General features: G+C 61.2%; 105 protein-coding genes and 1 pseudogene (2 of these 106 cut by a window edge). 61 read left to right on the top strand and 45 right to left on the bottom strand.

The window, feature by feature from the left end; translation table 11 throughout:
• On the bottom strand, nt 1-656 hold the 5' end (the start) of the coding sequence (gene mltF, locus AU074_RS28445) for a membrane-bound lytic murein transglycosylase MltF (RefSeq protein WP_076017526.1). Its footprint begins 805 nt before the window's first position; only the first 656 of its 1461 coding nucleotides appear in the window; it begins with the start codon at nt 654-656; the stop codon falls past the left edge of the window.
• 287 nt (nt 657-943) lie between these two features.
• On the opposite strand from mltF, the gene purL reads away from it, so the two are divergent.
• The 5 genes from purL (at nt 944) to AU074_RS28420 (ending at nt 6956) form a co-directional block, all read left to right on the top strand.
• Nucleotides 944-4840, top strand: a complete 3897-nt coding sequence (gene purL, locus AU074_RS28440; protein ID WP_076017525.1) for a phosphoribosylformylglycinamidine synthase — start codon at nt 944-946, stop codon at nt 4838-4840.
• A gap of 4 nt (nt 4841-4844) precedes the next feature.
• A complete protein-coding gene (locus tag AU074_RS28435) occupies nt 4845-5156 on the top strand; it encodes a hypothetical protein (RefSeq protein ID WP_063032975.1) in 312 nt (103 codons plus the stop codon).
• Between the two features lie 298 nt (nt 5157-5454).
• Entirely contained in the window at nt 5455-6024 is a 570-nt protein-coding gene (locus AU074_RS28430; RefSeq protein ID WP_083676738.1) for a DUF6036 family nucleotidyltransferase, read from the top strand.
• Entirely contained in the window at nt 6008-6460 is a 453-nt protein-coding gene (locus tag AU074_RS28425) for a hypothetical protein (RefSeq protein ID WP_076017523.1), read from the top strand. The genes AU074_RS28430 and AU074_RS28425 overlap by 17 nt, the downstream gene beginning before the upstream one ends.
• 292 nt (nt 6461-6752) lie before the next feature.
• Nucleotides 6753-6956 carry a DUF6124 family protein gene (locus AU074_RS28420; protein WP_076017522.1) on the top strand — a complete coding sequence of 68 codons (204 nt, stop codon included), beginning with the start codon at nt 6753-6755 and terminating at the stop codon, nt 6954-6956.
• Nucleotides 6957-7083: 127 nt separating this feature from the next.
• Here AU074_RS28420 and nagE read toward each other — a convergent pair whose 3' ends face one another.
• From nagE to AU074_RS28385, 7 genes are all read right to left on the bottom strand, one after another.
• On the bottom strand, nt 7084-8790 hold the full coding sequence (gene nagE / locus AU074_RS28415; RefSeq protein WP_076017521.1) for an N-acetylglucosamine-specific PTS transporter subunit IIBC: 1707 nt from the start codon (nt 8788-8790) through the stop codon (nt 7084-7086).
• Nucleotides 8791-8816: 26 nt separating this feature from the next.
• On the bottom strand, nt 8817-11324 hold the full coding sequence (gene ptsP, locus AU074_RS28410) for a phosphoenolpyruvate--protein phosphotransferase (protein ID WP_076017520.1): 2508 nt from the start codon (nt 11322-11324) through the stop codon (nt 8817-8819).
• 36 nt (nt 11325-11360) lie between these two features.
• Complete coding sequence (locus tag AU074_RS28405; protein WP_143503711.1) at nt 11361-12383, bottom strand: SIS domain-containing protein; 1023 nt, start codon at nt 12381-12383, stop codon at nt 11361-11363.
• Nucleotides 12364-13470 carry an N-acetylglucosamine-6-phosphate deacetylase gene (gene nagA / locus AU074_RS28400; protein WP_076017518.1) on the bottom strand — a complete coding sequence of 369 codons (1107 nt, stop codon included), beginning with the start codon at nt 13468-13470 and terminating at the stop codon, nt 12364-12366. The genes AU074_RS28405 and nagA overlap by 20 nt, the downstream gene beginning before the upstream one ends.
• Nucleotides 13471-13480: 10 nt before the next feature.
• Nucleotides 13481-14239, bottom strand: a complete 759-nt coding sequence (locus AU074_RS28395) for a GntR family transcriptional regulator (protein WP_076017517.1) — start codon at nt 14237-14239, stop codon at nt 13481-13483.
• Between the two features lie 263 nt (nt 14240-14502).
• Complete coding sequence (locus tag AU074_RS28390; RefSeq protein ID WP_010176835.1) at nt 14503-15006, bottom strand: murein L,D-transpeptidase family protein; 504 nt, start codon at nt 15004-15006, stop codon at nt 14503-14505.
• Between the two features lie 42 nt (nt 15007-15048).
• A complete protein-coding gene (locus AU074_RS28385) occupies nt 15049-15597 on the bottom strand; it encodes an NUDIX hydrolase (protein ID WP_076017516.1) in 549 nt (182 codons plus the stop codon).
• A 146-nt stretch (nt 15598-15743) separates the two neighbouring features.
• Between AU074_RS28385 and AU074_RS28380 the strand changes: the two genes are divergently transcribed.
• From AU074_RS28380 to purT, 5 genes are all read left to right on the top strand, one after another.
• On the top strand, nt 15744-16346 hold the full coding sequence (locus tag AU074_RS28380; protein WP_076017515.1) for a CoA pyrophosphatase: 603 nt from the start codon (nt 15744-15746) through the stop codon (nt 16344-16346).
• Nucleotides 16347-16385: 39 nt separating this feature from the next.
• Nucleotides 16386-16910: a gamma carbonic anhydrase family protein gene (locus tag AU074_RS28375; protein WP_003209603.1), complete on the top strand. Its 525-nt coding sequence runs from the start codon at nt 16386-16388 to the stop codon at nt 16908-16910.
• The gene (locus tag AU074_RS28370) at nt 16907-17122 is read left to right on the top strand and encodes a DUF1289 domain-containing protein (protein WP_076017514.1); all 216 of its coding nucleotides are present in this window, start codon (nt 16907-16909) and stop codon (nt 17120-17122) included. The genes AU074_RS28375 and AU074_RS28370 overlap by 4 nt, the downstream gene beginning before the upstream one ends.
• Nucleotides 17123-17286: 164 nt before the next feature.
• Complete coding sequence (locus tag AU074_RS28365; RefSeq protein ID WP_003209599.1) at nt 17287-17754, top strand: hypothetical protein; 468 nt, start codon at nt 17287-17289, stop codon at nt 17752-17754.
• A gap of 69 nt (nt 17755-17823) precedes the next feature.
• Nucleotides 17824-19005 carry a formate-dependent phosphoribosylglycinamide formyltransferase gene (gene purT, locus AU074_RS28360; RefSeq protein WP_076017513.1) on the top strand — a complete coding sequence of 394 codons (1182 nt, stop codon included), beginning with the start codon at nt 17824-17826 and terminating at the stop codon, nt 19003-19005.
• 94 nt (nt 19006-19099) lie between these two features.
• On the opposite strand, the gene AU074_RS28355 is transcribed toward purT, so the two are convergent.
• The 3 genes from AU074_RS28355 to AU074_RS28345 form a co-directional block, all read right to left on the bottom strand.
• A complete protein-coding gene (locus tag AU074_RS28355; RefSeq protein ID WP_063032967.1) occupies nt 19100-20410 on the bottom strand; it encodes an MFS transporter in 1311 nt (436 codons plus the stop codon).
• Nucleotides 20411-20641: 231 nt separating this feature from the next.
• Nucleotides 20642-21859 carry a transporter associated domain-containing protein gene (locus tag AU074_RS28350; protein WP_076017512.1) on the bottom strand — a complete coding sequence of 406 codons (1218 nt, stop codon included), beginning with the start codon at nt 21857-21859 and terminating at the stop codon, nt 20642-20644.
• Between the two features lie 12 nt (nt 21860-21871).
• A complete protein-coding gene (locus AU074_RS28345; RefSeq protein WP_076017511.1) occupies nt 21872-22684 on the bottom strand; it encodes an inner membrane protein YpjD in 813 nt (270 codons plus the stop codon).
• A 219-nt stretch (nt 22685-22903) separates the two neighbouring features.
• Here AU074_RS28345 and ffh point away from each other — a divergent pair, with 219 nt between their 5' ends.
• From ffh to thrC, 10 genes are all read left to right on the top strand, one after another.
• Nucleotides 22904-24280 (top strand): signal recognition particle protein, encoded by a 1377-nt coding sequence (ffh, locus tag AU074_RS28340; protein ID WP_003209589.1) that lies wholly within the window; start codon nt 22904-22906, stop codon nt 24278-24280.
• A 250-nt stretch (nt 24281-24530) separates the two neighbouring features.
• A complete protein-coding gene (gene rpsP, locus AU074_RS28335; RefSeq protein ID WP_003209587.1) occupies nt 24531-24782 on the top strand; it encodes a 30S ribosomal protein S16 in 252 nt (83 codons plus the stop codon).
• Nucleotides 24783-24787: 5 nt separating this feature from the next.
• Nucleotides 24788-25324: a ribosome maturation factor RimM gene (rimM, locus tag AU074_RS28330; protein WP_049711676.1), complete on the top strand. Its 537-nt coding sequence runs from the start codon at nt 24788-24790 to the stop codon at nt 25322-25324.
• Nucleotides 25325-25367: 43 nt separating this feature from the next.
• The gene (gene trmD, locus AU074_RS28325; RefSeq protein ID WP_231988895.1) at nt 25368-26078 is read left to right on the top strand and encodes a tRNA (guanosine(37)-N1)-methyltransferase TrmD; all 711 of its coding nucleotides are present in this window, start codon (nt 25368-25370) and stop codon (nt 26076-26078) included.
• Nucleotides 26079-26123: 45 nt separating this feature from the next.
• On the top strand, nt 26124-26474 hold the full coding sequence (gene rplS / locus AU074_RS28320; RefSeq protein ID WP_003175895.1) for a 50S ribosomal protein L19: 351 nt from the start codon (nt 26124-26126) through the stop codon (nt 26472-26474).
• A gap of 84 nt (nt 26475-26558) precedes the next feature.
• Entirely contained in the window at nt 26559-26972 is a 414-nt protein-coding gene (locus tag AU074_RS28315) for an acyl-CoA thioesterase (RefSeq protein ID WP_063032965.1), read from the top strand.
• A 236-nt stretch (nt 26973-27208) separates the two neighbouring features.
• A complete protein-coding gene (gene xerD / locus AU074_RS28310; RefSeq protein WP_076017510.1) occupies nt 27209-28105 on the top strand; it encodes a site-specific tyrosine recombinase XerD in 897 nt (298 codons plus the stop codon).
• Between the two features lie 154 nt (nt 28106-28259).
• On the top strand, nt 28260-28991 hold the full coding sequence (gene dsbC / locus AU074_RS28305; protein ID WP_063032964.1) for a bifunctional protein-disulfide isomerase/oxidoreductase DsbC: 732 nt from the start codon (nt 28260-28262) through the stop codon (nt 28989-28991).
• Nucleotides 28992-29117: 126 nt separating this feature from the next.
• Nucleotides 29118-30422 (top strand): homoserine dehydrogenase, encoded by a 1305-nt coding sequence (locus tag AU074_RS28300; RefSeq protein WP_003209580.1) that lies wholly within the window; start codon nt 29118-29120, stop codon nt 30420-30422.
• A 67-nt stretch (nt 30423-30489) separates the two neighbouring features.
• The gene (thrC, locus tag AU074_RS28295) at nt 30490-31899 is read left to right on the top strand and encodes a threonine synthase (protein WP_076017509.1); all 1410 of its coding nucleotides are present in this window, start codon (nt 30490-30492) and stop codon (nt 31897-31899) included.
• A gap of 318 nt (nt 31900-32217) precedes the next feature.
• On the opposite strand, the gene AU074_RS28290 is transcribed toward thrC, so the two are convergent.
• Entirely contained in the window at nt 32218-32418 is a 201-nt protein-coding gene (locus tag AU074_RS28290; protein WP_076017508.1) for a hypothetical protein, read from the bottom strand.
• 303 nt (nt 32419-32721) lie between these two features.
• Between AU074_RS28290 and AU074_RS28285 the strand changes: the two genes are divergently transcribed.
• Nucleotides 32722-33006: a DUF3509 domain-containing protein gene (locus AU074_RS28285; RefSeq protein ID WP_076017507.1), complete on the top strand. Its 285-nt coding sequence runs from the start codon at nt 32722-32724 to the stop codon at nt 33004-33006.
• A gap of 171 nt (nt 33007-33177) precedes the next feature.
• Here AU074_RS28285 and AU074_RS28280 read toward each other — a convergent pair whose 3' ends face one another.
• Both AU074_RS28280 and AU074_RS28275 read right to left on the bottom strand, forming a co-directional pair.
• Nucleotides 33178-34056 (bottom strand): TIGR02285 family protein, encoded by an 879-nt coding sequence (locus AU074_RS28280; RefSeq protein ID WP_076017506.1) that lies wholly within the window; start codon nt 34054-34056, stop codon nt 33178-33180.
• Complete coding sequence (locus AU074_RS28275; RefSeq protein ID WP_076017505.1) at nt 34056-35255, bottom strand: CaiB/BaiF CoA-transferase family protein; 1200 nt, start codon at nt 35253-35255, stop codon at nt 34056-34058. The genes AU074_RS28280 and AU074_RS28275 overlap by 1 nt, the downstream gene beginning before the upstream one ends.
• Nucleotides 35256-35400: 145 nt before the next feature.
• On the opposite strand from AU074_RS28275, the gene AU074_RS28270 reads away from it, so the two are divergent.
• From AU074_RS28270 to AU074_RS28250, 5 genes are all read left to right on the top strand, one after another.
• Complete coding sequence (locus AU074_RS28270) at nt 35401-35943, top strand: YaeQ family protein (RefSeq protein ID WP_003209567.1); 543 nt, start codon at nt 35401-35403, stop codon at nt 35941-35943.
• A 172-nt stretch (nt 35944-36115) separates the two neighbouring features.
• A complete protein-coding gene (recJ, locus tag AU074_RS28265) occupies nt 36116-37825 on the top strand; it encodes a single-stranded-DNA-specific exonuclease RecJ (RefSeq protein ID WP_076017504.1) in 1710 nt (569 codons plus the stop codon).
• A gap of 151 nt (nt 37826-37976) precedes the next feature.
• Nucleotides 37977-39083 carry an NADH:flavin oxidoreductase/NADH oxidase gene (locus AU074_RS28260; RefSeq protein WP_076017503.1) on the top strand — a complete coding sequence of 369 codons (1107 nt, stop codon included), beginning with the start codon at nt 37977-37979 and terminating at the stop codon, nt 39081-39083.
• Nucleotides 39084-39164: 81 nt separating this feature from the next.
• Nucleotides 39165-39656, top strand: a complete 492-nt coding sequence (locus AU074_RS28255) for an ATP-binding protein (protein ID WP_076017502.1) — start codon at nt 39165-39167, stop codon at nt 39654-39656.
• A 201-nt stretch (nt 39657-39857) separates the two neighbouring features.
• Nucleotides 39858-40043, top strand: coding sequence for a hypothetical protein (locus tag AU074_RS28250; RefSeq protein ID WP_076017733.1), 186 nt, complete (start codon nt 39858-39860; stop codon nt 40041-40043).
• A gap of 45 nt (nt 40044-40088) precedes the next feature.
• Here AU074_RS28250 and AU074_RS28245 read toward each other — a convergent pair whose 3' ends face one another.
• The 9 genes from AU074_RS28245 to AU074_RS28205 all read right to left on the bottom strand — a co-directional run bounded on the left by AU074_RS28245 (nt 40089) and on the right by AU074_RS28205 (nt 52431).
• Entirely contained in the window at nt 40089-41714 is a 1626-nt protein-coding gene (locus tag AU074_RS28245) for a glucan biosynthesis protein D (RefSeq protein ID WP_076017501.1), read from the bottom strand.
• Between the two features lie 361 nt (nt 41715-42075).
• Entirely contained in the window at nt 42076-43938 is a 1863-nt protein-coding gene (locus tag AU074_RS28240; RefSeq protein ID WP_076017500.1) for an FAD/NAD(P)-binding protein, read from the bottom strand.
• 219 nt (nt 43939-44157) lie between these two features.
• Nucleotides 44158-45582 (bottom strand): gamma-aminobutyraldehyde dehydrogenase, encoded by a 1425-nt coding sequence (locus AU074_RS28235; RefSeq protein ID WP_076017499.1) that lies wholly within the window; start codon nt 45580-45582, stop codon nt 44158-44160.
• Nucleotides 45583-45760: 178 nt separating this feature from the next.
• The gene (locus tag AU074_RS28230) at nt 45761-46570 is read right to left on the bottom strand and encodes an ABC transporter permease (protein WP_003209553.1); all 810 of its coding nucleotides are present in this window, start codon (nt 46568-46570) and stop codon (nt 45761-45763) included.
• Entirely contained in the window at nt 46560-47489 is a 930-nt protein-coding gene (locus AU074_RS28225) for an ABC transporter permease (protein WP_076017498.1), read from the bottom strand. Before AU074_RS28225 ends, AU074_RS28230 begins: the two co-directional genes overlap by 11 nt.
• A 1-nt stretch (nt 47490) precedes the next feature.
• Nucleotides 47491-48525, bottom strand: coding sequence for an ABC transporter ATP-binding protein (locus AU074_RS28220; protein ID WP_076017497.1), 1035 nt, complete (start codon nt 48523-48525; stop codon nt 47491-47493).
• Between the two features lie 179 nt (nt 48526-48704).
• Nucleotides 48705-49856, bottom strand: coding sequence for a putative ABC transporter substrate-binding protein YdcS (gene ydcS, locus AU074_RS28215; protein ID WP_076017496.1), 1152 nt, complete (start codon nt 49854-49856; stop codon nt 48705-48707).
• A 72-nt stretch (nt 49857-49928) separates the two neighbouring features.
• Nucleotides 49929-51386: a gamma-aminobutyraldehyde dehydrogenase gene (locus tag AU074_RS28210; RefSeq protein WP_172834529.1), complete on the bottom strand. Its 1458-nt coding sequence runs from the start codon at nt 51384-51386 to the stop codon at nt 49929-49931.
• 133 nt (nt 51387-51519) lie between these two features.
• Complete coding sequence (locus tag AU074_RS28205; protein ID WP_003209548.1) at nt 51520-52431, bottom strand: LysR family transcriptional regulator; 912 nt, start codon at nt 52429-52431, stop codon at nt 51520-51522.
• A 168-nt stretch (nt 52432-52599) separates the two neighbouring features.
• Between AU074_RS28205 and AU074_RS28200 the strand changes: the two genes are divergently transcribed.
• The 16 genes from AU074_RS28200 to AU074_RS28115 all read left to right on the top strand — a co-directional run bounded on the left by AU074_RS28200 (nt 52600) and on the right by AU074_RS28115 (nt 70160).
• A complete protein-coding gene (locus AU074_RS28200) occupies nt 52600-53313 on the top strand; it encodes a tellurite resistance TerB family protein (RefSeq protein WP_076017495.1) in 714 nt (237 codons plus the stop codon).
• A gap of 945 nt (nt 53314-54258) precedes the next feature.
• Nucleotides 54259-55881, top strand: coding sequence for a methyl-accepting chemotaxis protein (locus AU074_RS28185; RefSeq protein WP_076017494.1), 1623 nt, complete (start codon nt 54259-54261; stop codon nt 55879-55881).
• The gene (locus AU074_RS28180; RefSeq protein WP_076017493.1) at nt 55881-56393 is read left to right on the top strand and encodes a chemotaxis protein CheW; all 513 of its coding nucleotides are present in this window, start codon (nt 55881-55883) and stop codon (nt 56391-56393) included. Before AU074_RS28185 ends, AU074_RS28180 begins: the two co-directional genes overlap by 1 nt.
• Nucleotides 56393-57643: a protein-glutamate O-methyltransferase CheR gene (locus tag AU074_RS28175; RefSeq protein ID WP_076017492.1), complete on the top strand. Its 1251-nt coding sequence runs from the start codon at nt 56393-56395 to the stop codon at nt 57641-57643. The genes AU074_RS28180 and AU074_RS28175 overlap by 1 nt, the downstream gene beginning before the upstream one ends.
• Nucleotides 57640-58326, top strand: coding sequence for a chemotaxis protein CheW (locus AU074_RS28170; RefSeq protein ID WP_076017491.1), 687 nt, complete (start codon nt 57640-57642; stop codon nt 58324-58326). Before AU074_RS28175 ends, AU074_RS28170 begins: the two co-directional genes overlap by 4 nt.
• A complete protein-coding gene (locus tag AU074_RS28165; protein WP_076017490.1) occupies nt 58323-60638 on the top strand; it encodes a hybrid sensor histidine kinase/response regulator in 2316 nt (771 codons plus the stop codon). The genes AU074_RS28170 and AU074_RS28165 overlap by 4 nt, the downstream gene beginning before the upstream one ends.
• Entirely contained in the window at nt 60635-61645 is a 1011-nt protein-coding gene (locus AU074_RS28160; protein ID WP_076017489.1) for a chemotaxis response regulator protein-glutamate methylesterase, read from the top strand. The genes AU074_RS28165 and AU074_RS28160 overlap by 4 nt, the downstream gene beginning before the upstream one ends.
• Before the next feature lie 51 nt (nt 61646-61696).
• Nucleotides 61697-62698, top strand: coding sequence for a PleD family two-component system response regulator (locus AU074_RS28155; protein ID WP_076017488.1), 1002 nt, complete (start codon nt 61697-61699; stop codon nt 62696-62698).
• Nucleotides 62699-63007: 309 nt separating this feature from the next.
• Nucleotides 63008-64103 (top strand): peptide chain release factor 2 gene (prfB, locus tag AU074_RS28150; RefSeq protein ID WP_141099662.1). Its coding sequence is split into 2 segments (ribosomal slippage): nt 63008-63079 and nt 63081-64103, totalling 1095 coding nucleotides; the frame shifts between segments, so codons are not numbered across the junction.
• Between the two features lie 79 nt (nt 64104-64182).
• On the top strand, nt 64183-65685 hold the full coding sequence (gene lysS, locus AU074_RS28145; protein ID WP_076017487.1) for a lysine--tRNA ligase: 1503 nt from the start codon (nt 64183-64185) through the stop codon (nt 65683-65685).
• 151 nt (nt 65686-65836) lie between these two features.
• On the top strand, nt 65837-66553 hold the full coding sequence (locus AU074_RS28140) for a TetR/AcrR family transcriptional regulator (protein ID WP_076017486.1): 717 nt from the start codon (nt 65837-65839) through the stop codon (nt 66551-66553).
• A gap of 16 nt (nt 66554-66569) precedes the next feature.
• Nucleotides 66570-67118 (top strand): hypothetical protein, encoded by a 549-nt coding sequence (locus tag AU074_RS28135; RefSeq protein WP_076017485.1) that lies wholly within the window; start codon nt 66570-66572, stop codon nt 67116-67118.
• A gap of 21 nt (nt 67119-67139) precedes the next feature.
• Nucleotides 67140-68417 (top strand): flavohemoglobin expression-modulating QEGLA motif protein, encoded by a 1278-nt coding sequence (locus AU074_RS28130; protein WP_076017484.1) that lies wholly within the window; start codon nt 67140-67142, stop codon nt 68415-68417.
• 160 nt (nt 68418-68577) lie between these two features.
• Nucleotides 68578-69483: an alpha/beta hydrolase gene (locus tag AU074_RS28125; RefSeq protein WP_076017483.1), complete on the top strand. Its 906-nt coding sequence runs from the start codon at nt 68578-68580 to the stop codon at nt 69481-69483.
• Nucleotides 69480-69806 carry a hypothetical protein gene (locus AU074_RS28120; RefSeq protein WP_076017482.1) on the top strand — a complete coding sequence of 109 codons (327 nt, stop codon included), beginning with the start codon at nt 69480-69482 and terminating at the stop codon, nt 69804-69806. Before AU074_RS28125 ends, AU074_RS28120 begins: the two co-directional genes overlap by 4 nt.
• A 102-nt stretch (nt 69807-69908) precedes the next feature.
• Nucleotides 69909-70160 carry a hypothetical protein gene (locus AU074_RS28115; RefSeq protein WP_076017481.1) on the top strand — a complete coding sequence of 84 codons (252 nt, stop codon included), beginning with the start codon at nt 69909-69911 and terminating at the stop codon, nt 70158-70160.
• Between the two features lie 96 nt (nt 70161-70256).
• Here AU074_RS28115 and AU074_RS28110 read toward each other — a convergent pair whose 3' ends face one another.
• From AU074_RS28110 to AU074_RS28100, 3 genes are all read right to left on the bottom strand, one after another.
• Nucleotides 70257-71042, bottom strand: coding sequence for an OmpA family protein (locus AU074_RS28110; protein WP_076017480.1), 786 nt, complete (start codon nt 71040-71042; stop codon nt 70257-70259).
• A 55-nt stretch (nt 71043-71097) separates the two neighbouring features.
• On the bottom strand, nt 71098-71511 hold the full coding sequence (locus tag AU074_RS28105; protein ID WP_173860415.1) for a DUF4398 domain-containing protein: 414 nt from the start codon (nt 71509-71511) through the stop codon (nt 71098-71100).
• Between the two features lie 301 nt (nt 71512-71812).
• The gene (locus AU074_RS28100; protein WP_010176787.1) at nt 71813-72157 is read right to left on the bottom strand and encodes a hypothetical protein; all 345 of its coding nucleotides are present in this window, start codon (nt 72155-72157) and stop codon (nt 71813-71815) included.
• Nucleotides 72158-72344: 187 nt separating this feature from the next.
• Here AU074_RS28100 and ppc point away from each other — a divergent pair, with 187 nt between their 5' ends.
• From ppc to AU074_RS28065, 7 genes are all read left to right on the top strand, one after another.
• Entirely contained in the window at nt 72345-74990 is a 2646-nt protein-coding gene (gene ppc, locus AU074_RS28095) for a phosphoenolpyruvate carboxylase (protein WP_076017478.1), read from the top strand.
• A gap of 268 nt (nt 74991-75258) precedes the next feature.
• Nucleotides 75259-75906, top strand: coding sequence for an adenylate kinase (gene adk / locus AU074_RS28090; protein WP_076017477.1), 648 nt, complete (start codon nt 75259-75261; stop codon nt 75904-75906).
• A gap of 89 nt (nt 75907-75995) precedes the next feature.
• A complete protein-coding gene (gene tsaB, locus AU074_RS28085) occupies nt 75996-76682 on the top strand; it encodes a tRNA (adenosine(37)-N6)-threonylcarbamoyltransferase complex dimerization subunit type 1 TsaB (protein ID WP_076017476.1) in 687 nt (228 codons plus the stop codon).
• Nucleotides 76683-76842: 160 nt separating this feature from the next.
• A complete protein-coding gene (locus tag AU074_RS28080) occupies nt 76843-77154 on the top strand; it encodes a hypothetical protein (protein WP_076017475.1) in 312 nt (103 codons plus the stop codon).
• Complete coding sequence (locus AU074_RS28075; RefSeq protein ID WP_076017474.1) at nt 77154-78014, top strand: DUF72 domain-containing protein; 861 nt, start codon at nt 77154-77156, stop codon at nt 78012-78014. The genes AU074_RS28080 and AU074_RS28075 overlap by 1 nt, the downstream gene beginning before the upstream one ends.
• A gap of 27 nt (nt 78015-78041) precedes the next feature.
• Nucleotides 78042-78869: an oxaloacetate decarboxylase gene (locus AU074_RS28070; protein ID WP_076017473.1), complete on the top strand. Its 828-nt coding sequence runs from the start codon at nt 78042-78044 to the stop codon at nt 78867-78869.
• A gap of 6 nt (nt 78870-78875) precedes the next feature.
• Complete coding sequence (locus AU074_RS28065) at nt 78876-79574, top strand: extensin family protein (protein ID WP_076017472.1); 699 nt, start codon at nt 78876-78878, stop codon at nt 79572-79574.
• Between the two features lie 3 nt (nt 79575-79577).
• On the opposite strand, the gene AU074_RS28060 is transcribed toward AU074_RS28065, so the two are convergent.
• Nucleotides 79578-80198 (bottom strand): energy transducer TonB, encoded by a 621-nt coding sequence (locus tag AU074_RS28060; protein ID WP_076017471.1) that lies wholly within the window; start codon nt 80196-80198, stop codon nt 79578-79580.
• Nucleotides 80199-80294: 96 nt separating this feature from the next.
• Between AU074_RS28060 and AU074_RS28055 the strand changes: the two genes are divergently transcribed.
• Complete coding sequence (locus tag AU074_RS28055; protein WP_076017470.1) at nt 80295-81077, top strand: class I SAM-dependent methyltransferase; 783 nt, start codon at nt 80295-80297, stop codon at nt 81075-81077.
• A gap of 51 nt (nt 81078-81128) precedes the next feature.
• On the opposite strand, the gene AU074_RS28050 is transcribed toward AU074_RS28055, so the two are convergent.
• The 3 genes from AU074_RS28050 to AU074_RS28040 are packed head-to-tail and all read right to left on the bottom strand — an operon-like array spanning nt 81129 to nt 84752.
• Nucleotides 81129-82226 carry a DUF1513 domain-containing protein gene (locus AU074_RS28050; RefSeq protein WP_076017469.1) on the bottom strand — a complete coding sequence of 366 codons (1098 nt, stop codon included), beginning with the start codon at nt 82224-82226 and terminating at the stop codon, nt 81129-81131.
• A gap of 2 nt (nt 82227-82228) precedes the next feature.
• The gene (locus AU074_RS28045; RefSeq protein WP_076017468.1) at nt 82229-83293 is read right to left on the bottom strand and encodes an imelysin family protein; all 1065 of its coding nucleotides are present in this window, start codon (nt 83291-83293) and stop codon (nt 82229-82231) included.
• 31 nt (nt 83294-83324) lie between these two features.
• The gene (locus AU074_RS28040; protein ID WP_076017467.1) at nt 83325-84752 is read right to left on the bottom strand and encodes a di-heme oxidoredictase family protein; all 1428 of its coding nucleotides are present in this window, start codon (nt 84750-84752) and stop codon (nt 83325-83327) included.
• Between the two features lie 139 nt (nt 84753-84891).
• On the opposite strand from AU074_RS28040, the gene AU074_RS28035 reads away from it, so the two are divergent.
• The gene (locus tag AU074_RS28035) at nt 84892-85455 is read left to right on the top strand and encodes an NAD(P)H nitroreductase (protein WP_076017466.1); all 564 of its coding nucleotides are present in this window, start codon (nt 84892-84894) and stop codon (nt 85453-85455) included.
• Between the two features lie 181 nt (nt 85456-85636).
• Here AU074_RS28035 and AU074_RS35015 read toward each other — a convergent pair whose 3' ends face one another.
• The 8 genes and pseudogenes from AU074_RS35015 to gap all read right to left on the bottom strand — a co-directional run bounded on the left by AU074_RS35015 (nt 85637) and on the right by gap (nt 94657).
• Entirely contained in the window at nt 85637-86392 is a 756-nt protein-coding gene (locus AU074_RS35015; protein WP_371916670.1) for a methyl-accepting chemotaxis protein, read from the bottom strand.
• Between the two features lie 102 nt (nt 86393-86494).
• Nucleotides 86495-87634 (bottom strand): annotated as a pseudogene (locus tag AU074_RS35010) (HAMP domain-containing protein); the annotation flags it as partial.
• A gap of 263 nt (nt 87635-87897) precedes the next feature.
• On the bottom strand, nt 87898-88299 hold the full coding sequence (locus tag AU074_RS28025) for a YbaN family protein (RefSeq protein WP_076017464.1): 402 nt from the start codon (nt 88297-88299) through the stop codon (nt 87898-87900).
• A gap of 185 nt (nt 88300-88484) precedes the next feature.
• The gene (locus AU074_RS28020) at nt 88485-89093 is read right to left on the bottom strand and encodes a biliverdin-producing heme oxygenase (RefSeq protein ID WP_076017463.1); all 609 of its coding nucleotides are present in this window, start codon (nt 89091-89093) and stop codon (nt 88485-88487) included.
• A gap of 131 nt (nt 89094-89224) precedes the next feature.
• A complete protein-coding gene (locus AU074_RS28015; RefSeq protein ID WP_076017462.1) occupies nt 89225-91804 on the bottom strand; it encodes a TonB-dependent receptor in 2580 nt (859 codons plus the stop codon).
• A gap of 118 nt (nt 91805-91922) precedes the next feature.
• Complete coding sequence (locus AU074_RS28010; RefSeq protein WP_076017461.1) at nt 91923-92891, bottom strand: FecR domain-containing protein; 969 nt, start codon at nt 92889-92891, stop codon at nt 91923-91925.
• A gap of 61 nt (nt 92892-92952) precedes the next feature.
• A complete protein-coding gene (locus tag AU074_RS28005; protein WP_003214115.1) occupies nt 92953-93471 on the bottom strand; it encodes an RNA polymerase sigma factor in 519 nt (172 codons plus the stop codon).
• Between the two features lie 184 nt (nt 93472-93655).
• Nucleotides 93656-94657, bottom strand: coding sequence for a type I glyceraldehyde-3-phosphate dehydrogenase (gene gap / locus AU074_RS28000; protein WP_003214117.1), 1002 nt, complete (start codon nt 94655-94657; stop codon nt 93656-93658).
• 221 nt (nt 94658-94878) lie between these two features.
• On the opposite strand from gap, the gene edd reads away from it, so the two are divergent.
• The 4 genes from edd (at nt 94879) to AU074_RS27980 (ending at nt 100004) form a co-directional block, all read left to right on the top strand.
• Nucleotides 94879-96705: a phosphogluconate dehydratase gene (edd, locus tag AU074_RS27995; RefSeq protein WP_076017460.1), complete on the top strand. Its 1827-nt coding sequence runs from the start codon at nt 94879-94881 to the stop codon at nt 96703-96705.
• Nucleotides 96702-97658 carry a glucokinase gene (locus AU074_RS27990; RefSeq protein ID WP_076017459.1) on the top strand — a complete coding sequence of 319 codons (957 nt, stop codon included), beginning with the start codon at nt 96702-96704 and terminating at the stop codon, nt 97656-97658. Before edd ends, AU074_RS27990 begins: the two co-directional genes overlap by 4 nt.
• A 155-nt stretch (nt 97659-97813) precedes the next feature.
• A complete protein-coding gene (locus AU074_RS27985) occupies nt 97814-98545 on the top strand; it encodes a response regulator (RefSeq protein WP_003214124.1) in 732 nt (243 codons plus the stop codon).
• A complete protein-coding gene (locus AU074_RS27980; RefSeq protein ID WP_076017458.1) occupies nt 98535-100004 on the top strand; it encodes an ATP-binding protein in 1470 nt (489 codons plus the stop codon). Before AU074_RS27985 ends, AU074_RS27980 begins: the two co-directional genes overlap by 11 nt.
• Before the next feature lie 152 nt (nt 100005-100156).
• On the opposite strand, the gene AU074_RS27975 is transcribed toward AU074_RS27980, so the two are convergent.
• Nucleotides 100157-101086 carry an AraC family transcriptional regulator gene (locus tag AU074_RS27975; protein ID WP_076017457.1) on the bottom strand — a complete coding sequence of 310 codons (930 nt, stop codon included), beginning with the start codon at nt 101084-101086 and terminating at the stop codon, nt 100157-100159.
• 326 nt (nt 101087-101412) lie between these two features.
• On the opposite strand from AU074_RS27975, the gene AU074_RS27970 reads away from it, so the two are divergent.
• Together AU074_RS27970 and AU074_RS27965 are read left to right on the top strand one after the other, a co-directional pair.
• A complete protein-coding gene (locus tag AU074_RS27970) occupies nt 101413-101754 on the top strand; it encodes an antibiotic biosynthesis monooxygenase family protein (RefSeq protein WP_003214130.1) in 342 nt (113 codons plus the stop codon).
• A 43-nt stretch (nt 101755-101797) separates the two neighbouring features.
• Nucleotides 101798-102046, top strand: a complete 249-nt coding sequence (locus AU074_RS27965; protein WP_063027568.1) for a hypothetical protein — start codon at nt 101798-101800, stop codon at nt 102044-102046.
• A gap of 141 nt (nt 102047-102187) precedes the next feature.
• Here AU074_RS27965 and AU074_RS27960 read toward each other — a convergent pair whose 3' ends face one another.
• A complete protein-coding gene (locus tag AU074_RS27960; protein WP_076017456.1) occupies nt 102188-102820 on the bottom strand; it encodes a flavin reductase family protein in 633 nt (210 codons plus the stop codon).
• Between the two features lie 194 nt (nt 102821-103014).
• Between AU074_RS27960 and AU074_RS27955 the strand changes: the two genes are divergently transcribed.
• On the top strand, nt 103015-103770 hold the full coding sequence (locus AU074_RS27955) for a hypothetical protein (protein ID WP_076017455.1): 756 nt from the start codon (nt 103015-103017) through the stop codon (nt 103768-103770).
• Nucleotides 103771-103832: 62 nt separating this feature from the next.
• Here AU074_RS27955 and AU074_RS27950 read toward each other — a convergent pair whose 3' ends face one another.
• The 4 genes from AU074_RS27950 to AU074_RS27930 form a co-directional block, all read right to left on the bottom strand.
• Nucleotides 103833-105152 carry an MFS transporter gene (locus AU074_RS27950; protein WP_076017454.1) on the bottom strand — a complete coding sequence of 440 codons (1320 nt, stop codon included), beginning with the start codon at nt 105150-105152 and terminating at the stop codon, nt 103833-103835.
• A 289-nt stretch (nt 105153-105441) separates the two neighbouring features.
• Nucleotides 105442-106767: a sigma-54 dependent transcriptional regulator gene (locus tag AU074_RS27945; RefSeq protein WP_076017453.1), complete on the bottom strand. Its 1326-nt coding sequence runs from the start codon at nt 106765-106767 to the stop codon at nt 105442-105444.
• Nucleotides 106761-108527 carry an ATP-binding protein gene (locus AU074_RS27940; RefSeq protein ID WP_076017452.1) on the bottom strand — a complete coding sequence of 589 codons (1767 nt, stop codon included), beginning with the start codon at nt 108525-108527 and terminating at the stop codon, nt 106761-106763. The genes AU074_RS27945 and AU074_RS27940 overlap by 7 nt, the downstream gene beginning before the upstream one ends.
• 233 nt (nt 108528-108760) lie before the next feature.
• Nucleotides 108761-110284, bottom strand: coding sequence for a fumarate hydratase (locus AU074_RS27930; RefSeq protein WP_003214142.1), 1524 nt, complete (start codon nt 110282-110284; stop codon nt 108761-108763).
• A 299-nt stretch (nt 110285-110583) separates the two neighbouring features.
• On the opposite strand from AU074_RS27930, the gene AU074_RS27925 reads away from it, so the two are divergent.
• Complete coding sequence (locus AU074_RS27925) at nt 110584-111516, top strand: iron-sulfur-binding ferredoxin reductase (RefSeq protein ID WP_076017450.1); 933 nt, start codon at nt 110584-110586, stop codon at nt 111514-111516.
• 30 nt (nt 111517-111546) lie between these two features.
• Nucleotides 111547-112296, top strand: coding sequence for an enoyl-CoA hydratase-related protein (locus tag AU074_RS27920; protein ID WP_076017449.1), 750 nt, complete (start codon nt 111547-111549; stop codon nt 112294-112296).
• A gap of 196 nt (nt 112297-112492) precedes the next feature.
• On the opposite strand, the gene pyk is transcribed toward AU074_RS27920, so the two are convergent.
• On the bottom strand, nt 112493-113944 hold the full coding sequence (pyk, locus tag AU074_RS27915; RefSeq protein ID WP_076017448.1) for a pyruvate kinase: 1452 nt from the start codon (nt 113942-113944) through the stop codon (nt 112493-112495).
• A gap of 175 nt (nt 113945-114119) precedes the next feature.
• Here pyk and AU074_RS27910 point away from each other — a divergent pair, with 175 nt between their 5' ends.
• Nucleotides 114120-114131: the 5' end (the start) of a tol-pal system YbgF family protein gene (locus tag AU074_RS27910; protein ID WP_076017447.1), read on the top strand. Its footprint extends 363 nt past the window's final position; only the first 12 of its 375 coding nucleotides appear in the window; it begins with the start codon at nt 114120-114122; the stop codon falls past the right edge of the window.

Genomic DNA, 114131 nt, shown 5'->3' with positions numbered 1-114131 from the left:
AAGGCCACCCGCACGTTGGGGAAGTACACCTGGTTCATCGCCACTTCGTTGGAGTCCACCAGGGTCAGGTCGATCTGGCCTTCGTCCACCATGCGCAGCAGGTCGACCACCTCAACGGCGTCGGATTCTTCGTATTCAATTGCGGGAAACTGTTTTTTCAGCGCCGCCAGTTGCTCGGCGTGGGTGCTGCCCTTGAGCACCATGATCTTCTTGCCCACCAGGTCTGCCGCAGTGGTCGGGCGGGACTGGCCGTTGCGGTAGATGATCTGCGGGGTGACTTCCAGGTACGGATGGGAGAAACGCACCTCTTGGCGACGCTGCTCGCTGCTGACCAGACCGGCGGCGGCCAGCACCGGGCCGTTGGGTTTGCCGATCTGTGAGAACAGGTCGTCAAGATTGTCGGCGGTCTGGATCTCCAGCTTTACACCCAGGTCGTCGGCAAAGCGCTTGACCAGTTCGTATTCGAAACCGGTTTCGCCGTTACGGTCCTGGAAATAAGTGGCCGGGCTGTTTCGGGTAACCACCCGCAATACGCCATCCTCCTTGATTCGCTCGAGCGTGTTGGGTTTATCCACACACGCGCTGAGCAGCAGGAAGAGTCCGGTGACGAAGAGCCATTTGGCGCATCGCGGGCGTAAAGCAGTAGGGGAGAACATCTGCGCAGTATACGCAAAGGACTCGCGGCGCCATATCTCGACAGCGGGGCACTTGTCTGCTAGCGCCCGTAAAGCTGGGCTACAGGCCGCAGAAACGGGGCTTGGCAGCCGATTGTGACGGTTAAAATAACTGCCCGGAATAGCTGGGATGGCCATCTGATATCGTGCGATTTATGCCAACTGACGTCCGGCAGCGGCCATAGGTGCCGTTTCGGGTGCCGTTGGCGACGGTTTACGCTAGAATGCACGGCCTCAAAGCACACCCCCTTCCCGAGGCTGTCCCGAAGATGTTGATCCTGCGCGGCGCTCCTGCCCTTTCTGCCTTTCGCCACAGCAAACTCCTTGAGCAACTGAGCCAGAAGGTACCTTCTGTCAGTGGCCTGTATGCTGAATTTGCTCACTTCGCCGACGTTACCGGCGTTTTGACCGCCGACGAACAGCAAGTGCTGGCGCGCCTTCTGAAGTACGGTCCCAGCGTTCCTGTTCAAGAGCCTAACGGCCGCTTGTTCCTGGTCCTGCCACGGTTCGGCACCATCTCGCCCTGGTCGAGCAAGGCCAGCGACATCGCCCGCAACTGCGGCCTGGAAAAAATCCAGCGCCTGGAACGCGGGATCGCCTTCTATGTAGCAGGCCAGTTCAGCGACGCCGAGGCCGAGCTGATCGCCAGCAGCCTGCACGACCGCATGACCCAGATCATCGTGGCCCAGCTGGAACAGGCCGCCGGTCTGTTCAGCCACGCCGAGCCCAAGCCGCTGACCGCGATTGACGTGCTCGGTGGCGGTCGCGCCGCGCTGGAAACCGCCAACACCGAACTGGGCCTGGCCCTGGCCGAAGACGAAATTGACTACCTGGTCAACGCCTTCATCGGCCTGAAGCGCAACCCCCACGACATCGAACTGATGATGTTCGCCCAGGCGAACTCCGAGCACTGCCGTCACAAGATCTTCAACGCCAGTTGGGACATCGACGGCCAGAGCCAGGAAAAAAGCCTGTTCGGCATGATCAAGAACACCTACGTGATGCACAGCGAAGGCGTTCTGTCGGCTTATAAAGACAACGCCTCGGTCATCGTCGGCTCCGTCGCCGGCCGTTTCTTCCCGGACCCTGAGACCCGCCAATACGGTGCGGTGCAGGAGCCGGTGCACATCCTGATGAAGGTCGAGACCCACAACCACCCGACCGCGATTGCCCCGTTCCCGGGCGCAGCCACCGGTTCCGGCGGCGAGATTCGCGACGAAGGTGCAACCGGTCGTGGCGCCAAGCCAAAGGCTGGCCTCACGGGCTTCACCGTATCCAACCTGCAGATCCCGGGCTTCGAACAGCCGTGGGAAGTGCCGTACGGCAAACCTGAGCGCATTGTCACCGCACTGGACATCATGATCGAAGGCCCGCTGGGCGGCGCCGCGTTCAACAACGAATTCGGTCGTCCGGCCCTGACCGGCTACTTCCGTACTTTCGAACAGTCCATCACCACCCCGCGTGGCGATGAAGTGCGCGGTTACCACAAGCCGATCATGTTGGCCGGCGGCATGGGCAACATCCGCGCCGAGCACGTACAGAAAGGCGAGATTCTGGTCGGCTCCAAGCTGATCGTCCTCGGCGGCCCGGCGATGCTGATCGGCCTGGGCGGCGGCGCCGCTTCCTCAATGGCTACCGGCACCAGCTCGGCAGATCTGGACTTCGCTTCCGTTCAGCGTGAAAACCCTGAGATGGAACGCCGTTGCCAGGAAGTCATCGACCGTTGCTGGCAATTGGGTGACAAGAACCCGATCAGCTTCATCCACGACGTCGGCGCCGGCGGTTTGTCCAACGCCTTCCCGGAACTGGTCAACGATGGCGACCGTGGCGGCCGTTTCGAACTGCGCAACATTCCAAACGACGAGCCGGGCATGGCCCCGCACGAAATCTGGAGCAACGAATCCCAGGAGCGTTACGTCCTGGCCGTCGGCCCTGCCGACTTCGAACGCTTCCAGGCGATCTGCGAGCGCGAGCGCTGCCCGTTTGCCGTGGTCGGCGAAGCTACTGCCGAGCCGCAACTGACGGTCACCGACAGCCACTTCGGCAACAGCCCGGTAGACATGCCGCTGGAAGTGCTGCTGGGCAAAGCCCCACGCATGCACCGTTCGGCCGTGCGTGAAAACGAACTGGGCGACGATTTCGATCCGTCGACCCTGGCCATCGCCGACTGTGTGGAGCGCGTCCTGCACCACCCGGCCGTTGCCAGCAAAAGCTTCCTGATCACCATCGGCGACCGCACCATTACCGGTCTGGTTGCCCGTGATCAAATGGTCGGCCCGTGGCAGGTTCCGGTGGCTGACGTTGCCGTCACCGCCACCAGCTTCGACGTCTACACCGGTGAAGCGATGGCCATGGGCGAGCGCACTCCGCTGGCCCTGCTGGACGCTCCGGCGTCGGGCCGCATGGCCATCGGCGAAACCCTGACCAACATCGCAGCGTCGCGTATCGCCAAGATCTCCGACATCAAACTGTCGGCCAACTGGATGTCCGCTGCCGGTCACCCGGGTGAAGATGCGCGTCTGTACGACACCGTGAAAGCGGTCGGCATGGAGCTGTGCCCTGAGCTGGGCATTACCATTCCGGTGGGCAAGGACTCCATGTCCATGGCCACGCGCTGGAACGATGAAGGCGTGGACAAGAGCGTCACCTCGCCGCTGTCGCTGATCGTCACCGGCTTTGCGCCGGTCACCGACATCCGCCAGACCCTGACCCCGCAACTGCGCATGGACAAGGGCACCACCGACCTGATCCTGATCGACCTCGGTCGTGGCCAGAACCGCATGGGCGCCTCGATCCTCGCCCAGGTGCACGGCAAGCTCGGCAAACAGGCCCCGGACGTCGACGACGCCGAAGACCTGAAAGCCTTCTTCGCCGTGATCCAGGGCTTGAACGCCGACGGTCACCTGCTGGCTTACCACGACCGTTCCGACGGTGGTTTGCTGACCAGCGCCGTGGAGATGGCCTTCGCCGGTCACTGCGGCCTGAACCTGAACCTCGATGGCCTGGCAGAAACGTCCGCCGACATCGCGGCAATCCTGTTCAACGAAGAACTGGGCGCCGTGATCCAGGTTCGCCAGGACGCAACGCCAGACGTACTCGCACAGTTCAGTGCCGCAGGCCTGGATGACTGCGTGGCCGTGGTTGGCCAGCCGATCAACAACGGTGAAATCAACATCGTCTTCAACGGCGAAACCGTGTTTGAAGGCCAGCGCCGCCTGTTGCAACGCCAGTGGGCCGAGACCAGCTACCAGATCCAGCGCCTGCGTGACAACGCTGACTGCGCCGAGCAGGAATTCGAGGTGATCCTGGAAGAAGACAACCCGGGCCTGAGCACCAAGCTCAGCTTCGACGTCAACCAGGACATCGCCGCGCCTTACATCAAGAAAGGCATCCGCCCACAAGTGGCCGTACTGCGTGAGCAGGGCGTCAACGGCCAGGTGGAAATGGCGGCGGCGTTCGACCGTGCCGGCTTCAATGCGATTGACGTGCACATGAGCGACATCCTCGCCGGTCGCGTTGATCTCAACGAGTTCAAAGGCCTCGTGGCCTGCGGTGGTTTCTCCTACGGCGACGTACTGGGTGCCGGTGAAGGCTGGGCCAAATCGGCCCTGTTCAACAGCCGTGCCCGCGACGCGTTCCAGGGCTTCTTCGAGCGTAACGACAGCTTCACCCTGGGTGTGTGCAACGGTTGCCAGATGATGTCCAACCTCAGCGAACTGATCCCGGGCAGCGAGTTCTGGCCGCACTTCGTGCGTAACCGTTCCGAGCAGTTCGAAGCCCGGGTTGCGATGGTTCAGGTGCAGGAATCCAACTCGATCTTCCTGCAGGGCATGGCCGGTTCGCGCATGCCGATCGCCATCGCCCACGGTGAAGGCCATGCCGAGTTCGCCAGCGAAGAAGCACTGCTGGAAGCCGACCTGTCCGGTACCGTGGCCCTGCGTTTCGTCGACAACCACGGCAAGGTCACCGAAGGCTACCCGGCCAACCCGAACGGCTCGCCGCGCGGGATCACCGGGCTGACCAGCCGCGACGGTCGCGTCACCATCATGATGCCGCACCCGGAGCGTGTATTCCGCGCCGTGCAGAACTCGTGGCGCCCGGAAGAGTGGAACGAAGACGGCGCGTGGATGCGCATGTTCCGTAACGCTCGCGTCTGGGTGAACTAAGACGGTGTACAAGCTCGCCTTCTTTGTGCCCGACAGCCATGTGGAGACGGTGAAAACCGCCGTCTTCGCAGCCGGCGGCGGGCGCATCGGCCACTACGACAGCTGCGCTTGGCAGGTACTGGGCCAGGGCCAATTCCGCGCGATGGACGGCAGCCAGCCGTTTATCGGGCAGGTGGGGCAGGTTGAAGTGGTTGAAGAATGGAAGGTTGAGCTGGTGGTGGCGGATGAATTGATCGTGGCTGTCGTGGCTGCGTTGAAGCTTAGCCATCCGTATGAGACACCGGCGTATGAGGTGTGGCAGTTGGCGGATTTTTGATTCGTCGGCTGCAAAACAAGAAACCCGCTGGGCCAGTTTGGTCAGCGGGTTTTTTGTTGCCTGAGGTTCTGTGGATAGCCTACGGATGGTTTGGATTTTTCTGACGTCCTTTTCAGGTTGTCGCTCGGAACCGCCCTCAATAGCCTTCTTTGGTCACCGTCCACTCGGTGACCGGGATCAGATTTCGGGCCCCGTCCAGCTTCATCACATCAGTATCTGAGACCCAACAATGACATTGCCGGATGTAATTGCTCCACGACTCAATACGGGCACAGCGCTTGGGAGGGCTTTGATTTCAATGTTCAAATCCGTCGAAGCCGAGCTGATACTTGAGGGCGCCGAGCCTGGTGCGGTCAAAGTGATCGTTTTCGGTGGTTGTGCTGTCCACCTTTATACCAACCACCGGGTTTCTACAGATGTCGATGCGGAAATTTACTCTGCCAGGGCTCCTGACAGGTTCCTTCTTCAAACGTTACTTGCAGAGGTACCAGAGCAATTTGTCGACGAACGCTCCGGCCGGCTGATGGAGCTGAACTATGACCTCCAATACAACACTGGTTTTGGTCCGCTTCATGAGGAGTATTGGGAACGGAGCCTGCCGCTTGAAGAGTTTCCGATTGAATCGGCGTTGCATCTTCACATCGCTGCGCCTATCGACATAGTCATCTCCAAGCTGGGTAGAGCCACTGACCAAGACGTAGGCGACATCATGGCACTGCTTAGGTCAGGGTTCATATTGACCACTGAGCTGCGTCGTCTGGCATTGCAGGCGATAGATATGTATGTTGGCAACAAAGAGCCACCCAGATCCGTGCTCACCAATATTTTGCATGACTACCTGGAGACTATAGATGGCGAAGCCCCCTAACGGCCACGTCCTCTCATCTGCTTTGGATACGCTGGTCAAAAGCCCTTTGAATCAGGCTGATGATGTTGCGCTTGTCAGTGCGGCGAAAGCGGTTTGGTATTCGGACGCCAACCTCGTCAGCGAGGCTAGAGCTTTTCTAAAGCAGCATGCCAGTGAGGTGGAGGTTCGCCGAGCAGGTTATCTGCTTGAGCGATTCACGCGTTTTTCGTGCGTCACTGATGGCCGAGTATCTGAAGCTTTTAAGGCCCTTGAGCTGTTTACACGCTCGACTCCCAAGTTGGAGCCGAAGCCACTAGCTATTGTGGCGCTTCGTAGTCGTCGCGATCAGCTGGCGGTTTCTTGGGGATTGAGTGAAGGTCTTGGTTTGAAGGCTCAAGCGCTGATGCCTTTCCAGACTCGGCATTACGAAGCTGAACAACGAGCAGCCTCTGCTTAAGCGAAAATGGCCATAAACGAACCCGGCTTATGTCGGGTTTTTGTTGTCTGCGGTTTCTCAATGGCGCGGAATATTCTGACAGCTCTTTCAGGTTGTCCCTCGGAATCTGCCTCTCTAACCTCCGCCAGTCGCTGCCAATTCAGTGACCGGGACTGCAAGCTCGTAAACATCACTAGGAGCCTATTCTTCTCGGAGCTTCACGATGGTCAAAGAAAACACCTCATCTTCCATAGCCTCACTTCAAGCCGCAGCCCGCCAGGCGACGGGTTAACCTGCCGATCAGTTATTCACCCTGGTACCTAATCTGGATAGCGAAACCCTGCTGGCGAACGCCTCTCAGGATCTTGCCTCAGTGCAGGCGCTGACAGTTCATCTGGCGTTTGAAGTCGACGGTTCCCACCGTGATGTGGCGCTGGGGATTTGTCGGATACTGGAGGGGGTTCAGTTGATGGTGGATCGGATGCTGGACTTGTATGAGGTGCCTGAGCCTGAGTAATTCGGCGCCTGTGAGGGCCATTCGCGAGCAAGCCCGCTCCCACATTTGACCGCGTTGCCATGACGGGCACCGATCAAAATGTGGGAGCGGGCTTGCTCGCGAAGAGGCCCTGATGCTCAGTAAAGATTCAGGCTTTTACCCCAACCTCACGACCACTGACCAACCGCTCCAACGCCTCACCCAACCCCGAAGCCTTGTCACCAATCAGCAAGTGCCAAACCCCACTCTCAAGCTGGCTAACACCCTGGCAACCCAGCGCAGTCAGTTGGGATTCCGACAACACCGAACCGTCCCCCAGCTCCACCCGTAGCCGCGTCATCGCCACCGCATCCAATTGCAAAACATTGGCCCGACCGCCCAGCGCGCTCAGCCATTTCTCGGCCTCATGCACATTCACCGGTGTGCCCTTCTCAACAGGCGTTACCGCCGCCGCAGGCGCCGCAACATACGAAGGCATCGCCAACCGAATCTCATCGGCAATGCTGTCCGCCATCGGCCCGACCACTACCTGCAAGCTCCCGCCATTTCCTGGCCGAACCACAGCCATGGCACCCAGTGCTTTTAACTCAGCATCCACCGCCTTGTTGCGATCCACCATGTCCAACCGCAGGCGCGTCGTGCAAGCACCCACACTCAGCAGATTGTCCGCACCACCCAGCGCTCGAATGTAAGCGCCGGCCCGCTGGTTATCGGTCATGGTCTCAGCCTGTACGACCTGAATATCCTCACGCCCCGGCGTCTTCAAATTGAAGCGACGGATGCAGTAGTTGAACACGCTGTAATAGATCACCGCATACGCCAGCCCAACCGGGAACACCAGCCAGCCGTTGGTGGATTTACCCCAACCCAGCACCATGTCGATAAACCCGCCGGAGAAGGTAAAGCCCAGGTGAATGTTGAGCATGTTGGTGACCGCCATCGACAAGCCGGTCAGCAGCGCATGCAGCAGATACAGGAATGGCGCGAGGAACATGAACGCGAACTCAATCGGCTCGGTCACCCCGGTCAGGAACGAGGTCAGCGCCATCGACAGGAAAATCCCGCCCATGATTTTGCGCCGCTCCGGCAGGGCATTGCGGTACATCGCCAGGCACGCCGCCGGCAGACCGAACAACATGACCGGGAACATGCCGGTCATGAACTGGCCGCCTTTCGGGTCGCCGGCAAAGTAGCGGGTCAGGTCGCCGGTCACTACCGCGCCGGTCACCGGATCCGTGAAGCTGCCGAACACAAACCAGGCCATGTTGTTGAGGATATGGTGCAAGCCAGTGACGATCAGCAGGCGGTTGAACACACCAAACACGAACGCGCCAAAGCTGCCGCTTTCCATCAGCAGTACGCCGAAGCTGTTGATGCCATGCTGGATCGGTGGCCAGATCAAACCAAAGATCACCCCCAGCGCCACCGCTGAGAACCCGGTAACGATCGGCACAAACCGTCGCCCACCAAAGAACGCCAGGTATTCGGGGAGCTTGATGTCCTTGAAGCGGTTGTACAGCGCACCGGCCATCAAGCCGCTGGCGATCCCCGCGAGCATGCCCATGTTGATGCTGGCGTCCATCACCTTGAGGGTGGAGACCATCACCAGGTACCCAATGGCACCCGCCAGGCCCGCCGTGCCGTTGTTGTCGCGGGCAAAACCCACGGCAATCCCGATGGCGAAGATCAGCGCCAGGTTGGCGAAGATCGCCTGCCCGGCGTCGTGCATCACCGCGATGTTCAGCAGGTCAGTGTCGCCCAGTCGCAGCAGGAGGCCGGCGATCGGCAGAATCGCGATCGGCAGCATCAGTGCACGGCCCAGGCGTTGCAGCCCTTCGATAAAATGTTGATACACGGCGTGTCTCCCTATTCTTGTTGTTTTCAGCTCAGCGGCCAGTGGTGTTGACAGGCTTGGCGAACGGCTTTGGCGCTGCTCAGGTTAAGCAGGCTTTGGCTCAGTTGCCGGCATTGGGCTGCGTCCAGGTGACGGACACGGTCCTTGATTTCTCCGATTTGCGGCGGGCTGACGGACAGCTCGCTGATGCCCAGGCCGATCAGCACCGGCGTGGCCAGCGGGTCGGACGCAAGCGCCCCGCACACACCCACCCAACGGCCATGCTTGGCGGCGCCGATGCAGGTCTGGGCGATCAGCCGCAGCAGCGCCGGGTGCATGGCGTCGACCCGGGCGGCGAGGCCGGCGTGGTCGCGGTCCATGGCCAGGGTGTACTGGGACAGGTCATTGGTGCCGATGGACAAAAAGTCCGCATGCTCGGCCAGTTGCTCAGCCATCAGCGCGGCGGCGGGCACTTCGATCATCACCCCCAGTTCCGGGCGCTGGGTCAGTTCCAGTTCGGTGCACAGTTCATCGAGGCGCTGGCGGATGTGCAGCAGTTCGTCGACTTCGCTGACCATCGGCAGCAGGATCCGGCAGCGTTCCAGTGGCGAGACTTGCAGCAGCGCACGCAGTTGCTGGTCCAGCACTTCCGGGCGCACTTGCGCCATGCGAATGCCCCGCAGGCCCAGCACCGGGTTGGTCTCGAACGGTAGCGGCAGGTAGTCGAGTTGCTTGTCGCCGCCGACGTCGATGGTGCGGATGATCACGGACTTGTCACCCATGGCATCCAGCACGGCTTGATAGGCCTGGCGCTGCTCTTGCTCGTCGGGCGCAGTGCGGCGATCGACGAAGAGGAATTCGGTACGCAGCAGGCCAACGCCATCGGCGCCATTCTCGAAGGCCAGTTGGGCTTCGGCGCTGGAGGCGACATTCGCGGCCACTTCAATACGCACGCCATCCTGAGTGCTCGCGGTGCCTTGAGCCTCCGCCTGCTGTTGCTGGCGACGCAGTTTCTGCGCGTCGCGCAACTGGTGGACCTGAGCGTGGCGCGCATCGTCCGGCGTCAGTTCCAGGCGACCATTGGCGGCATCCAGCACCACCCGTTGACCTTGTGGCACTTCCAGCACTTGCTCGCCCAAAGCGACCACACACGGCAGGCCTTTGCCCCGTGCCAGAATCGCCACATGAGAAGTCGCGCCGCCTTCGGCCATGCAGATGCCGGCGGCGTTTTGCTTGCTCAGTTGCAGCAGGTCCGACGGGGTCAATTCATGGGCCGAGACGATCGCGCCGGCCGGCAACTCGAAGTGCCAGGCCTCGCCCAACAGCGCCCGCAGCACGCGTTGTTGCAAGTCCCGCAGGTCGTTGGCGCGTTCGGCGAATAGCGGTTTACCCAGTGCCAGCAGCACCGCACATTGGGCCTGGATTGCATCGCGCCAGGCATGAGTGGCAGCGCTGCCGTGTTCGATGCTGGTGGTGGCGGCTTCCAGTAGCGTCGGGTCTTCCAGCAGCGCCAGGTGGGCGGCGAAGATCTCTTCTTCCTCAACGTCCTTGCGCTGGCGCGCCTGGTCCAGGGTGTGGCGGATTTCGCTGCGCACCTGTTCCAGGGCACTGTCCAGGTGCTGCAATTGTTCATCCGGAACGTTGTTGCCCGGGTCCACCGGCAGCTCGATTCCGTTCAGGCGGAACAGCGGGCCGCAGACCAAACCCGGCGCTGCACAGACGCCTTGCAGCACACCGGCCTCGGTATTTGCGCGTCGCGGGGCGACGGCCACCGGGGCGTGATGTTCTTCGCTGACGGCCACCGACAACGCGGCAATCAGTGCTTGCAGCGCCGCTTCACAATCCTTGCCGCGACAAGTGACCTGCACCTCGTCCTGCTCACCAATCCCCAGGCCCATCAAGCCGATCAAGCTGTCGCATGAAGCCGACTTGCCGGCGAAATGCAGCTGCGACTGGCTGCTGAATTCCTGTGCAGTCTTGCGGATCAAGGCAGCGGGGCGCGCGTGCAGGCCGCCACGATGGGTGATGCGAATAGTCGCGCTGGCTTCGGTGACAGACTCATCAATGACCTTCGCCGCCCCGGCCAACCGCGCAACCACGTATAGCAGCGGCTCGCCGACCCGGACCGTTTTCAGGGTGATCGGCTGCAGTTCGAACACATCACTGTTGGTCAGGATGATCAGGCTGACCAGGCTTTTGCACTGACGCGCAATCAGGTCCAGGTCAAACTGCACCAGCGCCTGGCCCTTGCTGACCCGCGCACCTTGCTTGACCAGCAACGCAAAACCTTCGCCGTTCAATTCCACCGTGTCGATGCCCACATGCATCAGCAATTCAGCGCCGTTATCGGCGCGAATGGTCAGCGCGTGCCCGGTACGGGCGACGTGGATGATCACGCCGTCGCACGGTGCATGCAGGCAATCGTTGAGCGGGTCGATGGCAATGCCGTCGCCCATGGCGCCACTGGCGAACACTTCGTCGGGAACGTTGCCCAGGGTCAGCACCGGCCCACTGAGGGGAGCGCTGAGGGTAAGGTCTTTATTATTGTGGGACATGGGCACGGTACTCATCAGGAAAACGCTGCAATCAACTCAGTGGGTACGGGTCACTTTGCTCAAGTGACGCGGTTGGTCCGGGTCCATGCCCCGGGCCTCTGCCAAACCGGCAGCCATCACGTAGAAACTCTGGATCGCCAGGATCGGGTCCAGGGCCGGGTGTTCGGCGCGGCTCAGGGTCAGGTCGCGTTCGGCGATGTCGTCGGGAGCGGCCAGCAATACGCGGGCACCACGCTGGCGCATGTCGGCGGCGAGGCTCAGCAGGCCGGCTTGTTCGGCGCCGCGTGGGGCGAAGACCAGCAGCGGGTAGTTGGCATCGATCAGGGCCATCGGGCCATGGCGCACTTCAGCGCTGCTGAACGCTTCGGCCTGGATCGCCGAGGTTTCCTTGAGCTTGAGCGCGGCTTCCTGGGCAATGGCAAAACCGGCGCCACGGCCGATCACCATCAGTTGCTGGCAGCCGCGCAGGGCTTCGATGGCCACGCTCCAGTCTTGCTTGGCGGCTTCACGCAAACCGTCGGGCAAGGCCTGGCAGGCTTGCAGCAATTCGGCTTCCTGGTTCCAGTGGCCGATCAGTTGGGCGCTGGCACTCAGGGTGGCGATAAAGCTTTTGGTGGCGGCGACACTGCGTTCCGGCCCGGCACACAGCGGCACGTGGAATTCGCAGGCGGCTTCCAGCGGTGAGTCTTCGGCGTTGACCATCGAGATGCTCAAAGCGCCGCGCTTGCGCAGCAGGCGCAGGCTGTTGACCAGGTCCGGGCTTTGACCCGACTGGGAGAAGCCGAACGCCACTTGCCCACTGACTTTGAGTGGCGATTGCAGCATGGTCACCACCGACATCGGCAACGACGCCACCGGAATCCCCAGGTGTTGCATGGTCAGGTAGGCGAAGTAACTGGCGGCATGGTCTGAACTGCCACGGGCGATGGTCATCGCCACTTGCGGCGGTTGGCGACGCAGGCGGCCGGCGACTTCCTCCAGCAATGGGTCCAGGCGTTGCAGTTGAGCCTCGACGGCCTCGCAGGAGGCCAGGGCCTCTTCAAGCATTTTTGAAGTCAATGGTTTCTCCTTCGACCATTACGTCGGTGAGGTTCAGGGAGCGGTCCAGGCGCACGCAGTCGGCAAAGCTGCCGGGCTGCAGGCGACCGCGTTCTTCCAGGCCCAGGTAGTCCGCAGGAAATTGCGACAGGCGTTGTGAGGCTTCGCTGATGGGCAGGCCGATCTTCACCAGGTTGCGCAGCGCCTGGTCCATGGTCAGGGTGCTGCCGGCCAGCGTTCCATCGGCCAGGCGTACGCCGCCCAGGCATTTGGTCACCGTGTGGCTGCCCAGCTTGTATTCACCGTCGGGCATGCCGGCGGCGGCGGTGGAATCGGTGACGCAGTACAGGCACGGGATCGAGCGCAGCGCCACGCGCATGGCGCCGGGGTGCACGTGCAGCAAGTCGGGAATCAGTTCGGCGTATTTGGCGTGGGCCAATGCGGCACCGACGATGCCAGGCTCGCGGTGATGCAGCGGGCTCATGGCGTTATACAAATGGGTGAAGCTGGTGGCGCCGGCGGCGAGGGCGGCGACGCCTTCTTCGTAGCTGCCCAGGGTGTGACCGATCTGCATGCGCACGCCACGTTCGCTGAGGGCGCGGATCAGGCCGTCATGGCCGGCGATTTCCGGGGCAATGGTGATCACCCGGATCGGCGCCAGGCGCAGGTATTCTTCGACTTCGGCCATCAAGGCGGTGTGGGCGAAGTTCGGTTGTGCGCCGAGTTTTCCCGGATTGATGTAGGGGCCTTCCAGGTGCACGCCGAGCACACGGGCGGTGCCGGTCGGACGGCTTTCGCAATAGGTGCCGATCTCGCCGAGCACGCGGGAGATTTCGTCCACCGGTGCGGTCATGGTGGTGGCCAGCAGCGAGGTGGTGCCAAACCGCACGTGGGTGCGAGTGATGGTGTGGAAGGCTTCGGTGCCTTCCATGATGTCTTTGCCGCCACCGCCGTGCACGTGCAGGTCGATAAAACCTGGCAGCAAATACGGCAGGTCGTTGTCAGCCGGGTCGCACGGGCTGCCTTCAACGGCAGTGACCTTGCCGTGCTGGTGCACCAGGCGGCCGCGAATCCAGCCGTTGGGCGTAAGAATGTTGTCTTCGGACATGGGCAGTTCTCTAAATTCGCAGTTCAGCGGAATAGTCGTGGCGGCGCAGTTCTGCAACGAAGTCGTAGTAGTCGTTGCGGCAATAGGTGTCGGTGATTTCAATCGGGGTGTTGTCGGCGGTGTAGCCCACCCGGGTCATCAGCAGCATGGCGGTGCCGGGGGCGATGCCCACCAGGGCTGCAAACTCGTCCGACGCGTTGATTGCCTGGATGTGTTGCAGGGCGCGCACGATGGGCTTGCCGATGCTCTCCAGGTATTCGTAGAGCGAGTTGCCGATGGCCTGCGGGTGGGGGAGGACGGAGGCGGGCATGGCGGTCATTTCAATCGCCATCACCGTGTCGTCGGCCTTACGTAAACGCTTGAGGCGCGCGACCTTGTCGCTCGGCGACAGGCCCAGGCGGATCAACTCTTCATGGGTCGGCTGGGTGATATCGCGCTCCAGCCACTGGGACGTTGGCACAAACCCCTTGAGCCGGAGCATTTCGCTGAAGCCCGACAGGCGCGACAGCGGCTGTTCCAGGCGTGGGGTGATGAAGGTTCCGGAGCCTTGGCTGCGACGGATCAGGCCTTGTTCGAAGAGTACTTCCAGCGCTTTACGGGCGGTCACCCGGGAAATGCTCAGTTGCTCGCTGAGGGCGCGTTCCGACGGCAATGCCTGCTCGGATTTCCATTGGCCAGCATGAATCGCGGCTTCGAGGTTACGGGCCAGTTGCAGGTACAGCGGCGTCGATTGTTTATCGTCGGGGCGCAGGGCCAGGATGGGGTTCATCGTGTCGGTTTCCGATGCGGTTATTGGAGTGTTGTCGCCCGGTAGTGATCGCAAGCTAATACCACTTAAATACCATGTCAATGCAGCGAAAACGGTGCAGGCGAGCGTTTACGGGCGCCTTAATAGTGCGCCAATCCAAGTGGTATTAGAGAGGTCTTTCTGTCGGGCAGAAGCGCGCAGCTTGCCGGGGTGAACTGGTATTCACCGGTAAGCGCTGCGCGGGGCAGGAATTTTTTTTGAATTATTTTACGAGCGGCGGGAAATTACGGACGAATCTCGATCATCGTGCCGTCTTTCACCAGGTTCCAGACTTCGCGCATGTCGACATTGCGCATGCCGATGCAGCCGTCGGTCCAGTCCAGGGTGTGGAACAGCTCTTCGGGGTAGTCCTCGGCGTCGGGGGTGCCGTGGATCATGATCATGCTGCCGGGCTTGACCCCTTCGCGGCGGGCGCGGGCGGAGTCGCTGATGTTGGGGTAGGAGATGTGCATGGCCAGGTTGAAGCGGTCGCTGGTCTTGCGCCAGTCGATCCAGTAGAAGCCTTCCGGGGTACGGCGGTCGCCTTCCATCAGCTTGGTGCCCTTGGGGTTTTTACCCAGGGAGATGCGATAGGTCTTGAGGGGCTTGCCGTCGTTGATCAGTTGCAACTGATGGGCGGACTTGAGCACCAGGATTTTCTCGACGGGTTTGCCCCCCAGGATCAATTGGGTGGAGGCTGGCGACAGCGTGGCAAACGACAGGCAGATCAGAGCAAGCAACCAACGCATTAAAACGGTATCCCCTGAAAAGACTACGTGCCGCCTGGATTGTTATTTGGCCAACTGGGTCAGCGGCGGCACGGACTCGCTGCGTACCGGATACGACTGTTGCCGGCGGTCAGCAAAAAAGCATTCTAAGGTACGCCCGACCGTGCGGAAAGCCAGCTCGGACCAAGGGATGTCGGCTTCATCGAATAAGCGCACTTCAAGGCTTTCGGGGCCTGCGGCAAAATCCAGGTCGATCAGTTCGGCGCGGTAGAAAATGTGCACCTGGCTGATGTGCGGCACATCGATCAAGGTATAGATGCTCAGGTTGCGCACCCGGGCGCAGGCTTCTTCCATGGTTTCGCGCATGGCAGCCTGTTCGACGGTCTCGCCGTTCTCCATAAAGCCTGCAGGCAAGGTCCAGAAACCCAGGCGCGGCTCGATGGCGCGGCGGCACAGCAGCACCTGCTCGCCCCACACCGGCACCGTGCCGGCGACGATATTGGGATTCTGGTAGTGAATGGTCTGACAGTGATCGCAGACATAACGCAGGCGTGCGTCGCCTTCGGGAATGCGCTGGGTGACTGGTTTACCGCACTGGCTGCAGAAGTTCATGCTGGGGTTCCTGGAGAGTGCGCCTATCTTGGCGTGACCGGGTATGGCCTGCAAGTTGTCGTTTAGCGACATGGCCAGGGTTTTGGGGTTGGGCGTGCGCAAGGTTTGGTGCATGATGCAAGGTAGCCAACAGACCGAGATGACTCATGCTGGACGAGCTACTTCGCCGGGTAAGCAATCATACGCCACGCACGCTGGAGACCGACGGTCGGTTCCCGGAAGCGGCGGTACTGGTGCCGATCACCCGCAGTGACGAACCCGAGCTGATCCTGACCTTGCGCGCCAGCGGGCTATCCACCCATGGCGGTGAAGTGGCGTTCCCTGGCGGGCGCCGCGACCCTGAAGATCCCGACCTGATATTCACCGCGCTGCGCGAGGCCGAAGAAGAAATCGGCCTGCCGCCGGGGTTGGTTGAAGTGATTGGTCCGCTGAGCCCGCTGATTTCCCTGCACGGGATTCGTGTCACGCCTTATGTAGGCGTTATCCCTGATTACGTTGAATACCTGGCCAATGACGCCGAGATCGCCGCTGTCTTCAGCGTGCCCCTGGAGTTTTTTCGCCAGGATCCCCGCGAACACACCCACCGTATCGATTACCAGGGCCGCAGTTGGTATGTGCCCAGTTATCGGTTTGGCGAATACAAGATCTGGGGCCTGACGGCGATCATGATTGTCGAGCTGATCAATCTGCTCTATGACGATGCCGACATCAGCCTGCATCGGCCGCCGAAAAGTTTCATCAATACCTAAGAGCCAGATGGCCATCGTTCCTGCCGTGAGGATCCACCTATGAAATACCGCCTGGGCGACGCCCGAGTCGAAACCCATCCCAACAGCTGGGTGGCCCCCAATGCCACGCTGGTGGGCAAGGTCAAGCTGGAGGAGGGCGCCAACGTCTGGTTCAACGCGGTGTTGCGCGGCGACAACGAGCTGATCCTGATCGGCAAGAACAGCAACGTGCAGGACGGCAGCGTGATGCACACCGACATGGGTTACCCGCTGACCCTCGGCACCGGCGTGACCATCGGCCATAACGCCATGTTGCATGGCTGCACGGTGGACGATTACAGCCTGATCGGCATCAACGCGGTGATTCTTAACGGCGCGAAGATCGGCAAGCACTGCATCATCGGCGCCAATTCGCTGATCGGTGAGGGCAAGGAAATTCCCGATGGTTCGCTGGTAATGGGCTCGCCGGGCAAAGTGGTACGGGAGCTGACCGACGTGCAGAAGAAGATGCTTGAAGCCAGCGCTGCGCACTATGTGCATAACTCCCAGCGTTATGCCCGTGATCTGGTTGAGCAGGAAGAATGACCGTATCTGAACGGCCGGTAGCGTCGCCTTGCGTGAGCATTTGCGCGCTGGATGACGATGATATTTGCACGGGATGCCAGCGCACGGTGGATGAAATTACCCGCTGGAGCCGTATGGACAACACCGAGCGCCGGGTGGTGCTGGGGTTGTGCCATGAGCGGGCGAAGGCGAGCGGGCTGGTGTGGATGATTCCGGGGAAGTCCGGCGCCTGATAGACCGCTTTCGCGAGCAAGCCCGCTCCCACATTTGATTGCGTTTATCTTGGAGGAATGCGTTCAAAATGTGGGAGCGGGCTTGCTCGCGAAAGGGCCCGCCCAGACGACATATTTCCAAATGTGAAGTACCCTGTGCCCATTGTTCACAGGTCCCTCGCCCCATGTTCTTCCTGATTGCCTACATCAGCAGCGTCGTGCTGATTAATTTCGCCTTTTCCACCGCCCCGCACCTGGATGTCATCTGGTCTGCCTGGGGCGGTTTGGTGTTTGTCCTGCGGGACATGGTGCAAACCCGCTTCGGTCACGGCGCGATCATCGCCATGCTGGCGGCGCTGGTGCTGTCCTATATCACCTCTGATCCGTCCATCGCCCTGGCCAGCGCCACGGCGTTCGCGGTGTCCGAGTGCATCGACTGGCTGGTGTTCAGCATCACCAAGCGCCCGCTCCACGACCGCCTGTGGATAAGTTCGGCGCTGAGTATTCCCCTCGACACCTTCATCTTTTTCGGCCTGATCGGCGCGCTCACGCCTGCCGTAGCGGGCACTGCCCTGGTCTCGAAGTTCGCCGGCGTCACCGTGGTGTGGCTGGCCATGGCCTGGCGTTTGCGCCGCCAGCGCGTCGCCAACTGAAGCCAATCCTTACAGTTCATGTAAAATGCCGGCCTTTCTCCACATGATCCGCTCCCCTGAGGACCTGAGATGACCCGAATCGGAACTCCATTGTCGCCAACCGCGACCCGCGTAATGCTGTGTGGCTGCGGTGAGCTGGGCAAGGAAGTGGTAATCGAACTGCAACGCCTGGGCGTTGAAGTGATTGCCGTGGATCGCTACGCCAACGCACCGGCCATGCAGGTTGCCCACCGCAGCCATGTGATCAACATGCTCGACGGCGCCGCCCTGCGTGCCGTGATCGAAGCCGAAAAGCCGCACTTCATCGTGCCGGAAATCGAAGCGATCGCCACCGCGACCCTGGTTGAGCTGGAAGCCGAAGGCTTCACCGTGATCCCGACCGCCCGCGCCACGTTGCTGACCATGAACCGCGAGGGCATCCGTCGCCTGGCCGCTGAAGAGCTCGACCTGCCGACCTCGCCGTACCACTTTGCCGACACCTTCGAGGACTACAGCAAGGCCGTCACCGACCTGGGCTTCCCGTGTGTGGTGAAGCCGGTGATGAGTTCGTCGGGCAAGGGCCAGAGCCTGTTGCGCAGTGCCGATGACGTGCAGAAAGCCTGGGATTACGCTCAGGAAGGCGGGCGTGCCGGCAAAGGCCGCGTGATCATCGAAGGCTTTATCGACTTCGACTACGAAATCACCCTGCTGACCGTGCGCCACATCGGCGGCACCACCTTCTGCGCGCCTGTCGGTCACCGTCAGGAGAAGGGCGACTACCAGGAATCCTGGCAGCCACAGGCCATGAGCCCGATTGCGCTGGCGGAATCCGAGCGTGTTGCCAAGGCAGTGACCGAGGCCCTGGGCGGTCGTGGTCTGTTTGGTGTCGAGCTGTTCATCAAGGGCGATCAGGTGTGGTTCAGCGAAGTATCGCCGCGTCCCCATGACACTGGTTTGGTGACGCTGATTTCCCAGGACTTGTCGCAGTTTGCCCTGCATGCGCGGGCAATTCTCGGCCTGCCGATCCCGTTGATCCGTCAGTTCGGGCCTTCGGCTTCGGCGGTGATTCTTGTGGAAGGCAAGTCGACCCAGACGGCGTTTGCCAACCTGGGTGCTGCGTTGAGCGAGCCGGATACGGCGTTGCGTTTGTTCGGCAAGCCGGAAGTGAACGGTCAGCGCCGCATGGGCGTGGCGCTGGCGCGGGATGAGTCGATTGAGGCTGCCCGGGCTAAAGCTACCCGTGCTTCGAAGGCAGTTGTTGTAGAGCTGTAACCGAGTCGCGCCCTTCGCGAGCAAGCCCGCTCCCACATTTGAATGTATTCGCAAATCAAAATGTGGGAGGGGGCTTGCTCCCGAAGGCGGTTTATCAGGCGACCTTGTTCAGATCGTTATTGCGCGTCTCTTTCAGGCACAGCACAGCAATCAAGCTGATCACCGCTGCCGCCGACACATACCCGCCGACATAACTCAAACCGCCCATCGCCACCAGCTTGGTCGCGAAGAACGGTGCCGCCGACGCGCCCACGATTCCACCCAGGTTATACGCCGCCGAAGCACCGGTATAACGCACGCGGGTCGGGAACAGTTCCGGCAACATTGCGCCCATCGGGGCAAAGGTCACGCCCATCAGGAACAGCTCCAGCGCCAGGAACAATGCCACTGCCCAGGTTGAACCGTGGGTCAGCAACGGTTCCATGGTGAAGCCGGAGAGGATGGTCAGGATCGCACCCACAATCAGCACCGGCTTACGCCCGTAACGGTCGCTTGCCCACGCCGCCAACGGCGTCGCCGCACCCATGAACAGCACGGCGAAGCACAGCAGCCCGAGGAAGGTTTCACGGCTATAGCCCAGCGTGGACACGCCGTAGCTCAGGGAAAACGCGGTGGTGATATAGAACAGCGCATAACACACCACCATCGACGCCGCGCCCAGCAGCACCGGCAGCCAATGCTGGCTGAACAGTTCCACCAGCGGCACTTTTACCGGAGCTTCCTTGGCTACGGCGTTCGCGAACACCGGCGTTTCGTGCAGTTTGAGCCGCGCGTACAGACCCACCATCACCAGCGCTGCGCTGAGGATGAACGGAATGCGCCAGCCCCAGCTGCGGAACTGCTCGTCGCTCAGGTTCATGGCCAGGATCAGGAACAGCCCGTTGGCTGCCAAAAAGCCAATCGACGGGCCCAGTTGCGGGAACATGCCGAACCAGGCGCGTTTGCCCTTCGGTGCGTTCTCGGTCGCCAGCAACGCCGCGCCACCCCATTCGCCGCCAAGCCCGAGGCCTTGGCCAAAGCGCAGCACGCAGAGCAGGATCGGCGCCCAGGCGCCGATGCTGTCATAACCGGGCAGCAAGCCAATCAGCGTGGTGCACACGCCCATCAGCAGCAAGGACGCCACCAGCGTCGATTTACGGCCAATCCGGTCACCAAAGTGGCCGAACAGTGCCGACCCCAACGGACGAGCAATAAACGCGATACCGAAGGTCAGGAACGAGGCGAGCATCTGCGCCGTGCCGGAGGTTTGCGGGAAGAACACTGGCCCGATCACCAGTGCGGCGGCAGTTGCGTAGATATAGAAGTCGTAGAACTCGATGGCGGTGCCGATGATGCTCGCGGTGGCGACCCGGGCCGTCGAATTGGTCGGGGCGGCGGTCGCCGTCTCGTTATAGGTGGTGCTCATTGAGGTATCCCTGACGGTCATTGCGCGTTTGGACGCGGATTATTATTGGTCGAACACCCATGGATCAGGGTTGTGCGCGGGGCGGCTCGGGATGGGAGCAAGCACCGGTCAGACACGACATCGCGGCGCCGGCCCCTGTAGGAGCGAGCTTGCTCGCGATGCTCGTTAACGATAACACGGGGAACCTGACAGCCAACGGCGCTCTCGGGTTTTTCGCGAGCAAGCTCGCTCCTACATGTGCCAGATCAGTACCTTGGCCACGCGGTTGTCTTCGGTCTCGAGGATTTCCAGGCGATAGCGGCCGATTTTCAGGCACACGGCGCAATCCGGGATGGTCTCCAGCGCTTCGGTCACCAGGCCGTTGAGGGTCTTGGGGCCGTCGCTGGGCAGGTGCCAGCCGAGGGTTTTGTTCAGGTCGCGAATCGAGGCGGCGCCGTCGATCACGTAGCGGCCATCCAATTGAGGCTGGATGTGCGGGTTGTCGAGGTGCTGCTCGCTTTCGAACTCACCGACGATTTCTTCAAGAATGTCTTCCAGGGTCACGATGCCCAGCACTTCGCCGTATTCATCCACCACCATGCCCAGGCGGCGCTGCTGCTTGTGGAAGTTCAGCAGTTGCAGTTGCAGTGGCGTGCTTTCCGGGACGAAGTAGGGCTCGTGACAGGCGGCCAGCAGCGCTTCCTTGGTCAGGCTGGCGTCTGGCAGCAGGTGGCGGATCTGCCGGGTGTTGAGCACCGCTTCGACCTGGTTGATGTCGCTGTGGAACACCGGCAGCCGGGTACGCGTGGAAACCCGCAGCTGCTCGATGATTTCCTCTACCGAGTCATCCAGGTTGATGCCGTCCACTTCGCTGCGGGGCACCAGGATGTCGTTCACGGTGATGTTGTCCAGGGCATGGATGCCTGGCATGCCCGGTGCGCGGGTGTTGGGGATTTCGGCTTCCGGCTCGTCGTCCTGATCCGGCTGCGGCTCGTCGCTTTTCTTGACCACGCCCGGTTTGCGGGCGAACGGGCGCAGCAGCAACAGGCTGATTCCATTGAGCAGCCAAGCCAGTGGGGAAAGGATTTTCAGCGGCACGCCCAGCAACGTATTACCGAAGCCAAGTATGGTTTGTGGGTGGCGAGTGGCCAGGGCGCGCGGCAGATAGTCGGCCAACACCAGCAGGACCGCACTGGAGATCACCCAGCCGAGCCACGGGCCGTTTTCTGCCCAGGCGTAGATCGCCAGCAGCGTGCAGAGAATCACCACCACGGCGCGGCACAGGGTGTTGCAGAGGATCAGGCTGTTGCGCGGAAAATTCAGGCGGGCGGCGGCTTTGTCACCCTGGCGGGTGCCAGGGCGCAGCGCCAGCAAATGTTGCCGGGCGGCTTCGATGGCGGTAAACAGCGCCGACCATAAAACCAGCAAGGCTATTACGGCAAGCATCGGCCCTAAGGGCAAGTTGTCCATGTCGGCTGCCCGTCAGATATGCAGGATGTATTCGCGAACCAGCTTGCTGCCGAAATAGGCCAGCATCAGCAGGCAGAAACCGGCCAGGGTCCAGCGGATCGCCTTGTGCCCGCGCCAGCCGAGGCGGTTGCGGCCCCACAGCAGCACGCTGAACACCACCCAGGCCAGGCACGCCAGCAGGGTCTTGTGCACCAGGTGCTGGGCGAACAGGTTCTCGACGAACAGCCAGCCGGAGATCAGCGACAGCGACAGCAGCGTCCAGCCGGCCCAGAGGAAGCCGAACAGCAGGCTTTCCATGGTTTGCAGCGGCGGGAAGTTCTTGATCAGCCCGGACGGGTGCTTGTGCTTGAGCTGGTGGTCTTGCAACAGCAGCAACAAGGCCTGGAACACCGCGATGGTGAACATGCCGTAGGCGAGGATCGACAGCAGGATGTGGGCGAGGATGCCCGGCTCTTCATCAATGACCTGCACGGTGCCGGTCGGAGTGAATTGCGCCAGCAGCACCGTCAGCATCCCGAGCGGGAACAGCAGCACCAGCAGGTTCTCCACCGGGATCCGGTAGCAGGCCATCAGGGTCAGCGCGATCACCGCGGCGGCAATCAGACTGGCGGCGCTGAAAAAATCCAGGCCCAGGCCGACCGGCGTCATCAAATGCGTGAACAGGCTCGCTGCGTGGGCCAGCAGGGCGATCACGCCAAGGCCTACCAACAGGCGTTTGTCGGCCTTGGCGCCTTGGGCCAGACGAGTGCCCTGATAGAGGGTCGCAGCGGCATACAAGATGGCGGCGGCGAGGCTGGGTAGCAAACTGGGTGACAAAGGGAGCATAAATCCTGTTAAGCAGGCCCGAAAGGCGCTGAGTTTGGCATACACCTGCGTAACACGAAAGACTCTCAGGCCAGACAGCGGGTGTGCATGGCGACAGTCTTCGCTATAATCCGCGACCTGCCCACGCCGCAGGCTCGCCGAGCGCTGTTTTTAATAGCGATTTACCACAGCCTGGGCCGCCATTACCTCGGTCTAACATAGGGCCTGAAAGGATCGCGCATGTTTGAAAATCTGACTGACCGTCTCTCGCAGACGCTGCGCCATGTCACCGGCAAGGCCAAGCTGACCGAGGACAATATTAAAGACACCCTGCGTGAAGTGCGCATGGCGTTGCTGGAAGCCGATGTCGCCTTGCCGGTGGTGAAGGACTTCGTCAACTCGGTCAAAGAGCGCGCGGTCGGCACCGAAGTGTCCCGCAGCCTGACCCCGGGCCAGGCGTTTGTGAAGATCGTCCAGGCTGAACTCGAAAGCCTGATGGGCGCGGCCAACGAAGATTTGAACCTCAGCGCCGTGCCGCCAGCCGTTGTGCTGATGGCTGGCCTGCAAGGTGCGGGTAAAACCACCACGGCCGGCAAACTGGCGCGCTTCCTTAAAGAGCGCAAGAAGAAGTCGGTGATGGTGGTGTCTGCGGACGTTTACCGTCCGGCCGCGATCAAACAACTGGAAATGCTCGCGGGCGAAGTCGGTGTGACCTTCTTCCCGTCCGACCTGAGCCAGAAGCCGGTCGATATTGCCCAGGCTGCTATTAAAGAAGCCAAGCTGAAATTCATCGACGTGGTTATCGTCGATACCGCCGGTCGCCTGCACATCGATGAAGAGATGATGGGCGAGATCAAGGCGCTGCATGCCGCGATCAACCCGGTAGAGACCCTGTTCGTGGTCGACGCCATGACCGGCCAGGATGCGGCCAACACCGCCAAGGCCTTTGGTGACGCGCTGCCGCTGACCGGTGTGATCCTGACCAAGGTCGACGGCGACGCCCGTGGCGGTGCCGCCTTGTCGGTGCGTGCGATTACCGGCAAGCCGATCAAGTTCATCGGTATGGGCGAGAAGAGCGAAGCGCTCGAGCCGTTCCACCCTGAGCGGATCGCCTCGCGTATCCTCGGCATGGGCGATGTGCTCAGCCTGATCGAGCAAGCGGAAGCGACCCTCGACAAGGACAAAGCCGACAAGCTGGCTAAAAAGCTGAAGAAGGGCAAGGGCTTCGACCTCGAAGACTTCCGCGACCAGCTGCAACAGATGAAGAACATGGGCGGCCTTGGCGGCCTGATGGACAAGCTGCCGAACATCGGCGGCGTGAACCTGGCGCAAATGGGCAATGCCCAGGGCGCGGCAGAGAAGCAATTCAAGCAGATGGAAGCCATCATCAATTCCATGACCCCGGCCGAGCGCCGCGACCCTGAGCTGATCAGCGGTTCGCGCAAACGTCGGATCGCCATGGGTTCCGGCACCCAGGTGCAGGACATCGGTCGCTTGATCAAGCAGCACAAGCAGATGCAGAAGATGATGAAGAAATTCTCCGCAAAAGGCGGAATGGCCAAGATGATGCGCGGCATGGGCGGTATGTTGCCCGGCGGCGGCATGCCAAAGATGTAAAGAATTCGAGCAAAAGCCTGCTTTTGCTCCGACCCACAGGGATGTGGGATCTCCAGCAAACCCGCCGTTGGCGGGAGCTGACTTGCCGTTTTAACCGACGGCTCTATAGCAGATCTGAATGGCACGCTGATAGGCGCCAGAAAAAGACATTTGCAAAAGTCCGGATATTCCTTAGAATATGCGGCCTTTCGGGCACCTATGCCCGCTGTGCATTTAGATTTGCAGCACCGACTACAGGAACGATGTTCACATGCTAACAATCCGTCTTGCCCTTGGCGGCTCCAAAAAGCGCCCGTTTTACCACTTGACCGTAACTGACAGCCGCAACCCACGTGACGGCTCTCACAAGGAACAAGTTGGCTTCTTCAACCCGATCGCTCGTGGTCAAGAAGTCCGTCTGTCCGTGAACCAAGAGCGCGTAGCCTACTGGCTGAGCGTTGGTGCACAACCTTCTGAGCGCGTTGCTCAGTTGTTGAAGGATGCATCTAAGGCTGCGGCCTGAGCAATATGAACGCGACGCCAGCGGTTGCTGATGATTTGATCGTTATCGGCAAGATTTACTCTGTTCATGGCGTTCGCGGCGAAGTGAAGGTGTATTCCTTTACTGATCCGACTGAAAACCTGTTGCAGTACAAGACCTGGACGCTCAAGCGCGAAGGTAGTGTGAAACAGGTAGAGCTGGTCAGTGGACGCGGGAGCGACAAGTTCCTGGTCGCAAAGCTCAAGGGTCTTGATGATCGTGAAGAAGCTCGTCTTCTGGCCGGTTATGAGATCTGCGTGCCGCGCAACCTGTTCCCTGAATTGACCGACGGCGAGTACTACTGGTACCAGCTGGAAGGTCTGAAGGTAATTGATCAACTCGGGCAATTGTTCGGGAAAATCGATCATCTTCTGGAAACCGGCGCCAATGATGTAATGGTGGTCAAGCCTTGCGCTGGCAGCCTGGATGATCGTGAACGCCTATTGCCCTATACAGAGCAATGCGTGTTGGCCATCGACCTGGCAGCGGGCGAGATGAAGGTGGAATGGGACGCGGACTTCTAACGTGGCTAACCTGCGCGTTGAAGTGATCAGTTTGTTTCCCGAGATGTTTTCCGCCATCAGCGAGTACGGCATCACCAGTCGGGCGGTGAAACAGGGGCTCTTGCAGCTCACCTGTTGGAACCCGCGAGACTACACGACGGATCGACATCACACTGTGGACGATCGCCCATTTGGCGGTGGCCCGGGCATGGTGATGAAGATCAAGCCCCTGGAAGATGCGTTGGTTCAGGCCAAGGCAGCCGCCGGGGAGAAGGCGAAGGTAATTTACCTGTCCCCTCAAGGCCGTCAGCTGAATCAGTCGGCGGTGCGCGAGTTGGCGAATCTGGAAGCATTAATCCTGATTGCCGGTCGCTATGAAGGCATTGACGAGCGGTTTATTGAAGCTCATGTCGATGAAGAGTGGTCGATTGGGGACTATGTCCTGTCTGGCGGCGAGCTGCCGGCGATGGTCCTGATAGATGCGGTTACACGACTGCTGCCTGGAGCTTTAGGGCATGCGGACTCCGCGGAGGAAGATTCCTTCACGGATGGTTTGCTGGATTGCCCGCACTACACCCGACCGGAGGTGTATGCGGATCAGCGTGTTCCCGACGTATTGCTAAGTGGCAATCACGCACACATCCGGCGTTGGCGTTTACAGCAGTCCCTCGGGCGGACCTATGAACGACGCGCCGATCTTCTGGAAAGCCGCTCGCTTTCTGGAGAAGAGAAGAAGCTGCTCGAGGAATACATCCTCGGGCGGGACGATAGTTAACAACGTATCGATGGTAGGTCCGACGACTTACCTTAGGAGCACAGCATGACTAACAAAATCATCCTTGCACTCGAAGCAGAGCAGATGACCAAAGAGATCCCTACCTTTGCCCCGGGCGACACCATTGTCGTTCAGGTGAAAGTGAAGGAAGGCGACCGTTCGCGTCTGCAAGCGTTCGAAGGCGTGGTAATTGCCAAGCGTAACCGTGGTGTGAACAGTGCTTTCACCGTTCGTAAAATCTCCAACGGTGTTGGCGTAGAGCGTACTTTCCAGACCTACAGCCCGCAAATCGACAGCATGGCCGTTAAACGTCGCGGTGACGTACGTAAAGCCAAGCTGTACTACCTGCGTGACCTGTCCGGTAAAGCAGCTCGCATCAAGGAAAAACTGGCTTAAGTCCAGCTTCCCGATGCAGAAAAAAGCAGCCTACGGGCTGCTTTTTTGTTGCCTGAAATTTGTCTTTTTTTCCGGTATCTATTCATGACTACCCGCCTCGAAGAAATTCAGCGTCGTACTGACCTTTCCGTTACCCATGTGACCAAAGCCGTTTTCCCACCGACTACCAACCACCACAACACGCTGTTCGGCGGTACCGCACTGGCATGGATGGACGAAGTGTCGTTCATAACGGCTACGCGTTTCTGCCGCTTGCCGCTTGTGACGGTCTCCACCGACCGTATCGACTTCAATCACGCGATACCGGCGGGCTCCATCGTTGAACTGATCGGTCGCGTGATCAAGGTGGGTAACACCAGCCTCAAGGTCCAGGTGGAAGTATTTGTCGAAAGCATGAGCGCTGACGGACGAGAAAAGGCCATCCAGGGTGTGTTCAGTTTTGTCGCGATTGATACTGACAAACGACCGGTGCCCGTGCTGCCAGGGTTTGCCGACTGATCCTGAGTCGAGTCGCTTTTGTGGCGAGGGAGCTTGCTCCCGTTGGGCTGCGCAGCGGCCCTGAAACCTGCAATAGAAGTCTCTCTGTTGGGCCTCATGGTCAGTCAGGGCCGCTTCGCGCCCCAGCGGGAGCAAGCTCCCTCGCCACAGACTATTTGCCCGCCTTCATTGATGTGTAGATGCCTGTGCTGCGATAGGATCTACCCGACACCGCCACTTTCCCAGCCTGAGCCCTCATGCCCGCCATTGACCACCCCCAGATCGACCGCTTCCTCGATGCCCTATGGCTGGAAAAAGGCCTGTCAGACAACACCCGCCAGGCCTACCGCAGTGACCTGGCGTTGTTCAATGGCTGGCTGCAGGAGAAAAACCTCGAACTGCTCAACGCCGGTCGCGAGCTGATCCTTGACCATTTGTCCTGGCGCCTGGAGCAAAACTACAAACCTCGCTCTACCGCGCGTTTTCTTTCCGGCGTACGTGGCTTTTATCGCTACCTGCTGCGGGAAAAGCTGATCGCGATCGACCCGACCCTGCAAATCGATATGCCGCAGTTAGGCCGGCCCCTGCCCAAGTCCCTGTCGGAAGCCGACGTCGAAGCCTTGCTCGCAGCCCCGGACTTGAGCGAAGCCATCGGCCAGCGTGACCGCGCCATGCTGGAAGTGCTTTATGCCTGCGGCCTGCGCGTCACCGAGTTGATCAGCCTGACCCTGGAGCAGGTCAACCTGCGCCAGGGCGTATTGCGCGTGATGGGCAAGGGCAGCAAGGAACGCCTGGTGCCCATGGGCGAAGAGGCGATTGTGTGGATCGAGCGCTACATGCGCGATGCCCGCAGCGAGTTGCTCAACGGTCGGCCCAGCGATGTGCTGTTCCCCAGCCTGCGCGGTGAGCAGATGACCCGCCAGACCTTCTGGCATCGCATCAAGCACCAGGCCAAGGTTGCGGGGATCGGCAAGTCGCTGTCGCCCCACACCCTGCGTCACGCCTTCGCCACGCATTTGCTCAACCACGGCGCGGATTTGCGCGTGGTTCAAATGCTCCTGGGCCACAGCGACTTATCCACCACCCAGATCTACACCCACGTGGCCCGGGCGCGTTTGCAGGAGATGCACGCCAAGCACCATCCCCGAGGATGAAAATCACATCGGAAAAAGCCCAATTTCCCCGCGACTGGCTGCCCTGCGGCCCAACTGTGGTAGGCTTTGCCGGTTCGCAAAGGGGACGGCCCAAACCCGTGTTTGAAGATCGGTGTTCCTGCTCCCGTCCCTGCATCTGCCTTCAGGAGTTCCCATGCGCTTGACCCAGATTTTCGCCATCGCAGCCATTGCGTTGGTCTCCACCTTTGCCGTCGCCGATGACGCCGCAGAAAAGACAATCCGCAAGAGCCTGGAAGCCCTCCAGCTCGACACCCCGATTGAAAGCATCAGCGCCAGCCCGATGGCCGGCCTGTATGAAGTCAAGCTCAAGGGCAGCCGCGTGCTGTACGCCAGCGCCGATGGCCAGTACATCGTCCAGGGCTACCTGTTCCAGTTGAAAGACGGCAAGCCGGTCAACCTCACCGAGAAAGCCGAGCGCCTGGGCGTGTCCAAGCTGATCAACGGCATCCCGGTGGCTGAAACCGTGGTTTACCCGGCCATTGGTGAAACCAAGACTCACATCACCGTCTTTACCGACACCACCTGCCCGTACTGCCACAAGCTGCACGCCGAAGTGCCTGAGCTGAACAAGCTCGGCGTTGAAGTGCGCTACGTGGCGTTCCCGCGCCAGGGCCTGGGTTCGCCGGGTGACGAGCAGTTGCAAGCTGTCTGGTGTTCGGCCGACAAGAAAGCCGCCATGGACAAGATGGTCGATGGCAAGGAAATCAAGGCTGCCAAGTGCGCCAACCCGGTTTCCAAGCAATTCGCCCTCGGCCAGTCGATTGGTGTGAGCGGCACGCCGGCCATCGTTTTGGCTGACGGCCAGGTGATTCCGGGCTACCAGCCGGCGCCGCAAGTTGCCAAACTGGCACTCAACGCAAAGTAAGCAAAATCGTCGAGCCTTGACGATCATGACTCGCCGACCGTTCGGCGGGTCATTAATAGAGAGCCGCAGTTGTGCGGCTGTTTTCACGGCCGACCTTGAGTCGGCCGTTTCATGGGGAGTTCTTCAGTGAAACCGGTCAAAGTAGGCATCTGTGGGTTAGGGACCGTCGGTGGCGGCACCTTCAACGTACTTCAGCGTAACGCTGAAGAAATTTCCCGCCGTGCAGGGCGTGGGATTGAAGTGGCACAAATTGCCACGCGTACGCCAAAGCCTCAGTTCCAAACGACCGGTATTGCGATTACCAACGATGTCTTCGAAGTCGCCACCAACCCTGAAATCGATATCGTCATCGAACTGGTGGGCGGCTACACCGTGGCCCGCGAACTGGTGCTCAAGGCCATCGAAAACGGCAAGCACGTAGTCACCGCCAACAAGGCGCTGATCGCCGTGCACGGTAACGAAATCTTCGCCAAGGCCCGCGAGAAGGGCGTGATCGTGGCGTTCGAAGCTGCCGTGGCCGGTGGTATCCCGGTGATCAAGGCGATCCGTGAAGGCCTGTCCGCCAACCGCATCAACTGGGTGGCCGGCATCATCAACGGCACCGGTAACTTCATCCTCACCGAAATGCGCGAGAAGGGCCGTACCTTCGAAGACGTGCTCGCCGAAGCCCAGGCCCTGGGTTACGCCGAAGCCGATCCGACCTTCGACGTCGAAGGCATCGACGCTGCCCACAAGCTGACGATCCTGGCGTCCATCGCCTTTGGTATCCCGCTGCAGTTCGACAAGGCCTACACCGAAGGCATCACCAAGCTGACCACCGCCGACGTGAACTACGCCGAAGCCCTGGGCTACCGCATCAAGCACCTCGGTGTGGCGCGCAGCACCCCGGCCGGTATCGAGCTGCGTGTGCACCCGACGCTGATCCCGGCCGACCGCCTGATCGCCAACGTCAATGGCGTGATGAACGCCGTGATGGTCAACGGTGACGCCGCCGGTTCCACCCTGTTCTACGGCGCCGGTGCCGGCATGGAACCGACGGCTTCGTCGGTAATCGCCGACCTGGTGGACGTGGTGCGTGCCATGACCAGCGACCCGGAAAACCGCGTACCGCACCTGGCCTTCCAGCCGGACTCGCTGTCGGCCCACCCGATCCTGCCGATCGAGGCCTGCGAAAGTGCCTACTACCTGCGCATCCAGGCCAAGGATCACCCGGGCGTCCTCGCTCAGGTGGCCAGCATCCTGTCGGAGCGCGGCATCAACATTGAATCGATCATGCAGAAGGAAGTCGAAGAACAAGACGGCCTGGTGCCCATGATCCTGCTGACCCACCGCGTGCTGGAACAGCACATCAACGATGCCATCGCCGCGCTTGAAGCGTTGCAGGGTGTGGTTGGGCCGGTGGTGCGGATTCGCGTCGAACACCTGAACTAATCGTTTTGCGGCAAGGGCCCCACGCGTTCGGCGGCCCTTGTTCAAGCATGCTCTAGAGGAGCCAGTCATGCGTTATATCAGCACCCGCGGCCAGGCACCGGCCCTGAATTTCGAAGACGTTTTGCTGGCCGGTCTGGCCACTGACGGCGGCCTGTACGTGCCGGAAAACCTGCCACGCTTTACCCAGGAAGAAATCGCTTCGTGGGCCGGCCTGCCGTACCATGAGCTGGCGTTCCGGGTCATGCGCCCGTTCGTCACCGGCAGCATCCCGGATGCGGATTTCAAGAAGATCCTGGAAGAAACCTACGGCGTGTTTTCCCACAGCGCCATCGCCCCGTTGCGCCAATTGAACGGTAACGAGTGGGTCCTGGAACTGTTCCACGGCCCGACCCTGGCGTTCAAGGATTTCGCCCTGCAACTGCTGGGTCGCCTGCTGGACTACGTGCTGGAAAAACGCGGTGAGCGCGTGGTGATCATCGGCGCCACTTCCGGTGATACCGGCTCGGCGGCGATCGAAGGCTGCAAGCACTGCGAAAACGTCGACATCTTCATCCTGCACCCGCACAACCGCGTGTCGGAAGTGCAGCGTCGGCAGATGACTACGATCTTCGGCGAGAACATCTACAACATCGCCATCGAAGGCAACTTCGATGACTGCCAGGAAATGGTCAAGGCCAGCTTTGCCGACCAGAGCTTCCTCAAGGGCACGCGCCTGGTGGCGGTGAACTCGATCAACTGGGCGCGGATCATGGCCCAGATCGTCTACTACTTCCATGCGTCCCTGCAGTTGGGCGGCCCGGCGCGTTCGGTGTCGTTCTCGGTGCCAACCGGCAACTTCGGCGACATCTTCGCCGGTTACCTGGCGCGCAACATGGGCCTGCCGATCAACCAGTTGATCGTCGCCACCAACCGCAATGACATCCTGCACCGCTTCATGAGCGGCAACCAGTACGTCAAGGAAACCCTGCACGCCACGCTGTCGCCGTCGATGGACATCATGGTGTCGTCGAACTTCGAACGCCTGCTGTTCGACATGCACGGTCGCAACGGCGCGGCCCTGGCTGGCCTGATGGACAGCTTCAAGCAAGGTGGCGGTTTCAGCGTCGAGCAAGAGCGCTGGACTGAAACCCGCAAGCTGTTCGACTCCCTGGCCGTGGACGATGCACAAACCTGCGAGACCATTGCCGAAGTCTACGCCCAGACCGGCGAGCTGCTGGACCCGCACACCGCCATTGGCGTCAAGGCCGCGCGCGAATGCCGTCGCAGCCTGGACATCCCGATGGTGATTCTCGGCACCGCGCACCCGGTCAAATTCCCGGAAGCGGTGGAGAAGGCCGGTGTTGGCAAAGCGCTGGAATTGCCACCGCACCTCACCGACCTGTTTGAACGCGAAGAGCGTTGCACGGTGTTGGCCAATGACCTGAAAGCGGTGCAGGCGTTTGTCAGCCAGCATGGCAATCGCGGCAAGCCACTCTGAGCCAACGGCTTTACGTGGTAGCTCAAGCCCGTCTTCGTGACGGGCTTTTTCATTCTGGCGAGCCATACTTGCGCGGCGACCAACAAGAATAATCAAGGAAACCCAACTGGTGTATGTATCGACCCGCGCGTGTGTGTGGCTGACAGGTGTGCTGTTGCTTGTGCAGGGGGCGGCTGTCAGCCTGCCGTTCAAGCTGGTGCCGGCGACGCAGGAGAGGCTCTGAAGGTGCGGTTTTACAGAGGTGCAAAAAAAAGCCGCGTTCCCGTCCTTGGGTGAGCGGCGTTTTTCGTTTCTGGCAGACCCGGCCGGAGCGATCGTTTATGCGAGTAGTTTTTGCGCGACTGCCATTACGGTTCCGACAGCCGTGAAGAAGCCGATGGCGATACCTACGGGATACCAGAAATTCTCTCGGGTTATCTTGTGGGATTCTGCGTTGAGCTTGCGTTGCTCTGCATAAATTCTTGATATGTCGGCGTGAATCTTCTCTAGTACAGCCTGCTCTTTTTCGTGTTCCAGCATGGTCTTTATCCTTCGCAACGGGGGCCTTTTGGTATGCGCTGTTTATCGGTGTGGCAGCATCATCAGCACTCACCGAGTATAGGATTCACCCTCAGCGTCAGCGCCAAAACGGCGACCCATTAAGTAAGCAGTTATGTGCTGCCGTTTTTTGGTTGTCATGTTGCAAGCGCATGCTGGACACGTCATCCCCCGGCAACCCTTGAAAGACGAAAAAGCGAACTTTCCTACGACACAAATAGTCACTTAGGATAGATGCAGCTCCCGTTTACACGATTGTTCCCGAACTATTGAGTGGTGATCGAGATGGAAAGTATCAGCCTATTGCTCGGTGAAGCACTGAGCCCTTATCAGGTCACGCTGACCACCTCGGGTGTGCAGGGCGAATGCCTGGTAACCGTAAAGAATCCGGCCGGTGCCATCGTGGTCGAACGTGAAGTCGACCAGGCGCAATTGACCGACAAGCGTGCATTGGTCGACGTGGTGGATTGTTTGCACCGCGACTTGATGATTGCCGAAGGACGCCTGGAGCCCTCGGTCATGGCGGCTCTGCGCAACGCGGCCCTGACTCGGCCGAGCGCCTGTGCATGAAGATTTATTTTTGTTTGGAACCTTCCTACGGTAACGCGAGTCAGACTTTGTAACAGCGAGACCAAGCATTGTGCTCCGGTGCTTGTGGCTCGTTGTTACTGGTCTTTTTAGGCCCTTATTAACCCCGAGCTGTCTCCCCACTGCTCGGGGTTTCTTTTTGCCCGCGATTTGTCAGGGCCTCGGGGCATCCTGGAAAAACGTCGGGTTGTCTTTCAGGTATTGCTCACGCATGACCGGGTCGAGCCATGAAGCGTAGGACTGTCGCAGTTGCTCCTGCGGGATTTCGCGCAGCACCTGATTGATCCGCTCGATGGCTACGCGCCCTGCTGCAGTATCCGTGCAGCCGACATGGGTCAGTTGAGAGGGCGGGGTGCCCTTGATGGGATAAAAGATCAGGTCCTGGGGATCAATGCCCTGTTGCAGCGCCTGATAGCGAACTTCTGTCCAGTAACCCAGCACCGCCTCCAGGCGCCCTCTGCGTTGCATCTGTAGCAGGCTGCCGAGGGCGTCATTGCCGTAGTGCGGTGCCAACTTATGCGTACTGGCGTGCTTCAGTGCTTCATCGATAATGGCGCCATAGCTGCGCTCAGCGATGATGCCGAGGCGCGCCTCCTGCGCATTCAAAAACGCCTCCAGGTCAAACATTCCATCCACCACAAACGGCGCCAGCGCTGCCCGCTGATTTTGGCGGATCGTCACCCCGTTGCTCAACGTCGCAAAGGCCTGGACGGAAAAAACAACGGTTTTTGCGCGTTCTGCCGTCCACAGCAGAGACGGGTCGCATGTGAGAGTGGCGGGGTCGCGGAGCATCTGCATGGCGCGTGCACGGTTTACGTGGAGGATTTGGTGTCGATATTCCGGCATGTGCTCGGCAAGTATCGGCAGCAGTTGGTCGAGGGCGCCCTGGCCTTTTTGCGGGCCTTCGAAAATCGTCACTGGCGGCAGGTCACGCAGCAGCCAGATCAAGGTGTCCTGTGCCTGGCTCGACAGCGGCCACGCCCCGAGCAGTGAACCCAGCAGGCACAGGCGAATGATGAAGCGCCGGGCCATCAGATCGCGCCATCCTCGCGCAGGCGCGTAATGGCAGCCGCGTCGTAGCCCAATTCATTGAGCACCACGGCGTTGTGCTCACCCAACTGTGGTCCGACCCACTCACAACTACCCGGTGTGTCCGACAGTTTGGGCACGATGCCGGGCATCTTGAAGTCCTTGCCGCCTGGGAGCTGGGCCTTGAGGAACATTTCGCGGGCGAGAAACTGTGGGTCTCCCAACATGTCTTCAGCGCTGTAGATACGGCTGGCGGGCACTTCGGCCTTGTTCAGCTGTTCCACCACTTGCTCCAGCGGCAGTGAGTTGACCCAGCGATCAATCACGCCATACAACTCATCGCGCCGACTGTCGCGGCCATCGTTGCTGGCCAGGGCCGGATCGTTGGCCAGGTCGTCCCGACCAATGGCCAACATGAACCGCTTGAAGATCGCATCGCCATTGGCGCCGATCTGCACATGCTTGCCATCCTGGGTGGTGTGGATCGAGGAGGGGGTGATGCCCGGCATGATGTTGCCGGTGCGTTCGCGGATAAAGCCAAATACGTCGAACTCCGGGATCATGCTTTCCATCATCGCGAAGATCGCTTCATACAGCGCCACATCCACGACCTGGCCGAGCCCGCCATTCACTTCGCGATGACGCAGGGCCATCAGTGCCCCGATCACCGCCCACAACGCCGCAATTGAGTCGCCGATGGAAATCCCGGTGCGCACCGGCGGGCGGTCCTCGAAACCGGTGATGTAGCGCAGGCCGCCCATCGACTCGCCCACCGCGCCAAACCCTGGCTGGTCCTTCATCGGCCCGGTCTGGCCGAAGCCCGAGAGGCGCACCATCACCAGTTTCGGGTTCAGGGCGTGCAGGGTTTCCCAGCTCAGGCCGAGCTTTTCCAGCACGCCAGGGCGAAAGTTCTCGATCAAAATGTCGGCGTCCGCCAACAGCTGCTTGAGGATCGCCAGGCCGTCCGGGTGTTTCAGGTTCAGGGTCAGGGATTTCTTGTTGCGGGCCTGCACAAACCACCACAGCGAGGTGCCTTCATACAGCTTGCGCCACTTGCGCAGCGGGTCGCCGCCATCCGGGGATTCGACCTTGATCACCTCGGCGCCGAACTCGGCACAGATGCGGGACGCAAACGGGCCGGCGATCAAGGTGCCAAGTTCGATGACTTTCAGGCCGGCAAGTGGTTTGGCGGTAAACGACATGAGGAACCTTTCGGGCAGGGCAGGGATGTGAGCCTTTTAACATAGGCGAGTCGCGCAGTGATAAGGATGATGCAGCGCAGGATTCGTTGAATCAGCTCGCCATCGGTTAGACTTGCCGCCTTTCCCTGTCTCTAGAAGTCCGTTCATGGCCCAGCCGTCCACGACCTACAAGTTTGAACTCAACCTCACCGACCTTGACCGTTCGGTGTACGAGAGCGTCAAGCAGACCATCGCCCGCCACCCTTCGGAAACCGAAGAGCGCATGACCGTGCGTTTGCTGGCCTACGCACTTTTCTACAACGAACAGTTGTCTTTTGGTCGTGGCCTGTCAGATGTAGACGAACCAGCGCTGTGGGAAAAAAGCCTGGATGATCGCGTCCTGCACTGGATCGAAGTCGGCCAGCCGGATGCGGACCGCCTGACCTGGTGTTCCCGCCGTACCGAACGCACCACCTTGCTGGCCTATGGCAGCTTGCGCGTCTGGGAAGGCAAAGTGGTGCCGGTGGCGAAAAACCTGAAAAACGTGAGCATTGCCGCCGTACCCCAGGAAATCCTGGAAGTGCTGGCCAAAGACATGCCCCGGGTGATCAAGTGGGACGTGATGATCAGCGAAGGCACGATCTTCGTGACCGATGATCGTGGCCAGCACGAAGTCCAGCTGGAATGGCTGGCTGGCGAGCGCGGCTGAAACGTCGACAGGTCGAATGTGGGAGCTGTCGAGCTTCAGCGAGGCTGCGATGCAGGCGCTGCGGTCTGACAGGTACACCGAGGTGATCCTGTCGCAGCCTCGCTGGGGCTCGACAGCTCCTACAAGGGATCACCGCTAATTTTCAACATTAAAGAGAAGCTTCCGTCACCCCATGCGTATCGATCCTCGCCCGTTGCCTGCCGTCCTGCCATTCCTCGGTGAATTGCCACCGCTGTTGACCCGTCTCTACGCCGCACGCGGGGTGCAATCGGAAGCCGAGCTGGATAAAAGCCTGGCGCGGCTGATTCCCTATCAGCAGCTCAAGGGCATCGATGCCGCCGTGGACCTGCTGGTGACGGCCCTGGAACAGCGCCAGCGGATCCTGATCGTGGGTGACTTCGACGCTGATGGCGCCACCGCCAGCACCGTGGGCACCCTGGGCCTGCGCTTGTTGGGTGCCGCCCATGTCGACTACCTGGTACCCAACCGTTTTGAGTACGGCTACGGCCTGACCCCGGAAATCGTCGCCGTGGCCTTGCAGCGCGAGCCACAGCTGCTGATCACCGTGGACAACGGCATCTCCAGCGTCGAAGGCGTGGCGGCGGCGAAAGCGGCGGGGCTCAAGGTGTTGGTCACCGACCACCACTTGCCGGGCGACGAACTGCCGGCGGCGGATGCGATCGTCAATCCGAACCAGCCGGGCTGTGAATTCCCCAGCAAGGCGTTGGCCGGAGTGGGCGTGATCTTCTATGTGCTGATGGCCCTGCGCGCGCGTTTGCGTAGCCTTGGCTGGTACGAGAACAAGCCGCAGCCGAACATCGGCGAACTGCTGGACCTGGTAGCCCTGGGCAGCGTGGCCGACGTGGTCCCGCTGGACGCCAACAACCGCATCCTGGTCTATCAAGGCCTGGAACGCATTCGTGCCGGTCGCGCCCGCCCGGGGATCAAGGCGATCCTCGAAGTGGCCAAGCGCGACCACGCGCGCATCACCTCCACCGACCTCGGGTTTATCCTTGGCCCGCGCCTGAACGCCGCCGGTCGCCTGGATGACATGAGCCTGGGCATCGAATGCCTGCTCACCTCGGATTTCGCCGCTGCCCGGGAAATGGCCGCGCAGCTGGACGGCATGAACCAGGACCGCAAATCCATCGAGCAAGGCATGCAGCGTGAGGCCCTGGCCCAGCTCAAGGACTTGCCGGTGGAGTCGATGCCGTATGGCTTGTGCCTGTTCGACCCGGAATGGCACCAGGGCGTGATCGGCATCCTCGCCTCGCGGATGAAAGAGCGCTACTTCCGCCCGACCATCGCCTTTGCCGATGCCGGTGATGGCCTGCTCAAGGGTTCCGGGCGTTCCGTACCAGGCTTTCATATCCGTGACGCGCTGGCCGTGGTGGCCAGCCAGCATCCGACGCTGATCGCCAAGTACGGCGGTCACGCCATGGCGGCAGGTCTTACCTTGCCCGAGGCCAACTTCCCACTGTTCGCCGAGGCCTTTGACGCCGAAGTGCGCCGGCAACTGCGCGAAGAAGACCTGACCGGCCGGCTGTTGTCCGACGGCACCCTGGCGGTTGAAGAGTTTCACCTGGAACTGGCCCGCGCCCTGCGCAATGCCGGGCCGTGGGGCCAGCATTTCCCCGAGCCGTTGTTTCACGGGGTGTTCCAGTTGGTGGAGCAGCGCGTCGTCGGCGAACGCCATCTGAAAGTGGTGCTCAAGAGCGAATGCGGTTCGGTGAAGCTCGATGGCATCGCCTTTGGCATCGACCGCGAGATCTGGCCCAACCCGACCATTCGCTGGGTGGAACTGGCCTACAAGCTCGACGTGAACGAGTTCCGTGGCCAGGAAACCGTGCAACTGATGATTGCCCATATCGAGCCACGCTGAACCCTGTGCAATCCTCTGTTGTCGACTAGTCTCTAAGCACTGTGTGATCGGTCTTGTGACCTTGTCTTATTTCAGCCCGCCGGGGACGGGTTTTTCGTCGACCTTTCAAACAGAACCCTGGAGCCTGCCCACTGCATAAAAGAGGTGCCCCATGAGTCTGCTGCTTGAACCCTATACCCTGCGCCAACTGACCCTGCTCAACCGCATCGCCGTGTCACCGATGTGCCAGTATTCCAGCGTCGATGGCCTGGCCAATGACTGGCACCTGGTACACCTCGGCAGCCGTGCCGTTGGTGGCGCCGGGTTGATCTTTACCGAAGCCACCGCCGTTACCGCCGATGGTCGCATCACCGCCCAGGACTTGGGCCTGTGGAACGACGAACAGATCGAACCCCTGCAACGCATCACGCGCTTCATCAACGCCCAGGGCGCGGTGGCGGGCATTCAACTGGCCCACGCCGGGCGCAAGGCCAGCACGCACCGGCCATGGATCGGCAAGCACGGCAGCGTCAAGCCGGAAGACGGCGGTTGGGTGCCGGTGGGGCCATCGCCGATTGCCTTCGATCCGCAGCACACTTCACCCAAGCAACTGGATGAAGGGCAGATCCAACAAGTGATCGCTGACTTTGTCGCTGCCGCCAAGCGTGCGTTGACCGCCGGTTTCAAAGTGGCGGAAATCCACGCAGCCCATGGCTACCTGCTGCATCAGTTTCTTTCGCCCCTGAGCAACCAGCGTCAGGACCAGTACGGCGGCTCGTTCGAAAACCGCATCCGCCTGGTGCTGCAAGTGACCACGGCGGTGCGTGAAGCCTGGCCGCAAGAGCTGCCGCTGTTTGTGCGAGTGTCGGCCACCGATTGGGTCGAGGACGGCTGGAACCCGGATGAAACCGTCGAACTGGCGCGCCGCCTGAAAGACCTGGGCGTCGACCTGATCGACGTCTCCTCCGGTGGTACTGCGGCCAATGCGGAAATTCCCACAGGCCCTGGTTACCAGACCCGCTTCGCCGAGCGTGTGCGCAAAGAGTCGGGAATTGCCACCGGCACCGTGGGCATGATTACCGAGCCCGCTCAGGCCGAACACATCCTGCGCACCTGCCAGGCTGACGTCATCTTCCTCGCCCGCGAACTGTTGCGTGACCCGTACTGGCCACTGCATGCCGACGATGACCTGGGCGGACGCAAGGCGATCTGGCCAGCGCAATACCAGCGGGCCACACATCGCGACCAGCCGATTCATGAGTCGGATTTGCGGGATTGATCTGCATAGCAATAATGGTAAACATGAAAGCCCGCCCTTGAACCGGCGGGTTTTTTATTAGCTTCAACACCGGAGGAACCCATGTTGCACCTGATCTGCGGCAAAATCGCATCCGGCAAATCGACCCTGACCCAGCAGTTGTCCCAAGCTCCCCAGACGGTATTGATCAGCGAGGATGAGTGGCTGTCACGCCTCTATCCCGGACAGATCCAGGCCCTGGGCGACTACGTGCGCTGCACCGGCCACCTGCGCGATGCGTTGACGGCCCATATCATCTCGCTGCTCAAGGCTGGCGTTTCGGTGGTGCTGGATTTTCCCGCCAACACCCTGGCCAGCCGTCGATGGATGCGGTCTTTGTTCGAAGGCGCGGGCGCCGACCATCAATTGCATTACCTGGACGTGCCGGACGAGGTCTGCAAGGCACGCCTGCGTGCACGCAATGCAGCCGGTACCCACGCGTTCGAAACCAGTGATGCCCAGTTCGATTTGATCACCGGCTATTTCGAAGCGCCCCGCAGAGAAGAGGGCTTCAACATTATTCGCTATGAGCCGTCGGGGAGTGACGTGGGATAACGCTGTAGGCCATTGCCCTATAAGCACTTTTTTAAGTGATTACTCTAAAAAAGTCCCACGCCCGGCAAGATAGTTTCTACGCTTACAGTGAGTCTGATTTCTGGCCCAGGAAGTCAGTCTGTTGGTCCCCGCAGGCATTGCGGGTTGCGGGACAAGGTTATGGGCAACCAGGAGCAGTTGATTGATACGAGGAGACAGTCCATGGCCAAGTCTTACAGTGTTGCAGGTTTTTTGTCGTCTTTTCTGGCCCGCAGGATGTCGCTGCGTGGCCGACGCTTGAGTTCGGACGAGGCTGAATTGCTGGAACAGTACCGCGCCCTGACCGAGAGTGATCAGGTGGCGATGCGGTACTTGATTGGGGCGATGAAGAGTATTTCGCGGTTCTGAAAGCGCCGAAGGGATGTTCCCACGCAAGCGTGGGAACGTTCGGTATCAGATGTACTTACGCTTGTCTGGCGCAGGCGGGAAGTACTGGTACAACCAGGTTTCGCTCAAGGTGCGGTCCTGAGTGCGGATGAACAGCCGCAGTTCAACCGGCTCGACACTGTCGCTGGTCGGGTACCAATCAAACAGGATTCGATAACCCTTGATGGCATCCAGCACCAATACGCTGAAGTCTTTGACCTCGCCATGGGAGCACGTCACCACCGGCTCGATCCCGGTGTCTTCCGGCAACCGATCCAGCCCGCCGCCGTTAAAATCCACAGCGAAACGCCGTGCCCATACTTCAGGGTAATGCTCGCCCGGTGCCCAACCTTCGGTGAAGCCGCCCATGCCCGAACGGGTGGCGTTGACCTGCGCCAGTGGCGTGCTGACCGGCGGCAGGGCGCTCCAGTAGAGCTTGTAGCCGTAGTTCAGGGATTCACCGGCTGCCACGGGTTTCTTCGGGGTCCAGAAGGCCACGATGTTGTCCAGGGTTTCGCCGGTTGTAGGAATTTCCAGCAGGTCGATAGAGCCTTCGCCCCACGAGGTTGTAGGTTCTACCCACAGGCTTGGGCGCTTGCTGTACCAGTCCACGGTGTCCTGATAGCTGGCGAACTCATGGTCGGTCTGCACCAGGCCGAAGCCTTTCGGGTCTTTGTCGGCAAATGCGTTGAATTGCAGGGTGGCCGGGTTGTTCAGCGGGCGGCAGATCCACTCGCCGTTGCCGCGCCACATGGCCAGGCGATCCGAGTCGTGGATTTGCGGGTGGATGGTGTCGCACATCCGCCGCTCAACCGTGCCGCAGCTGAACATGCTGGTCATCGGCGCGATGCCCAGTTGTTCGATGGCGGTGCGCGCATTGATGTGGGCGTCGATGCCCATCACCACCTGGTTGGCCTGGCAGTCGATATCGAAGCGGTAGGCACCGGTGGCGCTCGGCGAATCCAGCAGGGCGTAGACCACGAAGCGGGTGCTGTCCTTGTCCGGGGTTTCGAACCAGAACTTGGTGAAGTCCGGGAATTCCTCGCGCTTCTTCGCGTAGGTATCGATCGCCAGGCCGCGTGCGGAAAGACCGTACTGGCCGGTGGAGTCCACCGCGCGGAAGTAGCTGGCGCCGAGGAACGACAGCACGTCATGGCGGTCCAGTTCCGGGGCCTTGAACAGCTTGAAGCCGGAGAAACCCAGGTCGCCGGTCAGTTGCTTGGTGTCTACCGTGGTTTTTTCATAGTTGAACAGCGAAGGGCGGAAGTGCACCTCGCGGGCCTGGCGGGTTTTCGGGTCGACGCTGTACATGCGCACCGGCGTCTTGAATCCCATGCCGACGTGGAAGAACTGCACGTCCAGTTGGCCGTTCAATTCTTTCCACAGCGAATGCTTGCCGTCGTAGCCGATGGCATTGAAATTTTGCGGGGTCATGGTCGCCAGGGTCGGCGGCAATACCTGCTTGGTGTCCTGATAGCGATTGCCGGCCAGTTGCTTGGCCTGGATCTTCAGCGCCTCGAAATCGAAGGCCTGGGCCTCGCCATCAGCGGCGCGATTGCCCGCCCAGGCTTGGGCGGCCAGCAGGCCACTGGCCGATAGACCGGTGTAAGCCGCAATGGCCATGGACGCTTTGAGCAAATTCCTACGGTGCATAAATACAACCTGTCGTGAACAATCCCGCGCCGTTCCTGGCACGTGCTGGATCAAGGAAAACGGTTCGGACATGCCTTCGGCCAAACGCAACGGACATTAAACAGATGCCAAATAGCTTAAGCGGTTCGGTGCGGAAGGAAAAATGATTGATGGCGGGTTGATGGCAGTGCATGTGAAACAAGACGTTTCTGCGGGAGCCGTGTGGCGAGGGAGCTTGCTCCCGTTGGGTCGCGAAGCGACCCCGGCTCAGGCGATCGAAATCTTTCAGGAATATCTCGATCGCCTGGTTTGGGGCTGCTGCGCAGCCCAGCGGGAGCAAGCTCCCTCGCCACAACAACCTCTTTCTTCAGGAAAGCCGGGATTAGCCCACTTCTCCAACCGCCCGATACGCCTCATCAATCGCCGCATGGGCATACGCACTCCACGCCGCATCCGAGTTGGCGATGCTCACATGCCCCAGCGGCTTACGCGCCAGGTCCTTCAGTTTTTCGCTTTCATCGGCATCGTCAAACAAGCTGTTGGAGAAGGTCGCATAGCCGTGTGACCAACGGTTGACAGTGATCGCCAGAATGTCGGTTTGGTGGTTGAAACCGCCCGGGCCGAGCATGCGTTGCAGTTGATCCCGCAGTTGCATTTCCAGTTGTTCAAATGTCTGGCCATACAACTTGCCCCGGCCGGCGCGGGCCTGGTCGCGGCCGTTCATGCCGCTGTTGGGGCTGGTGGGCACGTAGACCATGTGCAAACCAATCGGCTGTGTCGGGTCGCGTGGGTGCTCGTAGCCGCCCATGCTTACCGGGTAGTCGAGCTTGATCCGGCTGTAAGGCTGGGTAGCCGCATAAATCTCATGCACCCCCAGCTTCTGGAATGACGTCCAGTTGCGCACCACCACTTTGGTGTAGACCAGCGGGTACTTCACGTTCTGGCTCAGGGCCTGGGCTTGTTCCGCTGGCAGGTCCCGCAGCAGGTACGGGATCATCATGTTGTAGCACGCCAGGATGCAGCGTTTGCCGCGTACCTGTGCGAGTTGGCCGCCACGGCTGTAGCCGATATGCACGCCGTCGCCGACGTTACGCACACTGACTGCCGTGCTATTGAGGCGCACCCGTACCGGCGTCTTGGGCTGATCAAGCTTGGCGTAGTCAAACGGCGCCAGCACGATGTCATCCATGGTGTGCCCGGGCGCCACGGCCGGAATCAGGCTACGCACCAGCAACCGAGCGAGGGACGCGTTGCCATCGGGGAAGTGGTAGATGTAGGGCTCTTCCATTTCTGCGGCAGCTTCTTCGCTGATAGGCGCGAGGTTCATGCCGCCAAAGCCCGGGAAACCCACGCTGTAGGCATCGGCCGAAGCCACGGCATCAATGCTCAGAGCCATGAAGTCGTTGGTGCGACTCTGGAAGTACTTCACCGCGCCTTCCGACAAGCCTACGTCCTTGAGCAGAAAATCGCGGTAGCTGGTGGCCGCCAGATAGTCGGCCTTTTCTTCAGCGGACTTGCCCGGCAGGTAATCCTTGGGCGCGACGTGCAGGGCGATCAGCGCCTGACGGTCGGCCTCCGGCAATGGGAAATCATTGATGAAGTCGCTGATGGAGCGCGCATGCAATTGGTCCGGGGCGATATCGTCGGCCACCATCGGCGTCGGGTCGCCGGTGACCAGTTTGTCTTCGCCGAAGTTTTCCTTGTCGAAGAACACCCCGCGGGATAACCCCAGGCCCGGGTAGAACTGGCGGTCGAAGGCGGTCTCGAAACGCTTGATGTTCACCCCGAGTTTCTTCAACAGCCCGTTTACTTCCTTGCTGTAGAGATGGTTTGGCGACTGGAACGCTTCGCTACCGCCGTAACCGATGATCAGCCGGCCACCGGCCTGGAATTCATTGCGCTTGGCATGCCCGCCGAAGTCGTCGTGGTTCTCCAGGATCAGGATCTTCGCCTTTGGATGCTTCTCACGGTAGAACCACGCCGCCGACAAACCGCTCAAGCCACCGCCGACCACCACCAGGTCGTAGTCTTCGGTGATCGGCAATTTATCGGTGTCGAACACCTTCTTTTCCCAGCCCATCTGGTGGGCGATTTCGAACGAACCCACATGGCTGCCACGCAAGCCGGTGAGGCCAGGTGGGTAGTAGCGGCCATCGGGAGCGGCCTGGAGGATTTGCAGCGGGGTCATGCCGGCGGCAATCGTGATGGCGACGCCGTTGAGGAAGTCGCGGCGGGTGATGTCCATGGGTACCTACGAATTATTTATTGTTATTAGGAGACCCCCTGTGGGAGCGGGCTCACTGTGGCGAGGGAGCTTGCTCCCGCTGGGCTGCGTAGCGGCCCCAAAAATCCTGGGGCTCCCGCTGGGCTGCGTAGCGGCCCCAAAAATCCTGGGAGCGCTTCGCACTCCAGCGGGAGCAAGCTCCCTCGCCACAGTGAGCCCGCTCCACAGGGGTAAAGGGTGTCAGTGCTTGAACATCACATGGCGAACGGTGGTGTAGTCCTCCAGGCCGTACATGGACATGTCCTTGCCATAGCCGGACAGTTTCTGACCGCCATGAGGCATTTCGCTGACCAGCATGAAGTGGGTGTTCACCCAGGTGCAGCCGTACTGCAAGCGCGCAGCCAGGCGGTGGGCGCGGCCGACGTCGGCGGTCCAGACCGACGACGCCAGGCCGTAGTCCGAGTCATTGGCCCAGCCCAATACCTGGGCCTCGTCGTTGAATTTGGTCACCGACACCACCGGCCCGAACACTTCGCGGCGCACGATCTCATCGTCCTGCTGCGCGTCGGCCAACACGGTCGGCTCAAAGAAGAACCCGTTGCCTTCCACCGCCTTGCCTCCGGTCACCAGGCGGATATGGGATTGCGCCACGGCACGCTCCACAAACCCGGTCACACGGTCGCGATGCTGCGCGGTGATCAGCGGGCCCAGTTCGGTCTCCGGATCATCCTGCAAACCGTATTTGATGCTGGCCACTGCCGCGCCGAGCTTCTCGACAAACGCATCGTAGATATCGGCCTGTGCATAAATCCGGCACGCAGCGGTGCAATCCTGGCCAGCGTTGTAGAAACCGAAGGTACGGATGCCTTCCACGGCCGCGTCGATATCGGCGTCGTTGAAGATGATCACCGGCGCCTTGCCGCCCAGTTCCATGTGCATGCGTTTGACGCTGTCGGCGGTGCTGGAAATGATATTGGCACCGGTGGCAATCGAACCGGTCAGCGACACCATGCGCACTTTCGGATGATTCACCAGCGGGCTGCCAACGGTTGGCCCACGACCAAACACCAGGTTGAGCACACCGGCCGGGAAAATTTCAGCGGCCAGTTCCACCAGGCGCAACGCGGTCAGCGGGGTTTGTTCCGACGGCTTGAGCACCACGGTATTACCGGCGGCCAGCGCCGGAGCGATTTTCCAGGCGACCATCATCAGCGGGTAGTTCCACGGCGCGATGGAGGCAATGACGCCCACCGGGTCGCGGCGGATCATCGAGGTGTGGCCCGGCAGGTATTCGCCGCCGGCCGAACCGCTCATGCAGCGGCTGGCGCCGGCGAAGAAACGGAACACATCGGCCACTGCCGGGATCTCGTCGTTCAGCGCGGCGCTGTAGGGTTTGCCGCAGTTGTCCGACTCCAGCTTGGCCAGTTCTACGCCGTGGGCTTCGATGGCGTCGGCGAGTTTCAGCAGCAGCAGCGAGCGGTCTTTCGGCGGAGTTTGCGACCAGCCTTCAAAGGCGCTGTCGGCGGCGCGCACGGCGGCGTCGACCTGGGCTTCGCTGGCTTCCTTGATCTCCACCAGCACCCGGCCCAGCGCCGGGTTGAACACCGGCTGCGCCGGGCCTTCACCTTCGACCAGATGGCCGTTGATCAGCAGTTTGGTTTGCATGGTTCAGTCCTCTTAAAGCTGCATCGTTTCCCCTGCCGAAACCGGTTCAAGTGTGGGAGCGGGCTTGCTCGCGAATGCGGTCTTTCAGTTGATACATCACGTGACTGATACACCGCTTTCGCGAGCAAGCCCGCTCCCACATTTGAATCTCATTCCTTCAGTGGCAATGTGTTGTCAGTTATTTACCGCCACTACCGGCCACGCTTTCGCCGCCGCGGGTCAGGTAATAGGCACCCAGAATCGGGAACATCGTCACGATCATCACCAGCATCGCCACCACGTTGGTCACCGGCACATCCCGTGGCCGGCTCAACTGGTTGAGCAGCCACAGCGGCAAGGTGCGCTCGTGGCCGGCGGTGAAGGTGGTGACGATGATTTCGTCGAACGACAGCGCAAACGCCAGCATGCCGCCTGCCAGCAACGCCGAGCCGAGGTTGGGCATGATGATGTAGCGGAAGGTCTGCCAGCCGTCGGCACCGAGGTCCATCGAGGCTTCGATCAGGCTGTGGGAAGTGCGGCGCAAGCGCGCGATCACGTTGTTGTAGACGATCACCACGCAGAAGGTGGCGTGGCCGACGATGATGGTGAACATCCCCGGTTCAATCCCCAGGGTCTTGAAGGTCGCCAGCAACGCGATACCGGTGATGATCCCCGGCAGTGCAATCGGCAGGATCAGCATCAGCGAGATGCCTTGCTTGCCGAAGAACTCCCGGCGATACAACGCCGCCGACGCCAGGGTGCCGAGCACCATCGCAATCAGCGTGGCGATGGCGGCGATTTGCAGCGACAGCTTGATGGCTTCCAGCACGTCCGGCCGCGAGAAGGCCACGCTGAACCACTTCAGGGTGAAGCCCTGGGGTGGAAAGCTGAAGGCTGCCTCTTCGGTGTTGAAGGCGTAGAGGAAGATGATCAGGATCGGGAAGTGCAGGAAAACCAACCCACCCCAAGCCGCGATTTTTAAACTGAGTGAGGCTTTTTCAGAGTGCATCGAAGGCCCCCAGACGTTTGACGATGGACAGGTAAACCGCGATCAGCACGATCGGCACCAAGGTGAATGCAGCGGCCATGGGCATGTTGCCGATAGCGCCTTGCTGGGCGTAGACCATGCCGCCGACGAAGTAACCCGGTGGGCCCACCAGTTGCGGCACGATGAAGTCGCCCAGGGTCAGCGAGAAGGTGAAGATCGAACCCGCCGCAATCCCCGGCACCGACAGCGGCAAAATCACTTGCATGAAGGTCTGGCGCGGCTTGGCGCCGAGGTCGGCCGAGGCTTGCAGCAACGACGGCGGCAGGCGTTCAAGCGAGGCCTGGATCGGCAGAATCATGAACGGCAACCAGATGTACACAAACACCATGAACCGCCCCAGGTGCGAGGTGCTCAAGGTGCTGCCGCCCACGCCGGGAATGCCCATGATGAATTGCAGCGCCGGCTCCAGGCCCAGGTGCTGCACGAACCACTGCGCCACGCCGCCCTTGGCCAGCAGCAGGGTCCAGGCGTAGGCCTTGACGATGTAGCTGGCCCACATCGGCATCATCACCGCGATGTAGAAAAACGCCTTGGTCTTGCCCGTGGTGTAGCGCGCCATGTAATAGGCGATGGGGAAGGCCACCACGGCACTGGCGATCGACACCACAATCGCCATGCTCAAGGTGCGCACGATGATGTCGAAGTTCGATGGCTGGAACAGGGCGGCGAAGTTGGCCAGGGTCAGGTCCGGCGTGACCGCCATGGTGAAGTCATCAAACGTATAGAAGCCTTGCCACAGCAAGGTCAGCAGCGAACCCAGGTAGATCGCACCGAACCAGATCAGCGGCGGCACCAGCAGCAACGACAGGTACAGGTTGGGCTTCTTGTACAGCAGGTTGGAAAACCTGCGCATCGGGGGTTGGGACAGGGCCAGGCTCATGTCACACCTCGCCTGCGATGTCGGTCAACGGCGTCATGGCTTCCCGCGCCCAGCGCGCGGTGATGGACTGGCCGATCTGATGCCCGGCGGTGGTGTCCAGCCATTGATTGTTGGCCTGGCTGATGTTCAGGGCCTGGCCGTTTTCCAGTTTCAGTTCGTAGCGGGTGGCGCTGCCCTGGTACTGGATATCGTGCAGCAGGCCGCTGACTTCTATTTCGCCACTGCCCAGCGGGCCTTCGGCGAAACGCACGTGTTCCGGGCGGATCGAGAACGGCTGCGGGTTGCCGCTCAAGCGTTGCGCCAGCTCGCCGCGAATCACGTTGGAGGTGCCGACAAACTCTGCGACGAAGGTGGTGGCGGGCTTCATGTACAGGTTGCGCGGGGTGTCGACCTGTTCGATACGGCCTTTGTTGAACACCGCCACGCGGTCGGACATTGACAGCGCTTCGGTCTGGTCGTGGGTGACGAAGATGAAAGTGATGCCGAGCTGGCGCTGCAACTTCTTCAGTTCGCTTTGCATCTGCTCGCGCAGCTTCAGGTCCAGAGCGCCCAAGGGCTCATCGAGCAGCAGCACACGAGGACGATTGACCAGCGCACGGGCCAAGGCCACCCGTTGACGCTGGCCGCCAGAGAGTTGCACCGGCTTGCGGTCGCCGTAGCCGCCGAGGGCAACCATGCCCAGGGCTTCTTCGGCACGGTCAAGGCGTTCGGTCTTGCCCACGCCTTTGACTTTCAGGCCGTAGGCCACGTTGTCCCGCACGTTCATGTGGGGGAACAGCGCGTAATCCTGGAACACGGTGTTCACGTCGCGTTGATAGGGCGGCAAACCGGCGGCTTCTTCACCGTGAATGCGGATGGAGCCGGCACTCGGCTGCTCGAAACCGGCGATCAGGCGCAGGCACGTGGTTTTGCCCGAGCCGGAAGGGCCGAGCATGGAAAAGAACTCGCCGTCCTGGATATCGATGGAAACCCGGTCAACGGCTTTCACTTCGCCGAACTGACGGGAAACGTGGGTGAATTGGACTGCAAGCGTCATGGTGCGGTGCTCCAAAAAGGCGCGTCTTGTGAAAATTAAATCGGAGGTAGAGGTGATCGTTCCCACGCTCAGCGTGGGAACGCCTCCTGTGACGCTCTGCGTCACGACGTTAAAAGCGGACGCGGAGCGTCCAGGGCTGCATTCCCACGCGGAGCGTGGGAACGATCAACTAGGGCGGGCTAGCGGCCGCCCATGATCGCGATGTAATCCTGGGTCCAGCGGCTATACGGCACGAACTTGCCGCCTTCAGCCTGCGGGGTTTTCCAGAAGGCGATCTTCTCGAACTGGTCGAAACCGTTGGTCTTGCAACCCTCTGCGCCGAGCAATTCGCTCTCCTTGCACGCAGCGGGAACCGCCGGCAACGAACCGAACCACGAGGCCACGTCACCCTGGACCTTCGGCTGCAGAGACCAATCCATCCACTTATAGGCACAGTTCGGGTGCTTGGCTTCGGCGTGCAACATGGTGGTGTCCGCCCAGCCGGTAGCGCCTTCCTTCGGAATGGTCGAGGCAATCGGCTGTTTCTCGTTGACCAGGCCGTTGACCTGGTACGGCCACGCGCTGGACGCCACCACACCTTCGTTCTTGAAGTCACTCATTTGTACGGTGGTGTCGTGCCAGTAGCGGTGGATCAACGGTTGCTGGGCGCGCAACAGGTCGAGCACGGCCTTGTACTGGGTTTCGGTCAGTTCGTACGGGCTCTGGATGCCCAGTTCCGGCTTGGTAGCCTTGAGGTACAAAGCCGCATCGGCGATGTAGATCGGGCCGTCATAGGCCTGCACACGGCCTTTGTTTGGCTTGCCGTCCGGCAGGTTCTGCGCTTCAAACACCACGTTCCAGCTGGTGGGCGCGGTCTTGAACACGTTGGTGTTGTACATCAACACGTTCGGGCCCCATTGGTACGGCGTGCCGTACGTTTGCTGGCCGACGACATACCACGGCGCATCTTTGAGGCGCGGGTCGATGTTCTTCCAGTTGGGAATTAGCGAGGTGTTGATCGGCTGCACGCGCTTGCCGCCGATCAGGCGCAGCGAGGCATCGCCCGACGCGGTGACCAGGTCGTAGCCGCCCTTGGCCATCAAGCTCACCATCTCGTCAGAGGTGGCGGCGGTCTTGACGTTGACCTTGCAGCCGGTCTCTTTTTCGAAACCGGTGACCCAGTCGTAGTTCTTGTCGCTTTCGCCACGTTCGATATAGCCGGGCCAGGCGACGATATCCAACTGGCCTTCGCCGGCGCCGACCGCCTTGAGCGGTTCGGCGGCCTGGATACTGACACTGGCCAGCAGCGCGGTGGTCAGGGCACTGAGCAGTGCGGTCTTGTGCGCAGACATGGGGGTTCCCTCTTCTTTAATTATGGTCGGGGCAGTTTTTGCAGCAGGTGATGCGAGAGCGTAGTTGTTGTTTTAAAGATGCTGGCCGTGGCGCGCCATGATGTGCCGCACCACGCTGTAGTCCTGAAGCGAATCACTGGACAGATCTTTCCCATACCCCGAACGCTTCAAGCCGCCGTGGGGCATTTCGCTGACCAGCATGAAATGGCTGTTGATCCAGGTGCAGCCGTATTGCAGGCGCGACGCCACCTGCATGGCCTTGTCCAGGTTCTGGGTCCAGACGGAGGAGGCCAGGCCGTATTCCGAGTCGTTGGCCCAGTCCACGGCCTGCTCCAGCTCGTCGAAGCGGGTCACGGTGACCACCGGTCCGAACACTTCGCGCTGCACGATTTCATCATTCTGTTTGCAACCGGCCAGCAAGGTTGGCTGGTAGAAGAAGCCGGCGCCGGAATGCACGGCGGCGCCGGTGATGCGTTCGATATGTGGCTGGCCGAGGGCGCGTTCGACAAAACTGGCCACCCGGTCGCGCTGGCGCGTGCTGATCAGCGGGCCGAGTTCGTTGTCGGCATCGCGCTTTCCGGCAAACCGCAGACTGCTGACGGCGGCGCCGAGGTCGGCCACCAACTTGTCGTGAATGCCCGCCTGGGCGTAGATGCGGCACGCGGCGGTGCAGTCCTGGCCGGCGTTGTAATACCCGTAGGCGCGCACGCCTTCGACCACGGCTTGCAGGTCGGCGTCGTTACACACGATCACTGGAGCCTTGCCGCCCAGTTCCAAGTGGGTGCGCTTGAGGGTCTTGGAGGCGGCCTGGAGGATTTTTTGCCCGGTGACGATATCGCCGGTCAACGACACCATGCGCACCTTCGGGTGGCTGACCAAATGGCTGCCGACGCCTTCGCCGCCGCCACACAGGATGTTGATCACCCCGCGCGGCAACAGCTGGCTCAGCACGGGCGCCAGGGCCAGGATCGACAGTGGCGTATGTTCCGAGGGCTTGAACACCAGGGTATTGCCGGCGGCCAGGGCCGGGGCGATCTTCCAGGCGGCCATCATCAGCGGGTAATTCCAGGGCGCAATCGAGGCGACCACGCCAATCGGGTCGCGGCGCACCATGCTGGTGTAGCCCGGCAGGTATTCACCGCTGAGCTGCCCGGTCTGGCAGCGCACGGCACCGGCAAAGAAGCGGAACACATCGACAGTGGCACTCAAATCGTCCTGGCGCGCCAGGTGCAACGGTTTGCCGCAGTTCAGCGATTCCAGGCGGGCGAGGTAGTCGGCTTGTTTTTCGATGGCATCGGCGATGCCCAGGAGAATGTTCGAGCGCTGTTGGGGCGTGGTCCGTGACCAACCGGCAAAGGCGCGGTGGGCGGCGAGAATCGCGGCTTCGACCTGTTCGGTGCTGGCCTCGGCGATATGGGTGAGGATTTCACCGGTGGCCGGGTTGATGATCGGCTCGACAAAACCTTCGCCTGCGACCAGTTCGCCGTCGATCAGCAACGCAGTGAGCAGCGGTGTGGGCGCGCCAGACATTTTTCGCGATCTCTTTTCTTGTGTGGTCATGGCTGTTCTCTTACGAGGCGCCTGACCTTCTCTTATGGGATGAGCAGAGACTAGAGGTCAGGCGCGAGGTCAACAAATACTAAATACTGAAAGCAGCATTCGATTAAATAGATGGCTTGCGTGGGTGGGGCTGTTCACGGGCTACCGTCAGGAACGGGTCCACCAACGCCGGGCGCGCCGTGCCCCGGCGCCAGGCCAGGCCCACGTCGAGGGTTTGGCTGAGGTCGGCAATCGGCCGGGCTTCGATAATGTCGCCTTCCAGGGACCAGGGGCGGTAGGTCATGTCCGGCTGGATCGACACGCCGAGGCCGGCGGCCACCAGGCTTCGTACGGCTTCCGTCGAGGCGGTGCGCAAGGTGACGCGGGGTTGCAGCCCGGCGCCGGTCCACATGCGTTGGGCGTTGTGGCCCATTTCATCGACGTTCAGTTGAATCAGCGGTTCGCGGGCAACGTCGGCGAGGTTGATGCTGTCGTGTTCCAGCAGCGGGTGCTGGGCGGGCAGCCATAAACGGTGGGGCGAGTGGGTGAGCACTTCGGTTTGCAGGGCGTGGCGGTCTTCGAGGTTGGAGAGGATCAGCACGCCAACGTCGATTTCACCGCTGACCAGCAAGTGTTCGATATAGGGGCGTTCGTCTTCCATTACGCGGATTTCGACATTGGGGTAGGCGCGCTGGAAACGCGTGAGCAAATCCGCCAGGTAGTAGCCGGCGACCAGGCTGGTCACGCCGATGATCAATTGCCCGGCGACCTGATCGGTGCTCTGTTGCAGGCTGCGCTTGGCGTTGTCGACGGTGGCAAGGATCAGGTGCGCCTGGCGCAGGAACTGGTGGCCCTGGTGGGTCAGGGTCATGCCCTTGGCGTGGCGGTTGAACAGGTTGACGCCGATTTCCTGTTCCAGTTGCTGGATCGCCAGGGTCAGGGTGGACTGGGAGATGAAGGCGGTCTGGGCGGCGGCGGAGATCGAGCCGGTCTCGGCCACGGCGATAAAGTGACGGATCTGACGCAAGGTCATCATGCTGGAATTACCAGTGGGGTGTTTTTATAGATTTGTTCGAGTGTATATCGTTTTAATTGAGGGGTAAGCGCGTTACATCTGGAAGCACTCTAGATCGGGGGTTTTTGGCACTTAGTTTTACGCTGGGAGCCTATTGGTCCTGTGAACCCTAGTTTCTGGAGGCTGTGAATGAATACCCGTGGATTGCTCGATCAACTGCTCAAATCCGGGCAGGACATGTTGCAGAACAAGGCTGGCGGGCAGCGCAAGTCAGATGACAAAGGTGCCCTTGGCGGCCTGCTGGGCGGCGGCGGGTTGGGTAGCTTGCTCGGCGGTGCCGGTGGTGGGGCCCTCGCGGCTGGTGCCATGGGCCTGTTGATGGGCAACAAGAAAGCCCGCAAGTTTGGCGGTAAGGCGCTGACCTACGGTGGGTTGGCGGCGCTGGGGGTGATTGCCTACAAGGCGTATGGCAACTGGCAGGCGCAGCAGGCCAATGCGCCTCAGGGCGAGCCGCAGACCATCGACCGCCTGCCGCCGGCGCAAGTCGAGCAGCATAGCCAGGGGATTTTGAAGGCGTTGGTGGCGGCGGCCAAGGCTGACGGGCATGTGGATGAGCGGGAGCGGGCGTTGATCGAAGGGGAGTTTTTGAAGCTGGACAGTGATCGTGAGTTGCAGCAGTGGTTACATGCTGAGCTGAACAAGCCTCTTGATCCGGCAGATGTGGCTAGGGCTGCCAGCACTCCGGAGTTGGCTGCCGAGATGTATATCGCCAGTGTGATGTTGGTGGATGAGGAGAACTTCATGGAGAAGTCGTATCTCGATGAGTTGGCGCGGCAGCTTAAGTTGGAGCCTGGGTTGAAGGCTGAACTGGAGAAGCAGGTGCGGCAGGCTGTGGTGGTTTGATTGGGTACATATCCGTTATTTAGGTAACGGCTACTTATGGTTCCGCTCTTACAGCGGGTCACTTTTGAAAAGCGCAAAAGTAACCAAAACGCTCTGCCCCGCCTGTCGGCACCTCGCCTAGGCTCGGTGTTCCCTCACTCCGGCATTACTCCGCGGGCCGCCGCGACGGGCCATCCATGGCCCGGCGCGGCTAAACCGGCGTCCTGCCGGTTTACCCGCTCCGCAATACCTGCGTTCGGCCTCGGGCTGAATGGGGCAGTCAGATCAAAATCAAAAGCAAGAGCACAGCGGCCTACCGGCCGGCTTGAGTGTTAGAAGCAGAGGCAAGATCCAGAGCGAAAGCAGAGCTGCTTTTCTGTAGGAGCGAGCTTGCTCGCGAAAAACCTGAGAACGCCGCGTTGAACCAGGATGCCATCGTCATCGTTAACGACCTTCGCGAGCAAGCCCGCTCCCACATTTGGACCGTGCCCGCTTTAGCTTCTGATTTTGCTGTTGCTGTTGCTGTTGCTTCACCACACTCAAGCCGGCCTGTAGGCCGCTGTGCTCTTGATCTGCTTTTGATCTTGATCTTAGGCGCCCCGTTAAACCACGCTGGCCGAACGCAGGCTTTGGAGCGTGGGTAACCCGGCAGGACGCCGGGTTAGCCGCGCTGGGCCAAGGATGGCCCATCGCGGCCGCCCACGGTCCAAAGCCGGAGTGAGGGCACACCGAGCATTAGCGAGGTGCCGAGTGGTGGGGCAAGAGCCCTTTTGGTTACTTTTGGGGCTCTTTTCCAAAAGTGACCCGCCGTAAGGGCGGAACCCTAAGCCGCCGTTACCGCAGCAACGGATATGCCCCCCCCAAAAACTACCCCCCCGTGTGACCCAGATCCCACAACCCGTTGATTAATGATGGCACCCGCTCAGCTATACTCCCCTCCATTTGAATGGCCCTCGAGGAATTACTGTGAAGAACTGGACCTTGCGCCAACGGATATTGGCAAGCTTTGCGGTCATCATCGCGATCATGCTGCTGATGGTAGTGGTCTCGTATTCACGCCTGTTGAAGATCGAGGCTGGCGAAGAGTCAGTCCGCGACGACGCAGTCCCCGGGGTCTACCTAAGCTCCATGATCCGCAGCGCCTGGGTCGACAGTTACCTCGACACCCTCGACATCATCGGCCTGCGCAAAGACAAGGTGCTCACCGACGCCGACAAGGCCGACTACAAGTCCTACGAAGCGCGCATCCTCACGCAGATGGCCAATTACAAGGCAACCATCAACGGCGCTGACGATCAGGCCGAGTTCGATAAATTCGAAGCCCTGCACCAGGCCTACAACAAGGCATTGGCCACCGTAACGGACAATCTGCAACGCAATGACGTCGCCGCCGCCCGCAAAGTGTTCGACGAAGAGCTGACCCCGACCTGGACCGCAGGCCGCAAGAAGCTCAACGACATCATCACCGAAAACAAAAACGTCGCCGACCGCGCCACCAACGCTATCGACGACGCGGTGTCCGCTGCAAAAATCAGCATGGGCGTCTCACTGATCCTCGCGATCCTCGCCGCCGGTCTCTGTGGCCTGCTGCTGATGCGCGCGATCATGGCGCCGATGAAACGCATCGTCGACATCCTCGAAATCATGCGCACCGGTGACCTGAGCAAACGCCTGAACCTGGAACGCAAAGACGAATTCGGCGCGGTGGAAACCGGCTTCAACGACATGATGACCGAGCTCACTGCCCTGGTATCCCAGGCACAGCGCTCCTCGGTCCAGGTCACCACCTCGGTCACCGAGATTGCTGCCACCTCCAAGCAGCAGCAGGCCACCGCCACAGAAACCGCCGCGACGACCACCGAGATCGGCGCTACTTCCCGGGAAATCGCCGCCACGTCCAAGGACCTGGTCCGCACCATGACCGAAGTCTCCACCGCTGCCGACCAGGCCTCGGTGGCCGCCGGCTCCGGCCAGCAAGGCCTGGCACGCATGGAAGAAACCATGCACTCGGTGATGGGCGCGGCCGACCTGGTGAACGCCAAGCTGGCGATCCTCAATGAGAAGGCCGGCAACATCAATCAGGTGGTCGTGACCATCGTCAAGGTTGCCGACCAGACCAACCTGCTGTCCCTCAATGCCGCCATCGAGGCCGAGAAGGCCGGTGAATACGGTCGCGGTTTTGCCGTGGTGGCCACCGAAGTGCGGCGTCTGGCCGATCAGACCGCCGTCGCTACGTATGACATCGAGCAGATGGTGCGCGAGATCCAGTCGGCAGTGTCGGCCGGGGTGATGGGCATGGACAAATTCTCCGAAGAAGTGCGCCGTGGCATGTTCGAGGTGCAGCAAGTGGGCGAGCAATTGTCGCAGATCATCCATCAAGTGCAGGCCCTGGCGCCGCGGGTGTTGATGGTCAACGAAGGGATGCAGGCCCAGGCCACCGGCGCCGAGCAGATCAACCATGCGCTGGTGCAGTTGGGTGATGCCAGCAGCCAGACCGTAGAGTCCCTGCGCCAGGCCAGTTTTGCCATTGACGAGCTGAGCCAGGTCGCGGTCGGCCTGCGCAGCGGCGTGTCGCGTTTTAAAGTCTGATGAGCGACCTCGCGGCTAAACGCGGTGCCGTTGCGGCAGTGAAAAAAGCACTGTTTCTGGTGTTTCACATCGGCAATGAACGCTATGCCCTCAAGGCCACGGAAGTGGCCGAGGTACTGCCGCGCCTGCCGCTCAAGCCCATTGCCCATGCGCCTGTGTGGGTCGCCGGGATCTTTGCCCATCGCGGGGCGATGGTGCCGGTGATCGACCTCAGTGCCTTGACCTTCGGCACGCCGGCTCAGGCGCGCACCAGTACGCGCCTGGTACTGGTCAACTATCAGCCGGATGCACTGGCTCCGGCGCGCTGGCTGGGGCTGATCCTCGAACAAGCCACCGACACCTTGCGCTGTGATCCTGCAGAGTTCCAGCCCTACGGCCTGGACAACCGCCAGGCACGCTACCTGGGCCCGGTGCGCGAAGACGAGCGTGGCTTGATGCAGTGGATAGGCGTGGCCGACCTGCTGACGGCTGATGTGCAGGCGCTGCTGTTTGCCGCCGGCGAGGAGGGTTGATGAGCAGTGATCAACGCTTCTTCGACTTCCTGAAAGAACGCATCGGCCTCGATGTGGCCTCGGTGGGCGAAGCGATTATCGAGCGTGCCGTGCGCCAACGCAGCCAGTCAATGAATGCGCAGACCGCAGATCAATACTGGCAGCAGTTGTTGGTCTCGACCGACGAACAGCAAGCGCTGATCGAAGCGGTGATCGTCCCCGAAACCTGGTTTTTCCGTTACCCCGAGTCCTTCGCCACATTGGGCCGGCTGGCGGTCGCACGTCTGGCTGAAATCAAGCACATGCGCGCCCTGCGGATCCTCAGCCTGCCATGTTCCACCGGCGAAGAACCCTATTCGATCGCCATGGCCTTGCTCGACGTCGGGCTGGCGCCGCATCAGTTCAAGGTGCAAGGCATGGACGTCAGCCCGCTGTCGGTGGAGCGCGCCCGCCGCGGGGTGTACGGCAAGAATTCGTTTCGCGGCCAGGACATCGAGTTCCGCGATCGCCACTTCACCGAGCAAACCGACGGCTACCGAATTGCCGACCGCGTGCGCGAACAAGTGCGCCTGCAAGTGGGCAACCTGCTGGACCCCACGCTGCTGGCCAACGAGCCCACCTACGATTTCGTGTTCTGCCGCAACCTGCTGATCTACTTCGACCAGCCAACCCAGAAGCAGGTGTTTGAAGTGCTCAAGGGCCTGACCCACGTCGACGGCGTGCTGTTTATCGGGCCTGCCGAAGGCAGCCTGCTGGGGCGCCTGGGCATGCGCTCGATTGGTGTGCCGCAGTCGTTTGCCTTCAGTCGTCACGCTGAGCCTGCGCCGGAACCGGTATTTGTGCCGATGCCTGCGCCGATCCCCCAGCGCAGTGCCGCGCCTATCCCGACCAAGCCCCGGCCGTTCAGCACGATCAGCGCTCAACCCGTCGTTGCGATCAAACCGCCGCCCCCGCATTCGGACGCTGCCGATCTGCTCAGCCAGATCGCAACCCTGGCCAATGAAGGCAAAAGCCTTGAGGCCCGCGCCGCCTGCGAGCGTTATCTGCAAACTCACCCGCCAGCAGCCCAGGTGTTTTATTGGCTGGGCCTGCTCAGCGATGTGGCCGGCAGCGCCCTGGAAGCCCAGGGTTATTATCGAAAAGCCTTGTACCTGGAGCCCCAGCACCCGCAGGCCTTGATGCACCTGGCGGCGTTGCTCGAATCCCAGGGCGATGTCGCCGGCGCCCGCCGTTTGCAGGCCCGTGCCGCCCGCAGTGAGCGTAAACAATGACCCTGGATACCGCGCTGAACCTGGCCCTGGCCGACACCCAAGCCATCGACGACTGCTGGAACCGCATCGGCATCCACGGCGACAAGTCTTGCCCGTTGCTGGCCGAACACATCCACTGTCGCAACTGCTCGGTGTATTCCGCCGCCGCCACGCGCCTGCTCGACCGCTACGCCTTGCAGCAGGACGATCATCGTCCCGTAGCGGCGCCGCAAGTCGAAGGCGATGTGGTCACCCGTTCGCTGTTGATGTTCCGCCTCGGCGAAGAGTGGCTGGGCATCGCCACCCGCTGCCTGGTGGAAGTGGCACCGCTGCAACCGATTCACTCCTTGCCACATCAGCGTTCACGCGCCCTGTTGGGCGTGGCCAATGTGCGCGGCGCGCTGGTGGCGTGCCTGTCCCTGGTGGAATTGCTCGGGCTGGACGGCGCCAGCAGCGGCCCCAGTGGCGGGCGAATCATGCCGCGCATGCTGATCATCGCGGCGCAGGACGGCCCGGTGGTGGTGCCGGTGGACGAAGTGGACGGCATCCATGCCATTGATGAACGCACTTTGAACGCGGCTTCTGCTTCTGGCACCCAGGCCAGCGCCCGCTATACCCAAGGCGTGTTGCAGTGGAAAGGCCGCAGCCTGCGCTGGCTGGACGAGGCGCAATTGTTGTCTGCCGTGACCCGGAGCCTCACATGACCCCCGACCAGATGCGCGATGCCTCGCTGCTGGAACTGTTCAGCCTGGAAGCCGACGCCCAGACCCAGGTGCTCAGTGCCGGTCTGCTGGCCCTGGAGCGCAACCCGACCCAGGCCGACCAGCTCGAAGCCTGCATGCGCGCCGCCCATTCTTTGAAGGGCGCGGCGCGGATTGTCGGGGTGGACGCCGGTGTCAGCGTCGCCCACGTGATGGAAGATTGCCTGGTCAGCGCCCAGGAAAGCCGGCTGTACCTGCTGCCGGAACATATCGACGCACTGCTGCAAGGCACCGATTTGCTGATGCGCATCGCCACGCCGGGCAACACCGTGGGCGCAGCGGACATCGAGTCCTACGTGGCGCTGATGGAGCGTTTGCTCGACCCGTCGCAAAAAGTCGCACCGCCCGTTGCGCCAACGCCAACGCCAACGCCAACGCCAACGCCGGCACCTGCGCCAGAACCTGAATTGTCGATGGAAGCACTGCTGACCCTGGCGCCGGAGCCCGAACCCGCGCCGCCCGTCAGTGCCGAACAGCCACGCCAGAACAAACGCATGACCGAAGGCGGCGAGCGCGTATTGCGGGTCACTGCCGAGCGCTTGAACAGCCTGTTGGACCTGTCCAGCAAATCCCTGGTGGAAACCCAGCGGCTCAAGCCATATCTCGCCAGTTTGCAACGCCTCAAGCGCATCCAGAGCAACAGTGTCCGGGCCCTGGATAACCTTGACGGCCACCTCAAGACCGTCGACCTGAGCCTGGAAGCCCAGGAAGCCCTGGCCGACACCCGCCGCCTGTTGAGCGAAGCCCAGGCGTTGCTCGCGGAAAAAACCGCCGAAATCGATGAGTTCGGCTGGCAGGCCGGGCAGCGCGCCCAAGTCTTGTACGACACCGCGCTGGCGTGCCGCATGCGGCCGTTTGCCGATGTACTGGCCGGGCAGGTGCGCATGGTTCGTGACCTCGGCCGTAGCCTCGGTAAACAGGTGCGCCTGGAAATCGAAGGCGAGAAGACCCAGGTCGACCGCGACGTGTTGGAAAAACTCGAAGCGCCGCTCACCCATTTATTACGCAATGCCGTCGACCACGGCATCGAAATGCCCGAGCAACGCCTGCTGGCGGGCAAACCCGCCGAAGGCTTGATCCGCCTGCGAGCGTCCCACCAGGCCGGCCTGCTGGTGCTGGAACTGAGTGACGACGGCAACGGTGTCGACCTGGAACGCCTGCGCGGCACCATCGTCGACCGGCATTTGTCGCCGCTGGAAACCGCCCTGCGCTTGAGCGAAGAGGAGCTGCTGACGTTTCTGTTCCTGCCGGGCTTCAGCCTGCGGGACAAGGTCACCGAGGTTTCGGGCCGCGGTGTCGGTCTGGATGCGGTACAGCATATGGTTCGCCAGTTGCGCGGCGCGGTGGTGCTGGAGCAAACGGCGGGGCAGGGCAGTCGCTTCCATCTTGAAGTGCCGTTGACCCTGTCGGTGGTGCGCAGCCTGGTGGTGGAGGTCGGTGAAGAGGCCTACGCCTTCCCGCTGGCTCACATCGAACGTATGTGTGACCTGGCCCCCGACGACATCGTGCAACTGGAAGGTCGCCAGCATTTCTGGCACGAAGGCCGGCATGTCGGCCTGGTCGCCGCCAGCCAGTTGCTGCAGCGCCCGCCCGGGCAGGGCAATCAGGAAACCCTCAAGGTCGTGGTGATCCGCGAGCGCGATGCCGTCTACGGGATTGCCGTGGAGCGTTTTATCGGCGAGCGCACGCTGGTGGTGCTGCCCCTGGATGACCGGCTGGGCAAGGTCCAGGACATCTCCGCCGGTGCCCTGCTTGATGACGGCTCGGTGGTGTTGATCGTCGACGTTGAAGACATGCTGCGTTCTGTGGACAAGCTGCTCAATACCGGTCGTCTGGAGCGCATCGCCCGGCGTACCCAGCAAACCCAGGAAGCAGCGCGCAAGCGTATTCTGGTGGTGGATGACTCACTGACCGTGCGCGAGCTGCAACGCAAACTGTTACTTAATCGCGGTTACGAAGTAGCCGTGGCGGTCGATGGCATGGATGGCTGGAACGCGCTGCGCTCCGAAGACTTTGACCTGTTGATCACTGACATTGATATGCCTCGCATGGACGGTATTGAATTGGTCACACTCTTGCGCCGTGATACTCGCCTGCAATCCCTGCCGGTGATGGTTGTTTCCTACAAAGATCGGGAAGAAGACCGCCGCCGTGGACTGGACGCCGGTGCCGACTATTATCTAGCCAAGGCCAGCTTCCATGACGACGCGTTGTTGGACGCGGTGGTAGAGCTGATTGGAGGAGCCCGGGCATGAGGATTGCAATCGTCAATGACATGCCCATGGCTGTGGAAGCCTTGCGCCGGGCGCTGAGTCTTGAGCCGGCCCATGAGGTGGTGTGGGTTGCCAACAATGGCCTGGAGGCGGTGCAGCGCTGCGCCGAGCTGACGCCCGACCTGATTCTGATGGACCTGATCATGCCTTTGATGGACGGCGTGGAAGCCACCCGGCAGATCATGGCCGAGACGCCCTGCGCGATCCTGATTGTCACCGTTGATCGCCAGGCCAACGTCAGCCGCGTGTTTGAAGCCATGGGCCATGGCGCCCTGGACGTGGTCGACACCCCCGCGCTGGGTGTGGGTAACCCGAAGGACGCCGCGGCGCCGCTACTGCGCAAGATCCTCAACATCGGCTGGCTGATCGGCCAGCGTGGCAGCCGTGTGCGGGCCGAGCCTGCGCCCCAGCGAACCATGGGCAAACGCCAGAGCCTGGTGGCCATTGGTTCGTCTGCAGGTGGCCCGGCTGCCCTGGAATCCCTGCTCAAGGGCTTGCCCCGGGACTTTTCGCCGGCCATTGTGTTGGTGCAGCATGTGGACCAGGTGTTCGCCGCCGGCATGGCTGAATGGCTGAGCAGCGCCTCGGGCTTGCCGGTGCGCCTGGCCCGGGAAGGCGAGCCGCCCCAAAGCGGCGTGGTGTTGCTGGCGGGCACCAATCATCATATTCGGCTGCTGAAGAACGGCACGCTGGCCTACACCGCAGAGCCGGTGAACGAGATTTATCGGCCGTCCATCGACGTGTTTTTCGAAAGCGTTGCCAGTTACTGGAACGGTGATGCCGTCGGCGTGCTGCTGACGGGGATGGGCCGTGATGGCGCCCAGGGACTTAAAACGATGCGTCAGCAAGGCTACCTGACCATCGCGCAGGACCAGCAAAGCTGTGCGGTTTACGGCATGCCCAAAGCGGCAGCGGCGATCGATGCGGCTGTTGAAATTCGCCCACTGGACAGAATTGCGCCACGATTGCTGGAGGTATTCGCAAAATGACCGATATCACACGCTGTCCTGGCCTGCAGGTAGTAATTCAGGTGACTGCAAATGAATGATTTACAGCTCGACGACTTCAAGACCGACGAAAACGCCGCCATGGTGTTGCTCGTCGACGACCAGGCAATGATCGGCGAAGCCGTACGCCGGGGCCTGGCCCATGAAGACAACATCGACTTCCATTTTTGCGCCGACCCGCACCAGGCCATTGCCCAGGCGATCCGTATCAAACCGACGGTGATCCTGCAGGACCTGGTAATGCCGGGGCTCGACGGCCTGACCCTGGTGCGCGAATACCGTAATCATCCGGCGACGCAGAACATCCCGATCATCGTGCTTTCCACCAAGGAAGACCCGCTGATCAAGAGCGCGGCGTTTGCCGCCGGTGCCAACGATTACCTGGTCAAGCTGCCGGATAACATCGAGCTGGTGGCGCGTATCCGTTACCACTCGCGCTCCTACATGACCCTGCTGCAGCGGGACGCGGCGTATCGTGCGCTGCGGGTCAGCCAGCAGCAGTTGCTGGACACCAACCTGGTGCTGCAACGGCTGATGAACTCCGACGGCCTGACCGGGCTGTCCAATCGCCGGCATTTCGACGAGTACCTGGAGCTGGAGTGGCGGCGTGCCATGCGTGACCAGACCCAGCTCTCGCTGTTGATGATCGACGTGGACTTCTTCAAGACCTACAACGACAGCTTTGGTCACCTGGAAGGCGATGAAGCGTTGCGCAAGGTGGCTGCGGCCATTCGTGATGCCAGCAGCCGTCCCTCGGATTTGCCGGCGCGTTACGGCGGTGAAGAGTTTGCCCTGGTGCTGCCCAACACCTCGCCGGGCGGTGCGCGGCTGGTGGCCGAGAAACTGCGCCAGGCGGTGGCGGGCCTGAAAATCCCGCACATTGCCCCGGCGGAAGGTTCGAGCCTGACCATCAGTATTGGTTTGGCGACCATGACCCCGGTACAGGGCACCGATTGCCGGCAGTTGATCTCGGCGGCGGACAAGGGCTTGTACCTGGCCAAGCACAATGGGCGTAATCAGGTGGGGATCGAATAACGACGGCAAAATGCTGGTTGTCGGGAGAGCGTTTGCTGTGGCGAGGTAGCTTGTTGTGGCGAGGGAGCTTGCTCCCGCTGGGCTGCGAAGCAGCCCCAGACCATCATCAAGTACCGCCTGACACACCACAGTGACATTGCAAGGGGCTGCTGCGCAGCCCAGCGGGAGCAAGCTCCCTCGCCACAGGGTTCTTTTGAACTCGCATTTGCTGATGCAACCCCGCCTTTTCGGCCAAGCGGGCTGCCGCTCCCGCCCGTTTGTCGTTATACTCTTCGGCTTTCAAAAGTTCGCCAACGAGTGCTGCCCGCCATGGAAATCAACCCGATCCTTAACACCATCAAGGACCTGTCCGAGCGCTCCGAAACTATTCGGGGGTATCTTTGACTACGATCAAAAGCATGAGCGTCTGACCGAAGTCAATCGCGAGCTTGAAGATCCGGCTGTCTGGAACAAACCTGAATACGCCCAGGAACTGGGCCGCGAGCGCGCTGCGCTGGCGCAGATCGTCGAGACCCTCGACGAGCTGAACACCGGTCTGGGCGATTGCCGCGACCTGCTGGACATGGCCGTCGAAGAAGACGACGAAGGCGCAGTGGGCGATATCGTCGCCGAGCTGGCCCGTCTCGAGGAAAACCTCGCCAAACTCGAATTCCGCCGCATGTTCAGCCATGAAATGGACCCGAACAACGCCTACCTGGATATCCAGGCCGGTTCCGGCGGCACCGAAGCCCAGGACTGGGCCAACATCCTGTTGCGCATGTACCTGCGCTGGGCTGACAAACGCGGTTTCGACGCGACCATCATGGAGCTGTCGGCCGGTGAAGTGGCTGGCATCAAGGGCGCGACCGTGCACATCAAGGGCGAATACGCCTTTGGCTGGCTGCGTACCGAGATCGGTGTTCACCGCCTGGTGCGCAAGAGCCCGTTCGACTCCGGCAACCGTCGCCACACCTCGTTCTCCGCTGTTTTCGTCTCGCCAGAGATCGACGACAAGGTGGAAATCGAGATCAACCCGGCAGACCTGCGCATCGACACCTATCGTTCCTCCGGTGCCGGTGGTCAGCACGTAAACACCACCGACTCGGCCGTACGTATTACCCACGTACCGACCAACACCGTGGTCAGCTGCCAGAACGAACGTTCCCAGCACGCGAACAAGGACACCGCCATGAAAATGCTGCGGGCCAAGTTGTACGAGCAGGAAATGCAGAAACGTAACGCCGCGTCCCAGGCGCTGGAAGACACCAAGTCGGATATCGGCTGGGGTCACCAGATCCGCTCGTACGTGCTCGATGCGTCGCGGATCAAGGATCTGCGTACCAACATCGAACGCAGCGACTGCGACAAGGTGCTCGACGGTGATATCGACGAATACCTGGAAGCCAGCCTGAAATCTGGCCTGTAACCCCCTGTAGGAGCGAGCTTGCTCGCGATCCCCAACCGAAGGTTGGGGAAAACGTACCCGTGATGGAATTTCAAAAGACATGAGCGACCAACAACTCGACCCGCAAGCCCTGCAACAGGAAGAAAACTCCCTGATCGCCCTGCGCAAGGAAAAGCTTGCTGCCGAGCGCGCCAAGGGCAATGCCTTCCCCAACGACTTCCGCCGCGAAAACTACTGCGATGCCTTGCAGAAACAGTACGCGGACAAGACCAAGGAAGAGCTGGCAGAGGCTGCGATCCCGGTCAAGGTGGCAGGTCGCATCATGCTCAACCGTGGCTCGTTCATGGTGATCCAGGACATGACCGGTCGCATTCAGGTCTACGTCAACCGCAAAACCCTGTCTGAAGAAACCCTGGCCTCGGTGAAAACCTGGGACATGGGCGACATCATTGCAGCCGAAGGCACCCTGGCCCGTTCCGGCAAGGGCGACCTGTACGTTGAGATGACCAACGTGCGCCTGCTGACCAAGTCGCTGCGCCCGCTGCCGGACAAGCACCACGGCCTGACCGACACCGAACAGCGCTACCGCCAGCGCTACGTTGACCTGATCGTCAACGAAGAAGTGCGCCAGACGTTCCGCGTACGCTCGCAAGTGATCGCGCACATCCGCAGCTTCCTGATGGCGCGTGACTTCCTGGAAGTCGAAACGCCGATGCTGCAAACCATCCCCGGTGGTGCCGCAGCCAAGCCTTTCGAAACCCACCACAATGCGCTGGACCTGGAAATGTTCCTGCGTATCGCGCCGGAGCTGTACCTCAAGCGCCTGGTGGTTGGCGGCTTCGAGAAAGTGTTCGAGATCAACCGCAACTTCCGTAACGAAGGCGTTTCGACTCGTCACAACCCTGAATTCACCATGTTGGAGTTCTACCAGGCTTACGCCGACTACGAAGACAACATGGACCTGACCGAAGAACTGTTCCGCGAACTGGCGCAGTTGGTCCTGGGTTCCACCGATGTGCCGTACGGCGACAAAGTGTTCCACTTCGGCGAGCCGTTCGTGCGCCTGTCGGTGTTCGATTCGATCCTCAAGTACAACCCTGAGCTGACCGCTGACGACCTGACCGACATCGACAAGGCCCGTGCCATCGCCAAGAAAGCCGGCGCCAAGGTGCTGGGCTTTGAAGGTCTGGGCAAATTGCAGGTGATGATTTTCGAAGAGCTGGTTGAGCACAAGCTGGAACAGCCGCACTTCATTACCCAGTACCCGTTCGAAGTGTCGCCGCTGGCCCGTCGCAACGATGACAACCCGAACGTTACCGACCGTTTCGAGCTGTTCATCGGCGGCCGTGAAATCGCCAACGCCTACTCCGAGCTGAACGACGCAGAAGACCAGGCCGAGCGCTTCATGGCCCAAGTGGCCGACAAGGACGCCGGCGACGACGAGGCGATGCACTACGACGCCGACTTCGTTCGCGCTCTGGAATACGGCATGCCGCCTACCGCTGGTGAAGGCATCGGCATCGACCGGTTGGTGATGTTGTTGACCAACTCGCCGTCGATCCGTGACGTGATCTTGTTCCCGCACATGCGGCCACAAGCGTAACCGTAGCGAAATCCGAAGCCGCCTTTTATAAGGCGGCTTTTTTATGTGGCGTATTTAAGCGTCAAGCTAACAGCGCCAGATGATCGTCCCCACACTCTGCGTGGGAACGCAGCCCGTGACGCTCCGCGTCACCCTGAAAGGAAGATCTGTCGTGAACCGCGTAATCGCTCAAAAGGGTGCCGCCGGCATAGCCGCTGCCGTGGCTGAAAGTGTTCAGTACCAGGGCCGCAAGGCCAGTCGCCGGGGCAGTGAGCAACGCCGGCAGGACATTCTCGATGCGGCGATGCGCATCGTGGTGCGTGAAGGCGTGCGCGCCGTGCGTCATCGTGCGGTGGCGGCAGAGGCCGGCGTGCCATTATCGGCCACTACCTATTACTTCAAGGACATTGACGACCTGCTCACCGACACCTTCGCCCAATACGTGGAGCGCAGCGCGGCGTTCATGGGCAAGTTGTGGGTGCGTAACGAAGGGCTGCTGCGGGAGATGGTCGCTTATGGCGACGGCAGTCCGCAGTCGCGCTCGCAACTGGCCGACGACATCGCGCGCCTGACCGCCGATTACGTGCAACGCCAATTGCTCAACCGCCGCGAGCACCTGATGGCCGAGCAGGCGTTTCGCCAGGAAGCGCTGCTGAACCCGCGCCTGGCCGAGTTGGTGCGCTCCCACCAGCAAATCCTGTTGCAGGGCACTTGCCAGTTTTTCCAGGTATTGGGTTCGCGCGAGCCGCAACAGGATGCCAAAGTGTTGACGGCGATTATCGGTCGGATGGAATATCAGGGCCTGCTGGGCGGTGCAGAGCCTCTGACCAGCGAAGAAATGCTTGAGATCCTCAAGCGTTACATGCATTTGGTGTTGGCTTCGGTCTGACACAGGGGAGTGTTCAATGAAAGCCTGGCGTGTCGTTGTGATCGCCTTGTCGTTCCTGTTGCTCAGCGGTTGCCTGGTGACGTTCAAGGATCCGTTGCCGGCCAGTGAGGCGGCGCCTGAGGCCCTGTTGGGCAAATGGGCCAGCAAAAATGCCTGGGGCGAGCCGCTCAACCTGCAGATCAGCCGCGTGGGCGAACATCGCTACAAAGCCGTGAGCTACCCTAAAGCCCAGCCGGGCCAACGTGATGAATACCTGTTCACGGTTTCCCGCCATGGCAGCCGCTGGTATTTGTCGGCGCCGCTGCCGGCCAAGTTTGGCGGGCATTTCATCCTGGCAGGCTTCGAGCTCAACGATGAACACGAATTGGTGGTCTACAACCTCGACCTGGACCAGATCCACCAGGCTGTCGGCCAGAAAGTCCTTGGCGGCAGCACTGTCGAAACCGTCGAAGGCGACGGCGTATTGATCAACAGCACCATGGCCCAGGTGTTTGCCTACCTGGATGACCCGGCCAATGCTGACGTGTTCGTCGAAGCCGTGCGCTACCAGCGCGCGGGCAAATAACGTTTAAAGAGGAAGTACCGGGTGGACGATTACCAGCAGACGATACGCACCTTGTCCGATCGCATTGTGCTGGCGCAAACACCGATTCGCGTCCTCGACGCCGTGAAGTGGGACGAGAATATCCGCCAGGGATTTCTCAAGGCCAAGGGCAAGGAAATGCCGGCGGTGGACCGCGATTACTACCTGAACCGGCCACTGTCGTTCGATTCCAGCGCGGTGAAGCTGGAGTTCCAGAACATCGAGCGTGACATCACCCGCCAGCTGGGCCAGTTCAACCCGGTCGGGCAGATCATGCGGCGCATGTGCAAGGAATACCGCATGGTAGTGCGCATGCTCGAAGCCCGTGGCACCGAGGATTTCGGCCTGATTTCCCAGGAACTGTACGGCGCCGCCTCCGATGCGTTCCACGCCGGTGACCCGACCCTGGCCGACCTCGGCCTGATGATGTCGGACTACCTGAACAATATCGACGGCCGTGGCGACCTCAAGGACGAAGCCAAGACCCTCACCGCCAAGGACGCCGTTGGCCTGCTGCAAAGCCGCCTGAACAAGGTATTCGGCGAGGCCGAGGAAACCATTCGAGTGTTCGAGTCTGACGGTATCGTGGCGGATGCGGCGGCAGGCGCCGACTACATCAAGATCCGCGCCGACGCGATGTTCAACGACCGAGACGTGCGCGCCCTGGAAGTTCATGAAGGCCTGGTGCATGTGGGCACTACCCTCAATGGCCAGAACCAGCCGATCTGCACCTTCCTGTCCAAGGGCCCGCCCTCGTCGACGGTGACCCAGGAAGGCCTGGCGATCCTGATGGAAATCATCACCTTCGCCTCCTATCCCAGCCGCCTGCGCAAGCTGACCAACCGCACCCGCGCCATCCATATGGTGGAGCAGGGGGCCGATTTCCTGCAGGTGTTCGAATTCTTCCGCGAGCAGGGCTTTGAAATGGCGGAAAGCTACGGCAACGCCAGCCGGGTTTTCCGTGGGTCGACGCCTACGGGTCTGCCGTTTACCAAGGATTTGTCCTACCTCAAGGGCTTTATCATGGTTTACAACTACATTCAGTTGGCCGTGCGCAAAGGCAAACTGGAGCAAGTGCCGCTGCTGTTCTGCGGCAAGACCACCCTGGAAGACATGCGTACCCTGCGCCAACTGGTGGATGAAGGCCTGGTGGTACCGCCCAAATACCTGCCGGATCAGTTCCGTGACATGAATGCGTTGGCGGCGTGGATGTGTTTCTCCAACTTCCTCAACCATTTGAGCCTGGACCGGATCGAGGCGGATTACTCCAATATCCTTTAACGATATCTCTGAAGGAACTCGGTCAAAATGTGGGAGCGGGCTTGCTCGCGAATGCGGTGTATCAGCAACAGATGTGTTTACTGACCCACCGCATTCGCGAGCAAGCCCGCTCCCACATTTGATCTCCATAGGTCACAACCCATTCACGAGGCTTCAACGGATGAGAATCCTCGGCATTCTTTGCCTGCTACTGACCCTGAACGGCTGCAGCTCCCTGCTGTTTTACCCGGAGCGCGGCTTGCCGTTCACTCCGGAAAAGGCCCACCTGCAATACCGTGACGTGACACTGACCACCGCCGATGGCGTCAAGCTGCACGCCTGGTGGCTTCCGGCCAAGGCCGGTGTGCCGCTCAAGGGCACGGTGCTGCACCTTCACGGCAACGGAGGTAACCTCGCCTGGCACCTCGGCGGCAGTTGGTGGCTGCCGGAGCAGGGCTATCAAGTGCTGCTGCTGGACTATCGCGGTTACGGCCTGTCCGAAGGTGAAGCTTCGCTGCCGGCGGTTTACCAGGACATCGACGCCGCCTTCAAGTGGATCGACGACGCCCCCGAAACCCAGGGCCAGCCGCTGATCGTGCTGGGCCAAAGCCTGGGCGGTGCGCTGGTGGTGCACTACCTGGCGGAACATCCCGAGCGCCAGCCCCAGCTCAAGGCGCTGGTGCTGGACGGTGTGCCGGCCAGTTATCGTGACGTAGGACAATTCGCCCTCAGCACCTCCTGGCTAACATGGCCATTCCAGGTACCGTTGTCGTGGCTGGTACCGGACGCCGACAGTGCGATCAACGCCATGCCCCGGCTGACCGGTGTGCCGAAGTTGTTGTTCCATAGCCTCGATGATCCGATCGTGCCGCTGTCCAACGGCATCCGCCTGTATCAAGCTGCGCCGCCACCGAGGGTGCTGCAACTGACCCGGGGTGGTCACGTGCAGACCTTTGCCGACAAGACCTGGCAAACCGTGATGCTGCGCTACCTCGACGACCCGCAGCATTTCAACGGGCTGCGCCGCCTGGGGGAAATCCCCAATTACCCGGCGTCCCCGAATTCCAATGCAGAGAACCCGCAATGAGCGAAGAACGCAACATGATCCCCCTGATCCTCACCGGCATCGGCACCATCATCGGCACCGTCGGCTGCCTGTGGTACTACGGCTATTTGCACTTCGCCAAGCCTGAGGATGCATTGCTGCTCAGCGACTTCACCATGCTCAAGACCGTGCCAGGCGAAGACTACAAAATCTCCCTGACCCCGGCCGCTCAGGTAGCGCAGTGTGTCGATGGTGTGTTGGTACTGTTTGATACCGAACAGAAAGGCCTGACCGGCGTCCTGGTGAACGGCAAGAAACAGGCGGTGCGTTGCATGGGTCAGGAAACGCCGCAATTGGAGCAGTAGGACAGGTCGCTTGAGAAACGCTGGAACTATTCTGGATTGATTACCACAGATTTCGGACTGGTCAGCGTCGCTGATTCGGTTACCTAATCTGGAGTTATCCGTATGCAAGTTAACGATTCATCTTCTGCGCAAAGCTTTGGCAATTTTGGCAGTCAGGGTATTCAAGATGCAGGTTCACCCCAGGCAGGCGCAGACCAAGGCGCCGGTGGCTCGCAAGGGACAGGGGGAGCGGATCTTTTGGAACTGCTCAAGAAGTTGCTGATGCAAGCCGAGCAACAAAGCAGCCAAGGCCAAGGTGGTGAAGGTCAAGGCCAGGGCCAGGCTGGCAACGCCGGACAGATTCAATTCGGTTGAGTGTGTATAGGCGGTGAGGATATTGGTCTGATCCGTCTATGCCCATAAGCAAAGAACCCCGCCAATTGGCGGGGTTCTTTATGTTGCATCAGTCGATCAGTTAGCCATCGAAGAACGTGGCTTGACCGGCTGGTTGTCGTTGGAGATGGTCACTTCAACGCGGCGGTTCATGGCACGGCCCGAAACGCTGCCGTTGTCGGCAACCGGGTATTCCTTGCCATAACCCTGGGTCACGATGCGCGAGATATCCACACCCTGGTTAGCCAGTGCGCGCTGCACGGAAGCGGCACGGCGCTCCGACAGGCTCTGGTTGTACGAGTCGGAACCGGTGCTGTCGGTGTAGCCTTCGACAATCACTTTACGGTCCGGGTTATCGCGCAGGAACTGCGCCAGCTTGGTGATGTTCACCAGGCCGCTCGACTTCAGGTCCGACTTGTTGGTGGCGAACAGCACGTCACCAAAAGTCACCAGGGTGCCGCGATCGGTTTGCTTGGCGTTCAAGCTGTCTTGCAGTTGCTTGATCTGCGCGTCACGGGCTTCCAGCAGGGCGCGGGCACGTTCGTCGCCAGCGTTTTTCAGCTTGGCTTCGGACTCACGCAGGACGATGGTGTCCTTGGCCACTTCAACGCGCTGGTTGGTCAGGTAGGCCAGTTGATCGACCTTCTTCTGGTCTTCCTTGTCGCGGTAGGCCTTGTCAGCCTTGTCCAGCCACTCGCTGGCGTCTTTGGTTTCCAGCGCCGCTACTTTGGTGGCTTGCGGGTTGGCTTGCAGGGCCGAGAAGTTGGTGCGAGCGTTTTCCAGGTTCGCGTTCGGCGGGGTAGAGCACGCCGCCAGAGCAACGCTCATTGCCAGCAGGGCAGGGATCATCAATTGTTTACGCATAGTCGTGTCGTCCTTTCAATTCGGTTTCGGGTGCAATGCAATCAGAGGTAGCGGCTTATTGCTGCGGCTTGATAACAGCCGGACGCATGCCTTCCTGACGCAGCTCCTGAACAGCTTTCTGGGAATCCTTCACAGCTTGGTCGGCCTTGGCAGCCTGGGCTTTGCGCTCTGCGACGCGTGCGTCCCACTCGGCTTGTTCGGCCAGGCGACGGGCTTCGTCATAATTCTTGTCGTGCATGGCAATTTCAGCTTGCTTCAGTTTGTCCTGAGCCGACTTCATTTCCACGGCTGCGTACTCGGTACCACCGGCGCTGACGGCGCTGTTCACCGCAGATTGGGTAACAGCGTATTGCTCGGTCGGTGGGTTGCCGGCGCAGCCAGCCAGTACGAAGCTGGTGCCGATTGCCAGCGCGGCCAATTTAAGCCCGCGCAGGTGGTTAAACGAGGTTTTGGCAGTGCTGGTCTTCATCGTCTTCAACTCCATTAGGTAACTCCTGAAAAACATCAAATCCATCTCCGGCTTGCAGTGTCTGCGGGGGCCCGGCGGTAAAGCTCGGGACGCCTATTCAAACGGCTGTTCCAAGTGATGGCTTACTGGCTGTGACCGGAGGCTTTTTTGAATAGTTCAGCGAAGATGGCGATTTGCCTAAAAAAATATCTGACTGAACGGTCAGCGTTTAAAAGTTGGAACTTTTGCAATACGCAGGGGTATTCAGGGCCCGTCGGAGGCCCTGAATACTGGAGGTTTCGGTTTTTTTAGCGGAGGTTGACTAGTGTTTCTGCTTGTCGGACTGAGCCGACAGATCGTGCAGATAGCGCCGTGACAGCGTGAGAAAGCGTGGGGTTGGGCCAACGTCTTCGTACAGCGGATCGCCTTCCTCATCGGTAGCAATCACCTGCTTGCCCTTGATGTAGGGAAAGCTCGCTTCCAGCTCTTCGAGGGCTGCGCCAATCAACTCGCCGAGCAGTTCTTCGGTGTGGCGTTTGGGGTACATCTCGGAGATCGCCGCCAGCCTGGCAGCGGCTTCAACGTCCAGATGGATGGCGTATTCGGTTTTGGTCAGGCGACCCTTGGCGTTTTCTTCCCAATGCTGGGCCAGTTCTCGGATTTTCATGGCAACCTCAATGGAGCCCACGGTACGCGGGCGATGATGAGTGACCAGCCGGCCAGCGCGGATAACGCTGCGGCTTACTGTTGAGACTAGCTGCAACTCACAAGGTTTAAAGTTCCTTGTAAGACTTCGCCGTGGGCGGCACTCTTGAGGATCAAAGCGTCCCGGATTTTCTGCTGGAGATTGGCTGATGAGCGATATCGATGCACGTTTGCGTGAGGATGTTCACCTGCTGGGTGAGCTGTTGGGCAACACGATTCGAGAGCAGTACGGCGATGAATTCCTCGACAAGATCGAGCAGATCCGTAAAGGCGCCAAGGCCGACCGCCGTGGCGCGGCTTCGGAGCAGGCGGCTGGCGAAGAGCTGAGCGCCAGCCTCAACCAACTGAAAGAAGATGAACTGCTGCCGGTGGCGCGGGCCTTCAACCAGTTTCTCAACCTGGCCAACATCGCCGAGCAGTACCAGTTGATCCACCGCCGTGATGAATCAACGCCTGCGCCGTTTGAGTCACGGGTACTGCCGGAACTGCTGGCACGCTTGCAGAGCGAAGGCCACAGCAGTGAATCCCTGGCGCGCCAGTTGGGCCGGCTGGAAATCGAGCTGGTGCTCACCGCTCACCCCACCGAAGTTGCCCGCCGCACCCTGATCCAGAAATACGATGCCATCGCCGCACAATTGGCCCTGCAGGATCACCGCGACCTCACCACCGCCGAGCGCGCGCAGATCCGCAATCGCCTGCAACGCCTGATCGCCGAAGCCTGGCACACCGAAGAAATCCGCCGCACCCGGCCCACGCCTGTAGACGAAGCCAAGTGGGGCTTTGCGGTGATCGAGCATTCGCTGTGGCACGCCATCCCGAATTATTTGCGCAAGGCTGATCATGCCTTGCATGCGGCGACCGGTTTGCGCCTGCCCCTGGAAGCCGCGCCGATTCGCTTCGCTTCCTGGATGGGCGGCGACCGCGACGGCAACCCCAACGTCACCGCGCCGGTCACCCGTGAAGTGTTGCTGCTGGCACGCTGGATGGCGGCTGACCTGTACCTGCGCGATATCGATCACCTGGCCTCCGAGCTGTCGATGCAACAAGCCAGCCCGGCATTGCAGGCCAAGGTCGGCGACAGCGTCGAACCTTATAGGGCGTTGCTTAAGCAACTGCGTGAGCGCCTGCGCGCCACACGCCAATGGGCCCACACCTCGTTGACTACCACCACGCCGGCGCCTGCCGATGTGCTGCAAAACAACCGCGAGCTGCTCGAGCCGCTGGAGCTGTGCTACGAGTCGTTGCATACCTGCGGCATGGGCGTGATTGCCGACGGCCCGCTGCTGGATTGCTTGCGTCGGGCGGTGACGTTTGGCCTGTTCCTGGTGCGCCTCGACGTTCGTCAGGATTCGACCCGCCACTGCGCGGCCATGACTGAAATCACCGATTACCTGGGCCTTGGCCGTTACGAGGATTGGGACGAAGAGGCGCGCATCAGTTTCCTGATGAAGGAACTGGCCAACCGTCGCCCCTTGTTGCCGGGTTACTTCAAACCCTCGGCAGACACTGCCGAAGTGCTGAACACCTGCAAGGAAATCGCCGCCGCACCTGCCGCTTCGCTGGGTTCCTACGTCATTTCCATGGCCGGCGCCGCGTCGGATGTGCTGGCTGTGCAACTGCTGCTCAAAGAGTCCGGCGTACAACGACCGATGCGGGTGGTGCCGTTGTTCGAGACCCTGGCTGACCTGGACAACGCAGGCCCGGTGATCGAGAAACTGCTGCTGTTGCCGGGCTATCGCGCCCGTCTGCAGGGCCCGCAGGAAGTGATGATCGGCTATTCGGATTCGGCCAAGGATGCGGGCACTACCGCCGCCGCCTGGGCGCAATACCGGGCCCAGGAACAGTTGGTGGAAATCTGCCGCGAACAACAAGTCGAACTGCTGCTGTTCCACGGTCGCGGCGGCACCGTAGGCCGCGGCGGCGGCCCGGCGCACGCGGCGATTCTGTCGCAGCCACCGGGTTCGGTCGCGGGGCGTTTCCGCACCACCGAACAAGGCGAGATGATCCGCTTCAAGTTCGGCCTGCCGGACATCGCCGAGCAAAACCTCAACCTGTACCTGGCGGCAGTGCTGGAGGCGACGTTGTTGCCACCGCCACCACCGGAGCCGGCCTGGCGCCACTTGATGGACGAATTGGCCGCCGACGGTGTCAGCGCTTACCGCGCCGTGGTGCGGGAAAATCCGCAATTTGTCGAGTATTTCCGCCAGTCCACGCCGGAGCAGGAGTTGGGCCGCTTGCCTTTGGGCAGTCGCCCGGCCAAGCGTCGAGCCGGCGGTATTGAAAGCCTGCGGGCAATCCCGTGGATTTTCGGCTGGACCCAAACCCGCCTGATGCTGCCGGCCTGGCTCGGTTGGGAAGCGGCCTTGAGCAAGGCCCTTGAGCGCGGCGAAGGTGAGTTGCTGGGGCAAATGCGCGAGCAGTGGCCGTTCTTCCGTACCCGCATCGATATGCTGGAAATGGTGCTCGCCAAGGCCGACGCCGACATCGCCCGCCTGTATGACGAGCGTCTGGTACAGCCTGATCTGCTGCCATTGGGTGCGCACTTACGCGACCTATTGTCGCAGGCGTGCAGTGTAGTGCTTGGCCTGACTGGCCAGTCTCAGCTGCTGGCCCATAGCCCCGATACCCTGGAGTTCATCCGGCTGCGCAACACCTACCTCGACCCGTTGCACCTGTTGCAGGCCGAGTTACTGGCCCGATCGCGGCAACAGGAGGCGGCGCAGGACAGCCCTCTGGAACAGGCGCTGCTGGTGTCTGTGGCCGGTATTGCCGCCGGATTGCGCAACACCGGCTGACATTTATGGCGTGTTCTCAATAGCTTGCAGATACATCGCGCCGGTCGCCGTCAAAATGTCGACCGGCGTTTTGCTGTCCGGGTTGTMCCTGCCGATAAAGCCAGCGCGGCGCGGGTTTCTCCTACTTTCGGCGGCTTGTGTGGTTTGGGCCTGCTGTGTATCTTGATCAGCCTTTGGCCGTTTGTGCGGCCTGGACCCAAAATTTCCGAGATTGGCCCCATGCGGCGAATCCGAGCGTCATCTTTATAAAAAATTGAGGAGCACATCGATGCGCGTCATTCTGCTGGGAGCTCCCGGGGCCGGTAAAGGTACTCAGGCAAAGTTCATCACTGAAAAATTCGGCATTCCACAAATCTCCACCGGCGACATGCTGCGCGCGGCCGTCAAGGCGGGCACCGAGCTGGGCCTGATCGCCAAGAGCGTGATGGACAGCGGCGGCCTGGTCTCCGATGACTTGATCATCAACCTGGTCAAGGAACGCATCAGCCAGGACGACTGCAAGAACGGTTTCCTGTTCGACGGTTTCCCGCGCACCATTCCCCAGGCTGAAGCCCTGGTGAAGGCCGGCGTCGAGCTGGACAACGTGGTGGAAATCGCCGTTGAAGACGAAGAGATCGTGCAGCGTATTGCCGGTCGTCGTGTTCACGAAGCCTCGGGCCGCGTTTACCACATCGTCTACAACCCGCCGAAAGTGGCTGGCAAGGATGATGTCACCGGCGACGACCTGGTGCAGCGTAAAGACGATACTGAAGAAACCGTGCGCCATCGTCTGTCGGTCTATCATTCCCAGACCAAGCCGCTGGTGGACTTCTACCAGAAACTTTCGGCCGCCCAGGGCAAGCCGAAGTACAGCCACATCGAAGGTGTGGGTTCGGTTGAAGCCATCACTGGCAAAGTACTGCAAGCGCTGAGCTGATCGTTCATCCGCTTGATTGACAACGGCCCGCTTGCGGGCCGTTGTTGTTTATACTGACGCACTTTTTTTCAACGTGGATGCATACACCGATGAGCACCTTGCTGGCCCTGGACACCGCGACTGAAGCTTGCTCCGTTGCCCTGCTGCACGATGGCAAGGTCACGAGCCACTACGAGGTGATCCCGCGCCTGCACGCGCAGAAGCTGTTGCCGATGATCAAGCAACTGCTGCTGGACGCGGGCACTACCTTGTCGGCGGTGGACGCCATCGCGTTCGGCCGTGGCCCGGGTGCGTTTACCGGTGTGCGCATCGCTATTGGCGTGGTCCAGGGATTGGCATTTGCTCTCGAGCGTCCGGTGTTGCCGGTGTCCAACCTGGCGGTACTGGCGCAGCGGGCGTTTCGCGAACACGGCGTGAGCCAAGTTGCCGCTGCCATCGATGCGCGCATGGACGAAGTGTATTGGGGTTGCTACCGCGAAACCGCTGGCGAGATGCGCCTGGTGGGTGCTGAAGCCGTGTTGCCGCCTGAAACGGCGGCCTTGCCGGCTGATGCCAGCGGCGACTGGTTCGGTGCCGGCACCGGCTGGGGCTACGGCGAGCGCATTGGCGTGACGCTTGCGGGCCAGGATGCCGCAATGTTGCCCCATGCCGAAGACCTGCTGACCCTGGCACGCTTTGCCTGGGAGCGGGGCGAGGCAATTGCGGCCGACCAGGCAGCGCCTGTGTACCTGCGGGATAAAGTGGCGCAAACCAAGGCTGAACGCGGAATTATTTGACGTCAAAAAGGCGGGCAATTTCAGGCAAAAATCGCCAATCGTCAGAATTTGCCCGCGCTTTTAAACCTTTTACCAATTATGTGTTCTAGTTATCACCAGAGCATTTGCGCGCCATGGAAAGCGCCATTAAAATGCCATCACCGATACCGAGTTCGCATGTATGCGCATAGACGGCTTTTCATCACAGTCCTACCCCCTCAAGCGTAAGCCTCGCAAGGCGAACGTGACGGTAGACGACTCCGTCGAAGACTCGCCCGACTTTGTTGAAATCCAGTCCGACACCTCCGCTGTTTCAACGCGTTCCCAAGCTTCCAGCGGTGCACGCACCAGCGGTGTTCCTGCCCGCCAGCAAGACATGGTCTTCCCGCGCTCCATGAGCAAAAACGTCGCCAATGCCCTGGCCAGCTACCTGACCACCGCCGGCTTTGTCGAATGGGATATGGAAGTGCTGGGCCTCGATATCCATATCTGATGCTGTTGCCTTACTACCTCGGTTGTCCGTCCTGGAGTGAAAACGCCTGGCGCGAATACCTGTATCCCGCCGACGCCCGTTCCAGCGATTACCTCGCCCTGTATTCCCACGTCTTCAACGCTGTTGAGGGCAACACCACGTTCTATGCCCGCCCCTCCGTCGCTACCGTGCAGCGCTGGGCTGAAATCATGCCCGAACATTTTCGTTTCACCGCCAAGTTTCCGGGTGATATCAGCCACAGTGGCAACCTGATTGAGCAGTTGCCTGCGGCGGAAAGTTTTCTTGGGTTGATGAGCCCGTTGGGCGAGCGCATTTCGCCATTGTGGCTGCAACTGCCGGCCAGTTTTACCCCGCAGCGCCTGGGTGAGTTAGCCGGGTTTATCGATGGGTTGGAGCGACCGTTGGCGGTGGAAGTGCGTCACTCGGAGTTCTTTGCCAAGGGCGACGCCGAGCGCAGTCTCAACCGCTTGCTGCGCGACCGGGGTGTCGAGCGCATCTGCCTGGACCCGCGTGCGTTGTTCAGTTGCACGTCCACCTCGGCAGCCGTGCTGCACGCCCAATCGAAAAAGCCCAAGGTGCCACCTCGCCCGGCGGCGCTGACGCAGTTTCCGCAAGTGCGCTTTATTGGCCATCCGGAGCTGGAAGCCAATGACCCGTTCCTGGTGCCCTGGGTTGAAAAGGTCGCCGGCTGGATCGAAGAGGGTCGCACGCCCTATGTCTTTCTCCACACCTCTGACAATCGCCTGGCGGCCCAACTGGCCCTGCGCTTTCACGAAAAGCTGATGGTGCGTTTGCCCGGCTTGCCGGCCTTGCCGCAGATTCATCGAGAACCCGAAGCGGAGCAACTGGGGTTACTCTAAGGCTCCTTTTCCCGACAGGAGTCAGTCATGGATGCCCAAACCCTTCGCGCCGAAACCTTCAAGGCCCTGCATGAGCGTGACCGTGCCTTCGTGATGCCCAATCCGTGGGATGCCGGTTCCGCAAAAATGCTCGCCAGCCTGGGTTTCGAAGCCCTGGCCACCACCAGCGCCGGCTTCGCCTTCAGCCTCGGCCGCCCGGATGCCGAAGGTGCGCTGTCCCTGGAAGACACCTTGGGCAATGCCGGGGCGATCGTCCAGGCCACCTCGCTGCCCGTTGCCGCTGACCTGGAAAACGGCTTCAGCGATACGCCCCAAGGTTGCGCCGAGACCATCCTGCGCGCTGCAGCTACCGGCATTGTCGGTGGCTCCATCGAAGACGCCACCGGGATTGCCGTCGACCCGATCTATCCTTTTGATTTGTCCGTCGAACGTGTCGAAGCGGCGGTCGCTGCTGCCCGCAGCCTGCCGTTCCCCTTCACGCTGACCGCCCGTGCAGAAAACCTCCTGCATGGCCGGCTGGATTTGCCCGACACCATCCGCCGCCTCCAGGCCTACGCCGAAGCCGGTGCCGACGTGCTGTATGCACCGGCCCTGCGCAGTGCCGAGGAAGTGTTGGCCGTGGTGAAGGCGGTCGCGCCAAAGCCCGTGAATATCTTGATGTCAGGCGCCCTGAAACTCAGCGTGGCGCAGTTGAGCGAGCTGGGCGTCAAGCGCATCAGCGTGGGTTCGGCCATGGCCCTGGCGGCTTATGGAGAGTTCTTCAGGGCGGCCCGGGAGGTTCATGAACTGGGCACGTTTACCTTTACCGAACGCTCGATGCCGTTCAGCCAGGCCAATCAACTGTTCAAGGGTTGAGGGAGCGTGCGCTTCTTCAAAGCGCTGGGTGTGTTGCTCGTGTTGGCGGGCGGTCTGCTGGTCGGCGTGTGGCGAGGCTGGGTGCCGCTGCCCGATGACTGGAACCCGTGGGCACCATTGGACGTGCGCGCAAGCCCGAACCTGTTGACCCGACTCAAGCTTGGGCGTTTGCAGGATGACCCTGCGCTGTGTGACCAGGTGCTGAAAACCTCCGGGTTGCGGATCACCCATCAGGCTGACAGCCCTGCCGATGCCGCCTGCCCGCTGCGCAATACCTTGCGCGTCCAGGGGGCGGAGGTCGGTCTGAGCAGCAGCTTTCTCGCCAGTTGCCCGCTGGCCGTGGCGTTCGCCCTGTTCGAGCGCCACAGCCTGCAACCCGCGGCCCAGGCGGTGTTTGGCCAGGCGGTGACACGGGTCGATCACCTCGGCAGCTTTGCCTGTCGCAATATCTACAACCGTGCCGATGGGCGACTCAGCCAGCACGCGTCGGCGAATGCTTTGGATATCGCCGGCTTTCGCCTGGCAGACGGGCGCACCATCAATGTGCTCAAGGATTGGCCGGGCGGCGGCGAGGGCGCGAAGTTTCTGCGGCAAGTGCGCGATGGCGCCTGCAAGGATTTCAACGTGGTGTTGAGCCCGGATTACAACGCCGCCCACCGAAACCACTTTCATCTCGACATGGGGCGTTGGTGGGTGTGTCGCTGAGAATCAGGCCGCGAGGCGCAGGTTGTGGATAATCAGCGGGCGAGCCCAGCGGCTGTCGAAGTCCAGGGCTTTTTGTTGCTCAACCAGCTCTTCTGCCGGGAATGGCGGCGGTGGCGGTGGCAGCAGGTCCAGTTCGAATTCGGCAATCGGCAAATGCAGTGGGCGTGGCTGAGGCGCCGGGCCAGGCAGGGGCAGCGGGTGGCCGGCGGTCAGGACGATAGGGCGCACCCAACCGCTTTCGAAGTTCTGCTGCTTTTGCTGGGCGACCACTTCTTCCGCCGGGTACGGTGGCGGGGACGGTGGCAGCAATTCCAGTTCGAATTCGGCGATGGGCAGGAACAGCGGCTCGGGCGGGGCGATCTCGGTCTCTTTCACGTCACACGCGCGTTGGGTGACGATCTGCGACAGCAGGTCACTGCCTTCGCTCGGTTCAACCGACGGATCTACCGGCGTTGCCACGGACTTGGCGAGCGCGCCCGGCGTGTCGCCGAGCTGTTCGGCCAACGCCTGGGCGAAGAAGTCCTGCCACACATGACTGACCCCGGCCAGCGCTTGGGTATTGCGCAGGCCGAAGTGGTTGTGGGTCGGCAGTACACCGGTAAATAGCGAAGGAATGTCTGACATTTCTCTCGATCGTCGCTCAGCTCTGGCAAAATGCCTGATCCTTTTTTTTATCGGCCGCTTTTCGCCGATCCTTAATATTTTTGAGCGTAGTCACCGATGAGCGAACAACCAGCGGCCAGCCGCATTCGGGTCGAGGCCTTGGCCGAAGGTTTTCAGGCCCGTGCCCAGCAGTGGGCCGAGCAGCTTGGGTTGCCTTTGCAGCTGGATGAGGCGGACTTTGCCTTGCAGGTGAGCGAGCAGGGCCTGCAGTTGCAACAACTGGGGCCTGATGCGCCTGGGCCGGTGCGGGTGGATTTTGTGGAAGGTGGTGCGGCGCACCGGCGTTTGTACGGTGGTGGCAGCGGGCAGATGATTGCCAAGGCGGTGGGCGTGGCGCAGGGCGTGCGGCCGCGGGTGTTGGACGCTACGGCGGGGTTGGGCAAGGATGCTTTCGTACTGGCCAGTTTGGGGTGCGAGATGAGCCTGATCGAGCGGCAGCCGTTGATTGGGGCGCTTCTGGAGGATGGTCTGGCGCGCGGGGCTGAGGATTTTGAGGTGGCGCCGATTGTGGCGCGCATGAAGTTGCTCAAGGGCAATTCGATTGAGGTGATGCGCAGTTGGGAGGGGGAGCCGCCTCAGGTGATTTACCTGGATCCGATGTTTCCTCATCGGGAGAAGACCGCGCTGGTGAAGAAGGAGATGCGGTTGTTTCGGCCCTTGGTGGGGGATGATCCGGACGCGCCGGCGTTGCTCGCTGCTGCGTTGGCCTTGGCCAGCCATCGGGTGGTGGTTAAGCGGCCGCGTAAGGCGCCGTGTATTGATGGTCCGAAGCCGAGTCATGCGTTGGATGGGAAGTCCAGCCGGTATGACATTTATCCGAAGAAGGCGCTGAAGTCCTGAGGCGGGTATGGGTGTGTATATCCGTTACCTGGATAACGGATATGCCCCCGATCAAACCAGATGCAGATGGTTATCCCAAAGCCCCGCCGGCAACTCCAGCGGTTTAGCCACCAACGGCACCTGCCGACAATCATAAAACCGGCAACGCCCCTGCCCGGAAGTCACTACAAACCCGTCAGCCACCGCACCCACCCCGGCACAATCCGGCAACGGCCCGTCCAGCAGCAACTGCGCGCTGTCCATGTTCCAGATAAAGAACCGATTGCCCCGAGGCGCCGTCAGCGCCACCAGCCGCAACTCACTGTGCACCGCAACACTGGCCGTGTAATGCCCCATGGCCTGCAACTGCTCATCCGCCACCGGAAACGCCACAAACGGCTGCCCTGGCCGCTTGATCGCCAGCAACTCCGACCGCTCATGAGACGCTCCCATGAACTGCTGCCCCGCGAGGATCGTACCGTCGCTGGCAATCCCCATATGCCGCACACTGTTCATCTGCTGGCTCAGGGTTTCCTTGCTCAACAGCGTACCGTCGCGTTGCATCAGGACCAGGCTCGGCTCCATGGCATTCAGGTTCATCTCCACCCGGCTCTCCGCCTCGGTACGAATCCCGCCGTTAGCCACCACCAGCGTCTCACCGTCAGGCATCCACGACACCTGATGCGGCCCGATCCCATGGGTAGAAATCTCCCCGGTGTGCACCAACCGCTCACCCTCGAACCGATACACCCCAAGCAAGCCACGGCCCGGATCGGACGTGTCGTTTTCCGTGGCATACAACCACTCGCCATCCTTGTGAACCACCGCATGTCCATAAAAGTGGCGATTGGCGTTGGACGTAATGGTCTGCAGCAGCGCCCCGTCACGCAAGTCGATCAGATAGCTCTCGGTGCCCGGCCGGCGGGCGACAAACAGCGCAATCGGCAGCGTCGGGTGGTTGATGATGTCGTGGCAGCGCTGGCCAACCTGGGTCGCAAACACTTGCTTGCCGTCCAGGTGGAAGCCGACGGCGTAGTGCTTGCCATCACTGTCATCGCGCGCCGAGAGCAGCAGCGGGGTTTTGCCCTTCTGCTTGAACAGCGTCCAGCCACCCAGGGTAATTGCGCTGAGCAGCACGCTGCCGAGGGCCAAAGCCTGTCGCCTGAGCATCATCAGTCACCGTCGTTGGCGTTAAAGCCCAGTTGGATACCCAGCGCCTTGGCCAGTTCGCCTTCGTGCAGGCGGTGGACCACGTTGAGGCTGTCGTAGATGTCGTTGAGTTGCTGGCGCCCGGCATCGTCGCCCAGCAGTTCGTTCAGCGAGCGCTGGTTGCTGGCGAACAGTTTCAGGGACGCGGCATACGCGGCGTCAATCTTGTCAGCCAACGGCTTTTGATCGGCAGGCAACAGGCCGCGCAGGCCTTTGTTGTCGACGCCGACCCATACGGTCTGGGCGGCAGCCAGGCTGGCCTCGAGGCTTTGCAGGGACGACTGGCTGCGCCACGCATCTGCCTGGAACGGTTGCGGGATGCCCTTGGTCTGGCGGCCCATCGGGGTGCCGAGTTTTTTCTTCAGGGTGTCCAGTGCGGTCACTTGAACTCGCAGCAGGTCGGCGATGGCTTCGTGGGAATCGGCGTAGCGCTGGTTAGGAAACTTGGTCATCTGCGCCAGCATGCCGTCGGTGCTGTTCCAGCTCGACAGGATTTCTTCGGCGAGCAGTTTCTGGCGTTCGCCGATGGCTACCAGCAACGGGCAGTAGCGGGCTTTTTGTGTCTCGTCCGCCAGGTCGGTCTTGGCGTCGTAGAGGATGTATTCGTAGGCCGACAGGCCCTGCACCACGACGCTGGATTTGGCCAGTGCGGCGGCATCGATCTGCGGCTGGGCAGTCACCAGTTGCTCGACCTGACGGCCCACCAGGTTTTTCTTGTCCGGCCAGAACTGCACCTGCCACGAGCGGTTGCCCTCCGCCAGTGGGCCGATCAGCAGCGGTTGCAGCTCGGCCCAGGCTTTTTGTGCGTGCAGGAAGTCCGCACGGGCGGTCTCCAGGCTTTCCTTGCCCTGGCAGTAGGCCAGGGCACTGACGGCCAGTTGGCGGTCGGCTTCAACCCAGCGGCTGTAGGTCGGCAGGATCACTTGCTTGGCGATGGCCGCCGAGGTCACCGCTTGCGGGTCCTGGGGCGAGCATGCACCGAGGGCGAGGGCGGCCAGGCTGGTGAACAACAACTTGGGACGGAACATGTCGAGCTCCCTTCTGTAATTAGGACAAAGCTTATAAAGAATTCAGGAATGCCAGCAACGCGGCGCGCTGTTCGGCATTAAAAGACAGCACATGCTGCTGCGCCGCCTGGGCTTCACCGCCGTGCCACAGCACGGCCTCCATCAGGTTGCGGGCGCGGCCGTCATGCAAAAACTGGGTGTGGCCACTGACGGCTTGCGTCAGGCCAATGCCCCACAACGGCGGGGTGCGCCAGTCGCGGCCACTGGCCTTGAATTCGGTACGGTTGTCGGCGAGGCCGTCGCCCATGTCGTGCAGCAGCAAGTCGCTGTAGGGGCGAATCACCTGCTTGGCCAATTCAGGTTCGGCAGCCGTTGGCGCCGTGGTGAATTGCGGGGTGTGACAGCCCTGGCAGCCAGCCTGGTAGAACAGGTTTTTCCCGGCCAGCACCTGCGGCGAATTGACGTCGCGGCGGGCGGGGACGGCCAGGTTGCGGGTGTAGAACAGCACCAGGCGCAGGATGTTGTCGCTGACCTCAGGCTCGCCGTCCGGGCCATTGCCGTTGGGCGCCTGTTTGCAGGCGACTTGTGCATCAGTGCAGTCATCGAACGGTCTCAGGGACGTGGTGAGGCCCATATCACCAGAGAACGCGTGAACATTTTGTTGATTGAGGTTCGGTTGCCCGGCTTTCCAGCCAAATCGACCGAGCACGGTCTTGTGTTGCGCGTCGTCCCAGACCCAATTCGCGCGTCCGACAATGGCTTCCTTGTCGGCGGTTTTCGGATCGGTGTTGCGCAGGATGTCGGCGTCGGGGATGGCTTCCAGCAGCCCCAGGCCGATCATCGGCGGTGCGACCCGGGCCGAGAAGCGTGTGTCGGGGTGCATCGGGCCGTAGCCCAGCTGGGTGATTTGCAGCGCCGGCTTGCGCAACTCGACGACGGTACCGTCCTTGAAGCTGACGTTGACCGGTGTGTAGTCGACCCGCACCTTGCCTTCCGGGGCGACGCCGGGCACGGCCATGTCCTGCAATTGCCCGCCGTAGACCGGCTCGGGGACGACACCCAGTTGCTCGATGACCTTCGCATAGGGCGGCGCATCGGGGATCGACAGGCGCACCAGCATCGACACCGCGTTGGCTGCATCGGGCAGCGGCGGATGACCACGGCCATCCTTGATATGGCAGTTCTGGCAGGCGTTGGTGTTGAACAGCGGCCCCAGCCCATCGCGGGCAGTGGTGGTCGACGGGGCAATCACCCAGGGGCTGCGGAAGAAACTGTTGCCCACGCTGAAGTCCAGGCGCCGGGTCGGGGACAGGTTGGCCGAGGGCAGCGAGAAGGCGTTCTGGTCGGTTTTTCTCACCGTTGTCGCGCCACCCGCGCGCGCTTCGCCCGGCTCCGCTTTGGTGAATCGCGGGGCGTCATCGCAGGCACTCAGGCTCAAGGCCATCAACAGTGCAGACAGGCGAAGGGGCGAACGAGACATCAGGTTTCCTGAACGGAGGCTGAAAACAAGGCCGCAAAGTCTAACAGGGCAGGGCGGATTGAATAAGAGCAATTATCGTTTGGTGATATCCGATTCATTCCCGCTAGAATGACCGCACATTTTTCTCTGGAGGTGGCCAATGCAGGCTCTCGACGCTTTGCTCAACCGTGTTTCCGTGCCGCGACTGCTGGACCCGGCACCGACCCAGGAGCAGCGCGACCTGCTGTTCGCCGCCGCCATGCGCGCCCCCGACCACGGCCAGCTGCGGCCTTGGCGCTTCCTGACGGTGGAAGGTGCGGCACGTGAGCGCATGGGCACGCTGCTGGCCGAAGCCGCTCGCCTGCAAGACGCCGACGCGCCCCAGGCCGCGATCGACAAGGCGCAGAACGGCCCGCTGCGTGCGCCGTTGGTGGTGGTAGTGATTGCCCGCCTGCAAGAACATTTCAAAGTGCCAAAATCCGAGCAACGGCTGGCGGCGGCCTGTGCGGCCCACGGGATTCTGCTGGCGGCGTATGCCCAGGGCATTGGCGCGGTGTGGCGCACCGGTGAGTTGTCGTACTCGGCACACGTTGCCAAGGGGCTGGGGTTGACCGGGGATGAGGAAGTGATTGGCTTCCTCTACCTGGGCACGCCACAAAACCCGCCGCGTACCGCGCCGAAAGAAGACCTGGCGCCGTTTGTGGCGGCCTGGACGGGTCAGTAAGGCACCGCAACTCTAATGTGGACGGGCTTGTGTGGGAGCGGGCTTGCTGTGGTGAGCGGGCTTGCCCCGCGTTGGGCTGCGAAGCAGCCCCATCAATCTGTGGTGAACCCGACGGGGGACAAGCCCCCTCACCACAGCAAGCCCGCTCCCACATTTAGACCTCACTGGTTTCAAGCTCGGGTCAAACCCGAAACTGATCCATCAGCTTCATCTGCTGGCTGGCCAACGCATTGAGTTGGCTGCTGATGGCTGCCGACTCGGTGGCCTGGCCGGTCAGGGTTTCGGTCACCGTGCGGATCGCCGAAACGTTGCGGTTGACCTCTTCGGCCACCGCACTCTGCTGCTCGGCAGCGCTGGCGATTTGCAGGTTCATGTCGCTGATCACCGTCACTGCATCGCTGATCTTGCCCAGGGCCTGCACCGCCTGATGAATCTGCCCGGCATTGTTCTGCGCCTGGCTCTGGCTCGAATGCATGGTCGCCACCACCCCACGGGTGCCGGTCTGGATGCGTTCGATCACCAGGCGAATCTCCTCCACCGAATCCTGGGTACGCTTGGCCAGGTTGCGCACCTCGTCGGCCACCACCGCAAAACCTCGCCCGCTTTCCCCGGCCCGTGCTGCTTCAATCGCAGCGTTCAGGGCCAGCAGGTTGGTCTGTTCGGCGATGCTGCGGATCACTTCCAGTACCGAACCGATCTGTTCGCTGTTCACCGCCAGGGCTTCGACTTCGGTCACGGCCTTGCTGACTTCTTCGGCCAGGGTGGTGATGTCGCGGGTGCTGCGCTCAATGATCTGCATGCCTTCACGGGCTGACTGGTCGGCACCGCGGGCAGCGTTGGCGGCGTTGGAGGCGCTGTTGGCCACGTCGTGGGCGGTGGCGCTCATTTCATTCGAGGCCGTGGCCACCTGGTCGATCTCACGGAACTGCACCTGCATGCCTTCACTGGTCTGGCGCGCGATTGCCGAAGACTGGTCGGCGGTGCCACGGGCTTCGGTGATGCTTTGCTTGATCTGCGCGATAGTCGGCTGCAGCTTGTCGAGGAAGCGGTTGAACCAGTTCACCAGTTCCCCCAGTTCATCCTTTTTAGCGTAGGCCAGGCGTTGGGTGAGGTCACCGTCGCCGCTGGCGATTTCCTTGAGCATGGCGGCCACGCTGTTGATCGGCCGGGTCACGCCGGTGGCCGTCAGCCAGATCAGCAACAAGCCCAGCAGGCCGGCGGCTGCGCCCACCAGCAGCGCCTTGACGGTGCCACTGGCCTGGGCCTTGTCGAGCACGGCCTGGAGTTTCAATGAGTCTGCCAGCAGCACTTGTTTAGGCAGCTTGATCACCACCCCCCAGGATTTGGCGTCGGCAATCGGCTTCACCGGGTACACGGCGCGGATGGTGCCATCTTCCTCGCGGATCTTGCGGGTATCGCTGGCCAACAGTTGCACGATCTCTTTGCCTTCGGCGCCGAGGGTGTCCACCAGGTTTTTGCCGACCTTGGCCGGCTCGCCGCTGTAGCCGGCAATCAGGCCGTTACCGGACAGTATTTCGAGAATCCCTGCACCATTGAACAGCTCTTTTTGTGCCGCATCGGTGGCCGCTTGAAGGGCGTTGAGGGCGAGGTCGATCCCCACTACGCCGATCACCTTGCCGTCGACCAGCAGGGGTAGGGAAATGGTGGTCATCAACACCGGTTTGCCAGCCACGGTGTCTTCATACGGGTCCAGCAGGCAGGTGTTTCTGGTGTCCCGCGGGCAGGTGTACCAGATGTTGTAAGGCGTACCGCTGAGGTTGAGGGTGGTCTTGGTCAGGTCATCCTCGACCATCACCGTGTTCAGGCCTTCACCGCCGGCGCGGCTCCAGTAGCTGGAAAAACGGCCTTTTTCGTTGGACACACGGGCGGCGTCGTTGACGAATTCGCTGTCCTTGCCGTCGAGGGCGTTGGGCTCGAACGACAGCCAGATACCGAGCACCTTGCTGTTGCGGTCGAAGGCGGTTTTCAGGCTGTGGTTGAGCTCTTCACGCAACGCTGCGGCGTCCAGCGAGCGCTTGCCGGCCAGGGTGCGCAGGTCCTTGATCTGGTCGGCGAGGGCCGTGACCACCAACAGGCTTTCACCGAAGGTTTTTTGCAGTTGCGAGGCTTGTTCGGCAGCCTTGGCCTGCAGCAGGTTCTGCACGCTGTCGGTGAGCATTCGCGAGCTTGAATTGCTGATCAGTTCGTCGTTCTGATTGGTCTGGTACAGGTTCATGCTGACCACCAACGCGATCACCCCCAGCAGGCAGAGCCCGGACAGCAGCACGATTTTCAAACGTATGGAGAGGGTGTCGAACATAGGTTTACCCGCGAATGGACTTATTAGTATGCAAGCTCAGGCGAGTCCATTCGGCGCTATGCCCGGAACATCGGCTTGAGCCGGCAGTTCATGAGCGTAAGCCGATGAGCGGTAGGCGGGGGTCAGGCAGGGTGCGGGAGGCGTTCCGGCCGAGACCAGATCCACAGGTTGCCCATGCTCATTCCGGCGATGGCCAGGTAGATCGGCCAGCCATGGTCGAGCATCACCAACATCAAGCCGGCGCACAGCAACATGCTCACGGTAGCGCTGACTTTGGCCCGGCGGGCGATGATCTTGCCGTTGCGCCAATTGAACAGGATCGGCCCGAACAGGCGGTGGTTTTCCAGCCATGCACTCAGGCGCGGGGAGCTTTTGGTGGCGGCCCAGGCGGCCAGCAGGATGAATTCGGTGGTGGGCAAGCCCGGTACCACAATCGCAATCAAACCGATGCCCAGGCTGACGTAGGCCAGCAGGCCGAACAGGACACGGGCGATTTTGGATGAGGATTGGGTTTTGCCGGTCATGGGTGCGGTTTGCATGGATGGATTTACGAAGGATTCAAATTGAAACCGGGTCAAAATGTGGGAGCGGCGGTGCGACGATTCGACTTGCTCGCGAATGCGGTGTGTCAGTCAATACATGTACCGACTGATCCACCGCATTCGCGAGCAAGCCCGCTCCCACATTTGATTGCATTCCAATCAGGGAATCAGGCCAGTTCAGGGGCGCTAGCGTACGCCTGTTCCAGCAACACGGTGAAGCGTACGAACGCATCAACCGCGCCTTTCTCCACTTCGGCTTCTTCTTCAGCGGTGAATTCCAGTGCGTCGAGGGTGCGGGTGAAGCGCTTCCAGCCTTCAGCGCGACCACCTGCCGGCTCGCCCAGGTGACGGGCGCCGAAGGTTTCGCTCAAGCCCAGGCCCACGGCGCGCTTGATCAGGAACGCGGCGCCCAGCTTGGAGCCTTCGGACACGAACAGCCAGCCCAGGGCTTCGGCCTTGCTCGGGTTTTTTACCGCGCCGGCGACCGGTGCCGGTACTTCGGTGTCCAGGTCGCCCAGGTCGAGCTTGGCCGCTTCGGCACGGCAGCGTTCGGCCAGGTCGGGGACGATCTTGATCAGCTTCGCATCGTTGTACAGCGCCACCAGCTCCGACTGGAACAGGTACTGCGCGACCACGAAGCGGGCGAAGTTGGCCTGGGTTTCAAACGGTGCATGGGCCTTTACCAGCGCGTCGAGCTTGGTGTGCGGTTCGTTGGTGATCTGGTTCAGGCGTTGAGAGCGCAGGCTTGGGCGTTCAGCAGTAGGAGAAGCGGTCATGAAGATGTCCTTGAGAAGAGGATGCGTCTGGTTGCCAGGCTGTTATGAACTAGACGAACCAGAAGACGCGTCACAGTAAAAAATCCTCACCCCGCGGAAGAAGAAATTCCGGCGGGGCGAGGCTCCATTGATCAGATGTCCCAGATCAGGTTGATCGCAAAGTTGCGGCCCGGTTGGGTCAGGCGGTCCAGGTTGGCCGGGCCGGTCACACCGGCTTCGCCGACGCTGTCGTAGCTGCGAACGTCGTCCCAGTCCCAGTATTTCTTGTCGGTCAGGTTGTACAGGCCACCGTTGATGGTCACGTCGTTGGTGACCTTGTAGAAGCCGGTCAGGTCCACGATGCCGAAGCCCGGGGTCTTGAACGGGCCGTTGGCGCTGTTGCCGTCGGGGGCGAAGAAGGTGGTGCTGTCGACGCGATTCTGTTTCTTGACCAGGGTCCAGCTGACCAGGGCACCGTAGTTCTGCTGGTCGTAACCCAGGCCAAATACGCCCTTGAGCGGGTTGACGCTGTTCAGCGGTTCGCCGTTGTCGTCGTTGCGTCCGTAGGTGTAGGCAATCGAGCCTTTGGTGTACAGGCCCTGCGGCGCGCCAAACGCATCGAGGTTCAAGCGGCCCTTGGCTTCCACGCCCTTGATGGTGGCGTGCTTGATGTTGTTGGCTTCGAACTGCTGGACCGTGCCACCGGCGACCGAGGCATCTTCGTTGATGAAATCACGGTACTTGTTGTAGTACACCGCCACGTCAAACGAGCCCGAGTCGAAGTTGCCGCGAATTCCGGTTTCGACACCCCGGCTGCTTTCCGGCTTGAGGTCCGGGTTGGGTTCGACGGTGTAGCCCTGTTGCAGGTTTTCAAAGCGGCCATACAAAGCCTTGGCCGACGGCGTGCGATAGCCTTCGGCGTATTGGCCGAACCAGGTGTATTGCTCGGTCAGCGCGTAAGTCACGCCGAATTTTGGCGTTACACGGTGCCAGTTCTTTTCCGAATTGCTGTGGTCGTAGATGCGTGTCGGGTCAACGGTGTTGAGGAATTCCTGAGTCAGCTTGGGTTTGAGCTGGATGTAGTCGTAACGCACGCTGGGCAGGAAGGTCCACTTGTCCCAGGCAATCTGGTCCTGGGCAAACAGCGCGTAGGAGTTGATGGTCGGATCCGGGAAGTCGCTGGCCTTTTTCACGCTGTCGGCGGCCGACGGGCTCGGTGCGCCGATGGCGGTGCAGCCGCTGCCAACCGCCAGGCAGGTCGCGGAGCCTTCACGGGAACCCGTGACTTTCTGCTGTTTGAGGGTGGTGCCGTAGGTCACTACGTGGTCGGTTTCGCCGATGCTGAAAGCCTTGTCCAGCTGCGCGTCGAATACCCACTGTTTCTCTTCGTACAGGGTGTCACGGGTGCGCAACACCTTGCGCGATGGCTGGTAGATCTCTGCGGTGGTCTGGTCGGTCTTGGCGATCTGGTAGTTGAGGCTGGTCTTGATGTGATCGGCAATCGGCGAGTCGAGGGCGAACGTGTTTTCTATGCCGAAACGCTCGCGGGTGATGGTGTCGTTGCCCGTACGGCCGCGGTAGAAGTTAAAGCCCTGGCCACCGACGAACGGGCCACCCACCGCATTTTTCAGGTTGGTGTCGCGATCATCCTTGAACTTCTCGTAGGTCAGGCCCAGGCGATTCTCTTCACCATAATTCCAGCCGAGCTTGGCCAGGATGTTAGTGGTGCGCGCATCTTCCGGGTTGGCGCCGGTGCGGGCCAGGCCGGTGGCGTTATTACCGTCGTAGGATTCCATTTCGTGGCCGTTGCGCTGGCTCAGGTGCAGCAAGCCATCAAAGTCCTGTACGCGACCGGCGACGGTGCCGGAGGTCAGCCAGCTTTCGTCGGCGGAGCTGTAGCCGGTCTTCAGGCGCGCGCCGAAGTCCTGGCCGGGCTTGATGATGTCGTCGGGGTCGAGGGTGAAATAGCTCACGGCGCCGCCGATGGCGCTGCTGCCGTACAACGCCGAGGCCGGGCCGCGCAGGATTTCCACGCGCTTGACGATTTCCGGGTCGACGTAGTTGCGGCGAGTCTTGGCGTAGGGGCCGTTGAAGAAGTTGTCGGGGACTTCGACGCCGTCCACCTGGGTCAGGATGCGGTCGCCATCGATGCCACGAATGTTGTAGCCGGCGTTCCCGGAGCGGGTACCGGCACCACCTACCGACACACCTGGCTCATAACGCACCAGTTCGCGGATGGTGTTGACGTTCTGGCGGTCCAGTTCTTCGCGGTCATGCACGGTCACGGTGCTGGGCACGCTGTCCACGGCCTGTTCCTGGCGGGTGGCGCTGATGGTCATTTGTTGCAGGGTGATAGCGCTGCCAGCGGCGCGTTTTTCCAGCACGATGTTGTTGTTACTCAGTTTGCGATAGCCGAGGTTGGTCCCCACCAACAGCCGGTCCAAGGCTTTATCTGCTGGCAACGCGCCGCGCACGCCAGGGGACGACACACCCTGGCCCAGCTCGGCGGGCAGGCCGACTTGCCAGCCGGTCACCGCGGTGAAGGCGTTCAGCGCCGAGACCAGGGATTGTTGCTCGATGCTGAAGCTGTAATTGCCCTGGCTGCGGGTGGCAGGCTCGGCAGCGGTGGCGGCGACGACGGGCGCCCCGGCCAACAGGATGGCAGCCGTCAGCAGGGACAAGCCGTGACGGCGAACGGGCGAAGAGGGCCGGCGGTTGAAACGAGAGGACATCGAGAGCGCTCCGGAAGGTACGAATCTTATAGTTGCGACACTGAATCAAATAGGAATCAGTTGCATTGGCTATAACGAGACGAACCGCCGATGGCTATCGAGTAAAAATAATTCTCATTTAGTTCAGGATCACCAGCGCCGGGTATTCCGAGAGTTTGGCTGAAGTGATGTGCGCCAGTGAGCGCACGACGTCGAGAGGCTGGTCGAGACGGTAATTGCCGGTGACCGCCACGCTGGCGAGCTTGTCGTTGTTGTTGACGATCCAGCCCGGGTAGTAGCGCCGCAATTCGGCCAGCACTTCGCCCATCGGGCAGTTTTCGAAGATCAACCGACCGTCGACCCAGGCCAGGTCCTTGGTGGTGTCCAGTTTGGCGGGTTGGCTGAAGCCCTTGGGCCCGATGCGGATACTTTCACCGGCGCTCAGGCGTACCCGGGCATCGTCAAAGGTGTTGCTCAGGTCGACGTCGCCGCGCTGTACCTGAACCTGGGCTTCACCGTTCAAGTAGCGCACCGCGAAGGACGTATCGCGCACGCTGGCGCGCACCGGGCCGGCGTCGATCTCCAGGGGCAGGCCACGGCTGGGCAGCACTTCGAAAAACGCCTCGCCCTGATACAGGCGGGCGATGCGCTGGTGGTCCTTGATGCTGCTGGAGAAGGCGGAATTAGTGTTAAGCAACACTTTCGAGCCATCGTCCAGTTGCAGGCGCTGGCGTTCGCCCACCACGGTCAGGTGGTCGGCCTGCAGGCGCATCGGCAGGTTGCTGAAGCTGAACAGGCCCAGCAGCAACACGGCGGCGGTGGCCAGGGGTTTCCAGTGAGGTTTGATACGGCGCCAGGCGCTGGGTTTGCGCGGCGCATTCAGGGCGACGGCAGCGCTGTGCACCGGCGCGCCGGCCCAGGCGGTCTGGGCCTTGATGAAGGCTTCGGCGTTTAAAGGATCGCGGGCGAGCCAGGCTTCAAACGCGTCTTGCTGCCCGGGCTGCGGGCACTGCAAGGCGATCAGCCAGTCGAGGGCTTGGTCCATAGCCGTGTCTTGCAACACCTCATGAGCCAGCTCATGGGGGTGCAGTTTATTCGGATCCGTCACGGTGTTCCTCGGGTCTTCGCCACGTTTTAATCAATAGTCCTACAGACTGTGCCGACAAAGCTTAAGGGCGATCCAGTCTTTCGGCCACACCTATGCAGATGGCCATGATCAATTTCAGTTCCTTTTGCACGGTGCTCAGGGACACGTCGAGCTTGTCGGCGATCTCCTGATAGCTGCAACCGTGCAGGCGGCTGAGGATAAAGATCTGCTGCTGGCGGGCGCTCAACTGGCCGAGGCTGACACTCAGGTGCTCGAGCAATTGCTCGGCCTGTGTCGCGTCTTCGGGGGTGCTGACGGGGGAGGCGACGCTTTGCAGGACGTCCAGTGGGACATCTTCCTGCAGGGTGCGCGCCTGAATCCTGCGGGCGCGCAGGTGATCCAGCGCCAGGTTGCGCGCCGTCTGGTAGACGAAGGGTTCGAGGTGATCGATCGGCCGTTCGCTCAAGGCCCGGGTAACGCGCAGGTAGGTTTCCTGCAGCAGGTCCTCGGCGGTGCTGTGGTTATTCACCATCCGCTGCAAGGTGCGCAGCAGAATCACCCGCTGGGTGAGGAAGACTTGATTGAAGCGAGATTGACTCACAGTGATACCAGACCGGTTTGCAGCAAATGATAATGCTTATCATCAACGCAAATGGCAAGTGGCACTTGGCAATACTGTAGGAGCGAGCTTGCTCGCGAAGGGCGTCAACGATAGCGCTGGCGTCCTGAATAAACGCGGTGTCTTTGCGTTTTTCGCGGGCAAGCTCGCTCCTACAGGCCGAGCATTACTCGGCGTTGCACAGCGCCAGGCAGTTATCCAGCATGCGGTTCGAGAAACCCCACTCGTTGTCGTACCAGGCCAGCACTTTCAGCAGTTTGCCGCTGACCTTGGTGTGATTGGCGTCGAAGATCGACGACAGCGGGTTATGGTTGAAGTCACTGGAAACCAGCGGCAGGGTGTTGTAGCCAAGGATTTTCGAGTGCTGGCTGGCTTCTTTAAGCAGTGCGTTGACTTGCTCGGCGCTGGCTTCTTTTTTCAGCTGCACGGTGAGGTCTACCAGCGACACGTTGATCACCGGTACACGCACGGCCATGCCGGTCAGCTTGCCTGCCAGTTCCGGCAGCACCAGGCCCACGGCTTCGGCGGCGCCGGTCTTGCTCGGGATCATGTTCTGGGTGGCCGAACGCGCGCGGTACGGGTCGGTGTGGTAGACGTCGGTCAGGTTCTGGTCGTTGGTGTAGGCGTGGATCGTGGTCATCAAGCCGCTTTCGATGCCCAGCTCGCGGTGCAGCACCTGGGCCACCGGTGCCAGGCAGTTGGTGGTGCAGGAAGCGTTGGAGATGATCTGGTGGGATTGACGCAAAATGTCATGGTTCACGCCATACACCACGGTGGCATCGGCGCCCTTGGCCGGGGCCGAGATGATTACCTTGCGCGCGCCGGCGGTAATATGGGCGGCAGCCTTGTCACGGTCGGTGAACAGGCCGGTGCATTCGAACACCACGTCCACCTTGTGGGCAGCCCACGGCAGGTCGGCCGGGTTGCGAATGGCACTCACGGCAATCCGGTCACCATTGACGGTCAGGCTTTCCTGATCGTGGGCGACCTCTGCATCGAAAGTACCGTGTACGGTGTCGTATTTAAGCAGGTGGGCATTGATCGAGCTGTCGCCGAGATCGTTGATGGCGACGATCTGCAAATCCTGGCGGTAGCCTTGGGTATAAAGTGCGCGCAGGACATTTCGGCCAATACGGCCAAAACCATTGATAGCGATACGTAGAGTCATTGGAAGGTGCCTGTCGTCGATTTGTTGTAAGAATTACAAGATTATTCGCATAAAAATAGAAAACAAGCCTTTTTAGTGGCAATATTTTGTTCAATCTACAACGAGTGACCTGAATCAACTGGTCCGATTGGTCAAGCAACACCCTGCCAACCTCTTCGCGGCGGGCGTTTGACCAGCATAGACACTCAGGTCGCCACATCCGTTAGCCTGGAGTTCTATACATGCATCCCCGCGTACTTGAGGTCACCGAACGGCTTATCGCCCGCAGCCGTGCAACCCGTGAGGCATACCTTGCGCTCATTCGCGGCGCTGCCAGCGACGGCCCGATGCGCGGCAAGCTGCAATGCGCCAACTTTGCCCACGGCGTGGCCGGGTGCGGCACCGAAGACAAAAACAGCCTGCGCATGATGAACGCCGCCAACGTGGCAATTGTTTCGTCATATAACGACATGCTTTCGGCCCACCAGCCGTACGAACATTTCCCCGAGCAAATCAAAACAGCCCTGCGTGAAGTCGGCTCCGTGGGCCAGTTCGCCGGCGGCACTCCTGCCATGTGCGACGGCGTGACTCAGGGCGAGCCGGGCATGGAGCTCAGCCTGCTGAGCCGCGAAGTGATCGCGATGTCCACGGCGGTAGCGCTGTCCCACAACATGTTCGACGCCGCGCTGATGCTCGGCATCTGCGACAAGATCGTCCCCGGCCTGATGATGGGTGCCCTGCGCTACGGCCACCTGCCGATGATCTTCGTGCCGGGCGGGCCGATGCCGTCGGGTATCTCCAACAAACAGAAAGCCGACGTGCGCCAGCGCTACGCCGAAGGCAAGGCCACCCGCGAAGAGCTGCTGGAATCGGAGATGAAGTCCTACCACAGCCCTGGCACCTGCACCTTCTATGGCACCGCCAACACCAACCAGTTGCTGATGGAAGTGATGGGCCTGCACCTGCCGGGCGCCTCGTTCGTCAACCCGTACACGCCGCTGCGTGATGCCCTGACCCGCGAAGCTGCGCATCAGGTCACGCGCCTGACCAAGGCCAACGGTAACTTCACGCCGATCGGCGAGATCGTCGACGAGAAATCCATCGTCAACTCCATCGTCGCACTCAACGCCACCGGCGGTTCCACCAACCACACCCTGCACATGCCGGCCATTGCCATGTCGGCCGGTATCATCCTCACCTGGCAGGACATGGCTGACCTCTCCGAAGTCGTGCCGACCCTGTCCCACGTCTATCCAAACGGCAAGGCCGACATCAACCACTTCCAGGCGGCGGGCGGTATGTCGTTCCTGATCCGCGAACTGCTGGAAGCCGGCTTGCTCCACAACGATGTCAATACGGTGGCCGGTCATGGCCTGAGCCGCTACACCCAGGAACCGTTCCTGGTGGACGGCGAACTGGTGTGGCGCGAAGGACCGATCGAAAGCCTCGACGAAACCATCCTGCGCCCTGTGGCCCGTGCGTTTTCCCCGGAAGGCGGCTTGCGCGTAATGGAAGGCAACCTCGGTCGTGGGGTGATGAAAGTCTCCGCCGTGGCCCTTGAGCATCAAATCGTCGAAGCCCCGGCCGTGGTGTTCCAGGACCAACAAGACCTGGCCGATGCCTTCAAGGCTGGCCAGCTGGAAAAAGACTTCGTCGCGGTAATGCGCTTCCAGGGCCCGCGCTCCAACGGCATGCCGGAATTGCACAAGATGACGCCGTTCCTCGGCGTACTGCAGGACCGTGGTTTCAAAGTGGCGTTGGTAACAGACGGGCGCATGTCCGGCGCGTCGGGTAAGATTCCCGCCGCGATTCATGTCAACCCCGAAGCCCAGAGCGGCGGGCCACTGGCACGTGTGCGCGATGGCGATATTATTCGCGTGGATGGCGTCAAAGGCACCTTGGAGCTTAAGGTGGACGCCGAAGAATTTGCAGCGCGCGTGCCTGCCACGGGCCTTCTGGGCAATAACGTGGGGTCCGGTCGCGAGCTGTTTGCGTTTATGCGTTTGGCCGCAAGCTCCGCAGAGCAGGGCGCCAGCGCCTTTACCTCTGCCCTGGAGACACTTAAGTGAAGCTTGCGCTGGTCGGTGATATTGGGGGTACCAACGCCCGTTTTGCATTGTGGCGTGATCAGGAACTGCATTCGATCCGCGTCCACGCGACGGCGGATCATGCCAGCCCCGAAGAGGCGATTCAGGTCTATCTGAAGGAAGAAGGCCTGGCCGTCGGCTCGATCGGTGCGGTGTGCCTGTCGGTCGCCGGGCCGGTGAGCGGAGATGAATTTAAATTCACCAACAATCACTGGCGCCTGAGCAAGGCTGCGTTCTGCAAGACCTTGCAGGTGGACGAACTGCTGCTGGTGAATGATTTCTCGGCCATGGCCCTGGGCATGACCCGCCTGAAACCGGACGAATTCCGTGTGGTGTGCGAAGGCGCGCCGGAACCGTTGCGGCCTGCGGTGGTGATTGGCCCGGGCACCGGCCTGGGTGTCGGTACTTTGCTCGACCTCGGCCATGGCCGTTGGGCCGCATTGCCGGGGGAGGGCGGCCATGTCGACCTGCCGGTGAGCAGCCCGCGGGAAGCCCAGCTGTGGCAGCACATCCACAACGAGATCGGCCATGTCAGCGCTGAAACCGCCTTGAGCGGTGGCGGCCTGCCGAGGTTGTACCGGGCGATCTGCGCGGTGGACGGCCATGAAGCCGTGCTGGAAACCCCCGAGGCCATCACTGCCGCTGGCCTGGCTGGCGACCCGATTGCTTTGGAAGTGCTGGACCAGTTCAGTATCTGGCTGGGTCGCGTCGCCGGTAACAACGTGCTGACCACCGGCGGCCGTGGAGGGGTTTATATCGTTGGCGGCGTGATCCCGCGCTTTGCCGATTTCTTTATCAAGAGTGGTTTTGCCAAGAGTTTTTGCGACAAAGGCTGCATGAGCGACTACTTCAAAGGCATTCCGGTGTGGCTGGTGACGGCACCGTATTCAGGGTTGACAGGTGCTGGTGTGGCGCTTGAGCAGGCATTTGCGTAGGCAGTGATGGCCTCTTCGCGAGCAAGCCCGCTCCCACATTCAATCCCATTCCAACTGGATGAATGAGGTCGAATGTGGGAGCGGGCTTGCTCGCGAAGGCGGCCTCAAGGGCAACAAATGACTTAAGCTTGGCCATAACAACAAGGAGGGGCCCCGTGAGCGTAATCAGTAAATCCATTCTCCTGGTCGACGACGACCAGGAAATCCGCGAGTTGCTGCAAACCTACCTCAGCCGCGCCGGTTTCCAGGTGCGTGGCGTGCCGGATGGCGCGGGGTTCCGCCAGGCGATGAACGAAGCGCCGTGCGACCTGGTGATCCTTGATGTGATGCTGCCGGACGAAGATGGCTTCAGCCTCTGCCGCTGGATCCGCCAGCACCCGCGCCAGGCGCAGGTGCCGATCATCATGCTCACCGCCAGTTCCGACGAAGCCGACCGCGTGATCGGCCTGGAATTGGGCGCCGACGATTACATCGGCAAGCCCTTCAGTCCCCGCGAGTTGCAGGCGCGAATCAAGGCGCTGTTGCGGCGTTGCCAGTTTGGCCAGGAGCGCAGCGGCGGCGAGGTGCTGGTGTTTGGCGAGTGGCGCCTGGACATGGTCAGCCACCGGCTGTTCCACGTCGACGGTGAGGAAGTGATTCTCTCCGGCGCCGACTTCGCCCTGCTGAAGCTGTTCCTCGATCATCCCCAGCAAATCCTCGACCGCGACACCATTGGCAACGCCACCCGTGGCCGCGACCTGATGCCCCTCGACCGGATTGTCGACATGGCCGTCAGCCGCTTGCGCCAACGCCTGCGCGATACCGAAAAACCACCCCGGCTGATCCGCACCGTACGCGGCAGTGGCTATCAATTGGCAGCCAGCGTGGTTGCCGGCAATGCCCACTGAACGCCTGCGTGAACTACGCCGGCGAATCCCGGTACCGCGTTCGCTGCTGGGGCGGATGTTACTGCTGACCCTGTTGGCGGTGCTGTTTGCCCAGGCATTATCCAGCGTGATCTGGGTGTCGCAACTGCGCGCTACCCAGCTCGAAGGCCTGGTGACCGCCGCCCGCAGCCTGGCGCATTCGATGACCGCCAGCGTCAGTTATTTCCGTTCCTTGCCGGTGGCCTTTCGGCCCCTGGTGCTCGACCAATTGCGCAGCATGGGCGGCACGCGGTTTGTGGTGACCCTCAACGACAAGCCGCTGGACATGGCCGTGTTGCCGCAAACCCCACGTAAGCAAGCGGTACTCGGTGCCGTCGAAGAAGTATTGCGCCAGACCCTGGGCAGCGACGTGCATGTGTCGGTGGAATTCGTCAGTGCCGAAGACCTTCGTATCTTCAACGCCGGTTTGAAACTCGATGAACTGCCGCGCTCCTGGGCGCATTACGCGTTGACACTGGAACCGGTGAATCCGCCGGTGTTGGTGACCCAGATCCAACTGGCCCAGGGCGAATGGCTCTACATCGCCTCGTTGCTGCCCGAACCCTACACCAGCCTCGAAGAGCAAGGCCTGCCGTACCAGCAGGTGTGGTTTATCGTGCTCACCAGCGGCTTCCTGCTGCTGTTTATCGGCCTGTTGGTGCACTGGCAAAGCCGTCCGCTCAAGCGCCTGGCAAGGGCTGCGCGGGACATGTCCCTGGGCGCCGATGTGGAGCCGGTGGCCGAAGGCGGCGGCAGCGAAGTGGTGGAAGTGGGCCGCGCGTTTAATGCGATGCGCGAACGCATCAGCCGTTACCTGACCGAACGCAGCCAACTGTTCAGCGCAATTTCCCACGACTTGCGCACACCCATCACACGCCTGCGGTTGCGGGTGGAATTGCTGGAAGACGAAAACCTGCAAGTCAAATTCGGCCGCGACCTGGATGAGCTGGAGTTGCTGGTCAAAGGCGCGCTGCAGTGTGTGAAAGACACCGATATCCACGAAAACATCGAGCCGGTGGACCTCAACCATGTGCTCGACTGCCTGGTGGAGCCCTACCTGGCGCCTAACGGCAATGGCCGCGTGACCCAACATGGCCGAGCACTCACGACTTACCCGGGCAAGCCGCTGGCGCTCAAACGCTGCATCGGCAACTTGATCGACAACGCGTTGAAGTACGGGCAGAACGCCCATTTGCATATTGAAGACGATGGCGCAGAGTTCATCCTCCACGTCGACGACGAAGGCCCGGGCGTGCCGGAGCAGCGCCTGGAGCAGGTCTTTGAACCGCACTTCCGCCTGGCCGGGCAGCAACAGGGTTACGGCCTGGGCCTGGGCATCGCTCGCAATATCGCCCACAGCCATGGCGGTGAAGTGAGTTTGCAGAATCTGCGCGAGGGCGGTTTGCGGGTGACCTTGCAGCTGCCCCGCGGCCTGGATTGAACGCCACCCATACCGCAGCTGATTGAGTACTTGTGGCGAGGGAGCTTGCTCCCGTTGGACTGCGCAGCAGTCCCATCTTTTGGGGCCGCTTCGCGCCCCAACGGGAGCAAGCTCCCTCGCCACATTAGTAGTATCCGGCGTTATAACTGCGGTTAGACGCTCTGGCGCAACCGGGCCAGATCCCGCAATGGCGGCGCACCAAACAGCCGGCTGTATTCGCGGCTGAACTGCGAGGCGCTCTCATAGCCCACCCGATAACCCGCCGCCGAGGCTTCCAGGCCCTCGGCGATCATCAACCGTCGGGCTTCCTGCAAGCGCAACTGCTTCTGATACTGCAACGGGCTCATGGCGGTCATCGCCTTGAAGCGGTGGTGCAAGGTCGAAACGCTGAGGTTTACTTCCTTGGCCAGGTCATCAATACGCAGGGGCTGTTCGTAGTTGCCGTTCAACCAGGTGATCGCCTGGCTCACCCGATGGCTCTGACTGTTGGCGACGGCGATTTCATACAGCCGATATCCCTGCGGGCCACGCAACAAACGATAAAGAATTTCGCGATTGATCAACGGCGCCAGCATCGCGATGTCTTTCGGCGTGTCCAGCAATCGGGTCAGGCGCAGCACGGCGTCGAGTAGCTGGTTGTCCAGGCGGTCGACATACATCCCTCGGGAGGTCGGGCGCGGGGGCACGCCCATCGGCCCGGCTTCGGCAATCAGTGCGGTGATGTGTGCCGGATCGATATTCACTCGAATCGACAGGTTGGGGTCTTCCGGCGTGGCATCAAGGATGCGCCCGGCCACCGGCATCGCTACCGAAAACACCAGGTAATTGAGCGGGTCGTAGGCGAAGACTTCATCCGCCAGGCGCACTTCCTTGCTGCCCTGGGCCAGGATGCACAGCGCGGGTTCCACCAGCACAGGCGTGAATTCCCGTGGGGTGTTATGGCGGTTGAGGTACAGCGACGTGATCGCCGTGCCGTAGGAACCGTCCTCCCAAGTGTGCCGACGTACGATGCCGGCGAGTTCTGCGCGCTGCTTTTCCATGTCGGCGTCGAGGGGCGTGGAGCGAAGATCGGGCGACGGCATGGGACATCCTCTGGTGTTTTGACGATGGGCACAGCTTAAAGGCGGCTTTGCAAAAAGCGGTACTTCGATTCTGCACAATCCTTGCCTGATCCTGCGATAAATCGTGAATCAGGCAAGCGGGGGGCTGTCATCCTCCTGAAATACAGCAGTCATGCCGGGAATAAAAGCTGCAGGCCGAATGCTATATCTACGCATCTCGCAGGATTGTGCAATAAGCCGGCAGGAATCGACTAACCGCATCCGCACCTGCGCCCGTATCTTTGATCCTGTGGCAACACGCCCTCACAGTGCTTGCCGAGCATCACTTCTCAACGGGAGAGTCGAACATGTCCACCCCCATTCCCGCGAGCCATATGGCCTTTATCCGTGCCCGTACCGGGTACAGCACCGAACTGGGTGCACGCTTGAGCAGTTTGATCGAACCGGGCCGCCAGGCTCAGGGTTGCCTGCAATTCTCGTTGCAGCACTCCCTGGCCGACCCGGATGTGTGGTTGGTGTCGGGCTTCTGGAGCAGCGAGCAGGCGATGAGTGCCTACTTCAGCTCGCCGGCGCTGATGGTCTTCACCGAGTTGTTGAACGACATGGTGGTTCGCAGCATGGACTTCCAGACCTTCACCGACGCCTCGGCAGCCAACGCCTACGGCGAGTACCTGCAACTGGCGGGTTAGTGCTTTAGAATGGCCGCCTTTCCCATTGGCCAGGACCTGCAACATGGCACGTAAAGAGTTTGCCCACCACGAAGCCGTTTCCGCCTTGGTGCGTGAAGAAGAGGGTGGCTACAGCGCCGCCATCGCCGTCAAGGCACTGGATGGCATGGGCGCACCGCGCTTTCACAAGATCCTCGATGGACAGAAATTCAAGACCGCTGATGACGCTGATGATGCCGCTGCTCTGCAACTGGAGCGCTTGGTCAATGTAGATGAAGACGGTCAGCTCTCTTGGGCAACTTCCGCCAACTAAAAACACTGCTGATCCAAATGTGGGAGCGAGCTTGTGTGGGAGCGGGCTTGCTCGCGAATGCGGTGGATCAGTTGGCATATGCATTGACTGACACGCCCCCTTCGCGAGCAAGCCCGCTCCCACATTTTTATCGCATTCCAATCAGCGTTGCGCGGCGCCTGGGCGGTACATTTTGAACAGCGCTTCCGGCCCCAACTGAAAATAATCCGCCGGGCCGCCTCCACGCAGGATCGGTTCGGCGGCAGCCGTGTCGTACACCCCGTCTTTCAACAGCCACTTGGCAATATGCACCGCGACCACTTCGCCAAGTACCAGCCAGCTTGGCACCAGTTCCTGGTCGGCGCGCTGCAGCTGAATGATCTGCGTCACCTTGCACTCGAACGACACCGGGCTCTCACCGACGCGAGGCACGGCGATCACCTTTGAAGCCACCGGCGTCAGGCCGGACAATTCAAACTCGTTGACCTCGGGCGAGACCGGTGCGCAACTCTGGTTCATCTGCTCGGCCAGCGGGCGGGTGGCCAGGTTCCACACGAATTCGCCAGTCTGTTCGATGTTGTTCAGGCTGTCTTTACGGCCAACGCTGGAAAAACCAATGATCGGCGGAATGTAGTTGAAGGCGTTGAAGAAACTGTAGGGCGCCAGGTTCAGGCGGCCTTGGCTGTCGTGAGACGAAATCCAGCCAATCGGGCGCGGGCCGACAATCGCATTGAACGGGTCATGGGGCAGGCCGTGGCCGTTGGCGGGTTCGTAAAAGTGGATATCGTCGGGCATGGCCGTGGTTCCTGCTGCGCGGTTCTGGGGAGGGCACCATAGTGCAACCCAGCGCCGCGTATTTCTATCATGGGATGGAATTTTCATGCATCCCCCACCTATTTTTCACAGCTCCCGGTGCAGTCTGCGCGCCAGGTCGACACCCCCGATAAGTCGACCGATTGAATGACTGAGCCTTTGGAGCCTTCTGCACAATGAACAAACTTCCTCAGATCACCCTGGCGTTCTGGGTCATGAAAATCTGCGCCACGACCCTGGGCGAAACTGCCGGGGACTTGCTGTCGATGACCCTGAATGTCGGTTACGCCATCAGTTCGATGATCCTGATCAGCGTGTTCCTGGTCACCCTGGTGACGCAACTCTGGTCGAAAACCTACAACCCGGTGCTGTACTGGATCGTGATCCTGTCCACCAGCACCGCCGGCACCACCATGTCCGACTTTATGGACCGCACGCTCGGGTTGGGTTATGCCACGGGGTCGATGATTCTGGTGTCGATCCTGGTGGCGATCTTTGCCCTGTGGCGTATCAGCGGCGATTCGCTGAACGTGAACAAGGTCCAGACCTTTCGCGGTGAGCTGTTCTACTGGATGGCGATTCTGTTCTCCAACACCCTGGGCACGGCGCTGGGAGATTTCCTGGCAGACGATTCCGGACTGGGGTTTGCCGGTGGCGCCTTGCTGATCGGCGCGAGTATCGCGGTGGTGGTATTGCTTAAATACTTCACGCGGATTTCATCAGTGCTGCTGTTCTGGGTAGCGTTCGTGCTGACCCGGCCGTTCGGCGCAACCCTGGGGGACTTCCTGACCAAACCTCATGAAAAGGGCGGGCTGGACTTTGGCACCATCGGCTCGTCGGCGGTGTTGGCGGCGGTGCTGGTGGTGATGATTGCCGGCGCGGCGTATGCACAGCGCCGGTATGGGCGCCAGGGGGTTGCCGAGCTGTCTTGAGGCAAATGAAAAGGGGCCATGTCAGTCAATGACATGGCCCCTTTTTTACACCTGCCGAACCCTTAGTCCGTGGTAATCCGCGAATGCTTGCGGGTGTCCTTCATGGTCACGTACACCACCAGCGACACCGCAATACACGCGGTGACGTACCAGTAGTAACCGGTTTCCATGCCGATGCTCTTGAACCACAGCGCGATGTATTCGGCGGTACCACCGAAGATCGACACGGTCAGTGCATACGGCAAGCCAACGCCCAGGGCGCGGATTTCAGTCGGGAACAGTTCGGCCTTCACCACCGCGTTGATCGAGGTGTAGCCGCTGACGATAATCAGCGCCGCCATGATCAGGAAGAACGCGCCCCACCAGCTTTGGATGGTGTGCAGGGTGGTGAGGATCGGCACGGTGAACAGCGTGCCGAGGATGCCGAAGGCGATCAGGATTGGCCTACGGCCAACCTTGTCCGACAGCCCGCCCACGATAGGTTGCAGGCACATGAACAGGAACAGCGTGGCCGCCGAAATGGTGGTGGAGTCGGAGATGCTCATGCCGACGGTGTTCACCAGGTATTTCTGCATGTAGGTGGTGTAGGTGTAGAACGCCAGGGTGCCGCCCATGGTCAGGCCGACCACGGTCATCAGTTCCTTGGGGTGACGCATCAAGGTGCGCATCGCGCTTTCCTTGGCTTTTTCTTTCTTGGTGAACGACTCGGTTTCTTCCATGCCGCGGCGCAGGTACAGCGCCACTACCGCACACAGGGCGCCGATGGCGAACGGGATACGCCAGCCCCAGTCGTACAACTGCTCGGTGGTCAGGGTCTGTTGCAGCACGATCAGCACGCCGAGGGCGATGAGCTGGCCGGAGATCAGGGTCACGTACTGGAAGCTGGAGTAGAAGCCCCGACGTTCCTTGGTCGCCATCTCGCTGAGGTAAGTGGCGGAGGTACCGTATTCACCCCCGACCGACAGGCCCTGCAGCAAACGGGCAAAGACCAGCAGGATCGGCGCACCGATACCAATGGCTTCATAACCCGGGCTCAGGGCAATCAGCAACGAGCCGAAGCACATCAGGTACACCGAGGCCATCAAGGCCTTTTTACGCCCGACTTTGTCGGCGTACAGGCCCATCAGCCAGCCACCGATCGGACGCATCAGGAAACCCACGGCGAAGATCGCGGCGGTGTTCAAGAGTTGGGCGGTGGTGTCGCCTTTCGGGAAAAAGGCCTTGGCGAAGTACAGGGAGAATGCAGCGTAGACGTACCAGTCGTACCACTCGACCATGTTGCCGACCGATCCGCTGAAGATCGACTTGATGCGGCTGGAAGTGGTGCGAACTTTTGCCGGCGCAGCCGCCGACCCCAGAGGCAGGGAGTTGGAGTTATCCATTTAAGGATCCTTCATCTAATTGTTTTTGTGGAGCGCGCGCAAGCGCAGCCTGGCTGGGCTATAGCAGAAGCTGTGCCAAACAGGTGAAGGCCCGGTCTAGAAGGGTTGCAGAATTTTATTGAGCGGAAAGTCGCTGATGATTGATGGGTGATGAGCGGAAATCCGCCGACGAAGATCGCTCCCACGCTCTGCGTGGGAGCGCATCCTGTGACGCTCCGCGTCACGATTTTAAGGGCGGACGCGGAGCGTCCAGAGCTGCATTCCCATGCAGAGCGTGGGAACGATCGGATTAGAGGAACGTGTCCCGCGCCAAGCCATGGCGCTGCATTTTTTCATTGAAGGTGCGCCGGGGCAGCTGCAGCTCGGCCAGCACCGCCTTGATATCGCCCTTGTGCCGGGTCAACGCGGCTTTCAGGCAATGGGCTTCAAACGCTTCCTGCTGCGCCGCCAATGATTGCCCGGCTTCGATGCCTTCCGGCTCCGGTTCACCCAGCCCCAGCACTTGGCGTTCAGCGACGTTGGCCAGTTCCCGCACGTTGCCCGGCCAGTCATGGCTGAGCAGGCGGCCCAGCGCCGGCCCGCTCAACGGAGCGAAGCTGCGGCCCAGGCGTTCGGCAGCGCTTTGCGCGAAGTGTTCGAACAGCAGCGGAATGTCTTCCCGGCGTTCCCGCAGCGGTGGCAGGCGCAGTTGCGCGACGGTCAGGCGGTAGGCCAAATCCTCACGAAAACGCCCGGCGCGGGCTTCTTCCAGCAGGTCGGGCTTGGTGGCGGCGATGATCCGCAAGTCCACCTTGATGCTTTGATTGGAACCGAGCCGTTCCAGTTTCTGCTCCTGCAACACCCGCAGCAATTTCACCTGCTGGGCCAGGGGCATGCTTTCAATCTCATCGAGAAACAGCGTGCCACCGTCGGCATACTCCAGCTTGCCGATGCGCTTGCCTTGGGCACCGGTAAACGCGCCACTTTCATGGCCGAACAACTCGGCTTCAAACAGCTGCTCGGGAATCGCCGCGCAGTTCAGCGCCACAAATGGTTTCTTCGCCCGGGGGCCGAAATCATGCAGGCAACGGGCGACCAGTTCCTTGCCGCTGCCGGTTTCGCCGCGAATCAACACATTGACCGGCAGGCCCGCCAGGTCCAGCACTTGCCGGCGCAGGTTCTGCAAACCTCGCGACACCCCCAGCAGGCTCGATTCCAGCTGGGCCCGGTGATCGGCCTGTTGATGCAAGCGGCGGTTTTCCAAGACCAGCCCGCGCTTGTCCAGCGCCCGGCGCAGGCTGCTGAGCAGGGCTTCGGGGCTGAAGGGTTTTTCGAGGAAGTCGTAGGCGCCGTCGCGCATGGCTTCGACGGCCATCGGCACATCGCCGTGGCCGGTGAGCAGAATCACCGGCAGGTCGGCGTCGCGCCGCTGCACTTCGGCCAGCAACTCCAGGCCGCTGAGGCCGGGCATGCGCACGTCGCTCAGGATCACCCCGGGAAAGTCCCTGGGCAATTGCGCCAGGCATTCCTCGGCGCGGCTGAACAACTGCACGTCAAAGCCCGACAGGCTCAGCCATTGCTCGACGGCCGTGCGAATGCTGGCTTCGTCATCGACCACAATCACCGCGTTCAACATAGGTCAGGTGTCTCCAGGGCGATGGGCAAGGTCAGGGTAAAGATCGCCCCGTCACCGTGATTACCGGCGTTCAGGCGGCCGCCGAGTTCGTGGACGATAGCGTACGACACTGCGAGCCCCAAACCGAGCCCGTCGCCCACCGGCTTGGTGGTGAAGAACGGGTCGAACACGCTGTTGAGATTTTCTTCGGCAATCCCGCCACCGCTGTCGCTGACGGTCAGGCACCACAGCTGTTGATCGGCGTGCAGGCGGATTTCGAGGCGTTTGCGGGGTTTGTCGGCCATGGCGTCGAGGGCGTTGCGCAGCAGGTTGATCAGCACCTGTTCCAGGCGGATCGCGTCGCCACGTACCCAGGCCGGGCGGGTCAAATCGAGGACGGTACCGATGGCTTCGTCCCGTAGGCGGGCGTCGAGCAAATGCAGGGACTGGTCCACCACCGTGGCCAGGTCGAGCCGTTCGCGCAGGCCGCTGGGGCTCTTGCGGGCGAAGGTCTTGAGGTGGCCGGTGAGCGCGGCCATGCGCGTGAGCATATCGTCCAGAGGCGTCAGGGCCTGGTAGGCGTCGTCCACCCGGCCGTGATCCAACAGCAGCCGCAGGGTCGCCAGCTGCATGCGCTGGGCGGTCAGTGGCTGGTTGATTTCGTGGGCCAGGGCCGCTGACATTTGCCCCAGCGCCGCCAGTTTGGCGGACTGCACCAAACCATCCTGGGCGGTACGCAGGGCGCGGGTGCGTTCTTCCACCAATTGTTCGAGTTCTTCGCGGCTGCGCTGGCGCAGGCGGGCCAGGCGCCAGCGTTGGGTCAGGAACAGCACCAGGAACACCAGCGCCAGCCACGAACCGGCGGCGGCGAGGCCGGCATTGCGTTGGTCCTCAAAGGCAACCTGTGGCTTGCGCAACAGGTGCAAGGTCCAGCCTTCGGCTTTCAGCGGCAGGGATTCCCAGATGTAGTTGGCCTTGCCGTCGGGGCCGTCGACGCGCATCAGGTGGCTGTTTTCATCAAATCGCTGCAGGACTTCGGCGTCCAGCGGCAGCAGCTGTTTCTTGTCGTATTGGCGAGTGGCCTTGAGTTCGGCATGGTCGCTGTCCGACAACGCACGCAGTGCGCGGTAGCGCCAGCCCGGTTGATTGGCGATAAACACAATGCCCCGGGCATCGCTGACCAGCAGCAGGTCGTTGCCCTGAGCCCACTCGCGTTCCAGTTCCGGGAACTCCAGCTTGACCACCATGGCACCGAGGAACTGTTCGTTTTCGCCAACCACCGCATTGGAGAGGAAATACCCCGGAATCCCGGTAGTCACCCCCACCGCATAAAAGCGTCCGGTGCCTTGGCTCAGGGTTTGGCTGAAGTACGGGCGAAACGCATAGTTATGCCCCACATAACTGCTGGGCAAATTCCAGTTGCTGGCGGCCACGGCCAGGCCGTTGCGGTCCATCAGTTCCAGTGTGGAAGACTGGGCGGCGCCGTTGATGCGCTCCAGTTTGCGGTTGAGCAAATCCTGGGTGGCAGTGTCCAGCGGGCCCTTCAAGGCGCTGATCATTTCCGAGTCCAGTGCCAGTACGGCGGGCAGGGCGCGGTAGCGTTCGATCAGGGTGTGCAGGGAGTTGGCGTACAGCGCGAGTTGCTGATTGGCACGGGCAGCGTCATCCACCAGGGCCAGGCGTTCGGCGTGGCGGGTGGCCAGTGCGGCAGCCAGCATCGCGCCGGCGATGATCAGCAGGGAGTAGAAGGTCAAACGCAACGGGCGGGGAATCGCGATCATACGAAGATGAACAGTGCAATGAGGGGCGAGCACCATAGCACGCAGCGCATGGCTGTTGTGGCGAGGGAGCTTGCTCCCGCTGGGGCGCGTAGCGGCCCGAAAAAAATGGGAGCGCTGCGCACTGGAGCGCTAGCCCGGTCCAGCGCGAGCAAGCTCCCTCGCCACAGTGAGAGTTGCATGGCACAAAAAAAGGCGACCGTAGTGGTCGCCTTTTATCCTTGAAGGGGAAATGCTTACTGCACTTCTACCGCCAGGCTTTCACTGATCTTTTTCTGCCAGATGGCAGGACCGGTGATGTGTACCGACTCGCCCTTGCTGTCCACTGCAACGGTGACCGGCATGTCTTTCACGTCGAACTCGTAGATCGCTTCCATGCCCAGCTCGGCGAACGCCACGACGCGGGATTTCTTGATGGCCTGGGCCACCAGGTAAGCCGCGCCACCCACTGCCATCAGGTAAACCGCCTTGTGGTCCTTGATCGCTTCGATAGCGGTCGGGCCGCGCTCGGATTTGCCGATCATGCCCAACAGGCCGGTTTGCTCGAGGATCTGGCGGGTGAACTTGTCCATCCGCGTGGCGGTGGTCGGACCGGCAGGCCCAACGACTTCTTCGCGCACCGGATCAACCGGGCCGACGTAGTAGATAAAGCGACCCTTGAGGTCCACCGGCAGGGTTTCGCCCTTGTTCAGCATCTCGACCATGCGCTTGTGCGCCGCGTCGCGACCGGTGAGCATCTTGCCGTTGAGCAGTACGGTTTCGCCCGGCTTCCAGCTCTGCACGTCTTCCGGGGTCAGGGTGTCGAGGTTGACGCGACGGGCCGACGGGCCGGCTTCCCAGACGATTTCCGGGTAGGCGTCCAGCGGTGGCGCTTCCAGCGACGCGGGGCCCGAACCGTCGAGCACGAAGTGCGCATGACGGGTGGCGGCGCAGTTGGGGATCATGCACACCGGCAGCGAGGCCGCGTGGGTCGGGTAGTCCATGATTTTCACGTCGAGCACGGTGGTCAGGCCACCCAGGCCCTGGGCGCCGATGCCCAGTTGGTTGACCTTCTCGAACAGCTCCAGGCGCATCTCTTCGATACGGTTGGACGGGCCGCGCTTCTTCAGCTCGTGGATGTCGATGGATTCCATCAACACTTCCTTGGCCATCACCGCGGCTTTCTCGGCGGTGCCGCCGATGCCGATGCCGAGCATGCCCGGTGGGCACCAGCCGGCGCCCATGGTCGGAACGGTCTTCAGTACCCAGTCGACGATCGAGTCGGACGGGTTGAGCATGGCCATTTTCGACTTGTTCTCGGAACCACCGCCCTTGGCGGCCACGTCCACTTCCACGGTGTTACCCGGGACGATGGAGTAGTGGATCACCGCAGGGGTGTTGTCCTTGGTGTTTTTACGCGCACCGGCCGGGTCGGCGAGGATCGAAGCCCGCAGGACGTTTTCGGGCAGGTTGTAGGCCTGGCGCACGCCTTGGTTGATCATGTCGTCCAGGCTCATGGTGGCGCCATCCCAGCGCACGTCCATGCCTACACGTACGAATACGGTGACGATGCCGGTGTCCTGGCAGATCGGGCGGTGGCCGGTGGCACACATGCGCGAGTTGATCAGGATCTGTGCCATGGAGTCACGGGCCGCTGGCGATTCTTCGCGCAGGTAGGCTTCGTGCATCGCCTGGATGAAGTCAACGGGATGGTAATAGGAAATGAATTGCAGGGCGTCGGCAACGCTCTGAATCAGGTCGTCTTGCTTGATCACGGTCATGAGTCGCGCTCCTCTATAAGGGAACATTCAATAAAGGTGTCTTCAGTAGGGTGAGTCGGTCGGCTGAAGGCACCTTTCCAAGGCACGCCGTATGGTGCTGGCGCGACGCTAAAAAGGCGCGGCAGTATAACCCGCCACGGTGGCTGATACACCCGACTATGGTCATGAGTGCCAGGCCCGATTCACTGTAGGAGCGAGCTTGCTCGCGAAAAACGTGAATCTGATGGGTTTCGCCAGCCTCCCCGCGTTATCGTTAGCGACCTTCGCGAGCAAGCTCGCTCCTACAGTTGAAGAGTTTTATGCCTGAACTTCACGTCGGCGAACGCCACTGGTCGGTAGCCGCCGGCAGCAACTTGCTGGATGCCCTGAACCAGGCGGGTGTGGCTGTGCCTTACAGCTGCCGCGCCGGCAGTTGCCATGCCTGCCTGGTGCGTTGCCAGGGTGACCTTCGGGACAATCAACCAGAAGCCCTGAGCCCGGCGCAACGCCAGGACGGCTGGCGCCTGGCCTGTCAGTGCCAGGTCGCGGGTGATTTGCAGGTCGAGGCGTTTGACCCGCTGCGTGACGGGCTGCCCGCGACGGTGCTGAGCGTCGATTGGATGAGCCCGACGGTGCTACGCCTGCGGCTGCAACCCGAGCGCGGCTTGCGCTACCGGGCGGGGCAGCATTTGGTGCTGTGGGCGGGCAGCATTGCGCGGCCTTACTCTCTGGCCAGCCTGCCCCAGGAAGATCCGTTTCTCGAGTTTCATATCGATTGCCGCCTGCCCGGCGAGTTCAGCGACGCCGCCCGCCAGTTCAAGGCCGGTGACAGCCTGCGCCTGGGCGAACTGCGGGGCGGGGCGTTGCAGTACGACCCCGACTGGCAATCCCGGCCGCTCTGGCTGCTGGCCTCGGGCACCGGACTAGGCCCGCTGTGGGGCGTGTTACGTGAGGCCTTGCGCCAGGATCACCAAGGCGCCATCCGGGTCATTCACCTGGCTCATGACGCTGGCGGTCATTATCTGGCCGAGCCGTTGGCGCAGCTGGCTGCAGCGCATCCGAACGTGACGGTCGAGCTATGGACGGCGGCCGGGTCGACTGACGCTTTGGCGCAACTGCGGCTTGTTTCCCGGCAAACTCTGGCCTTACTCTGCGGGCACCCTGCCAGCGTCGAGGCCTTTTCCAAGCGCCTGTTCCTGGCCGGACTGCCGCGCAATCAACTGCTGGCCGATGTGTTCCTGCCCCGTGGTTGAGCGCTGAATTTTCCAGCCGCGAGATTTACCATGACCGACGCCATCCTGCAGCAACGCGAGCGCGGGTTGCTGATCCTGCAGCTCAACCGCCCGGACAAAAAAAACGCCCTGACCCGCGCCATGTACAGCCAACTGGCCGAGGCACTGGAGCAGGCGGATGCCGATATCAGCGTCAACACTGTGTTGATCCAGGGCACCAGTGAGTGCTTCACCGCCGGTAACGATATTGGCGACTTCCTTGAACAACCGCCGGCTGATCTCGACAGCCCGGTGTTTCACTTCATGCGCAGCTTGCTCAATTGCCGCAAGCCGGTGATTGCGGCAGTGGCGGGCGTGGCGGTGGGGATTGGTACGACGCTGCTGCTGCATTGTGACCTGGTGTATGTCAGCCGGGACGCGCGGTTGCGCATGCCGTTCGTTAACCTGGGGCTGTGTCCGGAGTTTGGTTCCAGCTTGATCCTGCCGCGCTTGCTGGGGCATGCCAAGGCGGCGGAGTTGTTGCTATTGGGTGAAGGCTTTACCGGTGAGCAGGCTGCCGCTTGGGGCATTGCCACTGAGGCATTGGGCAGCGGCGAATCGGCGTTGGCCAAGGCGCGGGAAGTCGCCGCACGGTTTGAAACCCTGGCGCCGGGTGCGGTGCAGGTCAGCAAGCATCTGATGAAAAGCGTCGATCGCGAACAGTTGCGCAAGGTGATCGAGGAGGAGGGCGCGTTGTTTACCCAGCGGTTGAAGTCGCCGGAAGCGATTGCGGCGTTGTCGGCTTTTATCACTCGGCGATGAATGTGTGTTGACTGGTCGGACGTCTTCGCGAGCAAGCCCGCTCCCACATTTAACCGAGTACATCCTGAAGAAATACGGTCGAAAGTGGGAGCGGGCTTGCTCGCGAAGAGGCCAGTGAAGCCAATACAAAAGCCAACCTGGAATGCAAAAAGCCCCGCCATTCACATGGCGGGGCTTTTGTTTTTCAGCGTGTCACTCAGACCATTGGGTCGCCAACGTGCAGGATCTTCATGCCGTTGGTGCCGCCGATGGTGTGGTAGCTGTCGCCCTTGGTCAGGATGACCCAGTCGCCTTTCTCCACAACACCGCGCTTGAGCAACTCGTCGATCGCGGCCTGGCTGACTTGCTCAGGCGGCAGCGATGCCGGGTCGAACGGTACGGTGTAGACACCACGGAACATGGCCGCGCGGGCCTGGGTTTCGCGGTGCGGGGAGAACGCGTAGATCGGGATCGAGGAGCGGATGCGCGACATGATCAACGGCGTGTAGCCACTTTCGGTCAAGGCGATGATCGCTTTCACGCCCGGGAAGTGGTTGGCGGTGTACATGGCGGCGAGCGCGATGCTCTGGTCGCAGCTTTCGAAGACCTTGCCGATACGGTGGCTGGAGGTCTTGCTGGTCGGGTGCTTTTCAGCGCCGACGCAGATGCGCGCCATGGCCTGCACGGCTTCCAGCGGGTACGGGCCCGCCGCACTTTCAGCCGAGAGCATCACGGCGTCGGTGTAGTCGAGCACGGCGTTGGCCACGTCGGACACTTCGGCACGGGTCGGCATCGGGTTCTGGATCATCGACTCCATCATCTGGGTCGCAACGATCACCGCTTTATTGTGGCGACGTGCGTGCAGGATGATTTTCTTCTGGATACCGATCAGCTCGGCGTCACCGATTTCCACGCCGAGGTCGCCACGGGCAACCATCACTGCGTCGGAAGCCTTGATCAGGCCGTCGAGGGTTTCGTCATCGGCCACGGCTTCGGCGCGTTCGATCTTCGCCACCAGCCAGGCAGTACCGCCGGCTTCGTCGCGCAGTTTACGGGCGTATTCCATGTCGGCGGCGTCACGCGGGAAGGAGACCGCGAGGTAGTCCACTTCCATTTCGGCGGCGAGCTTGATGTCGGCCTTGTCTTTTTCAGTCAGGGCTGGAGCGGTGAGGCCACCGCCGCGACGGTTGATGCCTTTGTGATCCGACAGCGGGCCGCCGATGATCACGGTGCAGTTCAGTTCGGTCGGGGTTGCGGTGTCGACGCGCATCACCACGCGACCGTCGTCCAGCAGCAGCTCGTCGCCGACGCCGCAGTCTTTCACCAGGTCCGGGTAGTCGATACCCACGACTTGCTGGTTGCCCTCGGTCAGCGGATGGCTGGTGGAGAAAGTGAACTGGTCACCGATCTTCAGCTCGATTCGCTTGTTGGTGAATTTGGCGATACGGATTTTCGGGCCTTGCAGGTCACCCAACAGTGCAACGAAGCGGCCATGTTTGGCGGCCAGTTCACGCACCAGCTTGGCGCGAGCCTTGTGCTCGTCCGGGGTGCCGTGGGAGAAGTTCAGACGGGCAACGTCCAGGCCAGCCAGAATCAGCTGTTCGAGGACTTCCGGCGAGTTACTGGCCGGGCCAAGGGTGGCGACGATTTTGGTACGACGGACGGACATGCACGGACTCCTGAGTTCAAGCGCTGAGGAAGGCTACTATGCTCTTTGGTTGTAGTCATTGTTCGTTTGCACTACTTATCGATGATTCGCTTGTTTTCACTCTGCATGAACAGATGAACAACCTTGAAGATTTTCGATGAAGGGTCGATACACTGCACAAGACAGGAGAACCCCCATGCGAATCGTG

Source organism: Pseudomonas sp. ATCC PTA-122608 (assembly GCF_001952855.1).
Lineage (GTDB): Bacteria > Pseudomonadota > Gammaproteobacteria > Pseudomonadales > Pseudomonadaceae > Aquipseudomonas.
This window is presented reverse-complemented; position numbering and strand designations above follow the sequence as displayed.

Excerpts from the sequence above, each read along its gene's own strand:
- ydcS (WP_076017496.1), bottom strand. The coding sequence starts at position 49,856 with ATGTCTGCGCACAAGACCGCACTGCTCAGTGCCCTGACCACCGCGCTG.
- AU074_RS28015 (WP_076017462.1), bottom strand. The coding sequence starts at position 91,804 with ATGTCCTCTCGTTTCAACCGCCGGCCCTCTTCGCCCGTTCGCCGTCAC.
- AU074_RS28080 (WP_076017475.1), top strand. The coding sequence starts at position 76,843 with ATGCGCATAGACGGCTTTTCATCACAGTCCTACCCCCTCAAGCGTAAG.
- AU074_RS28345 (WP_076017511.1), bottom strand. The coding sequence starts at position 22,684 with ATGCTCCCTTTGTCACCCAGTTTGCTACCCAGCCTCGCCGCCGCCATC.
- pyk (WP_076017448.1), bottom strand. The coding sequence starts at position 113,944 with ATGTCCGTCCGTCGTACCAAAATCGTCGCCACCCTTGGCCCGGCCAGT.
- AU074_RS28235 (WP_076017499.1), bottom strand. The coding sequence starts at position 45,582 with ATGCAAACCAAACTGCTGATCAACGGCCATCTGGTCGAAGGTGAAGGC.
- nagA (WP_076017518.1), bottom strand. The coding sequence starts at position 13,470 with ATGTCCGAAGACAACATTCTTACGCCCAACGGCTGGATTCGCGGCCGC.
- AU074_RS28275 (WP_076017505.1), bottom strand. The coding sequence starts at position 35,255 with ATGTCGTTTACCGCCAAACCACTTGCCGGCCTGAAAGTCATCGAACTT.
- AU074_RS28040 (WP_076017467.1), bottom strand. The coding sequence starts at position 84,752 with ATGTCTCGTTCGCCCCTTCGCCTGTCTGCACTGTTGATGGCCTTGAGC.
- AU074_RS28230 (WP_003209553.1), bottom strand. The coding sequence starts at position 46,570 with ATGCACTCTGAAAAAGCCTCACTCAGTTTAAAAATCGCGGCTTGGGGT.
- AU074_RS28075 (WP_076017474.1), top strand. The coding sequence starts at position 77,154 with ATGCTGTTGCCTTACTACCTCGGTTGTCCGTCCTGGAGTGAAAACGCC.
- AU074_RS28100 (WP_010176787.1), bottom strand. The coding sequence starts at position 72,157 with ATGAAAATCCGAGAACTGGCCCAGCATTGGGAAGAAAACGCCAAGGGT.
- xerD (WP_076017510.1), top strand. The coding sequence starts at position 27,209 with ATGCCCGCCATTGACCACCCCCAGATCGACCGCTTCCTCGATGCCCTA.
- AU074_RS28375 (WP_003209603.1), top strand. The coding sequence starts at position 16,386 with ATGAAATACCGCCTGGGCGACGCCCGAGTCGAAACCCATCCCAACAGC.
- purT (WP_076017513.1), top strand. The coding sequence starts at position 17,824 with ATGACCCGAATCGGAACTCCATTGTCGCCAACCGCGACCCGCGTAATG.
- AU074_RS28120 (WP_076017482.1), top strand. The coding sequence starts at position 69,480 with ATGAGCGAAGAACGCAACATGATCCCCCTGATCCTCACCGGCATCGGC.
- AU074_RS28390 (WP_010176835.1), bottom strand. The coding sequence starts at position 15,006 with ATGCGTTGGTTGCTTGCTCTGATCTGCCTGTCGTTTGCCACGCTGTCG.
- AU074_RS27975 (WP_076017457.1), bottom strand. The coding sequence starts at position 101,086 with ATGCCGTCGCCCGATCTTCGCTCCACGCCCCTCGACGCCGACATGGAA.
- AU074_RS28395 (WP_076017517.1), bottom strand. The coding sequence starts at position 14,239 with ATGAACCCCATCCTGGCCCTGCGCCCCGACGATAAACAATCGACGCCG.
- AU074_RS28425 (WP_076017523.1), top strand. The coding sequence starts at position 6,008 with ATGGCGAAGCCCCCTAACGGCCACGTCCTCTCATCTGCTTTGGATACG.
- ptsP (WP_076017520.1), bottom strand. The coding sequence starts at position 11,324 with ATGTCCCACAATAATAAAGACCTTACCCTCAGCGCTCCCCTCAGTGGG.
- AU074_RS28115 (WP_076017481.1), top strand. The coding sequence starts at position 69,909 with ATGCAAGTTAACGATTCATCTTCTGCGCAAAGCTTTGGCAATTTTGGC.
- AU074_RS28045 (WP_076017468.1), bottom strand. The coding sequence starts at position 83,293 with ATGTTCCGTCCCAAGTTGTTGTTCACCAGCCTGGCCGCCCTCGCCCTC.
- AU074_RS28250 (WP_076017733.1), top strand. The coding sequence starts at position 39,858 with ATGGCCAAGTCTTACAGTGTTGCAGGTTTTTTGTCGTCTTTTCTGGCC.
- AU074_RS27955 (WP_076017455.1), top strand. The coding sequence starts at position 103,015 with ATGAACAAACTTCCTCAGATCACCCTGGCGTTCTGGGTCATGAAAATC.
- AU074_RS28035 (WP_076017466.1), top strand. The coding sequence starts at position 84,892 with ATGCAGGCTCTCGACGCTTTGCTCAACCGTGTTTCCGTGCCGCGACTG.
- rplS (WP_003175895.1), top strand. The coding sequence starts at position 26,124 with ATGACTAACAAAATCATCCTTGCACTCGAAGCAGAGCAGATGACCAAA.
- AU074_RS28225 (WP_076017498.1), bottom strand. The coding sequence starts at position 47,489 with ATGAGCCTGGCCCTGTCCCAACCCCCGATGCGCAGGTTTTCCAACCTG.
- purL (WP_076017525.1), top strand. The coding sequence starts at position 944 with ATGTTGATCCTGCGCGGCGCTCCTGCCCTTTCTGCCTTTCGCCACAGC.
- AU074_RS28020 (WP_076017463.1), bottom strand. The coding sequence starts at position 89,093 with ATGACCGCTTCTCCTACTGCTGAACGCCCAAGCCTGCGCTCTCAACGC.
- adk (WP_076017477.1), top strand. The coding sequence starts at position 75,259 with ATGCGCGTCATTCTGCTGGGAGCTCCCGGGGCCGGTAAAGGTACTCAG.
- AU074_RS27930 (WP_003214142.1), bottom strand. The coding sequence starts at position 110,284 with ATGACCGTGATCAAGCAAGACGACCTGATTCAGAGCGTTGCCGACGCC.
- AU074_RS28365 (WP_003209599.1), top strand. The coding sequence starts at position 17,287 with ATGTTCTTCCTGATTGCCTACATCAGCAGCGTCGTGCTGATTAATTTC.
- AU074_RS28200 (WP_076017495.1), top strand. The coding sequence starts at position 52,600 with ATGAATACCCGTGGATTGCTCGATCAACTGCTCAAATCCGGGCAGGAC.
- AU074_RS28315 (WP_063032965.1), top strand. The coding sequence starts at position 26,559 with ATGACTACCCGCCTCGAAGAAATTCAGCGTCGTACTGACCTTTCCGTT.
- AU074_RS28350 (WP_076017512.1), bottom strand. The coding sequence starts at position 21,859 with ATGGACAACTTGCCCTTAGGGCCGATGCTTGCCGTAATAGCCTTGCTG.
- AU074_RS28110 (WP_076017480.1), bottom strand. The coding sequence starts at position 71,042 with ATGCGTAAACAATTGATGATCCCTGCCCTGCTGGCAATGAGCGTTGCT.
- AU074_RS28430 (WP_083676738.1), top strand. The coding sequence starts at position 5,455 with ATGTTCAAATCCGTCGAAGCCGAGCTGATACTTGAGGGCGCCGAGCCT.
- edd (WP_076017460.1), top strand. The coding sequence starts at position 94,879 with ATGCATCCCCGCGTACTTGAGGTCACCGAACGGCTTATCGCCCGCAGC.
- AU074_RS28385 (WP_076017516.1), bottom strand. The coding sequence starts at position 15,597 with ATGAACTTCTGCAGCCAGTGCGGTAAACCAGTCACCCAGCGCATTCCC.
- AU074_RS27945 (WP_076017453.1), bottom strand. The coding sequence starts at position 106,767 with ATGTTGAACGCGGTGATTGTGGTCGATGACGAAGCCAGCATTCGCACG.
- AU074_RS28070 (WP_076017473.1), top strand. The coding sequence starts at position 78,042 with ATGGATGCCCAAACCCTTCGCGCCGAAACCTTCAAGGCCCTGCATGAG.
- AU074_RS28245 (WP_076017501.1), bottom strand. The coding sequence starts at position 41,714 with ATGCACCGTAGGAATTTGCTCAAAGCGTCCATGGCCATTGCGGCTTAC.
- AU074_RS28240 (WP_076017500.1), bottom strand. The coding sequence starts at position 43,938 with ATGGACATCACCCGCCGCGACTTCCTCAACGGCGTCGCCATCACGATT.
- AU074_RS28055 (WP_076017470.1), top strand. The coding sequence starts at position 80,295 with ATGAGCGAACAACCAGCGGCCAGCCGCATTCGGGTCGAGGCCTTGGCC.
- AU074_RS35015 (WP_371916670.1), bottom strand. The coding sequence starts at position 86,392 with ATGCAGGTGCAGTTCCGTGAGATCGACCAGGTGGCCACGGCCTCGAAT.
- tsaB (WP_076017476.1), top strand. The coding sequence starts at position 75,996 with ATGAGCACCTTGCTGGCCCTGGACACCGCGACTGAAGCTTGCTCCGTT.
- AU074_RS27965 (WP_063027568.1), top strand. The coding sequence starts at position 101,798 with ATGGCACGTAAAGAGTTTGCCCACCACGAAGCCGTTTCCGCCTTGGTG.
- AU074_RS28060 (WP_076017471.1), bottom strand. The coding sequence starts at position 80,198 with ATGTCAGACATTCCTTCGCTATTTACCGGTGTACTGCCGACCCACAAC.
- AU074_RS27960 (WP_076017456.1), bottom strand. The coding sequence starts at position 102,820 with ATGCCCGACGATATCCACTTTTACGAACCCGCCAACGGCCACGGCCTG.
- AU074_RS28370 (WP_076017514.1), top strand. The coding sequence starts at position 16,907 with ATGACCGTATCTGAACGGCCGGTAGCGTCGCCTTGCGTGAGCATTTGC.
- AU074_RS28135 (WP_076017485.1), top strand. The coding sequence starts at position 66,570 with ATGAAAGCCTGGCGTGTCGTTGTGATCGCCTTGTCGTTCCTGTTGCTC.
- AU074_RS28170 (WP_076017491.1), top strand. The coding sequence starts at position 57,640 with ATGACCCTGGATACCGCGCTGAACCTGGCCCTGGCCGACACCCAAGCC.
- dsbC (WP_063032964.1), top strand. The coding sequence starts at position 28,260 with ATGCGCTTGACCCAGATTTTCGCCATCGCAGCCATTGCGTTGGTCTCC.
- thrC (WP_076017509.1), top strand. The coding sequence starts at position 30,490 with ATGCGTTATATCAGCACCCGCGGCCAGGCACCGGCCCTGAATTTCGAA.
- AU074_RS28025 (WP_076017464.1), bottom strand. The coding sequence starts at position 88,299 with ATGACCGGCAAAACCCAATCCTCATCCAAAATCGCCCGTGTCCTGTTC.
- AU074_RS28285 (WP_076017507.1), top strand. The coding sequence starts at position 32,722 with ATGGAAAGTATCAGCCTATTGCTCGGTGAAGCACTGAGCCCTTATCAG.
- AU074_RS28050 (WP_076017469.1), bottom strand. The coding sequence starts at position 82,226 with ATGCTCAGGCGACAGGCTTTGGCCCTCGGCAGCGTGCTGCTCAGCGCA.
- AU074_RS28290 (WP_076017508.1), bottom strand. The coding sequence starts at position 32,418 with ATGCTGGAACACGAAAAAGAGCAGGCTGTACTAGAGAAGATTCACGCC.
- AU074_RS28380 (WP_076017515.1), top strand. The coding sequence starts at position 15,744 with ATGCTGGACGAGCTACTTCGCCGGGTAAGCAATCATACGCCACGCACG.
- AU074_RS28280 (WP_076017506.1), bottom strand. The coding sequence starts at position 34,056 with ATGGCCCGGCGCTTCATCATTCGCCTGTGCCTGCTGGGTTCACTGCTC.
- AU074_RS27920 (WP_076017449.1), top strand. The coding sequence starts at position 111,547 with ATGACCGACGCCATCCTGCAGCAACGCGAGCGCGGGTTGCTGATCCTG.
- AU074_RS27980 (WP_076017458.1), top strand. The coding sequence starts at position 98,535 with ATGCCCACTGAACGCCTGCGTGAACTACGCCGGCGAATCCCGGTACCG.
- rpsP (WP_003209587.1), top strand. The coding sequence starts at position 24,531 with ATGCTAACAATCCGTCTTGCCCTTGGCGGCTCCAAAAAGCGCCCGTTT.
- AU074_RS28105 (WP_173860415.1), bottom strand. The coding sequence starts at position 71,511 with ATGAAGACCAGCACTGCCAAAACCTCGTTTAACCACCTGCGCGGGCTT.
- AU074_RS28355 (WP_063032967.1), bottom strand. The coding sequence starts at position 20,410 with ATGAGCACCACCTATAACGAGACGGCGACCGCCGCCCCGACCAATTCG.
- AU074_RS27940 (WP_076017452.1), bottom strand. The coding sequence starts at position 108,527 with ATGATCGCGATTCCCCGCCCGTTGCGTTTGACCTTCTACTCCCTGCTG.
- trmD (WP_231988895.1), top strand. The coding sequence starts at position 25,368 with ATGTTTTCCGCCATCAGCGAGTACGGCATCACCAGTCGGGCGGTGAAA.
- AU074_RS28125 (WP_076017483.1), top strand. The coding sequence starts at position 68,578 with ATGAGAATCCTCGGCATTCTTTGCCTGCTACTGACCCTGAACGGCTGC.
- ffh (WP_003209589.1), top strand. The coding sequence starts at position 22,904 with ATGTTTGAAAATCTGACTGACCGTCTCTCGCAGACGCTGCGCCATGTC.
- AU074_RS28255 (WP_076017502.1), top strand. The coding sequence starts at position 39,165 with ATGTTGCACCTGATCTGCGGCAAAATCGCATCCGGCAAATCGACCCTG.
- AU074_RS28210 (WP_172834529.1), bottom strand. The coding sequence starts at position 51,386 with ATGTCTGGCGCGCCCACACCGCTGCTCACTGCGTTGCTGATCGACGGC.
- AU074_RS28160 (WP_076017489.1), top strand. The coding sequence starts at position 60,635 with ATGAGGATTGCAATCGTCAATGACATGCCCATGGCTGTGGAAGCCTTG.
- AU074_RS28205 (WP_003209548.1), bottom strand. The coding sequence starts at position 52,431 with ATGATGACCTTGCGTCAGATCCGTCACTTTATCGCCGTGGCCGAGACC.
- AU074_RS28180 (WP_076017493.1), top strand. The coding sequence starts at position 55,881 with ATGAGCGACCTCGCGGCTAAACGCGGTGCCGTTGCGGCAGTGAAAAAA.
- gap (WP_003214117.1), bottom strand. The coding sequence starts at position 94,657 with ATGACTCTACGTATCGCTATCAATGGTTTTGGCCGTATTGGCCGAAAT.
- AU074_RS28270 (WP_003209567.1), top strand. The coding sequence starts at position 35,401 with ATGGCCCAGCCGTCCACGACCTACAAGTTTGAACTCAACCTCACCGAC.
- AU074_RS28220 (WP_076017497.1), bottom strand. The coding sequence starts at position 48,525 with ATGACGCTTGCAGTCCAATTCACCCACGTTTCCCGTCAGTTCGGCGAA.
- AU074_RS28165 (WP_076017490.1), top strand. The coding sequence starts at position 58,323 with ATGACCCCCGACCAGATGCGCGATGCCTCGCTGCTGGAACTGTTCAGC.
- AU074_RS27950 (WP_076017454.1), bottom strand. The coding sequence starts at position 105,152 with ATGGATAACTCCAACTCCCTGCCTCTGGGGTCGGCGGCTGCGCCGGCA.
- ppc (WP_076017478.1), top strand. The coding sequence starts at position 72,345 with ATGAGCGATATCGATGCACGTTTGCGTGAGGATGTTCACCTGCTGGGT.
- AU074_RS27970 (WP_003214130.1), top strand. The coding sequence starts at position 101,413 with ATGTCCACCCCCATTCCCGCGAGCCATATGGCCTTTATCCGTGCCCGT.
- AU074_RS28260 (WP_076017503.1), top strand. The coding sequence starts at position 37,977 with ATGAGTCTGCTGCTTGAACCCTATACCCTGCGCCAACTGACCCTGCTC.
- AU074_RS27925 (WP_076017450.1), top strand. The coding sequence starts at position 110,584 with ATGCCTGAACTTCACGTCGGCGAACGCCACTGGTCGGTAGCCGCCGGC.
- rimM (WP_049711676.1), top strand. The coding sequence starts at position 24,788 with ATGAACGCGACGCCAGCGGTTGCTGATGATTTGATCGTTATCGGCAAG.
- lysS (WP_076017487.1), top strand. The coding sequence starts at position 64,183 with ATGAGCGACCAACAACTCGACCCGCAAGCCCTGCAACAGGAAGAAAAC.
- AU074_RS28155 (WP_076017488.1), top strand. The coding sequence starts at position 61,697 with ATGAATGATTTACAGCTCGACGACTTCAAGACCGACGAAAACGCCGCC.
- AU074_RS28175 (WP_076017492.1), top strand. The coding sequence starts at position 56,393 with ATGAGCAGTGATCAACGCTTCTTCGACTTCCTGAAAGAACGCATCGGC.
- recJ (WP_076017504.1), top strand. The coding sequence starts at position 36,116 with ATGCGTATCGATCCTCGCCCGTTGCCTGCCGTCCTGCCATTCCTCGGT.